Source organism: Algoriphagus aquaeductus (genome assembly GCF_003253485.1).
GTDB classification, from domain to species: Bacteria; Bacteroidota; Bacteroidia; order Cytophagales; family Cyclobacteriaceae; genus Algoriphagus; species Algoriphagus aquaeductus.
Genome location: NZ_QKTX01000002.1, coordinates 288357 through 403699, shown reverse-complemented (window position 1 = coordinate 403699; position 115343 = coordinate 288357). Strand labels below are relative to the sequence as shown.

The 115343-nt window shown below is 44.7% G+C and carries 111 protein-coding genes (2 of these 111 cut by a window edge); 59 read left to right on the top strand and 52 right to left on the bottom strand.

What is annotated here, in order from left to right:
• From CLV31_RS04140 to tpiA, 6 genes are all read right to left on the bottom strand, one after another.
• Positions 1-42: the 5' end (the start) of a GH3 auxin-responsive promoter family protein gene (locus CLV31_RS04140; RefSeq protein WP_111391597.1), read on the bottom strand. 1488 nt of this gene lie to the left of the window's left edge; 42 of the gene's 1530 nt are visible here — the first part of the coding sequence; its start codon is at positions 40-42; its stop codon lies beyond the left edge, outside the window.
• The gene (lptB, locus tag CLV31_RS04135; RefSeq protein WP_111391596.1) at positions 42-779 is read right to left on the bottom strand and encodes an LPS export ABC transporter ATP-binding protein; all 738 of its coding nucleotides are present in this window, start codon (positions 777-779) and stop codon (positions 42-44) included. Before lptB ends, CLV31_RS04140 begins: the two co-directional genes overlap by 1 nt.
• Before the next feature lies 1 nt (position 780).
• On the bottom strand, positions 781-2505 hold the full coding sequence (gene recJ, locus CLV31_RS04130) for a single-stranded-DNA-specific exonuclease RecJ (RefSeq protein WP_111391595.1): 1725 nt from the start codon (positions 2503-2505) through the stop codon (positions 781-783).
• A 96-nt stretch (positions 2506-2601) separates the two neighbouring features.
• Positions 2602-2802: a hypothetical protein gene (locus CLV31_RS04125; RefSeq protein ID WP_111391594.1), complete on the bottom strand. Its 201-nt coding sequence runs from the start codon at positions 2800-2802 to the stop codon at positions 2602-2604.
• 1 nt (position 2803) lies between these two features.
• Positions 2804-3631, bottom strand: coding sequence for a 50S ribosomal protein L11 methyltransferase (gene prmA / locus CLV31_RS04120; protein WP_111391593.1), 828 nt, complete (start codon positions 3629-3631; stop codon positions 2804-2806).
• A 74-nt stretch (positions 3632-3705) separates the two neighbouring features.
• The gene (gene tpiA, locus CLV31_RS04115; RefSeq protein ID WP_111391592.1) at positions 3706-4467 is read right to left on the bottom strand and encodes a triose-phosphate isomerase; all 762 of its coding nucleotides are present in this window, start codon (positions 4465-4467) and stop codon (positions 3706-3708) included.
• A gap of 68 nt (positions 4468-4535) precedes the next feature.
• Here tpiA and CLV31_RS04110 point away from each other — a divergent pair, with 68 nt between their 5' ends.
• Positions 4536-5042, top strand: a complete 507-nt coding sequence (locus CLV31_RS04110; protein WP_111391591.1) for a regulatory protein RecX — start codon at positions 4536-4538, stop codon at positions 5040-5042.
• A 43-nt stretch (positions 5043-5085) separates the two neighbouring features.
• Here CLV31_RS04110 and CLV31_RS04105 read toward each other — a convergent pair whose 3' ends face one another.
• The 4 genes from CLV31_RS04105 to CLV31_RS04090 all read right to left on the bottom strand — a co-directional run bounded on the left by CLV31_RS04105 (position 5086) and on the right by CLV31_RS04090 (position 8272).
• The gene (locus tag CLV31_RS04105) at positions 5086-5904 is read right to left on the bottom strand and encodes a TPM domain-containing protein (protein ID WP_111391590.1); all 819 of its coding nucleotides are present in this window, start codon (positions 5902-5904) and stop codon (positions 5086-5088) included.
• Positions 5882-6319, bottom strand: coding sequence for a TPM domain-containing protein (locus CLV31_RS04100; RefSeq protein WP_111391589.1), 438 nt, complete (start codon positions 6317-6319; stop codon positions 5882-5884). Before CLV31_RS04100 ends, CLV31_RS04105 begins: the two co-directional genes overlap by 23 nt.
• An 8-nt stretch (positions 6320-6327) precedes the next feature.
• The gene (locus tag CLV31_RS04095) at positions 6328-6918 is read right to left on the bottom strand and encodes a LemA family protein (RefSeq protein WP_111391588.1); all 591 of its coding nucleotides are present in this window, start codon (positions 6916-6918) and stop codon (positions 6328-6330) included.
• A 103-nt stretch (positions 6919-7021) separates the two neighbouring features.
• Positions 7022-8272: an aspartyl protease family protein gene (locus tag CLV31_RS04090; protein ID WP_111391587.1), complete on the bottom strand. Its 1251-nt coding sequence runs from the start codon at positions 8270-8272 to the stop codon at positions 7022-7024.
• Positions 8273-8476: 204 nt separating this feature from the next.
• Here CLV31_RS04090 and CLV31_RS04085 point away from each other — a divergent pair, with 204 nt between their 5' ends.
• The gene (locus tag CLV31_RS04085) at positions 8477-8956 is read left to right on the top strand and encodes a Fur family transcriptional regulator (protein ID WP_111391586.1); all 480 of its coding nucleotides are present in this window, start codon (positions 8477-8479) and stop codon (positions 8954-8956) included.
• On the opposite strand, the gene CLV31_RS04080 is transcribed toward CLV31_RS04085, so the two are convergent.
• Together CLV31_RS04080 and CLV31_RS04075 are read right to left on the bottom strand one after the other, a co-directional pair.
• A complete protein-coding gene (locus CLV31_RS04080) occupies positions 8934-9383 on the bottom strand; it encodes an SRPBCC family protein (protein ID WP_111391585.1) in 450 nt (149 codons plus the stop codon). The two genes, CLV31_RS04085 and CLV31_RS04080, sit on opposite strands and share 23 nt — an antisense overlap.
• Entirely contained in the window at positions 9383-9967 is a 585-nt protein-coding gene (locus CLV31_RS04075; protein ID WP_317048771.1) for a cytochrome c oxidase subunit 3, read from the bottom strand. Before CLV31_RS04075 ends, CLV31_RS04080 begins: the two co-directional genes overlap by 1 nt.
• A gap of 147 nt (positions 9968-10114) precedes the next feature.
• Between CLV31_RS04075 and mfd the strand changes: the two genes are divergently transcribed.
• The 3 genes from mfd (at position 10115) to CLV31_RS04060 (ending at position 17436) form a co-directional block, all read left to right on the top strand.
• Positions 10115-13465, top strand: coding sequence for a transcription-repair coupling factor (gene mfd / locus CLV31_RS04070; RefSeq protein WP_111391583.1), 3351 nt, complete (start codon positions 10115-10117; stop codon positions 13463-13465).
• Positions 13466-13646: 181 nt separating this feature from the next.
• A complete protein-coding gene (gene gldJ, locus CLV31_RS04065; RefSeq protein WP_111391582.1) occupies positions 13647-14870 on the top strand; it encodes a gliding motility lipoprotein GldJ in 1224 nt (407 codons plus the stop codon).
• Between the two features lie 151 nt (positions 14871-15021).
• Positions 15022-17436: an alpha/beta hydrolase family protein gene (locus CLV31_RS04060; RefSeq protein WP_111391581.1), complete on the top strand. Its 2415-nt coding sequence runs from the start codon at positions 15022-15024 to the stop codon at positions 17434-17436.
• Between the two features lie 65 nt (positions 17437-17501).
• Here CLV31_RS04060 and CLV31_RS04055 read toward each other — a convergent pair whose 3' ends face one another.
• The 5 genes from CLV31_RS04055 to CLV31_RS04035 all read right to left on the bottom strand — a co-directional run bounded on the left by CLV31_RS04055 (position 17502) and on the right by CLV31_RS04035 (position 21144).
• Complete coding sequence (locus CLV31_RS04055; RefSeq protein ID WP_111391580.1) at positions 17502-18695, bottom strand: ATP-binding protein; 1194 nt, start codon at positions 18693-18695, stop codon at positions 17502-17504.
• 151 nt (positions 18696-18846) lie between these two features.
• Complete coding sequence (locus CLV31_RS04050) at positions 18847-19629, bottom strand: undecaprenyl-diphosphate phosphatase (RefSeq protein ID WP_111391579.1); 783 nt, start codon at positions 19627-19629, stop codon at positions 18847-18849.
• A gap of 98 nt (positions 19630-19727) precedes the next feature.
• Positions 19728-20252 carry a hypothetical protein gene (locus CLV31_RS04045; RefSeq protein ID WP_111391578.1) on the bottom strand — a complete coding sequence of 175 codons (525 nt, stop codon included), beginning with the start codon at positions 20250-20252 and terminating at the stop codon, positions 19728-19730.
• A 42-nt stretch (positions 20253-20294) separates the two neighbouring features.
• Entirely contained in the window at positions 20295-20576 is a 282-nt protein-coding gene (locus CLV31_RS04040) for a winged helix-turn-helix domain-containing protein (RefSeq protein ID WP_111391577.1), read from the bottom strand.
• Positions 20569-21144 carry a hypothetical protein gene (locus CLV31_RS04035; RefSeq protein ID WP_111391576.1) on the bottom strand — a complete coding sequence of 192 codons (576 nt, stop codon included), beginning with the start codon at positions 21142-21144 and terminating at the stop codon, positions 20569-20571. The genes CLV31_RS04040 and CLV31_RS04035 overlap by 8 nt, the downstream gene beginning before the upstream one ends.
• A gap of 127 nt (positions 21145-21271) precedes the next feature.
• Here CLV31_RS04035 and CLV31_RS04030 point away from each other — a divergent pair, with 127 nt between their 5' ends.
• Together CLV31_RS04030 and CLV31_RS04025 are read left to right on the top strand one after the other, a co-directional pair.
• Positions 21272-21724: a DUF1569 domain-containing protein gene (locus CLV31_RS04030; protein WP_111391575.1), complete on the top strand. Its 453-nt coding sequence runs from the start codon at positions 21272-21274 to the stop codon at positions 21722-21724.
• A gap of 41 nt (positions 21725-21765) precedes the next feature.
• Positions 21766-22233, top strand: a complete 468-nt coding sequence (locus CLV31_RS04025) for a copper resistance protein NlpE (RefSeq protein ID WP_111391574.1) — start codon at positions 21766-21768, stop codon at positions 22231-22233.
• 2 nt (positions 22234-22235) lie between these two features.
• Here the strand turns inward: CLV31_RS04025 and CLV31_RS04020 are convergent, their stop codons facing one another.
• Positions 22236-23168 carry a hydrogen peroxide-inducible genes activator gene (locus CLV31_RS04020; RefSeq protein ID WP_111391573.1) on the bottom strand — a complete coding sequence of 311 codons (933 nt, stop codon included), beginning with the start codon at positions 23166-23168 and terminating at the stop codon, positions 22236-22238.
• Between the two features lie 202 nt (positions 23169-23370).
• Here CLV31_RS04020 and CLV31_RS04015 point away from each other — a divergent pair, with 202 nt between their 5' ends.
• From CLV31_RS04015 to CLV31_RS03965, 11 genes are all read left to right on the top strand, one after another.
• Entirely contained in the window at positions 23371-24675 is a 1305-nt protein-coding gene (locus tag CLV31_RS04015; protein WP_111391572.1) for a Gfo/Idh/MocA family protein, read from the top strand.
• A 23-nt stretch (positions 24676-24698) separates the two neighbouring features.
• On the top strand, positions 24699-25907 hold the full coding sequence (locus CLV31_RS04010; RefSeq protein WP_181452565.1) for a redoxin domain-containing protein: 1209 nt from the start codon (positions 24699-24701) through the stop codon (positions 25905-25907).
• 92 nt (positions 25908-25999) lie between these two features.
• On the top strand, positions 26000-26440 hold the full coding sequence (locus CLV31_RS04005) for a MarR family winged helix-turn-helix transcriptional regulator (protein WP_111391679.1): 441 nt from the start codon (positions 26000-26002) through the stop codon (positions 26438-26440).
• A 1-nt stretch (position 26441) separates the two neighbouring features.
• Complete coding sequence (locus CLV31_RS04000) at positions 26442-26861, top strand: organic hydroperoxide resistance protein (RefSeq protein WP_111391571.1); 420 nt, start codon at positions 26442-26444, stop codon at positions 26859-26861.
• Between the two features lie 171 nt (positions 26862-27032).
• The gene (locus CLV31_RS03995; RefSeq protein ID WP_111391570.1) at positions 27033-29567 is read left to right on the top strand and encodes a M14 family metallopeptidase; all 2535 of its coding nucleotides are present in this window, start codon (positions 27033-27035) and stop codon (positions 29565-29567) included.
• Positions 29568-29750: 183 nt separating this feature from the next.
• Positions 29751-33431 carry a two-component regulator propeller domain-containing protein gene (locus CLV31_RS03990; RefSeq protein WP_111391569.1) on the top strand — a complete coding sequence of 1227 codons (3681 nt, stop codon included), beginning with the start codon at positions 29751-29753 and terminating at the stop codon, positions 33429-33431.
• A 275-nt stretch (positions 33432-33706) separates the two neighbouring features.
• Positions 33707-35068 carry a sensor histidine kinase gene (locus tag CLV31_RS03985; protein ID WP_111391568.1) on the top strand — a complete coding sequence of 454 codons (1362 nt, stop codon included), beginning with the start codon at positions 33707-33709 and terminating at the stop codon, positions 35066-35068.
• Positions 35069-35079: 11 nt separating this feature from the next.
• Positions 35080-35457: a response regulator gene (locus CLV31_RS03980; RefSeq protein ID WP_111391567.1), complete on the top strand. Its 378-nt coding sequence runs from the start codon at positions 35080-35082 to the stop codon at positions 35455-35457.
• A 359-nt stretch (positions 35458-35816) separates the two neighbouring features.
• The gene (locus tag CLV31_RS03975; protein ID WP_111391566.1) at positions 35817-36197 is read left to right on the top strand and encodes a response regulator; all 381 of its coding nucleotides are present in this window, start codon (positions 35817-35819) and stop codon (positions 36195-36197) included.
• Between the two features lies 1 nt (position 36198).
• Positions 36199-37239, top strand: a complete 1041-nt coding sequence (locus tag CLV31_RS03970; RefSeq protein ID WP_111391565.1) for an adenylate/guanylate cyclase domain-containing protein — start codon at positions 36199-36201, stop codon at positions 37237-37239.
• Between the two features lie 223 nt (positions 37240-37462).
• On the top strand, positions 37463-41092 hold the full coding sequence (locus CLV31_RS03965; RefSeq protein WP_111391564.1) for an amidohydrolase family protein: 3630 nt from the start codon (positions 37463-37465) through the stop codon (positions 41090-41092).
• Between the two features lie 34 nt (positions 41093-41126).
• On the opposite strand, the gene CLV31_RS22020 is transcribed toward CLV31_RS03965, so the two are convergent.
• The 5 genes from CLV31_RS22020 to CLV31_RS03945 form a co-directional block, all read right to left on the bottom strand.
• The gene (locus tag CLV31_RS22020) at positions 41127-41240 is read right to left on the bottom strand and encodes a HepT-like ribonuclease domain-containing protein (RefSeq protein WP_245943316.1); all 114 of its coding nucleotides are present in this window, start codon (positions 41238-41240) and stop codon (positions 41127-41129) included.
• 5 nt (positions 41241-41245) lie between these two features.
• On the bottom strand, positions 41246-41464 hold the full coding sequence (locus tag CLV31_RS22015) for a ribonuclease HepT family protein (protein ID WP_245943315.1): 219 nt from the start codon (positions 41462-41464) through the stop codon (positions 41246-41248).
• Positions 41454-41762 (bottom strand): nucleotidyltransferase family protein, encoded by a 309-nt coding sequence (locus CLV31_RS03955; RefSeq protein ID WP_111391563.1) that lies wholly within the window; start codon positions 41760-41762, stop codon positions 41454-41456. Before CLV31_RS03955 ends, CLV31_RS22015 begins: the two co-directional genes overlap by 11 nt.
• Positions 41763-41829: 67 nt before the next feature.
• Complete coding sequence (locus CLV31_RS03950) at positions 41830-42294, bottom strand: TspO/MBR family protein (RefSeq protein ID WP_111391562.1); 465 nt, start codon at positions 42292-42294, stop codon at positions 41830-41832.
• The gene (locus CLV31_RS03945) at positions 42294-42596 is read right to left on the bottom strand and encodes a DUF4286 family protein (protein ID WP_111391561.1); all 303 of its coding nucleotides are present in this window, start codon (positions 42594-42596) and stop codon (positions 42294-42296) included. The genes CLV31_RS03950 and CLV31_RS03945 overlap by 1 nt, the downstream gene beginning before the upstream one ends.
• 96 nt (positions 42597-42692) lie before the next feature.
• Here CLV31_RS03945 and CLV31_RS03940 point away from each other — a divergent pair, with 96 nt between their 5' ends.
• The 10 genes from CLV31_RS03940 (at position 42693) to CLV31_RS03895 (ending at position 52587) form a co-directional block, all read left to right on the top strand.
• Complete coding sequence (locus tag CLV31_RS03940) at positions 42693-43358, top strand: carotenoid biosynthesis protein (protein ID WP_111391560.1); 666 nt, start codon at positions 42693-42695, stop codon at positions 43356-43358.
• Positions 43359-43434: 76 nt separating this feature from the next.
• Positions 43435-43881 carry a sterol desaturase family protein gene (locus tag CLV31_RS03935; protein ID WP_111391559.1) on the top strand — a complete coding sequence of 149 codons (447 nt, stop codon included), beginning with the start codon at positions 43435-43437 and terminating at the stop codon, positions 43879-43881.
• Entirely contained in the window at positions 43878-44774 is an 897-nt protein-coding gene (locus CLV31_RS03930) for a MerR family transcriptional regulator (protein ID WP_111391558.1), read from the top strand. Before CLV31_RS03935 ends, CLV31_RS03930 begins: the two co-directional genes overlap by 4 nt.
• 192 nt (positions 44775-44966) lie before the next feature.
• Positions 44967-45479 (top strand): RNA polymerase sigma factor, encoded by a 513-nt coding sequence (locus CLV31_RS03925; protein ID WP_111391557.1) that lies wholly within the window; start codon positions 44967-44969, stop codon positions 45477-45479.
• 4 nt (positions 45480-45483) lie between these two features.
• Positions 45484-46968 carry a phytoene desaturase family protein gene (locus CLV31_RS03920; RefSeq protein ID WP_111391556.1) on the top strand — a complete coding sequence of 495 codons (1485 nt, stop codon included), beginning with the start codon at positions 45484-45486 and terminating at the stop codon, positions 46966-46968.
• Positions 46969-46989: 21 nt separating this feature from the next.
• Complete coding sequence (locus CLV31_RS03915) at positions 46990-47832, top strand: phytoene/squalene synthase family protein (protein ID WP_111391555.1); 843 nt, start codon at positions 46990-46992, stop codon at positions 47830-47832.
• Entirely contained in the window at positions 47832-48539 is a 708-nt protein-coding gene (locus CLV31_RS03910) for a lycopene cyclase domain-containing protein (protein WP_111391554.1), read from the top strand. The genes CLV31_RS03915 and CLV31_RS03910 overlap by 1 nt, the downstream gene beginning before the upstream one ends.
• A 6-nt stretch (positions 48540-48545) precedes the next feature.
• Positions 48546-49391, top strand: coding sequence for a 4-hydroxy-3-methylbut-2-enyl diphosphate reductase (locus CLV31_RS03905; RefSeq protein ID WP_111391553.1), 846 nt, complete (start codon positions 48546-48548; stop codon positions 49389-49391).
• Positions 49392-49394: 3 nt separating this feature from the next.
• Positions 49395-50102, top strand: coding sequence for a fatty acid desaturase (locus CLV31_RS03900; RefSeq protein ID WP_111391552.1), 708 nt, complete (start codon positions 49395-49397; stop codon positions 50100-50102).
• Positions 50103-50184: 82 nt separating this feature from the next.
• Positions 50185-52587 carry a TonB-dependent receptor gene (locus CLV31_RS03895; RefSeq protein ID WP_111391551.1) on the top strand — a complete coding sequence of 801 codons (2403 nt, stop codon included), beginning with the start codon at positions 50185-50187 and terminating at the stop codon, positions 52585-52587.
• Here CLV31_RS03895 and CLV31_RS03890 read toward each other — a convergent pair.
• The 6 genes from CLV31_RS03890 to polA form a co-directional block, all read right to left on the bottom strand.
• Positions 52584-53045, bottom strand: a complete 462-nt coding sequence (locus tag CLV31_RS03890; RefSeq protein ID WP_111391550.1) for a DUF1905 domain-containing protein — start codon at positions 53043-53045, stop codon at positions 52584-52586. The genes CLV31_RS03895 and CLV31_RS03890 overlap by 4 nt on opposite strands.
• A 50-nt stretch (positions 53046-53095) precedes the next feature.
• Positions 53096-53539: an outer membrane insertion C- signal gene (locus tag CLV31_RS03885; RefSeq protein ID WP_111391549.1), complete on the bottom strand. Its 444-nt coding sequence runs from the start codon at positions 53537-53539 to the stop codon at positions 53096-53098.
• A 71-nt stretch (positions 53540-53610) separates the two neighbouring features.
• Positions 53611-55068, bottom strand: a complete 1458-nt coding sequence (locus CLV31_RS03880) for a pyridoxal phosphate-dependent decarboxylase family protein (protein WP_111391548.1) — start codon at positions 55066-55068, stop codon at positions 53611-53613.
• A 54-nt stretch (positions 55069-55122) separates the two neighbouring features.
• On the bottom strand, positions 55123-55491 hold the full coding sequence (locus CLV31_RS03875) for a DMT family protein (protein WP_111391547.1): 369 nt from the start codon (positions 55489-55491) through the stop codon (positions 55123-55125).
• A gap of 50 nt (positions 55492-55541) precedes the next feature.
• Entirely contained in the window at positions 55542-56915 is a 1374-nt protein-coding gene (gene radA, locus CLV31_RS03870) for a DNA repair protein RadA (RefSeq protein WP_111391546.1), read from the bottom strand.
• Positions 56916-57013: 98 nt separating this feature from the next.
• Complete coding sequence (gene polA, locus CLV31_RS03865) at positions 57014-59842, bottom strand: DNA polymerase I (protein WP_111391545.1); 2829 nt, start codon at positions 59840-59842, stop codon at positions 57014-57016.
• A 157-nt stretch (positions 59843-59999) separates the two neighbouring features.
• Between polA and CLV31_RS03860 the strand changes: the two genes are divergently transcribed.
• A complete protein-coding gene (locus tag CLV31_RS03860; RefSeq protein ID WP_111391544.1) occupies positions 60000-60302 on the top strand; it encodes a hypothetical protein in 303 nt (100 codons plus the stop codon).
• Positions 60303-60340: 38 nt separating this feature from the next.
• Here CLV31_RS03860 and CLV31_RS03855 read toward each other — a convergent pair whose 3' ends face one another.
• Positions 60341-60784 (bottom strand): hypothetical protein, encoded by a 444-nt coding sequence (locus CLV31_RS03855; RefSeq protein ID WP_111391678.1) that lies wholly within the window; start codon positions 60782-60784, stop codon positions 60341-60343.
• A gap of 74 nt (positions 60785-60858) precedes the next feature.
• Between CLV31_RS03855 and CLV31_RS03850 the strand changes: the two genes are divergently transcribed.
• Positions 60859-62538 carry an amidase gene (locus tag CLV31_RS03850; RefSeq protein ID WP_111391543.1) on the top strand — a complete coding sequence of 560 codons (1680 nt, stop codon included), beginning with the start codon at positions 60859-60861 and terminating at the stop codon, positions 62536-62538.
• A gap of 42 nt (positions 62539-62580) precedes the next feature.
• Here CLV31_RS03850 and CLV31_RS03845 read toward each other — a convergent pair whose 3' ends face one another.
• Together CLV31_RS03845 and gpmI are read right to left on the bottom strand one after the other, a co-directional pair.
• Positions 62581-63138, bottom strand: coding sequence for a hypothetical protein (locus CLV31_RS03845; protein WP_146250858.1), 558 nt, complete (start codon positions 63136-63138; stop codon positions 62581-62583).
• A 106-nt stretch (positions 63139-63244) separates the two neighbouring features.
• Positions 63245-64771 carry a 2,3-bisphosphoglycerate-independent phosphoglycerate mutase gene (gene gpmI / locus CLV31_RS03840; protein WP_111391541.1) on the bottom strand — a complete coding sequence of 509 codons (1527 nt, stop codon included), beginning with the start codon at positions 64769-64771 and terminating at the stop codon, positions 63245-63247.
• A 159-nt stretch (positions 64772-64930) separates the two neighbouring features.
• On the opposite strand from gpmI, the gene CLV31_RS03835 reads away from it, so the two are divergent.
• From CLV31_RS03835 to CLV31_RS03825, 3 genes are all read left to right on the top strand, one after another.
• The gene (locus CLV31_RS03835) at positions 64931-65299 is read left to right on the top strand and encodes a DUF4783 domain-containing protein (protein ID WP_181452564.1); all 369 of its coding nucleotides are present in this window, start codon (positions 64931-64933) and stop codon (positions 65297-65299) included.
• Between the two features lie 233 nt (positions 65300-65532).
• Complete coding sequence (gene nadC, locus CLV31_RS03830) at positions 65533-66390, top strand: carboxylating nicotinate-nucleotide diphosphorylase (RefSeq protein WP_111391539.1); 858 nt, start codon at positions 65533-65535, stop codon at positions 66388-66390.
• Positions 66391-66468: 78 nt separating this feature from the next.
• Entirely contained in the window at positions 66469-66882 is a 414-nt protein-coding gene (locus tag CLV31_RS03825) for an META domain-containing protein (RefSeq protein WP_111391538.1), read from the top strand.
• Between the two features lie 69 nt (positions 66883-66951).
• Here CLV31_RS03825 and queG read toward each other — a convergent pair whose 3' ends face one another.
• Positions 66952-67893, bottom strand: a complete 942-nt coding sequence (queG, locus tag CLV31_RS03820) for a tRNA epoxyqueuosine(34) reductase QueG (RefSeq protein WP_111391537.1) — start codon at positions 67891-67893, stop codon at positions 66952-66954.
• Positions 67894-67983: 90 nt separating this feature from the next.
• Between queG and CLV31_RS03815 the strand changes: the two genes are divergently transcribed.
• On the top strand, positions 67984-68241 hold the full coding sequence (locus CLV31_RS03815; protein WP_111391536.1) for a DUF6364 family protein: 258 nt from the start codon (positions 67984-67986) through the stop codon (positions 68239-68241).
• On the top strand, positions 68234-68644 hold the full coding sequence (locus tag CLV31_RS03810) for a type II toxin-antitoxin system VapC family toxin (RefSeq protein ID WP_111391535.1): 411 nt from the start codon (positions 68234-68236) through the stop codon (positions 68642-68644). Before CLV31_RS03815 ends, CLV31_RS03810 begins: the two co-directional genes overlap by 8 nt.
• Here the strand turns inward: CLV31_RS03810 and CLV31_RS03805 are convergent, their stop codons facing one another.
• Entirely contained in the window at positions 68645-68875 is a 231-nt protein-coding gene (locus CLV31_RS03805; protein WP_111391534.1) for a hypothetical protein, read from the bottom strand.
• A gap of 149 nt (positions 68876-69024) precedes the next feature.
• Here CLV31_RS03805 and CLV31_RS03800 point away from each other — a divergent pair, with 149 nt between their 5' ends.
• Positions 69025-70125, top strand: a complete 1101-nt coding sequence (locus tag CLV31_RS03800) for a vWA domain-containing protein (RefSeq protein WP_111391533.1) — start codon at positions 69025-69027, stop codon at positions 70123-70125.
• A 2-nt stretch (positions 70126-70127) separates the two neighbouring features.
• Positions 70128-71654 carry a MoxR family ATPase gene (locus tag CLV31_RS03795; protein ID WP_111391532.1) on the top strand — a complete coding sequence of 509 codons (1527 nt, stop codon included), beginning with the start codon at positions 70128-70130 and terminating at the stop codon, positions 71652-71654.
• A 64-nt stretch (positions 71655-71718) separates the two neighbouring features.
• Here the strand turns inward: CLV31_RS03795 and CLV31_RS03790 are convergent, their stop codons facing one another.
• Together CLV31_RS03790 and CLV31_RS03785 are read right to left on the bottom strand one after the other, a co-directional pair.
• Positions 71719-72096, bottom strand: coding sequence for a GxxExxY protein (locus tag CLV31_RS03790; RefSeq protein ID WP_111391531.1), 378 nt, complete (start codon positions 72094-72096; stop codon positions 71719-71721).
• 120 nt (positions 72097-72216) lie between these two features.
• The gene (locus tag CLV31_RS03785; RefSeq protein WP_111391530.1) at positions 72217-72576 is read right to left on the bottom strand and encodes a DUF1304 domain-containing protein; all 360 of its coding nucleotides are present in this window, start codon (positions 72574-72576) and stop codon (positions 72217-72219) included.
• 161 nt (positions 72577-72737) lie between these two features.
• Between CLV31_RS03785 and CLV31_RS03780 the strand changes: the two genes are divergently transcribed.
• A complete protein-coding gene (locus CLV31_RS03780) occupies positions 72738-74114 on the top strand; it encodes a methyltransferase RsmF C-terminal domain-like protein (RefSeq protein ID WP_111391677.1) in 1377 nt (458 codons plus the stop codon).
• A 5-nt stretch (positions 74115-74119) separates the two neighbouring features.
• On the opposite strand, the gene CLV31_RS03775 is transcribed toward CLV31_RS03780, so the two are convergent.
• From CLV31_RS03775 to CLV31_RS03765, 3 genes are all read right to left on the bottom strand, one after another.
• Complete coding sequence (locus tag CLV31_RS03775; protein WP_111391529.1) at positions 74120-75325, bottom strand: hypothetical protein; 1206 nt, start codon at positions 75323-75325, stop codon at positions 74120-74122.
• Between the two features lie 220 nt (positions 75326-75545).
• Complete coding sequence (locus tag CLV31_RS03770) at positions 75546-77330, bottom strand: patatin-like phospholipase family protein (RefSeq protein WP_111391528.1); 1785 nt, start codon at positions 77328-77330, stop codon at positions 75546-75548.
• A 151-nt stretch (positions 77331-77481) separates the two neighbouring features.
• On the bottom strand, positions 77482-78612 hold the full coding sequence (locus tag CLV31_RS03765) for a DmpA family aminopeptidase (protein ID WP_111391527.1): 1131 nt from the start codon (positions 78610-78612) through the stop codon (positions 77482-77484).
• Positions 78613-78699: 87 nt separating this feature from the next.
• Between CLV31_RS03765 and nth the strand changes: the two genes are divergently transcribed.
• The 3 genes from nth to CLV31_RS03750 are packed head-to-tail and all read left to right on the top strand — an operon-like array spanning position 78700 to position 82363.
• Positions 78700-79371 (top strand): endonuclease III, encoded by a 672-nt coding sequence (gene nth / locus CLV31_RS03760; RefSeq protein WP_111391526.1) that lies wholly within the window; start codon positions 78700-78702, stop codon positions 79369-79371.
• The gene (gene asnB, locus CLV31_RS03755; protein WP_111391525.1) at positions 79371-81146 is read left to right on the top strand and encodes an asparagine synthase (glutamine-hydrolyzing); all 1776 of its coding nucleotides are present in this window, start codon (positions 79371-79373) and stop codon (positions 81144-81146) included. The genes nth and asnB overlap by 1 nt, the downstream gene beginning before the upstream one ends.
• A complete protein-coding gene (locus CLV31_RS03750; protein ID WP_111391675.1) occupies positions 81143-82363 on the top strand; it encodes a glycosyltransferase family 4 protein in 1221 nt (406 codons plus the stop codon). The genes asnB and CLV31_RS03750 overlap by 4 nt, the downstream gene beginning before the upstream one ends.
• On the opposite strand, the gene gldB is transcribed toward CLV31_RS03750, so the two are convergent.
• Positions 82329-83336 (bottom strand): gliding motility lipoprotein GldB, encoded by a 1008-nt coding sequence (gldB, locus tag CLV31_RS03745; protein WP_111391676.1) that lies wholly within the window; start codon positions 83334-83336, stop codon positions 82329-82331. The two genes, CLV31_RS03750 and gldB, sit on opposite strands and share 35 nt — an antisense overlap.
• A 291-nt stretch (positions 83337-83627) precedes the next feature.
• Between gldB and CLV31_RS03740 the strand changes: the two genes are divergently transcribed.
• The 7 genes from CLV31_RS03740 to CLV31_RS03710 all read left to right on the top strand — a co-directional run bounded on the left by CLV31_RS03740 (position 83628) and on the right by CLV31_RS03710 (position 93043).
• Positions 83628-84590, top strand: coding sequence for a fasciclin domain-containing protein (locus tag CLV31_RS03740; RefSeq protein WP_111391524.1), 963 nt, complete (start codon positions 83628-83630; stop codon positions 84588-84590).
• A 75-nt stretch (positions 84591-84665) separates the two neighbouring features.
• Positions 84666-85670, top strand: coding sequence for a radical SAM/SPASM domain-containing protein (locus tag CLV31_RS03735; RefSeq protein ID WP_245943314.1), 1005 nt, complete (start codon positions 84666-84668; stop codon positions 85668-85670).
• A gap of 107 nt (positions 85671-85777) precedes the next feature.
• A complete protein-coding gene (locus tag CLV31_RS03730; protein ID WP_111391523.1) occupies positions 85778-88366 on the top strand; it encodes an SLBB domain-containing protein in 2589 nt (862 codons plus the stop codon).
• On the top strand, positions 88363-89430 hold the full coding sequence (locus CLV31_RS03725; protein ID WP_111391522.1) for an exopolysaccharide biosynthesis protein: 1068 nt from the start codon (positions 88363-88365) through the stop codon (positions 89428-89430). Before CLV31_RS03730 ends, CLV31_RS03725 begins: the two co-directional genes overlap by 4 nt.
• 13 nt (positions 89431-89443) lie before the next feature.
• On the top strand, positions 89444-90736 hold the full coding sequence (locus tag CLV31_RS03720) for an oligosaccharide flippase family protein (protein ID WP_111391521.1): 1293 nt from the start codon (positions 89444-89446) through the stop codon (positions 90734-90736).
• A complete protein-coding gene (locus CLV31_RS03715) occupies positions 90720-91643 on the top strand; it encodes a glycosyltransferase family 2 protein (protein WP_111391520.1) in 924 nt (307 codons plus the stop codon). The genes CLV31_RS03720 and CLV31_RS03715 overlap by 17 nt, the downstream gene beginning before the upstream one ends.
• On the top strand, positions 91634-93043 hold the full coding sequence (locus CLV31_RS03710; protein WP_111391519.1) for an O-antigen ligase family protein: 1410 nt from the start codon (positions 91634-91636) through the stop codon (positions 93041-93043). Before CLV31_RS03715 ends, CLV31_RS03710 begins: the two co-directional genes overlap by 10 nt.
• On the opposite strand, the gene CLV31_RS22165 is transcribed toward CLV31_RS03710, so the two are convergent.
• Positions 93040-93168, bottom strand: coding sequence for a hypothetical protein (locus CLV31_RS22165; protein ID WP_262510266.1), 129 nt, complete (start codon positions 93166-93168; stop codon positions 93040-93042). The genes CLV31_RS03710 and CLV31_RS22165 overlap by 4 nt on opposite strands.
• A gap of 219 nt (positions 93169-93387) precedes the next feature.
• Here CLV31_RS22165 and CLV31_RS03705 point away from each other — a divergent pair, with 219 nt between their 5' ends.
• Genes CLV31_RS03705 through CLV31_RS03690 form a run of 4 tightly spaced genes read left to right on the top strand, consistent with a single transcriptional unit; the run spans position 93388 to position 97725 of the window.
• Positions 93388-94512, top strand: a complete 1125-nt coding sequence (locus CLV31_RS03705) for a glycosyltransferase family 4 protein (protein WP_111391518.1) — start codon at positions 93388-93390, stop codon at positions 94510-94512.
• Between the two features lie 3 nt (positions 94513-94515).
• Positions 94516-95415, top strand: coding sequence for a methyltransferase domain-containing protein (locus CLV31_RS03700; RefSeq protein WP_111391517.1), 900 nt, complete (start codon positions 94516-94518; stop codon positions 95413-95415).
• Between the two features lie 49 nt (positions 95416-95464).
• Positions 95465-96625 carry a glycosyltransferase family 4 protein gene (locus CLV31_RS03695; protein WP_111391673.1) on the top strand — a complete coding sequence of 387 codons (1161 nt, stop codon included), beginning with the start codon at positions 95465-95467 and terminating at the stop codon, positions 96623-96625.
• Entirely contained in the window at positions 96601-97725 is a 1125-nt protein-coding gene (locus CLV31_RS03690; protein WP_111391516.1) for a glycosyltransferase, read from the top strand. Before CLV31_RS03695 ends, CLV31_RS03690 begins: the two co-directional genes overlap by 25 nt.
• A 112-nt stretch (positions 97726-97837) precedes the next feature.
• Here CLV31_RS03690 and CLV31_RS03685 read toward each other — a convergent pair whose 3' ends face one another.
• Together CLV31_RS03685 and CLV31_RS03680 are read right to left on the bottom strand one after the other, a co-directional pair.
• Positions 97838-98218, bottom strand: coding sequence for a GxxExxY protein (locus tag CLV31_RS03685; RefSeq protein WP_111391515.1), 381 nt, complete (start codon positions 98216-98218; stop codon positions 97838-97840).
• Positions 98219-98349: 131 nt separating this feature from the next.
• The gene (locus tag CLV31_RS03680) at positions 98350-98730 is read right to left on the bottom strand and encodes a GxxExxY protein (protein WP_111391514.1); all 381 of its coding nucleotides are present in this window, start codon (positions 98728-98730) and stop codon (positions 98350-98352) included.
• A 196-nt stretch (positions 98731-98926) separates the two neighbouring features.
• Here CLV31_RS03680 and CLV31_RS03675 point away from each other — a divergent pair, with 196 nt between their 5' ends.
• Positions 98927-99337, top strand: a complete 411-nt coding sequence (locus CLV31_RS03675; protein WP_111391513.1) for an OsmC family protein — start codon at positions 98927-98929, stop codon at positions 99335-99337.
• Positions 99338-99440: 103 nt separating this feature from the next.
• On the opposite strand, the gene rlmF is transcribed toward CLV31_RS03675, so the two are convergent.
• From rlmF to CLV31_RS03640, 7 genes are all read right to left on the bottom strand, one after another.
• Positions 99441-100382 (bottom strand): 23S rRNA (adenine(1618)-N(6))-methyltransferase RlmF, encoded by a 942-nt coding sequence (gene rlmF / locus CLV31_RS03670; RefSeq protein WP_111391672.1) that lies wholly within the window; start codon positions 100380-100382, stop codon positions 99441-99443.
• An 8-nt stretch (positions 100383-100390) separates the two neighbouring features.
• The gene (locus CLV31_RS03665) at positions 100391-100741 is read right to left on the bottom strand and encodes a helix-turn-helix domain-containing protein (RefSeq protein ID WP_111391512.1); all 351 of its coding nucleotides are present in this window, start codon (positions 100739-100741) and stop codon (positions 100391-100393) included.
• A 2-nt stretch (positions 100742-100743) separates the two neighbouring features.
• Entirely contained in the window at positions 100744-101037 is a 294-nt protein-coding gene (locus CLV31_RS03660; protein ID WP_111391671.1) for a type II toxin-antitoxin system HigB family toxin, read from the bottom strand.
• A 43-nt stretch (positions 101038-101080) separates the two neighbouring features.
• Positions 101081-101812, bottom strand: a complete 732-nt coding sequence (locus CLV31_RS03655) for an SIMPL domain-containing protein (protein ID WP_111391511.1) — start codon at positions 101810-101812, stop codon at positions 101081-101083.
• An 87-nt stretch (positions 101813-101899) separates the two neighbouring features.
• Positions 101900-102283 (bottom strand): type II toxin-antitoxin system HicB family antitoxin, encoded by a 384-nt coding sequence (locus CLV31_RS03650; RefSeq protein ID WP_111391510.1) that lies wholly within the window; start codon positions 102281-102283, stop codon positions 101900-101902.
• A gap of 2 nt (positions 102284-102285) precedes the next feature.
• Positions 102286-102477 (bottom strand): type II toxin-antitoxin system HicA family toxin, encoded by a 192-nt coding sequence (locus CLV31_RS22230; protein WP_111391509.1) that lies wholly within the window; start codon positions 102475-102477, stop codon positions 102286-102288.
• A 53-nt stretch (positions 102478-102530) separates the two neighbouring features.
• Positions 102531-104000 carry a M14 family zinc carboxypeptidase gene (locus CLV31_RS03640; protein ID WP_111391508.1) on the bottom strand — a complete coding sequence of 490 codons (1470 nt, stop codon included), beginning with the start codon at positions 103998-104000 and terminating at the stop codon, positions 102531-102533.
• 91 nt (positions 104001-104091) lie between these two features.
• On the opposite strand from CLV31_RS03640, the gene CLV31_RS03635 reads away from it, so the two are divergent.
• Complete coding sequence (locus tag CLV31_RS03635; protein ID WP_111391507.1) at positions 104092-105102, top strand: dipeptide epimerase; 1011 nt, start codon at positions 104092-104094, stop codon at positions 105100-105102.
• A gap of 126 nt (positions 105103-105228) precedes the next feature.
• Here CLV31_RS03635 and CLV31_RS03630 read toward each other — a convergent pair whose 3' ends face one another.
• Together CLV31_RS03630 and CLV31_RS03625 are read right to left on the bottom strand one after the other, a co-directional pair.
• Complete coding sequence (locus CLV31_RS03630; RefSeq protein WP_111391506.1) at positions 105229-105924, bottom strand: response regulator transcription factor; 696 nt, start codon at positions 105922-105924, stop codon at positions 105229-105231.
• Positions 105921-107633 (bottom strand): sensor histidine kinase, encoded by a 1713-nt coding sequence (locus CLV31_RS03625; protein WP_181452563.1) that lies wholly within the window; start codon positions 107631-107633, stop codon positions 105921-105923. The genes CLV31_RS03630 and CLV31_RS03625 overlap by 4 nt, the downstream gene beginning before the upstream one ends.
• 220 nt (positions 107634-107853) lie before the next feature.
• On the opposite strand from CLV31_RS03625, the gene lysA reads away from it, so the two are divergent.
• The 5 genes from lysA to CLV31_RS03600 all read left to right on the top strand — a co-directional run.
• Positions 107854-109077, top strand: coding sequence for a diaminopimelate decarboxylase (gene lysA, locus CLV31_RS03620; protein WP_111391505.1), 1224 nt, complete (start codon positions 107854-107856; stop codon positions 109075-109077).
• Positions 109078-109295: 218 nt separating this feature from the next.
• Entirely contained in the window at positions 109296-110339 is a 1044-nt protein-coding gene (locus CLV31_RS03615) for a PorP/SprF family type IX secretion system membrane protein (RefSeq protein WP_111391504.1), read from the top strand.
• 396 nt (positions 110340-110735) lie between these two features.
• Positions 110736-112796 (top strand): T9SS type B sorting domain-containing protein, encoded by a 2061-nt coding sequence (locus CLV31_RS03610; protein ID WP_181452562.1) that lies wholly within the window; start codon positions 110736-110738, stop codon positions 112794-112796.
• Positions 112797-112800: 4 nt separating this feature from the next.
• Positions 112801-113835, top strand: a complete 1035-nt coding sequence (locus CLV31_RS03605) for a PorP/SprF family type IX secretion system membrane protein (protein WP_111391502.1) — start codon at positions 112801-112803, stop codon at positions 113833-113835.
• Positions 113836-113891: 56 nt separating this feature from the next.
• Positions 113892-115343: the 5' portion of a cryptochrome/photolyase family protein gene (locus CLV31_RS03600; protein ID WP_111391669.1), read on the top strand. The gene runs 78 nt beyond the window's last position; only the first 1452 of its 1530 coding nucleotides appear in the window; it begins with the start codon at positions 113892-113894; its stop codon lies off the right edge, out of view.

The window sequence follows — 115343 nt, the reverse complement described above, 5'->3', positions numbered from 1 at the left end:
ATTTTTAAAAATCCAGGTCATGAAGCTGTTGATCACTTCCATCAGGTAAAAACTTTGCGCTTGAGCTCGAATTGGCTTCCGAGATAGACTCTTCTGACTTGCTCATCTGCCGCCAATTCCTCTGCGGTACCCGCTTTAAGCAGTCTCCCTTCAAACATCAGATACGCTCGGTCGGTGATGGAAAGGGTCTCGTTGACATTGTGATCCGTGATCAGAATGCCGATATTTTTGGTTTTAAGTTTGGCCACAATGGTCTGGATTTCCTCCACCGCAATCGGATCCACCCCGGCAAAAGGTTCGTCCAAAAGCACAAACTTCGGATCTACAGCCAATGCCCGGGCTATTTCTGTCCTTCTTCTCTCTCCTCCCGAAAGTACCATGCCGAGATTTTTCCGCACATGGGTCAAGCTGAATTCCTCCAAGAGCATCTCGACTTTTTCCTTTTGTTGAGCTTTAGGCAAATTGGTCATTTCCAGGACAGCCAAGATATTTTCTTCTACAGAAAGCTTTCGAAAAACGGATGCTTCCTGAGCCAGATAGCCAATCCCCAGCTTGGCTCGCTTGTACATGGGAAGGCTGGTGATTTCTTGATTTTCCAGAAAAATTTTCCCCTCATTCGGCTGGATCAAGCCTACAATCATGTAAAATGAAGTCGTCTTCCCGGCACCGTTAGGCCCCAAAAGTCCCACGATTTCGCCCTGTTCCACTTGTACAGAGATGTCATTGACCACACGGCGGCCTTTGTAGATTTTGACGAGGTGTTCGGCACGAAGCATCATATCAGTCAAATTTGATGTCTTTCACATAGAGTTGCAAACTGCTTTTGTCGCGGAAGAAATTTTCCCGCATTTCAGCCACAATGTCGAAGCGCATCTTGCCGCGAAGCATGTTGACCGTAGTCAAATCCGGATCTTTTGCCCGGTCGGCCATTCCAAATCCCAAACAAACCGGAGTGGTTACTTGGCCATCTTGGACAATTTTAAAGCGTAAATGTTTGTCTTTCAAAACCGTGACTTCATCTGCATAGACATTATTGATCCGAAAGACAGGTTCAGTGTTTCCGGGCCCAAAAGGAGCCATCTGCTTTAAAATGCTGTAAAATTTATAATTGATTTGATCCAGCAGCAAGACATCATCAATTTCGATGACGGGCTTGAGATGAATGGCCTCAATCCGACTTTTCACCACTTGTTCAAATTTTGCCTGGAAAGCGGGCACTTTGTCCACGCTGAGGGTCAATCCGGCAGCATACTTGTGCCCCCCAAATTGATCCAACAAATCGGCACACTCGGCAATAGCTTCGTAAATGTCGAAATCCACTACTGATCTGGCACTTCCCGTGGCCTTGTTGTTGGACTCGGTCAGGATGATGGTCGGACGGTAATATTTCTCAATACACCTGCTGGCTACAATTCCGATGACCCCTTTGTGCCAATCTTCTTTGAAAAGTACAGTAGAGTTCCATTGTGCTTCCTCTTCCCGGATGGCCAACATTTCGAAGGCCTCTTTGGTAATATTCTCGTCAAAATTCCGCCGGGTAGCGTTCACTTCATCGACCAGCTTGGCGCGCTCGATAGCCTCATCCAGATTGGAGGAAATCAGCAATTCCACAGAGGCTTGCGCATGCTCAAGGCGACCGGAAGCATTAATCCTCGGACCGATTTTAAAGACAATATCCGAGATCTGAATTTCCTTTTCGACTTTGGCTTGAAGGATCAATGCTTTTAATCCCGGCCTTGGATTGTTATTGATCCGGTCCAGGCCGTAGTAAGCCAGAATCCTGTTTTCACCTGTAATCGGAACAATATCCGCCGCGATACTGACCACCAAAAGATCCAAATAAGGATAAAGGCCGGATTCTTCGATGCCGTGGGTTTTGGCGTAGGCTTGAATAAGTTTAAATCCTACCCCACAGCCACTCAATTCTTTGTAAGGATAGGGACAATCTTCTTGCTTCGCGTCCAGCACGGCGACCGCTGCCGGCAATTGGTCCCCTGGTGTATGATGATCGCAGATGATAAAATCTACTCCCAGTTCCTTGGCCAAACTTACTTTGTCAATGGCCTTGATCCCACAATCGAGCGCAATGACTAAAGAAAATCCATTTTCCGCTGCAAAACGCACTCCGCGCTCCGATATCCCGTATCCTTCCTTGTATCGGTCGGGGATATAAAAATCCACATGAGGATAAAATCCTTTCAAAAACCCATACATCAAGGCCACCGCTGTGGTACCATCCACATCATAGTCCCCATAGACCAAGATGCGCTCCTGCTGAAGAACGGCTTTTTCAATCCTGGATACTGCCGAACTCATCCCCTTCATCAAAAAAGGATCATGCAACTGGCTTAAGCTTGGACGGAAGTAATCTTTTGCCTGATCAAAACTCTCCACACCCCTGTTGATCAGCATGTTGGCTAGGGTAGGATTGACATTGATTTCCTTACCCAGCTTTTCGATAGCTAGCTGTGAGGTTTTTGGTTTTTGCTTCCAGACGTACTCCATGAGTTAAAATTACAAAAGTAAGTGGGATTAAGATTTCCCGGGTTTTGGATTGAGTGATAGCTTTTAAGCGAAGTTTCGAGCTAAAAAGTTCTGTGTTTAAGAATTCCTTCGCTTTTTTTCCTGCCTGTAATAATACCAATACCATGCGGGAGAAACTAAGGACTTCAATTTCCAGTCATTCTTTTCTTTGAAAGTAAGACTCTCGTCAGCCTGGACTTCCTTGTACATTTTTGCCGCCGCGACCAGATGGCCCAAAATGGCAACAAGCAGCAATGAATAAAACACAAGTTCGTTCATGTTAGTCTTTTTGTAAAATCAAAGCTGCCCAATTGTCCTTATCAGAAGATTGGATCAGTTTTAATCCAAATGGGGTGGCCGCAGCCACCAAATCTTCAATGTCTTGGGTGTAAAAACCGCTCAGCAATAAGTATCCTTGGGGGATCAGCAAGCTTGCGTAGATCTTCATTTCATCCAGAAGGACATTTTTATTGATATTGGCCAAGACAATATCGAAAGGTCCTTGGGGGTTAACCTGTCTTATCGTGCCCAATCCCATTCGGGTGCTTAGCCCATTCAGGTCAAAGTTCTCGTTGCCATTGTCCACACACCAATCATCGATATCAAAGGCTTCCACTTCTTTGGCACCCAGCAAATGGGCCATAATGGCCAAAATGCCTGTTCCCGAGCCCACATCCAGGACTCGCTTACCTTGATGATCAATCTCACCTTGTAGTCTGAGCACCTGATAGGTGGTCGCATGATGACCGGTACCAAAGGACATTTTGGGATTGATGACAATTTCGTGTCGGAAACCGGGCTGAGACTCATGAAAAGACGCCCGGACATAGACCAAATCATCTACTGCTATGGGATCGTAATTTTTTTCCCATTCCTCATTCCAGTTGACTTTGGGCATGATTCCCTCTGTAAGGATAATTTCTCCCGCTTCCCGGTACGATTCAATCGTTTGGTTAAAAGCATCCCTGTCTAATTCGGATTCAAGGGCATAGGCATCAATGCCCTCTTCGGTTTCCAAAAAAGAATCGAACCCAATTTCTGCCAACTCGGCGATCAGTATTTCACGAAAATCCTCCTTGCATTTGATTTTAAACTCAAGATAGTCCATGGCGCTTGTAGGTTGGGATAAAGAAGAGGTCTGCGCAAGTACAGACCTTGTTATAAATAGCGAAACAACTGAAATCAGAAGGACTTCACGATGTCAGTAAAGTCTCGGGATTTCAAAGATGCTCCTCCGATCAAGCCACCGTCCACATCAGGCTTGGAGAAGAGCTCCTTGGCATTGCCCGGATTTGCGCTTCCGCCATAAAGAATGGAGGTTTCGTTGGCGATTTCCTTTCCGTATTTGGAGGCAATATGACGACGAAGTGCCAAGTGCATTTCTTGAGCTTGATCTGCAGTGGCTGTCTTGCCCGTTCCGATCGCCCAGATAGGTTCATAGGCGATAACCACTTTGGAGAAATCCTCCGGAGAAAGTCCGAACAAACTCTCGGTCAGCTGAAATTTGACATTCGATTCATGAGTTCCAGCAGTGCGGATCTCAAGAGACTCCCCACAGCAGAAGATCGGGGTCAACCCATGGGCCAGCGCTTGTTTCACTTTCGTCGCAAGCAATTCATTGCCTTCCTTGAAGTATTCTCTCCGCTCGGAGTGACCCAAGATGACATAATCTACTCCGAAAGAAGCTAAAATCTTGGCTGACACTTCCCCGGTAAATGCGCCGGATTCTTTATCTGAGCAATTTTGAGCCCCAATGAAAATCCCTGGAATATCTCCCACCAGCTTTTTTACAGGGTGGATATGTGGAAAAGGAGGATTGAGTACTACGATCACGTCTTGGATTGCCTCATCTTTGTACATATTTACAATTTCAGAGGTCAGTTTTTGACCTTCATCAAAGGTCATATTCATCTTCCAGTTTCCGGCTACAATTTTCTTTCTCATGTTAGGGGATTGCGTTTAGGTTTGAAAAAAACTTATTCAGGGGCTATTTTGGCTTAAAATTACCAAAAATGTCCACTTGGGGAAAAAATAACCCGGATCAGTACTTAAAAAAGAATTGGACCCTGAAAGAAGCCAAAGGGAAATTGGAGACTTTTTGTGCCTATCAGGAGCGGTGTGCATGGGAAGTCCGAAGGAAACTTTTTGACAAAGGAATCCAAGGACTGCATGCCGAAAATCTCGTGGAGGAGATGTTCAAAGACGGTTTTCTAAATGAAGAACGCTTTGCCCGATCTTTTGCCAGAGGAAAATTTAGACTTAAAAAATGGGGAAGAAATAGAATAACCCGAGAGCTGAAACTTCGGGAAATCAGTCCCGGCCAGATTCAGGAAGGGCTTTCTGAAATTGATCCAGACGAATACTTCGATACACTTTTGACCCAAACGGAAAAGAAGTGGGAAAAGACCAAAGAAAAGGATCTTTATAAAAAACGGAATCTGGTGATTCAGTATTTAGTCGGCAAGGGATTTGAGCAGGATTTGATCCAAGAAGCCCTGGAAAGTATTCAGCCCCAATAAATGGATAAAACTAAGGTTATCACTTCTTGGGGCTGAAGTATTTTTACCAACTTCCCCCGGCGCCACCGCCACCAAAAGATCCTCCTCCGAAGCCACCAAAACCTCCGCCCCCTCCAAATCCTCCACCGCCAAAGGATCCTCTGCCTGAGGAAAAATCTCCCCATTTGCCCTTTCCGGAACCTTTGAGCATATTGGCTAGCATGATGGTCGTCCAAAGATCGATTCCTCCACCTTTCCCTCCCATGTGATTATCGTTGTCTTTTTTGTTTTTGATCATGGGCAAAATGACAAACAGGAAGATGAACAACAGCAAAAGGAAAATCGCCCCTCCATGATCTCCATCGGATGCCACTTCCTCGGCCTTGTATTCTCCGGAAGCCAACTTGATGATCATGTCGGTAGCCTGATCCAAACCCTGATAATAGGCCTGCATTTTGAAATTGGGAATGATCAGGTTGGTCACGATACGTTTGGCCAAAGCATCAGGAACAGCCCCTTCCATTCCCCGACCGGTGGCGATGAACACTTTTCGATCATCCATCGCAGCCAGGATTAAGATTCCATTGTCTTTGGAAGTTCCGATACCCCAATTTTCACCCAGTCTAAATGCATAATCGGAAATGTCATATTGACCCACCGAACGCATCATGACTATCGCAATTTGGGTCGAGGTGCTGTCGTTATAGGCTACTAGTTTTTGCTCCAGTTGACTTACTTCCTGAGTGCTTAGAGTCCCTGTAAAATCATTAACCAACTTGGGGGGATTGGGCACAGGTGGAAAATCCTGGGCCAAAACCTGTAACCCGATCAAAAGAAAAACAAGGGTTACAATGGTCGGCTTACTTGCCAAAAGATATTTCATCCGATAGTTCGTTTTGATCGCCTTTGGAATCATAGGGGAAATGGGCTCCCAGTTGATCTCCGGCGTGATGAATGCCTTCAATGAGGCCTTCAGTGAATTTTCCCATTCGAAATTGCGCGGCCATAAGATCTTTGGTCTGGACCCAGAAATCTGGCGAAACCACCGCGTTGATTCCGGCATCTCCCAGAATGGCAAATTTGTGATCTTCTACTGCCAAATAGATCAAGACCCCATTTCGATCTTTGGTCTGATACATTTTAAGTGTCTCAAAAACCTCTGCAGCCCTATCCAGGACTTCGCCTTTGCAATGATTTTCGATATGAACCTGAATCTCACCCGATGTCATCGTCTCAGCCTTTTGAATGGCCGAGACGATTTGGGCTTTTTGTTCCGGTGAAAATAATTTTTCTGCCATGGATGGACTTAGAATTGGACGGTAGGGGCTGCCTCAGCACCCGCAGCCGCTTCAAAATATCCCTTGGTTTCAAAATTATACCACCCTGCAAAGATATTGTTGGGGAAGGTTCTCAGATTGGAATTATATGCCTGGACAGATTCGTTGAAATTTCTTCTTGCCACAGAAATTCTGTTTTCGGTACCTTCCAGCTGAGCCTGAAGCTCCAGAAAGTTTTGATTGGCTTTCAAATCCGGGTATTTCTCAATGGTCACCAACAGTCGGCTCAAAGCACCGGAAAGCTGATCTTGGGCTTGCTGAAACTGGGCTAGTTTTTCCGGAGTCAGGTTGCTTGCATCAATCTGCACAGAGGTCGCTTTGGATCTTGCTTCTACCACACCGGTCAAGGTCTCCTGCTCAAATTCCGCATAACCTTTGACTGTATTTACCAGATTTGGGATCAAGTCGGCTCTTCGCTGATATTGAGTTTGCACTTCAGCCCACTGACCGTTGATGGTTTCTTCAGTCTGGACAAATTGATTGTAAGTTCCAACTGCCTTGGTGTAGACAAAAATGCCTACTACGGCGATGATCAGGATTGGGATTAGGAGTTTTTTCATTTTAGAAAGGTTGTTTTAAAAACGAGATCATAGACGGAATTCTTCACCTGAGTGTTTTATCTCAACCCAAAGTTACCCAAATTATCTTTTGCAATGGAAAAGATTAAATCTGCTTCTTGAGGTAGATACTTACCTTGTAATCACTGTAATTGGTCAGATCGTTATTGATGTACCTTCTCATTTCGAGCTGAACCTCTTTTCCTTCTTCAGATCTGAAAAGCTTGAAAACATCAGTCATTTCCCAGATAAACATCGGTATCTTATTGATGGATAAGATTTCATCATAGGGCAAAACCCCGGACTTATAGGCCGGAGATCCTTCTCTGACCTCACCCACATAAAACCTGTTTTCATCGTTGGGCACTTTTTTGACAACCATCCCACTCATATCAAATTCAAAGGGATTGTAAAAAGTCGTTCCTTTCCTTATTAAGAAGGTATTTCTTGGGTAATCCAAAATCATCCTTGTCCGGCCTAAAACCTCCGACCCAAGACTCCCCCGCCTTCCCGAAGCCTTGATCACGGAACTGTAGGAAGTTTCTTCCGGAAAAGAAGTCAACACTTCTCTCATGGTGAGACCCGCGATAGAAAGAGCATCCACTCTCCCGATAAACCCGTACAACACCCCTCCGAGAGATTGGCCCAATTCTGACTCAATAAAAACCGGAGGCATGGTGATGTCGGTTGAAGTTTCTTTATTCAGCAATAGCCCATGATTGGCTCCCGTATCAATCAACAATTTGGCCTCTAGCTTCGGTCCGTTTTTCTGTCTCACTTTGGCCTGGATGTAAGCTTTCCCGTCCTCCACAGCCATATTGAGTTTTCGGTAAAAGGGTGATCTCCATTTCAAGGATCCGGGCTCATAAAACTCAATCATGCCTTCATCATAGTTGATCTTGACAGGATTATGTTTGAAAAACTCATATCCGATAATTCCATACACCGGGACACCAATGACGGATTCAAGTTCAAAAAAATCCTCCTCCAGCACCAAAAGGCTCTGAAGCTTGCCCTCGACAGGCCCAAGATCAAGCGTATTGATGGCAGAGACTTGCGCCCAAATGCTTGTAGCTCCATCGGCACCGACGATATTGAGTCTTCTGGAATATTCCAGCCCCAAAGCATCTCCCAATTTTTTGCTAAAAAGTAAATTGGATTTGACTCCGGTATCAATCAGAAAATTCAAGGCATAATTGCCATTGATTGAAACCGGAAGAATGATCAGGCTATTGGATGAATAAAAAGGAATTTTGGCCTTTTTGACATCCTCTTTTAAGAAAAAGCCGGGAACTTGGGCCTTAGTCTGTAAAGCCAAGAGACAAAATGCGAAAATCAGGGACTTTCTTAAAGTCATCAGGTTATTGGGGCGAACTCAGATATAAGTTAAGGACTTTTCTCCGTCCATTTCACCACTTAAACTCAAAACCCTATCCAAATTGTTGTAAGCTCCCGTTTCAAATATTTTAATTAGACTGAAATCAAATTAGAGCCTAGGAAGTGGCAGAGTTTGTCAAAAAAACGAGAATGATTCATCTTTAAATTTCAACTCCTTGTACAAATGGCGGACACTGCCCTGATAGAAAAAGCAAAAAAAATTTTCGAAAACTTCTTGATCAAGCAAGGAAACAGGAAAACTCCTGAACGATTCTCTGTTATCGATGAGCTGTACCTACTACCGGAAGACGAGCATATCGATGTGGAAGGACTATTTCTTCTCATGAGAAATAAAGGCTACACGATCAGTCGGGCCACAATCTATAATACACTCGACCTGCTGGTAGAAAGCGGATTGGCAGTCAAGCATCAATTCAAAGACAAGGTAGCACTCTATGAGCAGGCCCTGACCTATAAACACCACGACCATCACGTCTGCAACCAATGCCGAAAAATCCGGGAATTTTCTGATCCCAAAATCAACGAGATCAAAGAAGCAATGGGAAAAACATTTCAGTCAGGCATCACGAGCCATTCCTTGGTATTGTACGGGGACTGTCAAATCGAGCAGTGTGAAAATCTCAATTCAGTTTCTTCTTTTTGAAAATCTTCCGGTAGATCGGCTTTCGATACCAAAACTGGACCCATAGGACGGGAAAAAGCAAAGGAGTCACCCAAAAAAACGGCCCTGAAAATGCAATTTCATCTCGGATGACCGACCCATTGCCACGGGCTATAATCCGATGCTTATGCTTCCATTTTCCCAGAAAAAAGGGCAATTGTATTCCCTCATCTATGAAATAAAACTCTGAATCAGTGGTCTGGTCCTCTGTGATCAGGCTGACCCATTTTTGCTTAAAAAGGAAAAAGTCCAACTCTAAAGTGACTTGATCTCCCTTCTTGCATCCGTCAAATCTCAACACCTTTACAGGAGGAAAAGGAGGAGCAAGGTCTTTGAACAAGGACTCGGTAAATCCAGCTTTTACCTGTAAATAGTCCTGTAGGACGGGGGTTTCGATTTGAATTTGCATCAGAAGCTCAGGACAAAGAGAAGAAACAAGACCAACCATATGGCATCCATAAAATGCCAATAGACCGTGAATAATCTGATTTGCATTTTTTCAAAGGGATTGGTGATCAGTACCAATCTGCGGATGCCGTCATCTTGGGTTTTTCGAAGCTGAAGTAATAAGATAACCGCAAACACCATTGCCCCGATCAAATGGAAAATATGAATCCCCGAAAGCACGTATAAAAAAGACCCACTCGGAATCCCGGTAAATTTGATCCCCATATCCGTCAACTCTTTCCAACCTGCAAACTGCAAAACCGTGAATATCAACCCCAAAACAAAGGTGTTTCGAAGGGAAGACTCCAATTTGGGGATATTTTCCTCTTGATAATGTAATCGCATTTTGGTGGCTGTATATCCCGATAAGACCAACATAAAGGTGGAAATCAAAAAAGCTATCGGCATCCTTCGATTGAAACCTTCCAGTTGACTTAGGCCGGAAAAGAGAAAGGCCACCACTAAAAACAAAAAAATCAAGCCACTTCCCAGCATACCCAGATAGAGAAGTGTCTCATAGGGATGGAGGTTTTCAAGCTTTTGCAACCAGGATTTTTGAGAATTCTGAGGGTTCATCGAGTCAAAAACATTTTGTAGGCAGCTTGGTTCAAAATTTGCCAAATCAGGAATGCGCTCCGATAAAAAGATCAAAAAAAACTAGCTTTGCGGCTAATTCCCCTAAATCCCATCCCCTTGGACAGACCCTCATTTCTTTCCATCTACCAATCAGACCCGATTTTTCAGACCTTATCCCTCAAGCTGAGTTCAGACTCAAAATTCAGAATCCAACTCAGGGGATTATCGGGCAGCTTGGATATGGTCTTGTTTGCAGCTTTTTTTGAGCAAAAAGGTGGTTTTCATGTGATTGTAGCACATGATAAAGAAGAGGCGGCTTACCTCAATTCAGACCTTCAAAGTCTTCTGAAGCGGGAGGACCACATGATTTTCCCTGGAAGCTTCAAGCGACCTTACCAATATGACGAGGTGGACAATGCCAACGTGCTCATGCGGGCAGAAATCCTCAACCAAATCCTTAAAACAAAGGGCGGGTCCCGCATAGTCATTACCTACCCAGAGGCCCTTTATGAAAAGGTCATCAATAAAAGATCTTTGGTTGAAAACACCTTTTCGGCACGTGTGGGAGAATTAGTTGACATGGAATTCGTCGCAGAGGTGCTTACTTCTTATGATTTTGAGCGGACCGACTTTGTGTATGAGCCCGGTCAATTTGCCATCCGTGGTGGAATCCTGGATGTTTTTTCATTCAGCAATGAACATCCCTACCGACTGGAACTCTTTGGGAAAGAGATCGAAAGCATCCGGACCTTTGATCCGGAAACCCAACTCTCCATCGCCAATGTGGAGGTGATCTCCCTGATCCCAAATGTACAGACCAAGCTGCTCCAAGAGGTCAGGCAATCTTTTTTGAGCTTTCTCCCAGAACATGCCACCCTTTGGATCAAGGATTACCAGCTGACCTTGGATGTCATGGATGAATGCTTCCACAAAGCTGAACAGGCATTTGCCCAAATCGTGTCCCAAACCAAAACTGATAAATTGCTCCTCAAGCCCGAACAATTGTTTGATCAGGGAAAAGATTTTACTGCTGCGGCCATGCAGTTTTCCCTGGTAGAATTTGGAAGGCAGTTTTATCTCAAAGAAGACGAGAGAATTGCTTGGGACAGCCAGCCTCAACCATCATTCAATAAGAATTTTGACCTTCTTGTCAGCAATCTTGCGGAAAACGAAAAGCAGGGCTTTGTCAACCTGATCACTGCGGAAAACGAAAAGCAAATCGATCGCCTTTTGGGAATTTTCCTCGAATTGGATCCGACACTTCAGGTCCAATCCATGCTTCTGGGACTTAGAGAAGGCTTTGTAGACAAGCAGACCAAGCTCGTCTGCTATACGGATCACCAGCTTTTTGAGCGCTTTCACCGCTATAAATCCCGAACCAAAGCCAGCAAATCCAAAGCACTCACCATCAAAGAGCTGAAAGCACTGCATCCGGGAGACTATATCGTCCACGTGGATTATGGGGTGGGCAGATTTGCAGGATTGGAAAAAGTTGAGGTCAACGGCAAAATGCAGGAAGCGGTGCGATTGATCTTTCGGGATGATGACCTGCTGTATGTCAACATCCATTCCCTGCACAAAATCTCCAAATACTCAGGACAGGAAGGACAAGTCCCCTCCATGTCCAAGTTGGGTTCTCCGGAATGGGAAAACAAAAAGACACGGGCCAAGAAGCAAGTAAAAGATATTGCCAAGGATTTGATTGAGCTCTATGCTAAAAGGAGATCGGCCTCCGGATTTGCCTTTTCCCGGGATTCGGTCTTACAGGTCGAGTTGGAATCCTCCTTTATCTATGAGGACACTCCTGATCAGGCTTCAGCTACCGCAGATGTCAAATCAGATATGGAGAAGACCTATCCGATGGATCGCCTGGTCTGTGGTGATGTGGGCTTTGGAAAAACCGAAGTGGCTATTCGAGCAGCTTTCAAAGCCGTCAATGACCGAAAGCAAGTGGCCGTTTTGGTTCCGACCACCATTCTGGCGATGCAGCACTTTCAGACTTTTAAGGAGCGATTGCAAAACTTTCCCGTGAAGGTCGATTACATCAATCGCTTCCGCTCTGCCAAAGACATCAAGGCGATCAAAGAGCAAGTAAAATCCGGTGAAATTGACATCCTGGTTGGGACGCATAAGATTGTCAACAAGGATATTGAATTCCGAGATTTGGGATTGTTGATTATTGATGAGGAGCAGAAGTTTGGTGTCAAAGTAAAAGACCAGCTCAAAAATCTACGGGTTAATGTAGATGTACTGACGTTGACAGCCACCCCCATTCCAAGAACGCTTCATTTTTCACTGATGGGGGCGAGAGATCTGTCGGTGATTGCCACTCCTCCGCCTAACAGGCAACCGGTAACTACCGAGGTGCAGACCTTCCAGGAAGAAGTGATCCGGGATGCTGTCGCCTATGAATTGAGGCGGGGTGGTCAGATCTTTTTTGTACACAATCGGGTAGGAGAAATAGACAGCATTGCCAACTTGATCATGAAGCTCGTTCCGGATGCTCGGGTCATCGGTGCCCATGGGCAGATGGAAGGTGAAAAGTTGGAAAAAATCATGGTCGGATTTATCAATCACGACTACGACGTCTTAGTATCTACCAACATCATCGAATCAGGATTGGATATCCCCAACGCCAACACCATCATCATTAACAGAGCCCACATGTTTGGACTCTCCGATTTGCATCAGATGCGGGGTAGAGTGGGCAGAAGTAATAAAAAAGCATTTTGCTACCTCCTCACAAGTCCGATGTCGGGGTTGACTCCCGAAGCTCGAAAACGACTTCAGACCTTGGAGGAATTTTCAGATCTCGGTGACGGATTCAAAGTAGCCATGAAGGATTTGGACATCAGAGGAGCAGGCAACCTGCTCGGGGCCGAGCAAAGTGGATTTATTACAGACTTGGGCTTTGAGATGTACCACAAAATCCTCGATGAGGCAGTCCAGGAACTGAAGGAAAATGAATTTGCGGCTCTTTTCGAGACAGATTTACAAGAAAAAGTAAAGGTTTTGGTACAAGACTGCACCATCGAAACAGACTTGGAACTCTTGATTCCGGAGGCGTATGTGAGCAATATCAGTGAGCGATTGGGGTTGTATTCCAAGCTCGATGGGTTGAAAAATGAGGATGAATTGAAAAAATTCGGGGAAATGCTCAGCGACCGATTTGGCCCACTTCCGGAGCCTGTCATGGACCTGATGGAGACCGTTCGTTTACGTTGGAAGGCAGAAAGTCTTGGAATTGAGAAGCTTGTATTGAAAGGAAAGCAAATGAAGTGCTATCTTTTGCCCTCCAATCGGGATGACTTCTATTCATCGGATATTTTTGGTAAAATCATGAGGTACGCTCAGATGCATCCAAAAGTCTGTAAAATAAAAGAACACAAAAACCGTTTGATTCTTACTATCGAAGGAATTGCAACAATTCAGCGATCGCAAAAGGTCCTTGAGGAGATGAAATCCTGAAGATTTTAAAAAAATTTAACTGGCATAAATATTGTACTTTCGCCAACCAATTTTGTTCGTCTTGACTGAATTCCATCAGTTTTTGAAGAATTCAAAATTGCGAGAAATTCTCAAAGCGTTGGATGAAGGATTCAATGACTCTATATTAGCATCTACAAAATAGACCAAACCATTTGATAATATGCGTCTAAGCAACAAATCTTGGGGAATGTGGGCCGCCGCCCTGATGTTGGCTTCCGCCTCAATTTTATCTTCCTGTCAAAAATCTCCAGGATATGGCAGAAGAACTGCCAGCAGCCCCGGAAAGAAAAGTGCCACCACTGGGGCTTCATTTAATTTCGACGAGAAAGACACCACTCAATTTTTCGTGTCAAAAAATGCCGAACAAATCCCCGGTCCAAACTTGAAATTTATCCAAGGCGGCCGGACAGTATTAGGTTCGCAAGAGGAAGATATCATGGCTTTCCGGGACAACTTGGAAAGAACGGTATCCATTGCATCTTTCTACATGGATGAAACTGAAATGACCAACAATGACTACCGGGAATTTCTTTTCGACATGAGAAAGAGAGTCAGTGCCGACTCCCTGACCAAGCTGGAGCCATCTGAGAATGTATGGACTAGTGCTATGTCCTTCAATGATCTCTATCAGTCCTACTATTTCCGTTTTCCAGGCTTCAACTTCTATCCTGTGGCAGGTGTAACCTGGAAACAGGCAAGTGCTTATGCCAAATGGAGAACTGAATTTGTTCAGGAGCTAGTCAGAAAAGATAGAGGTTTGGATTCTACAATGACCAAGACTCAGTTGATCGAAAGAGGGGTAGCTATGGCTGATTTCCGACTTCCGAATGAGGCTGAATGGGAATACGCTGCCAAGGCTATGATCGGCACTCAATATTTAGATGAAAATCAAGAGTACGGAAGAATCTATCCATGGGATGGTCGTGGTGTACGTAATCCATACAACGTGAAGCGAAAAGGAAAGCAGGGAGACTTCTTGGCCAACTTTAAGCGAGGACGAGGTGACTATGCCGGTATCTCTGGTAACCAAAGAAATGACGGAGAAATTCTCCCTACCAACGTATATGATATGGCCCCAAATGACTTTGGACTTTACCATATGGCAGGGAATATGAATGAATGGGTATATGATGTGTACCGCCCGCTTACGTATCAAGATGCTGATGATCTCAACCCTCTAAGAAAAGACGGGGTATATGATGAGGAGGAAAATTACGAAACCTCGCTTTTCACCGATGAAATGAGAGTGTATAAAGGAGGTTCTTGGAAAGATGTAGCCTATTGGCTTGCTCCTGGTACCAGAAGGTTTATGCACCAAGATTCTGCTACCAACCATATCGGGTTCCGCTGCGCGATGATTTCTATCGGAGCAAAAGGAAAATAACCTGTTCTTTATAGAAACTGAAGACCAAGCTATAAAGCTTGGTCTTTTTTTTTTCTCCTTTCCTGCTCAAGATTCAACCTTTAAAGGATTTTTTTTATATCAACCTCTTCAATACCCTTACCTTTCCAATCGGTATTAACCCAAATTAGATATGAGAAAATTAACTCTTCGGACACTTTTGGTCATGCTGGTATACGTGCTTGGGCAACCCCTGTCAGCCCAGACTACTTACCAGACTCCCCCTCAGTCCATTGCTGATCTATTTAATGCACCGGCCACTCCGTCGGTTACCTTTAATAAGGATGGCTCGATGATGTTGGTGTTGGAGCGAAATGAGGCTCCTTCCATCGAAGACTTGGCACAACCTGAGCTAAGAATAGGCGGCATCCGTATCAACCCTGCTATTTCCGGGCAAAGCCGCGCAGGAAGCTTCACCAATCTTAAAATCAAAAAGACCCGATCGGGAGAAGAAAGTCAAGTCAAAGGACTTCCTTCCAATCCGAAAATGAATGGCTTTTCTCTTTCTTTGGATGAGAAATATTTGGCTTTTACCCAGACAGAGAGCAACGGGATTAGTCTTTGGGTAGTGGATATGGCTACGTTGGAGGCTAAAAAATTGACCGAGCCTATTTTGAATCAAGTTTTTGGCAATTCGGTAGCTTGGCTTCCTGACAATACCATCGTGATCAAGGCGGTAAATCCTTCCCGAGGCGCTATGCCCAAAGCCCCTGCCGCTCCGGCTGGGCCCGTCATTCAGGAGACTTCCGGTAATGCAGCTCCCAGCCGAACCTACCAAGATCTTCTGACCAATCCGTATGACGAGGCACTTTTCGCCTATTTCATGGATTCCCAATTGATGAAAGTTAATTTGGATGGCAGCAAAGTTCCTTTCGGAAAGCCAGCTATGATCAAGTCCATGGATATCAGCCCTGACGGAAATTACCTGCTGATTGAGTCTATCCAAAAGCCATTTTCTTACCTTGTCCCTGCCGACAGATTCCCTTATACAGTAGAAATCTGGTCTACCGTCGGAGAAATGGTGAAAACTTTGGCACAGATCCCACTGGATGAAGTTCGGCCAACCGGTTTTGATGCCACTGTAACAGGAATCAGAAATGTGAACTGGAGAGCGGACAAGCCGGCTACCTTGTATTGGGCAGAGGCTCAAGATAAAGGAGATCCAAGAGTGAAAGTGGAAGAACGCGATATCGTCTACACGCTTTCTGCACCATTCACCGCCGAGAAACAAAAGCTCGTTGGAACTGCACTCCGATTTGGGGGTATCAGCTGGTCTGATGATTCATTCGCCATCCTGAACGAAAGATGGTTTGCCAGCAGAACAGAAAAGCGCTCTGTGATCAATCCTTCCAACCCTGCTCAGGCGCCTAAAGTGATCATCGAACGCTCATCCGATGATTTATACAATGATCCGGGAAGCCCGTTGTTCACACGAAATACATTTGGAAGAAATGTATTGTTGCGAAAAGGCGATCTGGTCTACATGACCTCCGAAGGCGGAAGTCCAGAAGGCAGTATGCCGTTTTTGTCCACCTTCAATACTTCTACCAAAGAGCAGAAAATTCTATGGAGATCTCAGGCCCCCTACTATGAGCGAGTGGCAAAAGTACTGGCGGCAGATGCTACTGAATTTATCACCATCAAGGAAGGAACGGATCTTCAGCCCAACTATTGGCTGATCAATACTAAAAAGCGTATTGCCCCAATGCAGGTGACCAATTTTGCTCATCCGTATGAGTCCATCAAAGGAATCAAGAAGCAACTGGTCACTTACAAAAGAAAAGACGGACTCAACCTTTCTGCCATCGTCTACACCCCGGAAGGATACGATCCGGCCAAAGACGGAAGACTTCCTGTCCTGATGTGGGCTTATCCTCGCGAGTACAAGTCAGCAGCTGACGCGGCACAGGTGAGAGGCTCCAAATACACCTTTACCCGTCTCAACTGGGGTTCTCCGATCTATTGGGTGACTCGAGGCTATGCCATCATGGATCAAACCGAAATGCCGATCGTGGGTGAAGGAGATCAGGAACCCAATGATTTCTTTATCGAGCAACTGGTCGCCAATGCCGAAGCAGCGATTGATCATATCGTAGAAATGGGCATCGGAGACCGAAACAAAATCGCGGTGGGTGGCCACTCCTATGGCGCTTTTATGACAGCCAATCTGCTTTCCCATACCAACATCTTCGCAGCAGGAATCGCACGAAGTGGGGCTTACAACCGTACGCTGACTCCGTTTGGATTCCAGTACGAGCAGCGAACCTATTGGGAAGCTCCGGAGGTTTATTTCAACATGTCTCCGTTCTCTTTTGCCCATCAGGTGAAAACTCCGATTCTCCTGATCCATGGCGAAGCAGACAATAACTCAGGCACTTTTCCAATTCAATCCGAGCGCTATTACAATGCTCTGAAAGGTCATGGGGCGACTACCCGTTTGGTATTTCTCCCTCATGAAAGTCACGGCTATGCAGCCAAAGAGTCCGTACTCCACACCCTTTGGGAGATGGATACTTGGTTGGAAAAGTATGTGAAGAATAGGAAGTAATCTGGGTTTTGAAAACCTCTTAATTAAGTAGCCCTGCCAGATTCTCGAAAACTGGCAGGGCTTTTTCAATACAAAAACCCAAAAAGCCAAAGTGGAATTGTGTTCTTAACTCCGATTTCAATATCATCCTTGACCAAAAAGGAGTTTGGTAAATCCTTGATCTGATAGCTCGTTTTATTTTTCCCTCCGACCTCAAAGCTCCATTTTTCATTGACCAAAAAATCTCCCTTTTCGGCAAGATGAACAGTAGAATCAGCCTTGAGCTGATTGGCAAAGAAGCTTTCCCGAATGGTCCCTACACTGACATTTTCCTCTCCCAAAGCATAAAGTAAATTAGGGTTTCCCAGATATAATTTCTCCGGCTTCGTAAGCGCCCCGACTCCGGAATTCGGTTTATGGAGGATTTGCAGGATTCTGGCACGATCGAGCAACTCAAACGCTCGAAGCAAGCTGGGCCGGGAGATGCCCGTTTTTTGACTGAGTTCAGACACATTTGGGGTAAAAGGAACTGAGGTGGCGATCAGCCGAATCAACTTCTTTAGCTTAAATACGGTTTCATAGTCCATGTTTTCCACCGCCATAAGATCTACTTCCAGAATCAACTGCACGATTTTTCGGAGCTTTTCGGAATAGATTTCAGTGCCTTCTTTAAAAAATGGATAGGCTCCCCATTTCACATATTTCTGAAAAAGCGCAACCGGCGTGATAGAGGAGCTTATCTGGGAAGCTAGTCTGACATGTTCCTGAAGGACCTCTTCAAATGAAATCACGGGAAAGGTAACTCCTGTCTCCAATTCGATAAATTCCCGAAAGGAAAGTTCCGGTAAAAGGTAGCTGACGGCTCTTCGACTGAGGTCCGACTTTCCCTTGTAAATCTCCAAAATCGAAGAGGAAGTAAATACCACCTTGAGTTCGGGAAAATCATCATAAATCAATTTGAGTTCTCTGGACCAATTCGGGTATTTGTGAATTTCATCCAAAAGCAATACCCTTCCTCCACTCAGATAAAACCGGTCTGCCAGTTCTACCATTGAATGTTCCATGAAATAGAGATCATCCAAAGAGATATAGAGGTTCGTTCCGTCTGGCTTCAGGTGTTTTTTGGCATAATGAAGCAACAGGGTAGTCTTTCCGGCTCCTCGGGCACCCGTGACGGCAATCAGCCGCTGCTTCCAATCGATCTTGTCCAATAGAAAGCGACTGAAATCCAGTGAAATTCGCTGAATTTTTGCTTGGGAATTGATCAATAGCTTTTCCATAGTGTAAAATAGATTTTACACAAAAATGCATTTTTTGTAAATCACATTTTACAATTTTTGAAACAATTTGTAAAATCCATTTTACAAAATAGATCTGAAAACTGATCAATGATTAAGCCCTCTGAAATAAATTAGTTTTTTTTGAAGGAATTTAGCCCAAATCCGTCCCCCACATAAAGATCAAAAACAAGATCCCCAAAGCGATGCGATACCAGCCAAAAGCTGTGAATCCATGGCTGGAGACATATTTCAAAAATAACTTCACCGCAAACCAAGCCGAAATAAAAGCTACTCCAAAACCGATAGCCAACATGCTCAATTGCTCAGAAGTGAAGGTCAAATCAGATTTGATCAGATCATAGCCTCCCGCAGCCATCATCGTAGGTACGGCTAGGAGAAATGAAAATTCGGTTGCCTGCTTTTTATCCAAGCCATTGAACACCCCTCCGATGATCGTGGCAGCAGCGCGGGAAGTACCCGGTACCATGGAAAGGCACTGACAGAGGCCGATGAAAAAGGCGTTCTTATAAGAGATGTCTTCTACTTCCTTCAGGGTTGTTTGCTGATTGACCACTTTTTTATCAATAAAAATCAAGACAATCCCCCCCAAAATCAGGGAAACTGACACCACGATCGGGTTGAAAAGGTAGCCTTTGATAAAATCATAGGCCAAAAGTCCAACTACCGCGGTAGGCAGGAATGCGGCAAACAGCTTGAAATAGATGTCCAAGCTTCGGAAAAACCGCTTGATGTACATCAAGGCAATCGCCAGAATAGCTCCCAATTGGATAAATACCTCAAAAGTTTTGACAAACTCATCCTCGTGAATTCCCATCGCTGCCGAGGCCAAAATCATATGACCGGTGGATGAAATCGGTAAAAACTCGGTAAGACCTTCGATGATGGCAATGATGATGCTTTGAAAAAGAGACATGCAATAAATTTTAATACCTCTGCAAAACTAACATTACTTAGGTGAAGCCAAGGGAAAAATCAAATTAAAACAGCGACCGGATCAGGCCGCTGTTTTTCTTACTTTACCTTGTCGAGCGTCATCTCAAAAAATTGATACCAAGTACCTCCTGCATCATATTCTCCCACCTCAAACCATTGACCTTGATCGTTGAGTTTGATCACATAGCGCACTTGCTCCGTGGGTTGCCAGATGAGCTGATTATTTTCCCATCGGGCAGGATAGGTACCCCGCAGGCCATTTTGAAGAAAGGAAGTAAATTCAAACTTACCATCTTCCGTCCCTGACTGAATCATGGCTAGCGCATGATGCACGGTTTTACCATCGGCCCGACCTTTCCCTTCGATTTGAAGGACCGTTCCACTGAGTTGAAACTGTACCCTTTCTTCCTGCTCAAAGGTCATTTTGACCCGATTCTCCCCCATCATCCATCCTGTTCCCTTCCAGGTTCCTTCCAAAAAGGACAGAGATGCCAATTTTGCCTGGGCCTCCGGGTTGAGCGCGTAGCTCATCTGAGACCAAGCCTGTAGCTGAAAGGAAGCTACCAAGCTCACGATCAGCATGATTTTAAAGAAAATTTTCATTTGTAAATTGATTTAAAATATAAACTGAATGAATAAATTTTTTTAGGAAATGTAGTTTTTCAGATTTTCGACATACGCTTCAAATGCTTTCACTCCCTCGGTGGTAATTTTGCAGGTAGTAAGTGGCCGCTTCCCTTTAAAGGATTTTTCGATACTGATGTATCCCGCCTTCTCCAACTTATCCAATTGGACACTTAGATTTCCGGCCGTGGATTCGGTTTTTTCCCGGAGAAAAGTAAACTCGGCTTCTTCCAAACCGATCAGCAAAGACATCACGGCCAGTCTGAGTTGAGAATGAAGAAGTGGATCTAATGGCTTAAACACGGTTTTTAAATTTGCTTTTTAACATATATCCCGGCACCAAGTAGCCCAATACCATGGCTATACCTGCGGTGAGGTATTGTTCATTGACAGGCAACAAAAATCCGACAATGGCTCCGAGGAACAAAACCGCCCCTCCCAATTTGGTTGAATTATCCCGAATCATCGCTCCTGTGCTGAAGACCCCAACTCCAGCCAGGACCAAAATGATCGGATTGTGTCGATACTCCAACACCGGCATAAAAGAAAGAATGATCACCATGCCCACAAACACAGCAATCCATAGCTGCCCCAAGAAATCATCCAAATGAGTTTTGATACGGGATGTTTTCCGCTTCCTAATCTCATGAACAAAACTCCAAATCACGGCAGGAATCACCGCAAACCATACTACATAGGGCATCTCAAAATTTGATTTCGCGAGGTAATAATGCCCAAAATTGCACAAAGCAATCACCCAGCCCCAGAGCAAAAGCTGAAAGCTTCCATCTCCGGCAGCTTCTTTTTTGGCTTTTTGGATCATCTCCGTGATCAGGGCCAAAGATTCCGAACTACTGAATTGTTTTTCCATCAAGTTGATTTTTAAGCAAGAACGGCTCAAATATAAATTGGTTTATTATTTAAACCATTTTATATGAAAAATTTTTCCAATCCGTATGTTTAACCTTAAATTAGAGGTAACCAAGCCCGCCTAGCACATGAAAAACATCTTTGATCCCCAAGTCACCGCTGAATTGATCGGACGAATCAATCAGCTGAAACCCGAAACTCCAGCCCTTTGGGGCAAAATGACGGTTGATCAAATGCTGGCTCACTGTTCGGTGGCTTATGAGATGGCCTTTACCAACAAGCACCCCAAACCAAATCCGCTCATGCGATTCCTCTTAAAGACCTTTGTCAAAAATGGGGTCGTCAATGAAGTACCTTACAAAAGGAATATCCGAACAGCGCCCCAATTCGTGATCTCGGATCGCAAGGATTTTGAGCTTGAACAAAAGCGGCTGATTACCTACCTCGAGCATACCTTGGCCCTAGGCAAAGACCATTTTGAAGGAAAGGAATCTCTTTCATTTGGGCCATTGACCGCTCAAGAGTGGAATAACATGTTTTACAAACACCTGGATCATCACCTCAGCCAGTTTGGGGTTTGAATAATCAAACCTAATTTTAACTCAATCACAATTCCCTTTTTATGAAAAAGTCCATTTTCCTCCTTTTTGCCTTTGCTGCGATCCAATTGAGCTGCAGCAGACCTTCAGAATCACAATCTGAAGCAATCGAGTCAACTTCTGAAACCACCGAAACATCCCCAACTCTTCCCACAGGAGACAATTCACAAACCTCCCTGGATTGGGCAGGTACCTACTTCAATGTCCTTCCCTGTGCCAGTTGCGAAGGGATCGAAACTTGGGTCACCCTAAATCAAGACGGCACTTTCCAGCTCAAAACAAACTACTTAGGTCTAAATGACGCCCGCGAGGAAATTTTCACCGGCACTTTCAAATGGGATGATACCGGTTCAATGGTGCAGCTCGAAGGTCTCATCGGTGATGCTCCAGGCAAATACAAAGTCGGGGAAAATCAGATTTGGCACCTCGATCGGGATGGTAATCGCATCGAGGGTAATCTGGCAGATCGCTACATTCTTAAAAAGCAATAATTCTACTTGAAGCGGACGATTTTTCCATGAGCTTTGGAGGTCATCTCTTGAGGAATGGCCTCCGTAATTTCTTTATACAGAAGTTCTACCAGTTTTTGCTTGAGAAAATTTCGGTTGAGGATAATGCTCACTTCTCGGGTTGGGATAGTTCCTTTGAATGGTCTCAGACGCGATTTTTCTTCCTCCGAAAGATCAAAAGTGGCCAATTCCGGTAGTAAGGTCACTCCTTGGTAACGGTTGACCATATTACGGAGGCCTTCGAGCGAACCACTTTCGTAATGGAAATTTTTATGTCCGGATAAGCTTTGGTCACAAAAACTGATCACCTGATCTCTGAAACAGTGTCCCTGCTGCAAAATCCAAAGATCATCTGACTTGATTTGATCCGGAGTGATTTCTGAATTTTTCAAGAGTTCATGACCTTTGGAGAAGTAGGCATAAAACTTCTCATAAAACATGGGCTTTTCGACTATGCCTGACTCCTCCAAGGGAGTCACGATAATTCCTAAATCCAATTCATCATTTTTTAGCTTTTTGACCACCTCTTCAGTGACCATCTCCTGGACCTCCAGCTTTACGTTAGGATATTTATTCAAAAATTTTCGGATAAAACGATGAAGCAGGTACGGCGCCAAAGTTGGAATAATTCCCAGCTTTAAAGTTCCGGAAATATCGCCTTTCAGTTGTGCTACCAACTCCAAAATCCCCTTACTCTCAGATACTACTTTTTTGGCCTGAGCAATGATCTGCACCCCAATTTCGGTGGGGATGACGGGCATCTTGCTTCGGTCAAAAAGAAGTACGCCCAACTCCTTTTCCAACTTACCCAGCTGCGCACTTAAGGTCGGCTGTGTGACGAAACAGGAATCGGCTGCATTTCCAAAGTGGCGATGCTTATCGACTGCGATCAGGTATTCCAGCTGTTGAATAGTCATTTTGATAGATATTATCTATGACAAGAAAGTGAAAAGTTCGGGAAAGAGTTCAATTCTAAAAGCTGAATAAAATCAGAAAACTTCCCCATTTACCTCGGTTAAACGCTCACTTATCAAAATAGCGGTTGGAAATTTCAAAAGACGGATCATTTCTGGTAATTTATTTGGTCTTTCGTGCAATTCACTTAAACCCATAAACCTGATGAGTTCCAATTCCTTTTCCCGCCGAAAATTCCTCGGCGCCAGTCTGTTGACTTCCGCCGGACTAAGCTTGATCCCCGGACTTTCCTTTGCTTCAGCCCCCACCCCTCTCTTTCAGTCTGCCCACGAACGGGTCCGCTTAGGGTTTATCGGAGTGGGCCGACAAGCCATGGGGCTTTTGAATAATTTCATGCGGATCCCCGGAGTAGAAGCTGTGGCCGCTGCAGATGTCTATGCCATCAAGCGGGAGCGATTTGCCCTCCGAGTTCAGAAAAATATGAGCGAAGCAGGCAAAACCTATGTCGCACCAAAGCTTTATGAAGACTACCGGGAGCTTTTGGAAAACCCGGATGTAGATGCCGTAGTCATTGCCTCACCGGATCATTGGCATGCCATCATGGCGATCGATGCTTGTCGTGCCAAAAAGGATATTTACCTCGAAAAGCCACTCACTTTCACCATCAAAGAAGGTCAAGAGCTTGTCAAAGCCGTCCGTGAAAATGGAATCGTCCTAGCCGTTGGATCTATGCAGCGTGCCGCGGTCAATTTCCAGACTGCTGCCATGCACGTGCAGCGGGGCAAGCTGGGCAAAATATCTCAAGTGCTCGTCCATGTCGGAGACAATCCTCATCCAAAGCCTTACGATCTGGCCGAAGAACCCATTCCGGCTGGCTTAAATTGGGAAAAATGGTTAGGCCCCATCCCTTCCCTTCATTTCAATGACTTGCTTAATCCGGGCATTTCGTTGAATCCGGAGAAAAATGAAGCAGCTTGGGGTGCTTGGCGCTGGTATCGGGAAACCGGCGGAGGATTGATGACCGACTGGGGTGCGCACATGATCGACATCGCCCAATGGGGGCTCAGTATGGACCGAAATGGTCCAGTGGAAGTCATTCCTGCATCAGGCGATCAGCCACTCACTTATCGCTATGCCAATGGGGTGGAAATGCTCATCACCAAGTTTGACGAAGGTCGACAAGGGGTGAAGTTCCTGGGAGAAAATGGCTGGATCAAAGTATCCCGTGGAAATTACGACACCTCGATCGAGGAGTTACAGATCGGAAAAGAGCCTGAAAACTTCAGCTTTGGTGCCCATCATGTGGACTTCATCGACTGTATCCGGAAAAGAAAAGATCCTATCGTTCCGGTGGAAGTCGGACACAGCACTTGCACGGCATGTACCATTGGAAATATTGCCCATGAACTCGGAAGACCGTTAAAATGGGATCCAATTGCTCAGGTATTTTCAGATTCAGAAGCAAACAAAAAGCTACACTATACCTACCAGCGAGGTCTTTCGCTGTAGGCAAAATATTTTACCCAATCCTTATGAACAAGCCCAACCGAAACCGAATTCTTCCATTTGTCCTCCTCGCTTCAGGTTTCCTGTTTTTCCGATGCGGAAAAACGACCGAACCAGAAGTTCAAATGGAAGAAACAACAGCAACATATGTGGCAAATCCGCAAGCAGTTGCCGAAAAACCCATTGCAAAACTTGCCATTGGCAATCAGGCTCCGCCATTTAACCTCCCCGATGTGGATGGAAAATTTCACACGCTGGAGGATTTTGCGGACAAGGATGTACTCGTAATCAATTTTACCTGTAATCATTGTCCGACGGCACAGGCTTATGAAGATCGCTACATCGGGTTGGTCAACGAATATGAGGGAAAATCGGTGGCCTTCGTGGCGATCTCTCCCAATAGCCCGATTGCCGTTTTGCCCGAAGAACTGGGCTATACGGATTTGGGGGATTTTCACGAAGAGATGAAAATTCGAGCCGAGGCCAAAGGATACAATTTTCCTTACCTCTATGACGGAGACACGCATGAGTTTTCCACAGCCTATGGTCCCACTGCCACCCCGCATGTGTTTGTCTTTGACAAAAGTCGCAAACTGGCTTACTCAGGAAGGATTGATGCCAAAGAAAAACCCGGAACAGGAAATTCGGAAGATCTTAGAGCAGCAATTGAAGCCACACTGAAAGGCGAGCCTTTACCCGCCGAATCCGCTCAAACACCGGCTTTCGGTTGCTCGATCAAGTGGGCTTGGAAAAATGAGTACACTATCAAGACCAACGAGGAATGGAAAAAGCGGGAAGTAAGTTTGGAAAAACTCAGCCCGGCCGGATTGGCAGGTTTGTTGAAAAACGACTCGGACAAACTGCTTTTGGTCAATTTTTGGGCGACTTGGTGCGGGCCCTGCATTATCGAATATCCGGAATTTGTGACCATGCAGCGGATGTATGGTGCAAGGGATTTTCAGTTTGTCTCTGTGAGTATGGATGCACCGGACCAGCAGGAAAAGGCCTTGAAATTTCTCAAATCCAAAGCCTCCGCCCTGCCCAACTACCTGATGGATACCGAAGATAAATACGAGGTCATCAAAGTAGTAGGTTCCGATTGGGACGGAAGCTTGCCGATCACTTTGCTGATCGAGCCGGGAGGAAAAGTAGCCTATCGGGCTCCGGGCACGATTGACGCCTTGGAGTTGAAGCGGGCGATTGTGGATCATCCGATGATTGGAAGATACTATTGATTTCGGATTTCGGAATTCGGATTGATTCATCAGAAAAATTATTGGAGACAGGATTGAAAACAAGTAGATTGTATTCAATCCTGTTTTGCATTATGAACACTCCTGAATTTCCATTCCTCCACCTTTCTCAGCTGCTTTACACCAGTTCCCGATTGATGATTCAGCGGATTCAAGTGACGCTGAATGAACTTGGCCTGACTTATCTGCAATTCTTGGTTTTATCCAATCTTTGGGAAGAGGATGGGCTAAAAGTCCATGAATTGGGAACCAAGCTCAGTCTGGATTCGGGTACGTTGACTCCGCTTTTGAAAAAACTGGAATCCCAAAACCTGCTCAAGCGAAAGCGGGGAGAAGAGGATGAGCGGACCGTCAGCATTCACCTGACCTATCCGGGAAAATCACTTCAGGGCAAAACTTTGGCTGCACTTCAGGTGTTGGAAGACCATCTGGCCTCAGACTTGGGGAAATCAACTGAAAAGTTGACCCCTCAGCTGGAGGGTCTTTTGGAAAATCTCAAAACACTTAAAAAGTAACATGGAAAAACTGATTGTGGACTACACTGCCGTGGCAGTCAATACCGGAGGAAGAAAGGGTCACGTACGAACTGATGATGGCATGCTTGATTTTGATGTGGCTATGCCCAAAGAAATCGGAGGCGATGGTGGCAAAACCAACCCCGAGCAACTTTTTGCAGCAGGCTATGCGGCCTGTTTTGGTGGTGCTTTGGCGGCAGTGGCCGGAAAAACCAGCCTCCGTGATTCTGAAATCAAAGCCAAAGTACATTTGGGACACTATGGCCCCGACAGCTTTGGACTGGCTGTGGATATCGAAGTAAAAATCCCTCATGCCGAATCTCTGGAGCATGCACAGCAGTTGGTAGATACCGCACATCAAGTTTGTCCTTACTCTAAGGCAACGCGAGGAAATATCGAAGTGAATGTGAAGGCAGTTTAATCCTTGGTTTCTAAAAAAAAATGAAAAAGACTACCTCGAAAAGAAGTAGTCTTTTTCATTTGAAATGCTAGAAGATTACATATCAACCCATTTCAAACCCACTTTTCCCTATTCGGTAATTTCCTTCCCGTCAAAAGACCTTAACTTCCCCGTCGAAATAAAATTTTCCTTATGAAGAAGAGTTTACTGACCTTATCGTTTGCCCTTGCGCTGGTTTGGGGTGCTTTGGCACAACTCAAAACTCCAGAGCAGTTTTTGGGCTACAAGCCCGGAGACCGATTTACTCCCCATCACCGCATGGTGGATTATTTTGAGTATGTGGCTTCGCAAAATCCCAACATCAAAATCATCCAATACGGCGAAACCAACGAAAAACGCCCGCTTTTCGTGGCGATTCTTTCCAGCCCGGAAAATATGGCCCGCCTAGAGCAAATCCGAACCGACAACCTTAAGCGAACCGGATTGATGGAAGGCACCCCGAGCACTGAAGTTCCGATCAACTGGATGTCATTCAACGTGCATGGAAATGAATCCGTGGGCATGGAAGCCGCGATTTCTACTTTTTACACCCTGGCTGACCCCACCAATGCCAAATCTCAGGAATGGCTAAAAAACCAAGTGGTCATCCTCGATCCTTGTATCAACCCTGACGGTCGTGACCGCTATGCCATGTGGTACAACCAAAAAATGAATACTCGACTACAGCCAGACCCACAGTCCATGGAGCACAATGAGCCATGGCCGGGCGGAAGGGCCAATCATTACCTTTTTGATCTCAACCGGGATTGGGCTTGGCAAGTGCAGGTGGAATCTCAACAAAGACTGAAGCTTTACCAGCAGTGGATGCCTCAGTTGCATTTGGATTTCCATGAGCAAGGCATCGACAATCCGTTTTACATGGCTCCGGCAGCAGAGCCTTTGCACGAGCAGTTAACTCCCTTCCAGCATGAGTTTCAGGATATTTTTGGCAGAAATACCGCCAAGTATTTTGACCAGGCAGGCAAATTTTACTTTACCAAAGAGCGATTTGACATCCTCTATCCCTCCTATGGTGACTCCTATCCGATGTACAACGGTGCCATCGGAATGACCATCGAGCAGGGCGGTAGCGGACGTGCCGGTATCGGCGTGTATAATTCGATCGGTGATACCGTAACGCTGAGCGGACGAATCGCCGGACACTATACCGCCGCGATTTCGGCTGTGGAAGTGACCAGTCAGAACGCCAAGCGGTTGGTGGATGAGTTTTCTGCCTATTTCAAAACCAACTCCAGCAATCCAAAAGGCAAATTCAAAAGCTTTGTGATCAAAGGGGAAAGCAATCCGGCTCAGGTCGCCAAACTACTCGAACTGATGGATAAAAACGGCATCCGCTATGGAAAAGCCGGTGCTCGAGCAGGCCTGAAAGGCTACGAATACCAAAGCGGAAAGTCAGGCGTGACCTTTTCCACCTCAGATAAAGACATCATCATCAATGCGTATCAGCCCAAAGGCGTCTTGGCTCAGGTGCTATTCGAACCCAATCCGGTTCTGAATGACTCTATCACCTACGACATCACGAGCTGGGCAATGCCGTATGCATATGGCCTTCAAGCCTATGCTTTGGAGACCAAAATCGATGCAGCAGGTCAATACGAAAAGCCTACTTTCACCCCCAATACAGCTGGAGCAACTCCTGTGGCCTATCTGGCTAAGTGGGAAGGAACCCGAGATGCAGCTTTCTTGGCGGCCTTGCTCAATCAGAAAATCCGCGTGAAGTATGCCGAGTATCCATTCACTGTTGAGGGCAAAAGCTTTCCTGCGGGCTCCCTCATTATCACCAAAGGCGGCAATGAATATGTAGGCAACTTTGATCAGAAAGTAGTGGAAACCGCTAACCGTTTTGGGGTGACTTTGGCTACGACGCAAACCGGCTATGTGGACAAAGGGAAGGACTTTGGTTCACCAAATATCCGGGTCATCCAAGCTCCAAAAGTAGCTTTGGTTGGCGGTCAGGGTACTTCTTCCTTGAATTATGGAGAAGTGTGGCACTTTTTCGAAAAGGAACTGGACTACCCGCTGGTCAATCTCGACGCGGCTAACTTCGGAAGCTACGACCTGAGCAAATACGACGTGATCATTCTTCCGTCTGTATTTGGTTCGGGCTTGAATGGTGCAGCTCAGACCAAATTGATGGATTGGGTGAAAGCAGGTGGAAAAGTAGTGGCCATCGATGCGGCGGTTAATCTTTTCGCCAACAAAGAAGGATTCAAATTGAAGACCTACGATACCGATGAGGAGAAGAAAGCTGCTGAAAAAGCAGCTCAGGAAATCGCCAAAGAAGAGCGACTTGAGTCGTACACCGAAGGAGAAAGACTTGGTATTTCAGGAGGAACAGCCGGAGCAATCTATGAAATCAAGATGGATGAAACCCATCCACTGGGTTATGGTACAGGAGGTAAATTCTACACATTAAAAAATAACTCCAGCCGATTTGCTTACCTCAGCGGTGGAGTGAATGCCGGGATTATCGCTTCCAATGATTCCTACCGAACAGGCTACATTGGCTACAAAATCAAGTCCCAAATGGGTAAATCTGTGGTAATTGGAGCAGAAAACCAGGGCCGAGGCCAAGTCGTCTACTTTGTTGACAACCCGATTTTCCGAGGATTCTGGGAAAGCGGTAAGCTGATCCTCTGCAACGCGATCTTTATGGTAGGGCAGTAATCCTTCTATTTCCAATTCAAATACGCCGACTCAGGAAACTGGATCGGCGTTTTTCTTCCCATCAAATCAAAAATCCGCTTTTCAAAAGCATTTTTTATACTCCATTATTTGTCTAACTTTTTGCAAAATTTTATGGAATAGCCATTTGGCTTTCAATGTCCATTTATGTTTGTTTTCTAGCTCATGAAGCAGTTCATCCGATATTTCGGAATTTCTATTTTGCTTTTTTCTTGTAGTGGAAAAAAGTTCAGTCCAGAAATTCCCGCTTCAGTTATAGCTATTTCCCAGCCAAAGGCGGTGGTTTTGGATGCATTGGCGGATTCTCTTCAACCGGAAATTATATCAAGAAAGAATCTACCCGGCCCTAGAATTATCCCAATTCCACAACGTGAAGGAGAAACTATTCGGTATCAAGACGAGACTGGATCAACAGTTTTAATGACCCTTTCTCCCCCAAAGACCAAAGAATTGTTAGTCCTTTCCGATCCAAACGGGCAGGCACTTTCAGACCGGACTGGAAAGTCATTTTTACTTGGAGAAGGAGGCATATCTCAATTTAAATCCTACACCACCGACGATGGATTGGCATTAGATGGAGTCAATTGTGCAATTCTGGACCGCAGAGGCCACCTATGGTTTGGCACCAATGGTGGAGGACTCAGCCGATATGATGGAAATAATTTCACCAATTTTACCAATGCACACGGACTCGTAAATAATACAGTAAGAAGTATTTGGGAAGACAAAGACGGGATGTTGTGGATTGGGACTTTGAGTGGACTGAGTCTGTTTGACGGACATAAATTCACCAATTATACCACCTCAAACGGCCTTCCCCATCAAGTCATATTTGACATTACCGAAGACAACAATGGTCACATCTGGATGGGAACAGGTGGAGGTGGAGTGGTCAGATTTGACCGGGAAAAGTTTACCGCATATACCACTGCTGACGGACTGGCTGATGATGTTGTGGTAGCTGTTGGCAAAGATGCCAAAGGCCGACTTTATTTTGGAACAAACGGAGGAGGATTCAGCATTTTTGACGGATCCGGTTTTTCAAATTTCAACCAAACCAAAGGTCTTGCCGGGGACCGTGTTAGAAGTTTTGGTTCCGATGCCAGCGGCTCCATGTGGATTGGTACGATCGGTTCGGGAGTCAGTCGCTTTGATGGAACAAGCTTTCAAAATTTCACCATCGAGGATGGATTGGCTGATAATATCGTGAGAAGTATCCAGGAAGATCGGTCAGGAAACATTTGGTTTGGGACAGAGCATGGAGTCAGCAGATTTGACGGGAAAAATTTCATCAGCTATACCAAAGATCAAGGGCTTTCGGCCAATGCTGTATTGGACATCGTTATGGATGATTCCGGCAAGCTTTGGTTTGGTACTGATGGAGGAGGCGTCAGCAGGTTTGATGGAAGTTCCTTCACCAGCTTCACGGTCAACCAAGGCCTGGGTGCCAATATTGTCCTCAGCTCCTTGGAAGACAGCAAAGGCAACCTCTGGTTTGGAACATTCGGCGGTGGCGTCAGCAAATTTGATCGCCAGGGATTCACCACCTACTCTTTGGACCAGGGATTGGCAGGAGACATTGTTTACTCACTGATGGAGGATGCCGATGGAGTGATCTGGATCGGGACCAGCGGAGGCTTAAGCCAAATTGACGGAAAAAATATCACCACATTTACCAGTGCACAGGGTATCCTTTCGACAGAAATATACTCTATACTCCAAGATCAAAAAGGTCGGGTTTGGCTAGGTGGTGACTTAGGACTTTCCCTGATCGAAAAAAATCAAATCACCCACTTTGGCCCAAATCAAGGGCTGCCGGGTTCTGTCATTCTCAGCTTACAAGCTGAAAAAGACGGAAGTATCTGGATTGGGGCGGTAGATGGAGGGCTGGCCCACTTCGATGGCAAAAGAATTCTTCCAATCACCACGGTGGAAGGCTTGGTGGACAACGGGGTCATACAGATCAAATTGGATCAACAGGAAAACCTTTGGATCGGGACCGAACATGGCTTAAACCTCCTAACCCAAACCGATAAAAAAGAACTTCTTCGTGGGGAATTGGCTAATTTCCACAAATTCACTACTGATCACGGGCTGCCTGACAATGTTATTCTCCAAGTAGTCCCGCTCAAAAATGGAAAAGTAGCTGTAGGCACCAATTTAGGCATTGTCTATTTCGACCAACCCAATCACCAAGGTACAGGCCCGGCCCAATTGCAAAACCTGGAAATTTTCAATTCCAATACCGGATTTCCGGTCAAAGACCTCACCGACGGACAATTTGGAATGTTTGAAGACCAATTTGGGATTTTATGGGCAGGCACCGGTAGCAATAAGACCGCCCTGGTCCGGTTTGACTATGCTGCGCTTGTGCGGAATCAGGAAGCGCCTAAGGTCTTTTTAAAACAAATCAGAATAAATGAAGAAATCGTGCCTTGGAGCACCCTTTCTTCGGAATCCCCGATGGATCAGGTAGCATTTGAAGAAATCTCTCTTCTGGGCAAAACCCTGAGCGACGTGGAAAGAACCAGACTTCAGGATCGATTTAAAGACCTAAGCTATGAGCAGGTAAGTCCTTTCTTTCAGATTCCGGATGGACTCGAATTACCCTATCGACACAATCACCTGAACATTGACTTTGGAACGAATGAATTGGCCAAGCCATTTCTGGTAGAATACCAGTATTTCCTCGAAGGATACGATGAAGAATGGAGCCCTGTTTTAAAGAAAACCAGCGCCACTTTTGGAAATATTCAGGAAGGAGAATATACCTTTCTCGTCAAAGCGAGATTTACAGGACCAAGTGAAGCTGAGGCAGGTGAATGGACAGAACCTATCGCTTTTACCTTTACCGTTTTGCCTCCGTGGTATAGAACCTGGTGGGCTTTTGTAATCTATTCCCTGCTGCTCTTGTCATTGATCTATCCTGTTCATCAACACCAGCGAAACCTTACTATCAAAAAAGAACAGGAAAAAGCAAGAGAACGAGAGCTCCAACAGGCCCGAGAAATCGAAAAAGCGTATTCCAAACTTGAAGTAGCACACGAAAACCTTAAATCTACCCAAGCCCAGCTGATCCAGCAGGAGAAATTGGCCTCGCTCGGACAATTGACGGCGGGCATCGCTCACGAAATCAAAAACCCGCTCAACTTTGTGAATAACTTCTCAGGACTCAGCCTCGAATTCATAGATGAAATAGAAGAAGAGCTCGATAAAATGGAAGCTTCCGATGCTGTGGAAAATGTCCGAGACCTCTTGACGGATGTGAAGACCAATCTGACCAAAATCAAACATCATGGAGGAAGGGCAGATGGAATCGTCAAATCCATGCTGATGCACTCCAGGGGAGGAAGCGGGGCCATGGAGCCTGCCGATCTCAATGAGGTGATCAAAGAATATGTCAACCTTTCCTTTCATGGGATGCGAGCCAATAAAAATCCCATCAATGTCGAAATCCAATTGGAATTGGGAGAGTCATTGCCAAAAATCCCGCTCAATTCAGAAGATTTCAGCAGAGTTATCCTTAATTTGACCAAAAATGCCTTTGATGCGATGCGTGAAAAAGTCAATCAATCGGGGCCAGATTACAAACCCAAATTGACAGTAAGGACCCGGGATTTGGGAGAAAAAATACTCCTCGAAGTAGAAGACAATGGTCCAGGCGTGCCGGATGATATCAAAGACAAATTGCTAATGCCTTTTTTTACCACCAAAAAAGGGACGGAAGGCACAGGTTTGGGTTTGAGTATTACCCATGATATCATCAAAGCCCATAGAGGAACTTTAGAAATAAAAACAGAAGTAGGGGAATGGACAGTATTCCATATCGAACTGCCCAAAGGATAATCCGATTACAGGTGGACTGATCTGATCTTTACTATTGCGGTACCTCCTGACTTATCTTATGAAGGGTAGTGTTAAAGGCTAATTCACAGGGTCAAATCCACCCAGGAGAAACTGCAAAAAGAAAACTAATTGCCGGTAAATCGCTGAAAAAAACTATTCAAAATCAGAATTCAGTTCTAATTTTTTCTCTTTGGTATTGCTAATCCTAGGGTTTTTTTCAATTTAGATTGAAATTAATTTGCTCATGGCCAATCCGGGAAAATAGACTCTTTGAAATGACTTTCATCAACCTCGTTTCCTTATTTCTCTTATTCTATCTCAAAAGGAGCTTTGGGACGGAGCTTGAGGATAAACTCAAAAAATACCTGAATTATGGAATGATCCTGGCAGGGGTATTGGCTGTGATAACGAATACAGGAATTCCACCTGTGTACCTTTATCAGTTTTTTAGCTTTCTGCTGGTCGGAGTGATCATTTACCTGATCGTAAATACTCCTGCCTTTGAAGAGCATAAAAATCTGGCCATCACTCCACTCCCGATTATTGCTGTTTCGCTATTCCGGTTTTTGGTCAAATTGTATGATGAGGAACTCTATGAATCTATAGATACTTACATCGATGCAGCCGGGGTATTTGCTTTCATTTGGGCGGTGACCATGTGGGTCAATCACCGGAAAGAAATCAAAGAAAAAAAGCTTGAAAAGCTGATTGCCAAGGAGAAAGAAAGACAGTTTCATATCGCTCAGGAAAAGAAAAATGAACTCGAGCGACTCGTCCAGGAGCGAACTTCTGAAATCACCAAACAAAAAGAAGAATTGCAGGAAGCTTTGGATAGTTTACGGGCTACTCAGGAGCAACTCATCCAGCAGGAAAAGTTAGCTTCTTTGGGTCAGTTGACAGCGGGAATTGCACACGAGATCAAAAACCCATTGAACTTTATCAACAATTTCTCAGAATTGAGTCAGGACTTTCTTGATGAAATTGATGAAGAACTTCAAAAAATACCGCATTCTTCCGAAGTGGAAAACATCATGGATTTGCTTGGAGATGTAAAATCAAATTTGGGTAAAATCCGCCACCACGGATCTAGGGCTGATGGCATTGTCAAATCGATGCTGATGCATTCCCGGGGAGGTACAGGGAGCAAAGACCCGACAGACCTCAATGCTTTGGTCAAAGAATACTCCAATCTGGCATTTCACGGAATGCGTGCCAATCCCAACCCGATCAATGTGGATATCCAGTTGGAGTTGGAGGAACCTTTGGACAAGGTCGAACTCAATTCAGAAGATTTCAGTCGGGTGATTTTGAACCTGGTTAAAAATGCTTTTGATGCCATGAGAGAAAAAATCGCCGCAGAAAATGGGGATTATAAGGCTAAGGTGACCATAAGAACCAAAGATTGCGGAGAAAATGTATTGATTGAGGTAGAAGACAATGGGCCCGGAGTTCCGGATGAGATCAAAGACAAGCTTCTGATGCCCTTTTTTACAACCAAAAAAGGAACAGAGGGGACCGGCTTGGGGCTGAGTATCACCCATGATATCATCAAATCCCATGAGGGTACTCTTACCATCGATTCAAAGGTGGGCGAGTTCACAAGGTTCAGCATAATGATTCCCAAAAAGAAATCTTGAATTTTTGTACCATGAAAATCTTAATTGTAGACGATGAGCGGGACGTGGAAGAGCTTTTCCGCCAAAAACTCAGAAAGGAAATCAGGAGCGGACAACTAGAATTGGTTTTTGCTTTTTCAGGTCAAGAAGCCTTGGATATTCTGGGCAGTGAAAATCCTCCTCAAGTGGTGTATGTCTTTTCAGACATCAATATGCCGGGTATGAGCGGGCTGGAAATGTTGGCTATCATCAAGGAAAAATTTCCCCATATCCACGTCAGTATGGTCTCTGCCTATGGAGATAGCGAAAACTACAACAAAGCGATTAATTCTGGAGCCAAGGGATTTTTCACCAAACCGGTAGATTTTGAATCCATTAAAAAGGAAATTGAGGCGCTGAAAAATACCTGATCAGATTCTTTTTCCGGAGCAGGCCAAAGCGAATAAGCTTGATCCGCCGAAGGTCCAACTCTTATTAAGCAAAAAGGCAAAAACCGAAATTTGGTATTTGCGATGCAAATAAAATGCTGTAGGAATGGAATATAAAGTTAAATTAGAGATTCGGAAATAGCCCGGGTTTGAACCTACATGAAGTTGAATTTCAAATCCATATCTGTTTATCGACCCAAAACCAACAAATCACGGAATAAATGCAATTCTGGGAATTCAAATAGCTGATCTTCCCTTTATTTGAGAAGTGATTGAGGCTGTGCATGATTTATTTGTAAAAATCGATTGAAATCTGGTAGGAAACATAAACTTTTTAGCCAATGAAAATTTTGATTGTAGATGATGAGCAGGATGTAGAAATCATGTTTCTTCAAAAATTTAGAAGAGAGATAAAGAGCAAACTTTTGGAGGTGGAATTCGCTTTTTCCGGTCAGCAAGCGCTGGATCTTCTCAGCCAATCTGACTCTATGGATGTGGTCTATGTTTTTTCCGATATCAACATGCCGGGAATGAGCGGCCTGGAGCTTTTGGAAAATATCAAATCCAAATTTCCTCAAATCCAGGTAAGTATGATTTCGGCCTACGGAGACCGCGAAAATTACAACAAAGCCATCAAATCAGGCGCCAAAGGATTTTTTACCAAACCTGTGGATTTTGATTCCTTAAAAAACGAAATCGCAGAATTGCTCACCAATAAATAACATGGCAAAAATACTGGTCGTCGACGACGAGGAAGATTTGGAAATGCTGTTCAGGCAAAAATACCGGCAGAAAATCAGATCCGGAGAATACGAAATGTTATTTGCCTTGAACGGTCAATTGGCCTTGGATACGCTTAGAGACAACCCGGATGTAGACATCATCCTGAGCGACATCAATATGCCGGTGATGGACGGACTCACCCTGCTTTCCAATACCAAAGAAAAAAACCCCCTGACCAAAACCATCATTATCTCCGCATATGGGGATATGGAAAATATCCGAAAGGCGATGAATCTCGGTGCTTTTGATTTTGTGACCAAACCGGTAGACTTTCAGGATTTGGAGATCACCATGGAAAAGACCTTGGGATATATCAATCAGGTAAAAGGCACTCTACAGGCCATGCGCGAAAACAACATCCTGAAAATGTATGTGGACGAGACGGTGCTCAACTTCATGGGAGGAAAGGAAATCGAGGCGGCTTTGATGGAAAATGTCACCATCGAAGCCACTGTCGCGTTCATCGATTTGGTTGGCTTTACCAAAATCTCCGAAACAGAGGATCCAAACACTGTGGTCGGTCTGCTCAATGAATACTTTGATCTGATGGTCAAGGAGATCATTGAGGAAAAGGGAAGCGTGGACAAGTTTATCGGAGATGCTGTCATGGCAGTATTCCAAGGACCTGGTCATACCGAAAGGGCAATCCGGGCTTGTCTGGCTATTCGGGAAAAAATGAATGCAATTCCAGAGTATTCTGAACAAACTCATTTCAAACCCCAGGTTTCCATCGGTATCAATTCGGGAGAAATGGTCTCCGGGAATATTGGATCCAAATCACTTAAACGACTGGATTATACAGTAATCGGAGACGCAGTCAATGTTGCCTCAAGGCTTCAAAATGCAGCAAGCCCCAGTCAAATTCTGATTTTGGATCGCTGCGCAGAAAAATTCTCCGGACAGTTTAACATGAATGCTGTGGGAGAGCTGAGCCTGAAAAACAAAGCCCATCCTGTCCGGGTATTTGAGATCATCGCCTGACCAACGCTTTTATTGGAACTAATTTCCCACAAAAACCTTCCTGATTCCGATATTGCAGAGAATTGCCTTTTCGAACCAAGGCTGAGTCTGTCTTTATACGATTGGGTGATTTCTGTGCCATTGGTTGAAATTGTCCGTTAACGATCTATTTTTCACCGCCTTGGGAAATTCTTTTTAAAAAAGAATTCTTCATGGTAGATTCATCGCCCAAACCCAAATCAGAATGAAAAAACTAACCCAACCGGCGCTTTTGTTGGCCTTGGGAGTGACAGTCAGTGCTGCGGCAATCATGCCGAAGACCACCGATTATCTTTTCCTCAATGCCCCAGAGCCAAAAACTTATGCCTTGGATAGTGCCAAAAAAGACTCACTGGACTATCCCAAATTCAAAGACCTACCCCTAAAACCTGAACGAGAGGTCAAATTCACCACGAAAGAAGGAACCTGGATGAGTGTGGACGTAAGTCCGGATGGCAAAACCATCGCCTTTGACCTAATGGGGGATATCTATACCATCCCAATCGAAGGAGGAAAAGCCACACCGATCACCACAGGAATTGCCTATGAGACCCATCCCCGATTTTCTCCAGATGGGAAAAAAATCCTCTTTACCTCAGACCGTGCCGGAAATGACAACCTCTGGTACATCGATATGGAGAAAAAGGATACGGTACAGGTGACCAAAGACAAAAACGGTGACGTTCCCGGAGCTCATTGGACACCGGATGGAGACTATATCGTCGTTTCCAAAGGTCGAAGAATTTCCAAACTTTGGATGTATCACGTCGATGGTGGAGGAGGAATTCAGCTCAATGAGAATCCGGCTACCATGAAGACCATCGATCCATTTGTCAGTCCCGATGGCAAAAAGGTTTATTTCTCCTGGAGAAGTGGGTCGTGGAATTACAACGCCACCTTGCCTCAGTACCAAATCGGAACCTACGATTTTGATAAGGGAAAAATCACCAGCATCACTTCCCGATACGGTTCGGCTTTCACCCCTACCCTGAGCAAAGACGGAAATTGGATGGTGTATGGCTCTCGATGGCAGGAAAAGACCGGCTTGGTCATCCGCAACATGCAAACCGGAGATGAAAAATGGCTTGCCTATCCCGTGCAGCGTGATGAGCAGGAATCCATCGCTCCACAAGGCGTACTTCCTGCCATGGCATTCACGCCTGATAGCAAGTTTGTGATCGCATCCTATGGCGGTAAACTCTGGAAACTCCCCGTGGACGGAAGTGCAGCAACCGAAATCCCCTTCGAAGCCGATGTTAAGCTGGCCATGGGACCTCGCTTGTATTTCAACTATGCCATCAAAGACACCACCCATAAACTCGCCACTCAAATCCGGGATGCCGTTCCTTCTCCTGATGGAAAGAAGCTGGCCTTTACTGCTTTGAACCGCCTGTATGTGATGGACTATCCAAACGGTGCTCCTAAGCGGGTTACCAAAAATGAATATACTGAGGCTATGCCAACCTGGAGCCCGGATGGGACACAGCTGGCATTTGTCACCTGGGAAGAAAAAAATGGAGGTAGTTTATACAAAGCTTCTTTGGCTGGAAACGGCTCCATTACCAAAATTTCATCCGAAAATGCCTTGTACTCCAGTCCTTCCTGGGGACCAAAAAATCGGATCGTCGTATTCAAAGCTCCTAATCGAGTCCAAGTAGAGGCTGAGGGACCGTTTGTAAACGGCTCGGAGGCAGAGATGATCTGGATTCCAGCCTCAGGAGGACCTTCGAGAAAAATCATGGATGCCGGAAACTATGGCAATGCACACTTTACCCAAGACACGAGCAGAATATTTCTCAATGGTCCCGGCGGCACACTTTTGAGTGTAAAATGGGATGGAACGGATGAAAAACAATTGGCAAAAATCACTGGCATTACTCCATTTGGGTCAGTGGCAAGTGATGGAGAAGATCATTCCGGACATGACCATGGCCCTGCAGATGTGAAATACATCATGGGAAGACCTTATTCTAATGCCGATGCAGTCAACTATTGCATGCTTCCTGCAAGTGCCAGCGCCAGAGAGCCACAGATGATGCCTGCAAGCGCCAGTACGATCTTAATGGCTCCAGTTGGAAACAAAGCTTTGGCCCAAGTCAACAATAACGTCTATGTAGTCACGATTCCTACAGCTGGAAAAGTTCCTACTATCAATGTCTCAGAACCCAGTGCAAGCAATTTCCCATCCCGACAACTGACGGAGATTGGTGGGGAATGGCCGGCTTGGGAAGCCAATGGAAAGAAAGTCCATTGGTCACTTGGAAACGGACATTGGATCTATGACATCGAGCGGGCAGAGTTTGTGGAAGATTCCGTGAAATCGGCTAAAAAAGCCAAAACTTTGGCAGATGCAGACAGTGTTACGACGCTAAAAGCAAAAGGAGAAGCTGCTGTTAAATTGGCTGATTCCTTGGCAAAAGCAGATAAAAAACGAATCGACTCACTGTTCAAAGCAGACAAAACTTTAGCAAAAGCAGATAGTCTCCACAAAGCAAAACAGAAGGAAAAAGAAACCTACAAGCCGGCTGAGCATCAGGTGAAAGTCTATTTTGCGAAGGACACACCTAAAGGAAGCATCCTCTTGAAAAATGCCCGTATCGTGACCATGAATGGTTCTGAAGTCATTGAAAACGGAGACATCCTGATTGAGAATAACCGAATCAAGGCCGTCGGTAAAACAGGAACTTTTGACGCTGGATCTGCGAAAGTCGTCGATGTCTCGGGCAAAACCATTACTCCTGGCTTCATCGACACCCATGCCCACATGTGGCCAACTTGGGGCTTGCACAAAAACTCCGTTTGGATCTATGCAGCTAATTTGGCCTATGGGGTCACGACCACTCGGGATCCACAGACTGCCACTACTGACGTGTTGACTTATGGTGACATGGTAGAGGCAGGGATGGTTCCCGGACCACGGGTGTATTCTACCGGACCGGGTGTGGGCTATTGGATGTATAATCTGAAATCCTTGGATCAAACCAAAAACATCCTTAAGCAGTACAGCAAGTACTTCAATACCCAATACATCAAGATGTACCTGGTCGGAAATCGACAGCACCGTCAGTGGGTGATCATGGCTGCCAAAGAGCAGCAATTGATGCCTACTACGGAAGGTGGATTGGATTACAAGCTCAACATGACCCAACTGTTTGACGGCTATCCTGGACACGAGCACTCCATTCCGGTATTCCCGTTGTACAGTGATGTGACCAAAACCATTGCTGATAGCAAAATGGCATACACTCCAACTTTGTTGGTATCGTATGGAGGTCCGTGGGCAGAAAACTACTACTACACCACCGAAAGCCCACTACACGATCCGAAGCTTAACCGCTTTACGCCATATAATGAGCTCAATGAAAAAGCCAGAAGAAGAGTAGGTGGATTGGGAGGATGGTTTGCACCTGAAGATCATGTATTCCAAAAGCATGCTCAAGGAGTGAACTCGATTGTCAAGCAAGGTGGATTGGCTGGAGTAGGTTCACATGGACAGCTTCAGGGATTGGGCTACCATTGGGAACTTTGGTCTGTAGCCAGTGGCGACATGAGTACAATGGATGCGCTTCGAGTAGCTACCATTTTGGGAGCCGAATCACTTGGCCTGGATAAGGAACTCGGAAGTATCGAAGCCGGAAAACTGGCCGACTTAGTGATCATGGATAAAAATCCTTTGGAAAACATCCGAAACACCAATACCATCACCCATGTCGTGAAGGATGGCCGGGTTTACGATGGAAATACACTGGATGAAATCCTGCCAACTCCCCGCAAACTTGACGTAAGTCAGTGGACGAAAGAAGCTCCAAAAGTGACCACTTCGGTGAAGGAATAACTTTAAAAGCCAGGCCCACAAAGCCTGGTTTTTTTTATCCTTTTATTTTTCCAATCTCATCTTTGAGAATGGGAAGATCTTTTATATTGATTTTCCAGAGGGTAGTAGGCTCTATTGCATCGTAGGCATGCGCAAGAATATTTCTCAATCCGATTATATCCCTGGTAGATGATATTTGAATGTGGGATCAAAATGAAGCATCTTCCTCACAGCTTCGCCTATTATTTCCAAATTCCTTTCTACAGTCCTGACTGCTAAAAAATTATTACAGAATTTGCTGTAATCCTTTGAGCTGATTTCAATCACCTCCTCTATCTCTGAGATTATTGATTCAATATCCAAAATCAACTTGAGTAGCTCCCTAGGCGGCATAAAGCTCAACTTTGGTTTGGCCCAATTCTTTTTTAAAAATCGGATTTTTGATTACCCTATAGGAAACCAAATCTATTTTTTTCTGAAAGAGCTTTTCCAAATCATTCAACAAATTCAAAAATGACTCTCCGTGTGTAAGAGGGTCAAGTTCTTCTGAGAGCAAAACAGCAAAGTCCAAATCACTATTTTCCGTAAAATCCGCCCTCAGAGCTGATCCAAAAACAAAGAGTTTTTCAACAAAATGCTTTTCACAAATTGCCTTTAACTTTTCCATTTTATCCTCAAACAAGCTGATCATAAGCTAAAAGTACAATTTTTGATTTACTTTCTGGACACCTTTTGGTAGGGAAGAATTAAATCTGTTTTCAATTCAACCACCAAATCGCAGCATTTAAGGCTGTCGCAAAAGACACCCAAAGCAGGTAAGGAACCATCAATCCTGAAGCCCAAGTACTGACTTTTTTGAACTGAATGATACAGATTAATATCATCGCCCAAAGCGGGATAATTACCACCAAACCCAACAAGGGACTTTGGGCACCAAAAAAAGCAGGAGACCACAGGGCATTTAGGGCCAGTTGGACAAAATAAGGTGTCAAAAGCTGCTTTTTCTGTGGATGCTCACTTTTCCAGATCAGGAAACAAGCGATACCCATTAACACATATAACGTAGTCCACATCGGGCCAAAAATCCAATTGGGAGGATTCCAAACGGGTCTGTTGATCGTCAAGTACCAATCTCTCACTGAGGAAAAGGTGAATAGTGCCCCAAGACCTCCTACTGCTTGAGGAAGTGCAAGACTCAGGATAAGTTTGAGTGTTTTGGACATTAGATGGTCTCCAAAAGTGTTCTGAAAGCGACGGCCTTATCCCGGTACCGTTCCTGGGTTTTAGCTCTCAACATTCCGGCATGTTTTTTTTCATACTCCATCATCTGCTCAATGCTTTCGGTGAAGTATTGAATGCAGTAATTAACCGAACCATCTTCTGATTCATGAAGCAAGCGGTAAAATTTATGATCCTGAAATATTCCCGTTTCCAGCACTTCCGGGATATGTACGCTTTTCATCCAGGTAATGAAATCTTGTTCTATGTCAGGTGTGACGTTTATTGTGATATTGTAGAGGATCATAATCAGTGATTTGGCTTTTATTTACTTTTTTTGCTAACAAATATTTTCTGACAAAGTTAGGAATCCCATACAGAATCCCTTGTTTGCCCACTCATTATGCACAAATACGTCCCATCCCGAGGAGAGCGTAAAGTTTCCAGAGAGCTGATCGGAAAAATTATCATTGTCGTACTCCATGTAGTCGGCGTGATAGGATTAAGTCTGCCTGAGTATCAAAACCTTTTCTTGCTGCTAACTCCCGCCCATTTACTTGCTACCATGGTGGTGATGCTGTTCTATCATCGGGGCTGGAACGATGCCTTTCCGATTTTTGCTGCTGCTGCATTTTGGATCGGGTTTTTATCTGAGATTATCGGCATACACACCGGATATCTTTACGGAGATTACGTCTATGGTCCTACTTTGGGGCCCAAGCTTTGGGACGTGCCATTGGTGATTGGAGTCAATTGGTTTATCTTGAGCTATCTGACCGGTTCGGTTTTTCATAAAATACCCAACGACTGGTATGCTGCTCTTTTGGGTGCTACCGCGATGACAGCCATCGATTACATCATTGAGCCTGTGGCGGTTTCATTGGATTTTTGGGCTTGGAAGTGGGATACTATTCCGGTTAGCAATTACCTGGGCTGGTTTGGAGTTTCTTTTTTGGTTCACCTCATTTGGAGAAAAGCCAATTTTGAAAAATCTAATCCCATCGCAGCCTTTCTGTTGGTGATTTGGATTCTGTTTTTTACCGTTTTAAACTTTACTTTGAAAGTCTAAGCATCGAAAAAAAGTATTCTAACCGCAATTGAAATTCAATTTCTAACAAAACCCCTTCAATTGAGTTACTGTGTTAATGATTAAGGCAATAGGATTTATAGCATTGGGCTTTGCATGCATGGAATTTTCAGGCTGGTTTATCCATAAGTACCTGATGCATGGTCCTCTTTGGATAATCCATAAAACACATCATCAGCCTTCAAAGTCGTTTTTTGAGTGGAATGACGTGTTTTCCTTGATCTTTGGAAGTGTGGCAGTGATTTTGATCCTGTTGGGAATAGACACCCTTGATTATAGATTTTGGATGGGAGTAGGGATTAGTCTTTATGGGCTGCTTTACTTTATCCTCCATGATGTGATGGTGCATCGGCGACTTAAATGGTTTGACCGTCCCAAAAACACCTTTCTTAAAGGGATATTCAAAGCTCATCAAGCCCATCACAAAACCAATTTAAAGGATGATGCTGTATCCTTTGGCTTATTTGTAGTACCCAAAGAATTCTTTAAAAACGAAGAAAAGTGAGCACTTATTCGATCAAAGACTTGGAACAGTTGTCTGGGATTAAAGCCCATACACTCCGCATTTGGGAGCAGCGCTACAGCCTTCTTAGCCCCAAGCGGACAGATACCAACATCCGTTTTTACGACGATGATGATCTCAAGCTGATTCTTAATGTTGCCTTGCTGAATGACAACGGGTTCAAAATCAGCAAAATCGCATCCATGGAATCCAATGAAATCCGGGAGGAAGTGATGAAGCTCACTGAGCGTTCCCTAACCCATGACGACCAAATCCATGCACTCACCATCTGCATGATTGAAATGGATGAGGATCGTTTCGATAAAATATTGAGCACCAATATTCTCAAGTTGGGTTTTGAACAAACCATGCTCAATATTATCTATCCCTTCATGTCCAAAATCGGGGTGCTTTGGCAGACCGGTGCAATCAATCCGGCACAGGAGCATTTTATATCCAACCTGGTCCGCCAAAAGCTCATCGTGGCCATTGACGGACAAATCACGCAAGGGGGAGGAAAAAAATTTCTACTGTTCCTTCCTGAAGGAGAACTCCACGAAATTTCCCTTTTGTTTGCCAGCTATCTGATCAAGTCCAAAGGACATAAAGTAATTTACTTGGGGCAAAGTACTCCAAACGATGATTTGCTCTCCGTTTACAAACTCCATCAACCTGATTTTCTCCTGACTGTAATCACGACCTCCCCTTCTTCGGAATATGTGCAGGAATATGTAAATGCACTCTCAGAGCGATTTTCTTCTTCCGAGATTTTAGTCACAGGCTATCAGGTGATTGGGCAGGATTTGGTCTTCCCTAAGAATGTTCGGCAAATGAATTATATCCGGGACATCAAGGAGCTCCTGGAAGAAATTGAGCAGGTACCTCAAGAGAAATAGTTAAACAAAAATCAGATTAATTTAAACAGAGGCGCTTTTCAAAAAAGCGCCTTTTTTAATGCTTAAATGGCTAATTATCTAAAAAATTGACCATTTATCATTTTTTGTTTAATCTTTTTTAAAATTAATTCTACAAAATGTTTGCATTTTGTTTAAAGATGTCTAGATTTGATTAAACAAAACAACGCAGCCATGACAACTCTAGAATTTAGCTACTCTCTCCAAAAGCTTTCGAGTTCATTGAAGCCTTTTGCAATGAAACTTACCCGTGATGTTGACGATGCCAATGATCTGCTTCAGGATACTATGGTAAAAGCATTTACCAACAGAGATAAATTTACAGAGGGCACCAACCTGAAGGCATGGTTGTATACTATTATGAAAAACACCTTTATCACCAACTATCAACGAATGGTGAGAAGGGGTACTTTTGTTGACACAACAGACAATCTTCACTACATCAATTCCAGTGATGCCCTGATAGAAAACGGGGTTTTTGGAAGCTTTACCATGGACGATATCCAAGTTGCCATTGATAAGTTGGATGATGTATATAAAACTCCGTTTATGATGCATTTCAGAGGATTTAAATACCATGAAATTGCAGATAAGCTCCAAATCCCGATAGGAACTGTAAAAAATAGAATCCATATTGCCCGTAAGCTTCTCAAAGAGGACTTGATGGTCTATAAGCACAAAAATTAATTCTATGTCAAAAAAGCACGTGGTGGTGATCGGGTCTGGTTTTGCCGGACTTTCGGCAGCCACACACCTGGCAATCAATCCCAATTGTTCAGTCACCCTTCTTGAGAAAAACGATACCCCCGGTGGTAGAGCTAGAAAGTTCGAACATCAGGGGTTTGTTTTTGATATGGGGCCCAGTTGGTATTGGATGCCCGATGTCTTTGAAGATTATTTTGCACATTTTGGTAAAAAACCGGCTGATTACTACGATTTGATCCGGCTTGATCCATCCTATGCGGTGATTTATGGAGCAAACGATACGCTGGATATTCCGGCAGATTTGGATCAATTCAAAGCCATGCTTGACCGGATTGAGCCCGGGGCAGGAGCTAATTTGGATAAGTTTTTAACCCAAGCAAAGTATAAATATGAAGTGGGTATCCACGATTTGGTCAATAAACCGAGTCGATCTCTATTGGAATTTGCCTCGCCAAAATTAGTAGTGGATATGGTGCGGATGGATATTTTCCAGTCCATGTCCAAGCATGTCAGGAAGTTTTTCAGTCATGATAAAATCATTCGACTGATGGAGTTTCCGGTACTTTTTCTGGGGGAGACTGCTGAAAATATCCCGGCCTTGTATAGTCTCATGAATTATGCGGATATCGCATTGGGGACATGGTATCCCAAAAAAGGGATGCATGAAATCATCAAAGGGATGGTCAGCCTTGCGGAAGAAAAGGGGGTAAAAATTCGCTATTCGGCTGAAGTGGAAGAGATCGAAATTGTCCAGGGCCAGGCTAGGAACATCCGTTTGAAATCCGGTGAAAAAATCGATGCAGATATAGTGGTAGCCGGGGCAGACTATCACCACGTGGACAAGCATCTCCTCAACCCCAAATACAGCAACTATACCGAAGCGTATTGGGACAAACGGGTAATGGCACCTTCCAGCTTATTGTTTTATTTAGGAATCAATAAGCGGCTTAAAAATCTGAGGCATCACAACCTGTTTTTTGATGAACCTCTAGGTCCTCATGCTGACGCGATTTATAAAAATCCAAGATGGCCTGAAAAGCCTCTTTTTTATGCTTCGGTCCCTTCAATCACGGATCCCACAGTAGCTCCGGAAGGCATGGAAAATTTGTTCTTGTTGATTCCTCTGGCTCCCGATTTAAAAGATTCGGAAGAAATGAGAGAAAAATATTTTCACCTAATTATGGATCGTTTGGAGAAAATTTCCGGGCAGGAAATCCGTTCTCACGTGATTTTTAAGCGCTCATATGCGCACAGTGATTTCAAATCCGATTACCATGCCTTCAAAGGAAATGCCTATGGACTGGCGAATACGCTCCTCCAAACCGCAATTTTAAAGCCTGGACTGAAAAACAAAAAAGTCAGCAACCTGTATTATACCGGTCAGCTTACCGTTCCTGGGCCGGGTGTTCCCCCTTCGCTGATTTCAGGCCATGTGGTGGCCAAAGAAGTGATGAAAGAAAACAATTTGTAGACAAAAAGGTATATTAAAGCAATGGATGCAATTGCGCTTTTTGACCAAACCACCCTTGAGTGCAGCAAGCTGATCACTCAGCGATACAGCACGAGCTTTACGCTGGGAATCAAAACCCTGGACAAAAAATTCCATCTGCCTATTTATGCCATCTATGGATTTGTCCGATATGCCGATGAAATCGTTGACACATTTCACGATAAGGATAAGCAAGCCTTACTTCATCGATTCAAAAAGGATACCTACGAAGCGATCGAAACAGGAATTTCTCTAAATCCTGTCCTACACGCATTCCAGTTGATGGTTAATAAGTATCAGATTGATAAAGACCTTATTGAGGCCTTTTTGCATAGCATGGAAATGGATCTGGACTTCAAAACGTACAATGATTCCAAGTACCACGAGTACATCTATGGGTCTGCGGAGGTGGTAGGGTTAATGTGTTTGAAAGTATTTTGCGAAGGGAATCAGGCGATGTATGAGCGGCTCAGGGAACCTGCCTGCAAGCTGGGTGCCGCATTCCAAAAGGTGAATTTTTTACGCGACATCAAAAGTGATTTTGAAGAAAGAGGTAGGGTATATTTTCCAGGAGTGGATTTTACACAGTTTGACAAATCCGCCAAAGCACTGATTGAAGAGGATATACAGAAAGACTTCAACGATTCCTTGGTTGGAATCGAACAACTCCCTTCAGGAGCTAAACTTGGAGTTCGTGTAGCCTATCTCTACTACCAAAAGCTTTTTGACAAAATCAAGGGGCTGCCCGCCGAGGTAATTACCCAGAAAAGAGTCAGAATTCCCAATTCACAAAAACTTTCGCTTTTGGTAGGCACCTATTTCGAAACCAAATTAGGAATGCTCTGATGGAAAAGTACCTTTACTTCGGTGTGTTGCTTTTTGCGATATCTTATCCTTTGGCCCAATCTTTTGAGCATCGGATTCGCTATGCCACCAAGTGGGGTCAGCTCTTTCCTGGCATGCTGGGGACTGCATTGTTTTTTATTGTTTGGGATATCTGGTTTACCAAAATTGGGGTCTGGGAATTTAATCCGACTTATATCACGGGATTGTATTTGGGAAATCTTCCCCTGGAAGAAATCCTATTTTTCTTTATCATTCCCTTTTCCTGTGTGTTCATCTATGAGGTTTTGATTTATTTCTTCCCCAAAGACTATTTTCAGCCGATTAGCAAGCCCTTTGTATTTATTCTAGTCCCACTACTCTTTCTGTTAGGAGTGTTGAATTTGGACAAATGGTATACTTCAGTCAATTTCTTGATTGGGGCGATTGCTTTGTTAACCCATTACCTGATTTTCAAAGACCGATATCTGGGGCGATTCATCTTTGCCTACTTGGTTCATTTGATCCCGCTTTTTTTGTGCAATGGGATTTTGACCGGGGGAATTACCGAAGAGCCTGTGGTCATCTACAACAATGCCGAGAATCTGGGAATCCGGATCTGGACTGTACCTATTGAGGATACAATTTACTCCATGACGCTATTTTTGATGAATATCAGCTTCTTTGAGCACTTGAGAAGTCAAAAACAATTCAGTTCACTTGAAGTTTAAAACGCAATGAAAAATCTCCAAGTACAAATCGATGACCATTCAGGCTTTTGCTTCGGAGTGGTCTATGCAATCGAAATGGCTGAAGAAATCCTGGATGAACAAGGGTATTTGTATTGTCTTGGAGATATTGTGCATAATGACGAAGAGGTCAACAGACTTTCCAGAAAAGGACTTAAAATCATCGATCATGGTGATTTGCATGCTTTGAGGGATGAAAAAGTACTGATTCGGGCACATGGGGAACCTCCCTCAACTTATGAGTTAGCGATCAAAAACAATCTTACCCTCATCGATGCAAGCTGTCCGGTGGTATTGAAGTTGCAAAACCGCATCAAAAACTCATTTGACAAAGACGAAAAGATCTATATCTATGGAAAGCATGGTCATGCAGAAGTGATTGGACTATTGGGGCAGACCAATAATAAAGCCGTGGTCTTTCAGGATATCTCTGAACTCGACATCGAAACGCTCCCCAAGAACTTAACCCTATACAGCCAAACCACCAAGAGCACTGACAAATTCTACGAGATCAATGATATTCTAACCCAAAACGGAATATCCGTCAATACCAATGATACCATTTGCCGACAAGTGTCCAACAGGGACAAAGAGCTACGGGACTTTGCAGAAAAATTTGATAAGATCGTCTTTGTTTCGGGTACAAAATCCTCCAATGGAAAAGTGCTTTACAATGTTTGTAAAGAGAAAAATCCAAATACTTTTTTTGTATCCAACCCTGATCAGATAGAAGAATGCTGGTTTCAAGCTAATGAAACCGTGGGTATTTGTGGCGCCACTTCTACACCGATGTGGCTGATGGAGCAGGTCAAAGAGCGCATTCTGACTTTCTAAACCATGGATAGTTCAAGAAGCCATACCGCCACGGTAGATCCAAAAGGTCTCCTGATAGGATGGACGATCATCATTCTTTGGGTAAGTTCACTTTTGTTCTTGCTCAAATGGGATTTTTCTTGGACCTCCCCCCTAACCTATTTGGCTATTCTGATTCAAATGCATTTGTACACAGGGCTATTTATTACGGCTCACGACGCCATGCACGGAGTAGTCACTTCACATAAGAAATTGAATCATATCACAGGGTGGATAGCAGCTTTGCTGTTTTCTTACAACTTTTATTGGAAGCTGTTTCCCAAACATCACGAGCATCATCGGTATGTGGCCACAGTTCAGGACCCGGATTACCATGCTTCAGAGCGGTTTTTCCCATGGTATTTGAGCTTCATCCGGCAGTATGTGACCATTTGGCAAATCCTGCTCATGGCCCTTTCCTTCAATCTGCTAAAGCTTTTTCTGCCTACTGAAAATTTGATCATTTTCTGGATGCTTCCCGCTATACTTTCCACTCTTCAGCTTTTTTACTTCGGCACGTATCTGCCTCACAAAGGAGAAAGCGACAACAAGCATCATTCTAATTCACAGGGAAAAAACCACCTCTGGGCATTTTTGAGCTGCTACTTTTTTGGCTATCACTTCGAGCATCATGATTCTCCAGGGACACCCTGGTGGAGACTTTGGAGGGTGAAAGAAGGGCAAACTGCCTGAATTGCTTGACGAAAGTCAAAATTTTGTAAAAAAAGTAAACTAATACCCCAAGTATTTGATTTAGGCTAAAAACCAACTATTGATGAGAACTCTTTTGTTTTTTTCATTTGCTTTCATGATGATCTCCCATGTTTTTGCACAGGGAATCATTCGGGGAAAAATCACCAATCCGATCAACAATCAGCCTGTGGCTTTTGCCAATGTACTTGTGCTCAACACCGATTTAGGCGCGATTTCAGACGAGAATGGCAACTATGAAATCCGAAATGTCCCTCCCGGATTGTATAACGTCCGCGCAAGCTTTGTAGGCTTTAAAAACTCCACGGCCTATGAAGTGCAGGTGACTCTGGCTAGACCCGTTCAGTTGGACTTCAGTCTGACCGAGGATGCCGCCGAACTGTCGGAAGTGGTCGTAAGCAGTGAATTCACCCGGTCGGAGGAAACGCCCCTTTCGGTACGAAAACTCAATACCAACGAAATCGAACGCTATCCCGGGGGAAACCGTGACATTTCCCGGGTGATACAGGCTTTGCCAGGTGTAGCAAGCACCCCGAGCTTCCGAAATGATATTTTGATCCGAGGTGGAGCGCCAAATGAAAACCGATTTTTCGTCGATGAAATCGAGGTGCCTGTCATCAATCACTTCGCCACCCAAGGTTCTTCCGGCGGACCGGTAGGAATTCTCAATGTGAACCTGATCAAAAGCGTGGATCTGATCGCAGGTGGATTTCCTGCCAATCGGATGAATGCCCTGAGTTCATTCTTCGAAATCCAACTCAAAGAAGGACGCAGAGACAAAATGTTCACCCAGTTGACCGTAGGGGCTTCCGAATTAACATTATCTAACGAAGGGCCATTGACACCCAAAACGACCTATTTATTATCCGCGAGAAGATCCTATCTCCAAGGATTGTTTCGGGTCTTAGGCCTTCCTTTTTTACCCACTTTCAATGATTTTCAATTTAAAACCACGACCAAAATCAACGAAAAAACCGAGCTGACTTTTATAGGAATCGGGGCGATTGATCAGTTTGCACTCAATTTTGACATTCCTGAAAATCAAACCCAAGACGAAATCGAGGAGCGGCAATATTTACTCGGTGTACTCCCTATCCAGTCCCAATGGAATTATGCCACAGGAGCCAAACTCAAGCGATTCCGGGAAAACGGCTATTGGACTTTTGTCCTCAGCCGGAATATGCTGAATAATGAATCTTATAAGTATGCAAACAATGATGAAAGTTCAGAAGCAAACCTGCTTTTCAACTATCAATCTCAGGAATCAGAAAATAAATTCCGAGCCGAAAACAGCATTTTTGGCAAAGGGTATACCTTGAAATATGGCCTTAACTACGAATATTCCCGCTATCTGATTGACAATTTTGACCGTGCCGCACTCTCTGTGACAGGAGGAGTGATCGATGTCTCCTCGATTTCCAATTTCAGCAGCTATGGTGCATTCATTTCAGGAAGTAAAAATTTCAATGCGGATCGACTGCTTTTGACCGGGGGAATCCGAATGGATGGTTCCGATTTTGCGCAGACTGCATCCAATCCACTCAATCAGATCAGTCCTCGAGTTTCTGCCAGCTACCAGCTTCGTCCTAATTTATTTGTCACTGCCAATGCAGGGATCTATTATCAAAAGCCTTCCTACACTATTTTGGGTTTTCAAAACAACGAAGGAGCTTTTGTCAATCAGGACAATGATGTTCGATTTATCCGCAATGCCCAGTTAATCGGTGGGATCGAACTTTTGTTGCCGGAGAAAGCGCGGAGATTTACAGCCGAAGTTTTCTATAAAAAATACAGCAACTACCCAAGTTCACTTCGAAACGGCATTTCTTTAGCCAATCTCGGGGCTGACTTTGGGGTAATCGGCAATGAACCCGTTGCATCCAATTCGGAGGGGCGTGCCTACGGGGTGGAATTCCTTGCCCAACAGCGTCTTTTCAACAACTTTTACGGGATTGCATCCCTTACCTTTGTCCGTAGTGAATTTACCAATCCCAATACCGAGGGCTTTATCCCGTCCTCGTGGGACAATCGATTCATCGTCAGCATGACCGCAGGTAAACGATTTGGAAAAAACTGGGAACTCGGAGCGAGATGGAGATTTCTTGGCGGAACTCCCTTCACACCAAATGACCTCGCTTCTTCGAGTTTGATCCAGAATTGGGACCTTCGCAATTCAGCAATCTTGGATTTCAATCGAATCAATGGCGTGAGACTGGCACCATTTCATCAGTTGGACCTCAGAGTGGACAAGAAGTATTTCTTCGAAAAGTGGAACCTCAACTGGTATTTTGACATTCAGAATGCCTACAATTTCCAAGCCGAACAACCACCTCTTTTGATCGCCTCCAGAGACGCTCAGGGGAATATTCCTGTGAATCCTAATGACCCAAGTCGATACCTTCTAAGGGAAGTATCCAATCCAGCAGGCACCCTTCTACCAACAGTGGGAATTATCGTAGAATTTTAAACCAATTTGCCCAAATATTCCAAAAGCCGGACGATTCGTTCGGCTTTTTGTTCTTCATCGCCGGCTGAATAAATCATTTCTAACCAGCGGGCCTGTTCGGTAGCAGGAAGTGCCTGATAAAGCTCAAGCTTCCCGGGATCATCCAAAAGGCAATCTTTGAGTTCGTCGGTCAATTGATCGGGTATTCCGTTTCGATACAATCGAAGCAGAACTTTTTCACCTTCTTCTTTTTTGATTTGGGTCCGGATCTCTTTCGAAACCGGCAAAAACAAAAATCCGTCACCCATGGGCATGAGTGTTTTCCCTTCAAATTCAAAAGAATCAATACTCCCTGAGACTTTCAGCATGCCAAAATGAGTTTTTGCTCCCAGTTGGGAAATGGGCAAACGGACAAAGGTCCAGCCGCCTTTGCCAGAAAACCGCTCCATAAAAAACTCGCCTTCGATGAGTAATTGCATAAAAAAAGCCGCTCAAATTGAACGGCTTAAAGGTATTGAAAACAAAGGTTTTATGGTAATCTCCAACGGACATTCAGACCAAAACCTGCCCGAAACTCGGTGACTTCTACCAAAAATAAATAGGGTCTAAAGTCAAGTCCAATCGTGATAGGTACTTCAGAGAAGGCATATTCTGCGCCTACTTCACCAGCAGCCCCCAGTCTGAAGTTGTCTGCCAGGTATACAGAAGGTCCAAAACCAGCATACCACTTGAAGTCGGTATCCGGAATATCATCGTAAATGGGATTCCAAAGCGCATCAATGCCCAGTCCATTGCCTCCAAAGCTCACATTGGCGTGGATTCTGCTAAAATTGCCGGTGGCAAAAACACCGTCCAAAGCCACATTATTTCCATTGAGCTGCCCAAATCGAAGACCGATTTCTTGGGCTTGGGATTCCAGCGTGGTCAGCAATGCAATGCCCATCACAAGGGCTAATAGTTTGATAGTTTTCATAAAAGGTGTTAAAAGTTCAGTGGATGATTTAGCCAAAATTGAGCCAAATCGGCTCTTTTTGTCATAATTGATCAGATAGTTTCGATTTCTCCACCGATTCTTAATACTTCTTTCACCAGCAGGTCCAAATCCTCCATTCGAGTTCGTTGGTTCACATTGGCCACGCGTAGGGTGTATTTGCCATGTAAGATCGTGGAGCTGGGAGAAGCAATCCCTTCCTCCTGAAGCCGAAGCAAAATCTCCCGGTTGAATCTTCGAAGTTGATCCTCATCCCAACCTTTTCTTTTCATCCGAAAGCAAGTGATACTCATCGATACTGGAGCCATCAATTCCAAATCGGGATGTTGATTGACCAGTTCTGCCAAATACTCGGCCTGTCGATTGTTCTGAGCAATCATCTGCGCGTACTTTTCACGCCCGTGCTCTTTCAGCGACATCCAAATTTTTAGGGCTTTGAATCCTCGCGAAAGCTCAAATCCGTAATTATTGATCGAATCCAACCCTCCGGAGAGGCCTCTTGATTCTTGAAGCAAATAATTGGGTGTGATCGCAAAAGCTTCCCGGTGCTTATTGGCATCCCGAATCAAGGTGCAGCCGACTTCGTAAGGCACATACAGCCACTTATGCAGGTCAAAAGCCAAACTGTCCGCTTCTTCGATTGCTTTCAGTCGGCCAGCATACTTAGGATCCAATTTGGCCAAAGCCCCATAGGCTCCATCCACATGAAACCAAAGTCCATATTTTTTGGAAATCGAAAGCAAATCATCCATCGGATCGATCGCTCCCGTATTCACTGTGCCTGAAGTACCCACGATACAAAAAGGCAAAAGTCCCTGACTCAAATCTGCCTGAATTTGAGTTTCCAGCTCTTCAATCTTCATTTCGAAGCGGTCATTAACTCCGATTTTCCGGACTGCAGCTGTCCCCAAACCGATGATTTCTGCTGCTTTTTGAATACAGGAATGCGTTTCTACCGAGCAGTACAGGACCAACTGTGCGGAAGCCGCCTTGAGTCCTCGCTGACGGATTTTTTCTTCCCCAAATGAATTTCTTGCCACAGTCAACGCGGTGATATTCGCCATAGAGCCTCCACTGACCAGAATTCCTGAAGCTTCTGAGGGGAAATTCATCAGCTGTTTACACCAATTCACGACTTGTCGATCCACGTACATCGCAGAATGCTCTCCAATGGTCGTATTGGGATTCATCCCTGATGCGAGTAAATCCGCAAAAGTTCCTAAGGGCGTGCCTGTGCCCTGAATCCAGGCAAAAAACCGGGGGTGCACATTCCCTTTATTGTATGGAAAAATATACTGCCTGAATTCCTCGTAAATGTCCTCAGGACTTTGGCCTTTTTCTGGAATGGGTTGGTCCAGAAAAGCTTTCACTTCAGCCGGAATCGGTTTCCAGATTTTTTCTTCCCGGATAGTTGCCCAATAATCAATCAAATCATCGACCATCCGATGGCCCAATTTTCTCATTTCTTCCCAATTGCTTGGATCGAGGGTAAGATTTTCTTTGTCTGTCATAAATCACTTTTTCCCTTGGATGGGAATTTGCAGGAGATAGTTGCCTGTTAGTTTTTACTTTTTGAAAATAAAATAGACCGCCAAAATCAAAAACACAGCTCCGATCAGGTGATTGAGCTTCAAGGTCTCATTTTTGAAAGCGATCAGAGTAAAAATCATAAATACCACCAGCGTGATTACTTCCTGAAGCACCTTCAGCTGTACCAGGGAAAATGGGCCTCCATTGCCAGAAAATCCGATTTTATTGGCAGGCACCTGAAAGCAATATTCAAAAAGCGCAATCCCCCAACTGATCAGAATCACCGAGACCAATCCTAATTTGCTGAACCATTTCCATTCGGCAAATTTCAGGTGGCCGTACCAAGCCAAGGTCATAAAGGTATTGGAAAGAACAAGGAGTCCGATGGTGAGGAGGGCTTTCATATTTCTGTCTTTAAAGAGGCTAAAAATACTGAAGTTTAATCCGAAGTGGTTTAGAAGATCAACTGATACATCTCCTCCAGCTTGCTCACCTGGAGGATCTGTATTTTAAACTTGCCAAGATCCAAGCCCTTCACCGCGTATTTGGAAACCACGATCTTTTTGAATCCCAATTTTTCGGCTTCAGCGATTCGGTTTTCGATGCGGGATACGGCACGGATCTCTCCACCCAAACCCACTTCTCCGGCAAAGCAAATCTGCTCGGACACAGGGGTGTCCTCATAGCTGGAAATCAACGAAGCACAGACTGCCAAATCCAATCCCGGATCATCCACTCTCAGACCACCTGCTACATTCAAAAACACATCCTGCTGACCCAAGCGCATTCCTCCTCGCTTTTCCAGCACAGCCAGCAGCATATTCAACCGCTTGGCATCGTGTCCGGTACTGCTGCGCTGTGGAGTACCATAAGTCGCCGGACTGACCAAAGACTGGATCTCAATCAAAAGCGGGCGGTTTCCTTCCATCATGGCGCCGATGGCCACCCCATTCAGCACTTCTTCCCGCTGGGTCAAGAGAATTTCGGATGGATTGGCTACCGATCTCAGTCCTTCTGCCCGCATTTCGTAAATGCCGAGTTCGTGGGTGGAGCCAAAACGGTTTTTGGATGTGCGGAGAATCCGATAGGTCAGGTGCCGGTCTCCTTCAAACTGCAAGACCGTATCCACCATGTGCTCGAGGACTTTCGGTCCGGCGATGGAACCATCCTTGGTGATATGACCGATCAGGAAAACCGGCGTGCCGGTCTCTTTGGCAAATTTCATCAGCTCGGCAGTACACTCTCTCACCTGGGAAACCGAACCAGCGGCTGATTCCACATACTGACTATTCAGTGTCTGAATGGAGTCAATGATCAAAAAGTCAGGTTTTAAGATTTCGATCTGCTGAAAAATCTGCTGTGTATTGGTCTCCGAAAGGACGTAGCAATCCGGATTCTTGGCAGCCATGCGATCTGCCCGCATTTTGATTTGAGCTTCGCTTTCCTCGCCGGAGACATACAGTACTTTTTTTCCTTTTAGCGTCAAGGCAATCTGTAGCATCAGCGTGGACTTGCCGATTCCCGGCTCGCCGCCGATCAAAACCAAGGAACCCGAAACGATCCCTCCTCCAAGCACCCGATCCAATTCCGGGTCTGAAGTGATCCAGCGGGGTTGCTCCTCATAGTTGACCTCGGCGATTTTCTTGGGGACACTGGCTTTTTTGAGTCCGGAACCTTGAGGCTTCCAACTTCCTTTCCCACTTTCTTCTTTCTGGAGAATTTCTTCCACATAAGTGTTCCATTCCCCACAAGCGGGACATCTACCCAGCCACTTGGGGCTTTGTGCTCCGCAGTTTTGACAGAAAAAGGTGGTTTTGACTTTAGCCATTAATTAAGTATCAAGTAGCTGGTATCAAGTATCAAGACTTGATGCTCAAAATGAGACCAACCAATTTTTCAATATTCAAATTTTCTAATCGTTCAATCTTAGTGCGCCTGCAGCCAATCTGTTCCCACGCCTACTTCCACTTCGATCGGAACTGGTAGCTTGATGGCATTCGACATCAATCCGGGAATATGTTTTTTCAGAAGCTCGACCTCGTCTTTGTGCGCATCAAAGACCAATTCATCATGCACTTGAAGGATCATTTTGGATTTCAGTTTCTCTTTCTTCATCCAGTCATGCACATGAATCATGGCGACTTTGATGAGGTCGGCGGCTGAACCTTGAAGGGGAGCGTTGATGGCGTTTCGCTCGGCAAAGCCACGCATGGTCATATTTCGGCTGTTGATGTCTCGGAGATAGCGACGACGACCCAGGATGGTCTCCACGTATTCGTCTTTTCTGGCTTTTTCGATGGCTCCGTCCATGTATTCTTTCACTGCGGGAAACTCGGTAAAGTAGGCATCGATAATTTCTTTCGCCTCAGTTCTCGGGATGGAAAGTCGCTGTGCCAAACCAAAAGCCGAAATCCCGTAAATAATCCCAAAATTGGCTGTTTTGGCTTTCCTTCTCATATCGGAAGTCACTTCCTCCAAAGGTACTTTGAAGATTTTGGCGGCTGTAGTGGCATGGATATCCCGACCGTTTCGGAAGGCTTCGAGCATGGATTCATCCTGGGAAAAAGCTGCCATCAGCCGCAATTCGATCTGCGAATAATCCGCTGAAAGCAAGACGTGGTTTTCATCTCTTGGCACAAATGCCTTGCGGATTTCCCGACCTCTGGAAGTTCGGATCGGGATATTCTGCAAGTTGGGATTGATGGAGGAAAGTCGGCCTGTGGCTGCCACAAACTGATTATATGTCGTGTGGATCCTTCCGGTTTTGCGATTGATCATGGTCGGAAGCGCATCCACATAGGTGGATTTGAGCTTGACCATTTGTCGGTGATCGAGGATGGCCTGTGCGATTTCATGTTCGTCTGCAAGCTTGCTCAGGATCTCTTCTCCGGTGGCATATTGCCCGGTTTTGGTCTTTTTGGCTTTGGGATCGAGCTTGAGTTTTTCAAAAAGTACATCTCCCAATTGCTTTGGTGAGGCTAAATTAAATCTCACCCCTGCCAATTCGTAGACACGCTTTTCGATCTCCTTACTTTCTTCTTCCAGGGCTATCGACAAATCAGCCAAACTTCCTGTGTCGATCCGAACCCCTTCAAACTCCATATCGGTGAGAACCCGAATCAGTGGATTTTCCACTTCATCAAAAAGCTTTTTCAGGCCATTGGACTGGATAATCGGGTCGAGTTTACCTTTAAGTCGAAGGGTGATATCCGCATCTTCGGCAGCATAGGCAGTGACCTCATCTTCGTCCACATCCCGCATATTGCCTTGATTTTTTCCCTTTTTACCAATCAGCTCTGTAATGGAGACGGGTTTGTAGTGTAAGTATTGCTGAGCCAGCCAGTCCATCCCATGCTTTCCTTCCGGCTCAATCAGGTAGTGGGCGAGCATGGTATCATAGATGGTTCCCTTTACCTCGATCCCATAATTTTTCAGAACCAGCATGTCATATTTCACATTTTGGCCGATTTTGAGAATGGAATCATTTTCCAAAACCGGACGCAAGAGGTCAAGGATTTCTTGGGTTTCTTTTTGATCCGGAGAGACGGGAATGTAGTAGGCTTCTCCTTCGAGGTAAGCAAAAGACAATCCGACCAATTCAGCCTTCATAGCATCGAGATCGGTCGTTTCGGTATCAAAGCAGATTTCTTTCTGCAAAAGGAGATATTCGACGAGTTCCTTTACCGCATCTTTTCCTTTGATTTTGTGATAGTTGTGGACATTGCTGTGAATAGTGTCTAGGATGATCGGCGTGGAAAGGGTGATTTCCTCTTCTGGATTTTCCTCCTCTTCCGACACTGCCGGGGCAGAAGCCACTGCACCGAAGAGATCCATTTGTGCCGGGGCAGCAATCGCTGCTTTTTTCCCCGAGGAATCTTTAAAAATTCTGCTTGCCAAGGTTCGGAATTCCAATTCGGTGAATATGGCCCGCAGCTTTTCTTCATCAAATCCCTCATATCTCAGATCAACCTCATCAAAATCTACCGGGACATCGATTTTGATTGTAGCCAATTCCTTGGAAAGTAATCCTTGTTGGGCAAAATTCTCCACATTTTCCCGTTGCTTACCCTTGAGCTTGTCCACATTGGCAATCAAACCCTCAACAGTGCCAAACTCTTTAAGGAGTTTAACCGCAGTTTTTTCTCCGATGCCGGGAATACCCGGAATGTTGTCCACCGCATCGCCCATTAATCCCAAGATATCCCGGACTTGATCTACATGTTCGATGTCCCATTTCTCACAGACTTGCTTGGGACCTAGGACATCCACCCCATTTCCCATAAATGCAGGTTTGTATAGGAAAATATGGTCGTCTACAATCTGGCCATAGTCCTTGTCCGGAGTCATCATATACACGGTAAAATGGTCTCTCTCCGCTTTTTTGGCTAGTGTACCAATGATATCATCAGCCTCAAAGCCGTCCATTTCCAGCACCGGGATCTTAAATGCTTTGACGATCTCTTTAACCCAAGGAATCGAAACAGTAATATCTTCCGGCTGCTCTAGTCGATTGGCCTTATACGGTTCGTACTGAACATGCCGAAAGGTGGGGGCTTTGGTGTCAAAAGCTACAGCGATATGGCTGGGCTTTTCTTTTTCCAATACTTCCAAAAGGGTATTGGTAAATCCCAGCATCACCCCGGTATTGAGGCCTTTGGAATTGATTCTGGGATTTTTGCTAAAAGCAAAATGGGCCCTGTAGATCAGAGCCATAGCGTCCAGAAGAAAAAGTTTGTGAGCTTGCTTTTGAGACATTGGGATTTGTTTTTCGGATGAAAAGACAATTTTTAAGTCGCCTAAGGTACAAAAAATCCACAGGCAAGAATGGAGAAATACGTATATTGAAGGGTTCCAAACAGGACATTTGGCTTCGTATTTGAAGTCGTTTAAGACTAACCAAAACTAATTCACCATGAAAAAACTATTCGCAGTACTCTCACTTTTCCTCGTAGTTTCCCTGGGTTTTGCAACGCCATCTGAGCGTCCCCATCTCAAAAAAGAATTGACCGAAGAACAAAAAGCAGAACTAGCCGCGATCGAATCCAGAATAGCTGAAATTCAGGCGATGGATTTCTCGGAAATGTCGAAAGAAGAAAAACGTGAGGTAAGGGAGGAACTCAAGGAAATGAAACAACAAGCTAGAAAAGCCGGTGGGGGAATTTATATATCCACAGGAGCCATCATTATAATATTGCTTTTGATTATCATCCTGTAATTGGATCGGCTGTCGGAAAATGGCAGCCGATTTTTTTTTTAAACTTTTGATTCTTCGTCTTGGAGATAATTTTTGACCTGCAGGCCTCTCAAAAAAATGAGGATCAAAGGGATTAACCAAATCAATTCATTGAACACCAAATGAAAAATGCTCCGCTTGTTCCAACTCAATTCCGGAGCAAACCCCAGTGTAAACCAAATGGCTGTGATGATTTTTCCGGTCACACCCGCCAGAATCAACCATACCCAGGACACTGGATAAAAGGCAGAAACAAAAATCACCAAACCGATCAAAATCCCAAAAGTCCCAAAATAATTGGAAGGAAGCACAGCCAATTCGCTGTCTCCCATGGACATCCACTTTAGCAATTCCGGGCCAAACCACTTGTAAAAGGCAGACCAAGCAATCGTATACATCCCAGCCAATAGCAATAAGCCGCGAAAGTGCATGGGAAAAGTGGGAAAGCTCGTATTTTGATCCATGGGTGGTTTGATTTTTTTCGGGTATTTGAACACCTTCAGGCGCTACTTGTTTGGTACTAACACAAAACTATCCAATGGAACGAAAAAATCACCTAGGTTCTCGCCCTTTTCTGGTACTTGGGGCCACAGTCATTTTGGCTTTTGGGTTTACCCTCGGGAAAAATTTCGGAGAAATCAACCCCGGCACCATTGATTACGCCGCTGATCTGATCGGACTGAGCTTTACTCCTCAGGAAAAAGACAGCATGGTCAGTACCTTGACCAACCACCGCAACAATTACGAAATTATCCGAAAAACCAAGCTGGAGAATGCAGTGGCCCCTGCACTGGTATTTAATCCCCTGCCTCAGGGATTTTTCCCCAACCAGGAGCAGAAGCCCTACGATTGGGGCTTGCCGAGCCAAGTGGATCTGCCTGCCAAAGAAAATGACATTGCTTTTTTACCTGTAAGCCATTTGTCTGTTTTGATCCGAAACAAACAAATCAGCTCAGAACGCCTTACCAGAATCTTTCTCGACCGGATCAAAACCTATTCGGATACACTTCAATGTTTGGTTTCTCTGACCGAAGAGTCGGCTTTGCAAAAAGCCCGGGCCATGGACAAAGAAATAGCAGAGGGCAAATACCGGGGGCCATTGCACGGGATTCCTTATGGAATCAAGGACCTCCTGTCCGTAAAGGGAACCAAAACCACTTGGGGAGCCATGCCCTTCAAAGACCAAGTCATCGACGAGACAGCTACCGTAGTCCAAAAACTGGAAGATGCCGGTGGAGTATTAGTCGGGAAGTTTACCTTGGGAGCTCTCGCCATGGGAGACGTATGGTTTGGAGGAGTGACCAAAAACCCTTGGAATCTGAAGCAAGGGTCGAGCGGATCTTCGGCCGGTTCGGCCTCGGCGGTGAGTGCCGGATTGGTGCCTTTTGCCATCGGAACCGAAACCTTAGGATCTATTGTCTCTCCCTCTACCCGAAACGGAGTGACCGGGCTACGTCCGACCTACGGCCGGGTGAGTAAGCATGGTGCGATGGCACTAAGCTGGTCCATGGACAAAATAGGCCCTATTTCAAGATCTGCACTGGATAATGCCATCGTCCTTTCGGTGATTCAAGGAATGGACCAGAAAGATGCCTCCACCATCCCGGCGGCATTCAATTATTCTTCTAAAAACGAGGTCAAAAAATTAAAAGTAGGCTATTTCAAATCGTTTTTTGAAGGGGATCGCCCCACTCTCAAAAATGACCAGGCGGTATTGGAAGTGTTGCAAAATCAAGGGGTGGAGCTTCATCCTCTAGAACTTAAAACCACCATCAATGCGGCTCCTTTGGTGTCGATGCTACTGGTGGAAGGTGCTACAGCATTTGATGAGTTGACCCGCCTTGACTTGGATGATCAGATGGTCGCTCAGCATCGTAATGCCTGGCCCAATATATTCCGGGCAGCGAGATTTATTCCTGCGGTAGAGTACGTGCAGATGAGCCGTCAGCGAAGTCTTTTGATCGAGGAAATGCATGCCTTGATGAAAGAATATGATGTGATCGTCACACCTTCTTTTGCCGGACAGCAACTTCAGATCACCAATCTCACCGGACATCCGGCATTGTGCCTACCCAATGGTTTTGCGGAAAACGGAAGCCCCACTTCCATTACGTTATTGGCCAACCTGTTTGAGGAAGAGAAGCTCATCATGCTCGGCAGGCTCATTCAGGAACAAACCGATTGGCAGGCCAAAAGACCTCCTATGTTTGACAAATAACCAAGTAAAAAGGGCTCCGAAATTATCTGGAGCCCTTTTTTGTCAGTTCAACAAACCTGAAATTTTGATATTGGTCGGTTTTAGAAACATAACCTTTTGGGTGGTTTCGATATAGTAATGATCCAACTTCCCCGTGGTTTGATTAAGATAAAACGCACCTGTCGTGGAGGAGGTAAAAAAGACGTTTTCTTCCTTCATCTTAAAGGATATCGAAGCAGGATAGTTTTGGTAATATCGAATAGCCAATTCTTTGACTTTGCCTTTTGACTCAGGCAGGAGTCGATGAATTAAGTAGTCGGATTTGGTCTCAGTAGAATAGGAACTTGCCAAAGATGGAATATTGATATCCGACTGATAGAAATACTCGAACTCTTCCTTCCAGTCCTGAAGCGAATAGACGACCTCTTCAGTGCGCTCCTCCCCGTTGATTCGGGAGGTTTTGATCACTTTGGTACTGTCCAATTTTCCCAGTTCGAGGTTCAGAAAATTCTTCACATCGAAATAGGGTAATTTATCCAGCTTGATCTCTTCAGTCTCAGGGACACAAGAAAAGTTTACCCCAATGAACAGCCCCAAGAAAATGATTTTAAGGATTTTCATATGGTTTGGTTCGTTTTGAAATTGTCCTTTGCCTTGCTCCAAACGTGTTTTGGAATTCTCCTCCCGGTTATCCGCTCTTTTTTGCGTATTATTTTTGTTCCAAACCTCATGCATTAACCAGGATTTCTCCGGTCATCTCAGAAGGAATATCCACTCCCATCAGTTTTAAAATGGTAGGAGCCAAATCGCCCAATTTCCCGTCTTTTACCGGAATCTGATCTTTGTCATCCACCAAAATAAAGGGAACTAAGTTGGTGGTGTGTGCTGTATTCGGTGTACCGTCTTCATTGATCATCATGTCAGAGTTGCCATGGTCAGCAATGACAATCACGGTGTATCCGCTGGCTAAAGCGGTCGTGGTCACGCTTTGAGCACAGTCATCCACTGCTTCGCAGGCTTTGACAGCCGCGTCAAAATCTCCCGTATGACCCACCATATCGGCATTGGCAAAATTGAGGCAAATGAAATCAGCACTTTGCTTTTTCAATTCAGGATTGATCTTGGCTGCAATTTCAAAGGCACTCATCTCCGGCTTGAGATCATAAGTAGCAACTTTGGGCGATGGGCACAGAATTCTGCTTTCTCCTTCAAATTCTCTTTCTCTGCCTCCGGAAAAAAAGAAGGTGACGTGAGGGTATTTTTCAGTTTCCGCAATTCGGATTTGCTTTTTGCCCGCGCGCTCAAGTACTTCTCCAAGGGTATTGTTAAGGTTGTCCTTTTCGAATAGTACTTGCACTCCCTTAAAGGTGTCATCGTAGTTGGTGAAGGTGATATAGTCAAGGCTCAACTTTTTCATGTTGTAATCCTCAAAATCCCGCTGGGTAAAGACTTGGGTAATTTCCCTTCCACGGTCTGTTCTGAAGTTGAAACAAATGACAAGGTCACCTTCTTCTATGGTTGCGATGGCCTTATTGTTTGCCCCGGCCTGAATGATTGGACGGATAAATTCATCCGTGACATTGTTGTCATAGGATTTTTTGATCGAAGCCAGGATATCTTTTGATTTTTCTCCTTCCCCATGCACCATGGCATCATAGGCTAGCTTGACTCGCTCCCATCGGTTGTCCCGATCCATGGAATAATATCTGCCAATGACAGATGCAATTTTTCCGGAGGATGTTTTAAGGTGTTCTTGCAGATCTGCCAAGTATTTAATCCCGCCTTTGGGATCGGTATCGCGTCCATCGGTAAATGCATGGATAAAAACCTGGTCCAAACCATGGTGCTTCGCTGCATCGCAAAGTCCCTTTAGGTGATCAATATGGGCATGAACTCCACCGTCGGAAACCAGGCCGATAAAGTGGGCCTTTTTCTTGGCAGACTTAGTTTTTTCAAAAGCGGAAACCAATACCGGATGGGAATTAAGCTCTCCGTGCTTGACGGCTTGATTGATTTTGACCAAGTCTTGGTAGACTACTCGTCCGGCTCCTATGTTCATATGGCCTACCTCTGAGTTTCCCATTTGGCCTTCTGGAAGTCCTACCGAAAGACCTGATGCTTCCAGCTTGGCATGTGGGTATTTGGTATATAAACTATCTACAAAAGGTGTTTTGGCCTTGTCAATCGCAGAAACTGCCGGGTTGGTAGCAATGCCCCAACCGTCCAAAATCATCAATAAAACTTTCTTGTCCATGTGGCAAATATATTACATTTCAATCCAATCTTTCCTCCAAAATCAATTCCGGGAAATCTTGCCCTAAAAAGGCAGAATATTGGCAAATCAACCTGTGAGTCCACTTTTTGGCTTGGATTTTGCCAAACAGCGTTGATGCTTGTTCCAAATTTACTTCTTTTGATTTTCCTCTGGGTCTCCAATCCCAATTCAGTGGATTCAGTAGCCCAGATCGACCCGGTGGTTGCTGCCATTCAGGTGGGATCAAGCAGTGATTTGGCTAAATTTTTCAACCCAAGTATTGCCTTGAATATCAACGGTCAACAGGGTGATTACTCAAGAAATCAAGCGGAGATTATTCTCAAGGATTTTTTTAAAAAGAATCCGCCTTTGGGATTTTCACTGGTTTTCAAAAACGAAAATACCTCAACGGTCAGTACCTATATCGGAGAATATGCCTCTGGTCAGATACAATTTAAGGTGTTTATCAAGATTTCTCAGGCAGATAATCTGTTCCGTATCTATAGCCTAGATTTTGTAAAAAGTTGATCGGGTAAAAGTTTTCGGCCTCGAGCCACATGAAATGCCCATGAGAAAATGCTTCTCACACAGGGGAATGATTATCTAGGGCATTCCATCTGACCATTAAAAATCAAATTATAAACAGATGAAATCGAGCATGACGCTACGCGACACACAGAGGGATGATTGTAAACCATGCGAGATTCCATCTGGCAGCTAAAAAACAAATTATAAACAGTTGAAAAGGCTATTTTTGTGTCATGAGACCAAATTACCTGACCCCTGAAGCCCTCCAGAAGTTTATTACCACAGCACTAGCTGAGGATATCGGACCGGGAGACTATTCTTCCCTCTCCTCGATTCCTGAGGGAAAAGTCGGTCAGGCCAAATTGCTCATCAAAGAGGACGGAATACTAGCCGGAGTGGAAATGGCTGAGCTGATTTTTGCGGCTGTTGATCCAAGAATCCAAGTAAACTTGCTAAAAAAGGACGGAGATACCGTCAGTGCTGGGGACATCGGACTCACGGTCGAAGGTCCAGCAACCTCGATTCTTTCGGCCGAAAGATTGGTGCTCAACTGCATGCAGCGGATGAGTGCCATCGCTACCAAAACGCATCGGTTGAGCCGACTCATTGCCCATACCAAAGCTAAATTGATGGATACCCGCAAGACAACGCCCAATTTTCGGTTGATGGAAAAATGGGCCGTCCACATCGGAGGCGGGGTAAATCACCGCTTTGCACTCTACGATATGGTCATGCTGAAGGACAACCATGTGGATTTTGCAGGCGGAATACGGGAGGCCATCACACGAACCAAAAAATACCTGGCGGAAAATAATCTCAATCTGAAGATTGAAATTGAAACCCGAAATTTGGATGAGGTGAGGCAGGTAATCGAAGTAGGCGGAGTGGATTACATCATGCTGGACAATATGGACTACAACACGATGAGGGATGCTGTTCGTTTGATTGGTGGAAAATTCAGTACCGAAGCCTCAGGGGGAATCACCGAGGAAACGCTCCCCAAAGTGGCAGAATGTGGTGTAGACTACATTTCTATGGGTGGCTTGACCCATTCGGTAATCAGTCTGGATATCAGCCTGAAAGCATTTTGATCCGAAAATTTATCCCTCAAAACATAGATTTTGGCCTTTTTTGTGCGTAAACCTTGCTTGTAAACAAAACTTAAATCAATGATGAAGACTAAAGTGATGATTTTCGCAATGATGCTGTTGGGGATTTTTTCTTCATGCAGTTCTACTTTTCCGGATTCCAAATGGACGAATAAGCAATGGACGGTCGTAGAAATGTTGGGGGTGCCTGTGCAAACATCCAATACTCCTCAAGATGCTCACCTGATGTTCAATGCAGGTGAAAAAATGGTGAATGGAAACGGAAGCTGTAACCGGATTTATGGTCCTTACGAAATAGGAAAACGAAATAGCCTGAAGTTTGGAAATTTGGCCTCTACGATGATGGCCTGTCAAAATCAGGCCTTTGAGAATAAATACCTTGAAACCCTTCGATCCGTGGAACGCTACCAAATATCCGGCGGAGAGCTTTGGCTGAAAGACAGCAAAAAACGGGTCATTTTGAAATTGAGATAATAGAGAAAGCTGAGAGAGATCTCAGCTTTTTTTGTTTAATGATCTACGAGCGTCCTCACGCGCGTCCTTTTAGGCCAGCCCATTTTTCAAAAAATCCACATTCCGTTTGATTCCGGAAAACTTGGTCCGCTTCACCGCCGACTTCGCAAACACCCGCTTGAAAGTTTCCTCAGTCATTTCGATCCATTCCAGATTGGTGAATTGGGAAAGTTCAGGATTAGGTTGAAAAGCTGGTTCCTGATGCGTTCGTGAAAAGCGATTCCAAGGACACACATCCTGACAGATATCGCAGCCAAAGACCCAGTTTTCCATCTTTCCGGCAAACTCATTCGGAATGGCCTCTTTGAGTTCGATCGTCAAATAGGAAATGCACTTCGAGGCATCGATCACTTCCGGCTGTACGATGGCATCGGTGGGACAGGCATCCATGCAGGCGGTGCATGTACCACAATAGTCTTTCGCTAGAGCAGTGTCGGGAGTCGCTTCCAGATCGATGATCAACTCCGCCAAAAAGAAAAAACTGCCCATCTGACGATTGAGTAGCAGGCTGTTTTTTCCAATCCAACCTAAGCCTGCTCGTTGCGCCCATTGCCGCTCCATCACGGGTGCCGAATCCACAAACGAGCGGCCGTTGATTTCGCCGATTTCTTCCCGTATCACTTCCAAAAATTCCGTAAGCTTAGCCCGAATCACGTCATGGTAATCCTGCCCGTAAGCATATTTGGCGAGTTTGAGATCTTCAGGCTGATGGGAAAGCTGCTTTTCCGGGTAGTAATTGTAAATCAGGGAAACCACCGTTTTGGCTCCTTCGACGAGTTTGGTGGGATCCAGTCGCTTGTCAAAGTGATTGGCTAGATAGGCCATTTTTCCTTGATAGTTGCGATTGAGCCACTCTTCCAATCGGGGAGCTTCTGACTCCAAAAACTCCGCCTTGGCAATTCCGCAAAAGTCAAAACCCAATCGCTTGGCTGTGGATTTAAGGATTTTGGCGTGTTTTTCGGCGGGAGACATAGGATTCGAAAAGTAGGTTAAATCAATTTAATCCAAAAATTGAAAACTTGTTGGGAAAGACACGTATATTTCAGACAAACACGTGTGATTATGAAGACGAAACTAACATTGACCATTAAAAAAGAAGTGGTGGAAAAAGCCAAGAGAAGGGCGGCAGGCCAGGGTATTTCTCTTTCCCAGATGATTGAGAATTTTATTGAAAAGGAAGATCCTTCTGTTCAATACTCAGAATCACAACTTGCTGCTAAAAAACTCCTAGAAAGATTAGAGGAAATGGAGTCTACAAAGGCATCAAAAGAGTCCGATAAAGTAGCTTTGACTAAATATTTGAAAGAAAAATATGGTTAAGATTTTTCTGGATACCAATGTGGTCTTAGATATCATTGGGAAAAGAGAGCCATTTTACCAAGAAGCAAAATTGTTTTTGGATTTGCATGCCAACGGCCTAGCCAAACTTCAAATAGCTGAAAGCAGTATTGGAAATCTTTATTACTTGGCCTTCAATGTATACAAATTGCCTTACTCTGAATTTACAATGAGTCACTTTTTTAAAGCTTGCGATATACTTTCAGCAGGGAAAGATTTGATATATAAGTCTTTAGATTCCGATTTTAAAGACAAAGAAGACGCTTTGCAGTACTATACGGCTTTAATGAATAGATGTGATTTTTTGGTCACAAGGGATAAAAAGGACTTCAAGTATGCCAAAGAAATCCGTGTCCTTTCGCCAAAGGAATTTTTCTCAAACTGATTAATCCTCTCCCCTTCTCAAATCCTCCCGATCCTGATACCACTGCTCCTCAAAGGTCTCTTCGATTTTCACTGGTGCGGCTAAAACCGCCCACACCATCCACAAGATCAAAAAAGGCCCTGCCAAAAAAATCGCCCAAATCAATACCTGAGCAATATTAAACTGAATCAAGGTGACAAACAGAATCAAAACTCCCGTCACGATTCCCACTGCACTGAAATAGTTCTTCATTTTTTTCAGGAAATTAAGATGCTTAGTAAACTCCCCAGCGCTTCCCTTTGTTAATCCCTAAACATTACCTTGATCAGTATCTTGATATTTGATACCAAATACTAACATCTCGCTTCTTGTGTCTTGCATCTAATGTCTAGCGTCTATTTATGAAAGGCTTCCGATTCACCCAATATGTGCCTCCCAATGACCCGGAGAAAAATACGTTTGAGAATCTCTTGAATATTTTTCTCCAGCTTGTCACCATGACCGGTGGAGATGTTGCAGAAGCCTTGAGTTGGCTGACCAACTTGGACAAACGATATAACATGACCAATCCCAATTACGGAATTGGAGACTTCATCGATGACCTTAAATCCAAAGGCTACCTCACCGAGGAAAATCAAAAAGGTGAATTCAAAATCACCGGAAAAGCCGAGCAAAACATCCGGAAAAATGCCTTGGAGGAGATTTTCGGCAAACTCAAGCGTGGCAAATCCGGTCAGCATAAAACCGCCCATTCCGGCACCGGAGATGAGCGGGGCACGGATAGACGGGCCTTCGAATTCGGAGACAATCTGGATCAGATCGCATTGACCGATTCTCTTCGAAATGCCCAGGCCAATCACGGCCTTTCGGGCGATTACTTGCTGACAGAGGATGACTTGGAAGTCATAGAAAATGAGGTCAGATCCCAGACCTCTACTGTGCTGATGATCGACATATCCCACTCTATGATCCTCTATGGGGAAGATCGGATCACCCCTGCCAAGAAGGTGGCTATGGCTTTGGCCGAACTGATCAAAACCCGCTATCCCAAGGATACGCTCGATGTGATTGTCTTCGGAAATGATGCCTGGCAGATCGAAATCAAGGATTTGCCTTACCTCCAAGTCGGACCTTACCATACCAATACGGTTGCCGGACTGGAGCTTGCCATGGATTTACTTCGAAGAAGAAAAAATCCCAACAAGCAGATCTTCATGATCACCGACGGTAAGCCTACTTGCCTCAAAGTCGGGATCAAGTACTACAAAAACGCCTTTGGCATCGACAGCAAAATCCTTGCGGAAACGTTGAAGCTTGCTGCCCAATGCCGCAAACTGAAAATCCCAGTGACGACCTTTATGATCGCTTCGGACCCCTACCTCAAAGAATTTGTGAAAGAGTTTACCAAAGTCAACAACGGCAACGCCTACTACAGCAGCCTGAAAGGACTTGGGGATCTCATTTTTGAAGATTATAGACGAAACCGCACCAAACGCTTCTAAGCATGGACTACCAAAAACTCACCGGACACCAACTCTTACAGATCAAGACCCTCGGCCAACTCAAGGCATCAGGATATCAACCCAAATCCATCAAAGAAGAACTCCGTGACAACCTGATCCAAAAGATCAAAACCAAAGAAAATGTCTTTGCCGGCATTTGGGGCTATGAGGATACGGTGATCCCCGACATCGAGCGGGCGATTCTTTCCCGTCACAACATCAACCTGCTGGGGCTTCGTGGTCAAGCGAAAACCCGAATCGCGCGGATGATGACCCATCTTCTGGATGAATATGTTCCGGTTATTTTCGGTTCGGAGCTCAACGATGACCCGATGCATCCGCTTTCTTCTTTTGCCAAAAATCTGATCGATGAAAAAGGTGACGACACACCGGTCTCCTGGCTTCACCGGGAGGATCGCTATGCGGAAAAATTGGCCACACCGGATGTTTCTGTGGCCGACTTGATCGGTGACGTCGATCCGATCAAAGCGGCGACGATGAAACTCAGCTACAACGATGAGCGGGTGATTCACTACGGATTGGTACCTCGCTCCCACCGGTGTATTTTCGTGATCAATGAATTGCCGGACTTGCAAGCGAGGATTCAGGTGGCGCTTTTCAATATTTTGCAGGAAGGAGACATCCAAATCCGTGGGTTCAAGCTGAGGCTGCCTTTGGACATCCAGTTTGTCTTCACCGCCAACCCGGAGGACTACACCAATCGGGGAAGTATCGTGACTCCGCTGAAGGACCGAATCGAAAGTCAGATCATCACCCACTATCCAAAATCCATCGAGATCGGCAAGAAGATCACTGCTCAGGAAGCTAATTTGGCTGGAAAGCCTGTAGAACAGATCCATGTACCTGAGTTGATGAAAGACCTAATCGAGCAGATTGCCATCGAAGCGAGAGGTTCTGAGTTTGTGGATGAGAAAAGTGGGGTTTCAGCTCGTTTGACGATTTCGGCCTATGAAAACCTGATTTCCGCAGCGGAAAGAAGACTTTACCTGAATGGAGAAAGCAATACCGTAGTTCGAATCGCCGACCTGATCGGCGTGATTCCGGCGATTACAGGCAAGGTCGAATTGGTCTATGAAGGCGAACAGGAAGGTGCAGGTCTCGTCGCGTACAACCTGATTGGAAAAGCGATCCGCACCCAGTTTGTGAACTATTTCCCTTCTCCTGAACAAAAGAAAAAAGACAAAAACGGCAATCCTTATGTGATTCCTTTGGCTTGGTTTGGGGAAGGAAATGAGTTGGATATTTTGGCTTCCCAGTCTGATAAGGAATATAAAACGCTGCTTCACTCGGTACCCGGTTTGGAGGAAGTGGTCACCCAGATGGTGAAAACTTTGCCGGAAAAAGAAAAAGAGTTCTTCATGGAGTTTGCGCTACACGGTTTGGCTGAATATTCCCAACTGAGCAAAAAGCTTTTGGACACCGGACTTCAGTTTAAAGACCTGTTCAGTTCCATGTTTGACATGGGGGCAGGGGATGAAGAGGACGACTTTGATGAAGATGACAATTAAAGAAAGGGGCGAAAGCCTCTTTTTTTTTGAACTCACCGCAAAGGCGCAGAGAACGCGGAGAAAATTAAAGATTATTGACCACTCTCTTAAGACCATTAACTAATTTGACGGAATTAAAATTGATTAGTAACCCCAGTTTTAGGTTAGTGAGCTTAAGATAAGTAAGAATCTGAGCTATGTGAATATCAGCAAATTCTTCAACCGTTTTGATTTCAATTATTACTCTTTCCTCAACGAGGATATCGATTCGGTACCCTGCTTCTAATTGAAACCCTTTGTATGAAATAGGCAATGCAACTTGTGATTTAACATTTAATCCCCTTTGCCTTAATTCAAAAAGTAGGCAAGCTTCATAGCTACTTTCAAGCAGGCCCGGACCTAGAGGTTTATGCACTTCAATTGCTGCACCGATTATCTGGGATGAAACTTCATTCTCTGACATAAAACAATACGATTAAAAAGACCCAAAGTACTGGTTTTAAATTAGGTGAATTTTTTGAAGAAATGAATTAAAATTTAGTTTTTCAAATCCACTTTGCGTACTCTGCGCCTCCGCGGTGAACTAAATCAAAATCAACACAATCGCCACCAAAGCCGGCAAGCCCTGCACATAAAAGATCTTTTTGCTTGCCGTAATCGCCCCAAAAATCCCTGCAATAAGCACGCAGGTCAGGAAAAACAGGGCCACTTTATCCGCCCAAACCGGATCAGAGATCACCAGAGACCAGACCAATCCTGCCACCAAAAACCCATTGTATAAACCCTGATTTGCAGCCAAAGCTTTTGTTTTGGGAAATAGTTCTGCCGGCATTTGACGAAAGATCTTCCGTCCCGTCGTCTCCCAAGCAAACATCTCAAACCAAAGAAAATACAGATGAAGTGCGGCGATCAAGCCGATGACAATATAGGTGAGGATTTCCATAGCAGTCTGAGTTCAGGAATAAGTTACACATTTTTGGAGTGTTCGGTGGACGGTCTCAGTCTTCAGAATCATCCGGCCCCATTTTTGACTGGCCATCTCTCATGCTTCCAAACCTCCCTACTTCCCAATGGGGACTGGGAACTGATCACTATCTTTGCCGCATGTCCAACTTTCAACTGCCCAAAGACTTTGAGTCCCAAATGCGAGCCCTTTTGGGAGCGCAAGAATTCGAACTTTTTAAATCTGCAATTAACCAGACCCCACGAACCTCCATCCGACTTAACTCGGAAAAACCTTTCTCCCCTGCTTGGCCCAAAAGACCGATTCCCTGGTCAGCTCAGGGTTATTTTTTGGAAGAACGACCCAGCTTTACACTCGATCCGGCCTTTCACGCAGGGGCTTATTACGTGCAGGAAGCATCGTCCATGTTTATCGAGCATGTCCTAACCAGTCTGGAAATCCCCCAAGGAGTTTACCTCGATCTAGCCGCCGCACCGGGTGGGAAAAGTACGCTGCTTTCCTCCTATCTGGGAAATGATGGACTGCTCGTGGCCAACGAAGTCATTCAATCCCGAGCCCAAATCCTCAAAGAAAATTCAATCAAATGGGGTTTGGGAAATATCGTGGTAACCAACAACGATCCAGATCATTTTTCAGCCTTGGAAGGTTTCTTCGATCTGGTTTTGGTGGATGCCCCATGTTCCGGTGAAGGGATGTTTCGGAAAGATCCTCAAGCCCGGGAAGAATGGTCCCTTGATCACGTCACCCTTTGCTCCTCGCGCCAAAAACGCATCATGGACCAAGCCGGAGCCTTGGTCAAAGGTGGAGGCTATCTGATTTACTCTACCTGTACCTTCAACGAGCTGGAAAATGAGGAAATGATCCGATTTCTCACCGAGGAATTTGCTTTTGAACCTGTTCGTATTCCATTGGAAGAATCTTGGGGAATCATCGAATCAAGTGTGGATACTGAAGACGGGACGTTTTTCGGGTATCGCTTTTTCCCGCATAAAGTGGAAGGAGAAGGGTTTTTCATCACGGTATTGAAAAGGCCCGATTCGGCTTCCACCCAAGATCCCGGACGAATCAAAGACTTCAAGCATCCGGTGCTGAAGAACTTGGGCGATCGGGAAGGAGAGGCTTTGGAGCAGGAATTGGGATTTGATGGGACGGGGAAATATTACCTCTTGAACGATTCCTATTTTCGAATCAGTAGGAAGTTTTATCGCCATTTCGAAAAAATCGCCCAAGCCTTGAGTCTTCGGTATTTCGGGGTGGAATTAGGCAAAAAACAGAAGAACGAATGGATCCCCAGCCATGAGTGGGCGCTTTCGATCTTGCCGAAAAATGGTTTTTCTCAAGTCGAACTTAGCCACGACCAAGCCTTGGATTTCCTGAGAAAAAGCGAACAGTCTTTTGACGGCCTTCCCAAAGGTTGGATTCTGTTTACCTACCAACACTTACCTCTCGGCTGGGGAAAAAATCTCGGAAACCGCTTGAATAATTACTATCCCAAAGAGTGGCGAATTCGGATGTAAACCAACTATTTCTTCACAAATTCAAATCGAGCCCATTTTTTTCGGTATCGAAGTTCGTTTCCTGTGGACAAGAACGGGGGTAAATAAATCAGCTTTTCTACCCTTAATTCCTGAATACCGGGAGCTAGGTATGCAACTGGAATTTGCCCAAAAAGGGCCATTTGACCGGTATGACCAGCCCTTATTTTGGACCAATTCTGAACTTGAACAAGAGAGTCATTGATGTATATCCGAAACTGATCTTGATAGTCTTTGATGATACTCCATTGGATCGTGTCCGTTGGCAAAAGGGTATTCATATAGACCGTTGCATTTTCGTCTCGGATATATCGGGGTAAAAAAATGGGTAACATTTCCAAATCCACTGTTTTCTTGGTGGTCCATGCCCTGGCAAACCGTTTCTTTTCGGAATTGTATTCTTCAAAATAGCTGCGATCATTGGGCCAGTCATATTCAGTTTCATCTAAATTGGCAATGATATTAAACTCAGAAAATCCTCTTAAATCCTGAGAAATAAAGGGTGCAGAAATAGCTATGAGACCAACTGAAAAGGAAATAAAAAACCATTTTCCCAAGTGACTCTGGTATACAGCACCTATGGTTCCACTCATGCTCTTTCCAATGCCGTCTTTAAGTCGAGTAGATTTTCCTGCAAATGAAAAACTTGCCAAAACCACCATGGTAATCATAAAGATCAAATACACAACCTGAAAGTTCAGATTAAAAAACAGGTAAACTCCTATTAAGGCGGATAGGTAGATAGTGATACTTAGGATGGGAACAGCCACTGAAATTGGAAACCCATAGAGCATGCTGCACCAGCGCTCCAGTTTGATCAGATAGGTATTCGGATGGGGATAATCTACGGATTGAGAGTATTTAAACAGGTTTTCCTTGATTACTCCTTCCGGAAAAGCATAAGTAATTCCCAACATTCCCGCCCAGATAAATCTCATGATTAAGTGAATCACCAAAAAGATCTTGAAGACAGTGATAATCAAAGAAAAATATACTAAAACCAACTGAGCTGGGATTTGCTCCAAGCCATAATCTTGAATCAATACCACAGACATATCAAATAGTCTGGAAGGAATGATAAACAGGACCGCCAAAGAAATACCCGATATAATTACTTCAGGCTCCCAACTGTTTTTTTGAAGATGCTCTAGCCAGGTTAAGTCTTGGTTTTTCTTATTATTTTCTATTTCCATAAAAGTGAAATTAACATGTGAATATCATCAAAAATTGAGCAGCACCTCTTTAAGAATATGATATAAAACGCAAAAAAATAACCCTATACCTTGGTGCTATTGAGTGAATCGAAAGAGGAGAGACAGCTTTGTAATCAGATTTAAGAAAAAAATGCCAAAACGTAAACGACTATAAATCTTCAGAAGTAATGTGGAGGGATGACTTAATATCAACGAAGAGTTAAGGGGTTGAAGGCCCCTCCCAAAAGCGCTCCTCAGCGGGTAGACGCTCCAAAAAAGTATGGGTTTGATGATATCCTTTGGCCATAATGCTTTTCCACTTTTTGTCATCCATAAAACCAACCCCTTTCAGATTCAATTCGAAGTAATGCGATACTTTCTCTTTGGTGCTTTCTTGCTTATTGAGGCTATTTAGAGTCAGCGCATTGATGATCAGGGAGCTGAGCGAAGGAATCTTGTAGTGGTTTTTTCCCCTGATCTTGTCCCAGAGCAATTTCCATCCAGAGGGAGCTTCATCAAAATTTACCTGACGCTCTGACATCCCGGAGAGCGAGACGGCAATGATATTAGACACTGGATACCGGTACATCGGCTCGATGGGCAAATTATCCATCACAGCGCCATCCACATGCAAATATTTATCAATCACAATTGGAGGAAAAACACCGGGAATAGCCATACTTGCGGACAATTTTCGCCATAGTGTACCTCGGTGATGCACACTCATCGAAGCCTTGGAGAAATTCGTCGAAACACAATAAGAATTGACCCAAACATCTTCCAACAAGTAGTCACCAAACATTTTTTTCACAAATCGGGCGAGTTTCTGACCCGAAAGAATGGAGACAATCGGAAGGGTCAGGTCATTTTTGGTGAGTTTGGCCTTGACTGAATTGGAAATCAGTTCTTCAATTTTCTCAAAGTCAAAGTCAAAGAAACTCATAGTCACCCCATAAATCGCACCTGCGCTCGTTCCACCCAAAAAATCAATTTCAACCCCTTTTTCCTGAAGGGCTTTGACCACGCCGATATGCGCATACCCTTTTGCACCTCCTCCTCCTAAGACTAATCCTGTGGCCTGATTGGTAATGATCCTGCAAAAGCGCCCCACATCTTTGCTGTGTCCTTTTCGGATATGGATATGGAGGTAAATATGGCGATGCGAAAGCCATCTATCTGTTTGCTTGGGAAATTCTGCCTCAGCTTCATGGAGCAAAAGCAGGTAGATTTTCTTATTCAGGATATTTTGAGCGTAGAGGTCCAGTTGCTTTTCTACCTCATATATTTCAGATGAGGCATCAAACCTGCTCGCCACAATAATCAAATCCGCATAGACCAAACACTGATGTGACCAATCCAAGCGATCTCCGTCACATACGAGAATGTTGATGCCTTCGTGATCCTCCAAAGAATCAAAAAATTCTCCATCCTCTCTGTCTTGCTGAGATTCATAATCATACACCTGCACCGGTATTTTCCTATCTGAAAAATATTGCTCCATCCCCCCTGTCCAAGGACTGATGTTGTGATCGGCTTGAAGATTGATCAGGGCGATATTTTTTGGCGGGGTGCTTTTATTTTGCTGGAAGGTATTTCGACGAAGCCTTTGAATCACAAAATTGGTCAGCGAAATAGCCAAAGGCGGGTTTTTTGAGACTAAAGTCTGATACTCTTCCTGCGTAAATTCCAAAACCACAGATTTTCGGATGGCTAAGACCGAAGCCATTCTAGGTTCATTTGTGAAAAGGGCAAACTCTCCCACAGGCTCTCCCTGACCGATGTCTCCCAAAATCCGGGTACCGTTGGGGTCTTCTTTGATCGCCCTCAATCGACCGGAAAGTACAATATATAGCACATTCTCTCTCGACCCTTGTCTGAAAAGATATGCTCCTGTTTCCAATGTCCGCTCTGTACCGATTTCGAAAATCTGGTCCATCATCTCCTCATTCATCCCTCCAAAAAGCTTGTGAAACAGGTGATGGTAGTGCTCATTAAAGTTTTCCATAGCGAAATAGAATTGACCCAGAGGGAAAGGGTTGAAAGAATTAAATTCTCCGTGTCATTTTCCTAAAGTCCTGAAAAATCGGGAATAATCAAACGAAAAAATACTTTATGGCCATACCGCGTGAAAATCGGCGTGATTTTAAAAAATTACCTTACTTTTTTTCCAGAATCCAATCCAAAACCTGGGTTTTTGGCAAACTTTCTATTTTTCTATCCTCTTTTCCGACCATCGATTCTGCTGCAAAGAGTGAATTGATGATTGCTTCTTCGGTGGCTTCGATGACTGCCATAAAAAGTGCCGTCATATCATCATTTCCAAGAAATTCCGCTTTTTGAAGTCTCTGAGATGGAATTGAATGCGGGATACGAAGGCCTTCATGAGTTGAAAATGCAATGACATAATCCCCGGACCCATTGGAAGCAATACCGCCAGTCTTGGCCAAGCCCATCATGGCCCGCTGTGCCATCCGTTCCAAGTTTCGCTCCAAAACAGGGGCATCTGTCGCCACTACGATCATACAGCTTCCGTCGGATTTTTCCAAGGCATCTTTAAACGGGTACTTGCCGAGCTTTTCACCCACCGGCACTCCTGCGATTTGCAGATTTCCTCCAAAATTGGTCTGTACCAATAGGCCCACTGTATGTCCTCCCATACTTTCGGGAAGCTTTCTAGAGGCAGTTCCGATTCCTCCCTTCCAACCAAAACACACCGTGCCTGTACCTGCCCCCACATTACCTTCTTCGACCTGACCTGTTTTTGCAGATCGGATGGCCATCAAGACATCTTCCGGAGAAATGTGCATGCCCCTAATGTCATTCAGGTAACCATCGTTAGTTTCTCCTACTACCGCATTCATTGATTGGACGGATTCATTTCCTGGTTGTGCCAGCGAGTAGCGAACCACACCTTCTATTCCTGCAGCCACACTGAGGGTATTTGTCAAAATGATTGGAGATTCCAGATTTCCCAACTCCTGCACCTGCGTGACTCCCGCCAGTTTGCCAAAGCCATTTCCCACGAAAATCGCTGCTGGTACTTTTTCCTGAAAGATATTTCCACCGTGCGGTAAAATGGCTGTAACTCCCGTGCGGATGTCTTGGCCTTCGATTTTGGTTAATTGCCCCACTTTGACTCCGGGCACATCGGTGATGGCATTGCCTGGACCAGCGGGCAAAATGCCAAAACGAACTCCCAAGTCCCGGGGACGGGATTGGGAAAAACTTTGATACATCGTCAGGAAGAGAAGAGATACAAGTAAACTCAATGCATATGGGGATTTCATGCTGGGGAGACTAAATTTTCAATTTTCAAATCTTCCAATTTTCCAATAATACCTATCTTACCTCCCCTTTCCAAGATCCAAACAGAAATGCTCAAAAAACAACGATATGAGGCCTTTATCCGGCATTTTTCCGACAACATGCCTGTAGCCGAGACGGAATTGGAATACGAAAACCCTTTTCAGCTCCTAGTCGCAGTCGTTCTCTCAGCCCAATGCACCGACAAGCGCGTCAATATCGTCACCCGCGAGCTATTCAAGCATTTTCCCTCTCCGCAGCATTTGGCAGCCACACATTTTGATGAACTCTTTCCTTATATCCGATCGATCTCTTATCCGAATAATAAGACCAAGCACCTGATCGGATTGGGCAAAATGCTGATGGAAGACTTTGGAGGAGAAGTGCCTTCGACCGTTGAAGAATTGGTCAAACTTCCCGGGGTAGGCCGCAAAACAGCCAATGTCATCACCTCGGTCGTGTGGCAGCAGCCCAATATGGCTGTGGATACCCACGTGTTTCGGGTTTCGAGGCGTTTAGGCCTTGTTCCTTTGACCGCCAACACCCCATTAGAAGTGGAAAAGCAACTGGTCAAACATATCCCCAAGCAATACATCCACAAAGCTCACCATTGGCTGATTCTTCATGGCCGCTACACTTGCCTTGCCCGCAAGCCCAAGTGTGAGGAGTGCAACATCACTCATTTATGTAAGTTTTTTGAAAAAAATCACGTCAAATTGACGAAAGACCATTCTGAGATCTGATGTGTGGTATCCATCTGATTTGGGGAAAAGGAGCGAATGAGTCAGCCATCAAAAGCTTAGTATCTCGCTCCAGACACCGTGGACCAGACCAGGAAGCTGTGCTTTCCCCTTGGCCGGGATTATGGATTGGGGTAAATAGACTTAGAATTTTGCATCCAGGACCTGATGCGGATCAACCTTTTTGGACCGGGGATGGCACTGGCCTGCTGATCTGGAATGGTGAAATCTACAATTTCAGAGCGCTGAGAAAACTCCTTCAATCTATGGGAGTGGCTTTTGTGACTCAATCTGATACAGAGGTTTTGGTCTATTATCTGAAATATTTTGGTGCCGATGGACTTAAGAAGATCCAAGGCATGTTTGCGCTCTTTTATGTCGATTTGATCAGTAAATCGGTCTTGGTAGCCAGAGACCCTAACGGGGAAAAACCTCTGTATTTTTCACAAAACCCCGATACCTTAATCATCTCCTCTGAAACACGGGCCTTAGCTCAGCTTGCGGGCTCAGACGTTGATTTAGGTCAAATAAGCAATTACTTCTATTTCAGAAACCCGACTCCCGGGAAGACATTTTATAAAGGGGTTCGTGCCTGGAAACCGGGCCGATACAGTCAGATCCATCAACACAATACCTTCCGATGGGATACCTTATCGATTGGCAATTCCTCAGAAAAAATCATCAACCAAACACTTTTTCGCGAAACATTAGAAGGCGTGATTTCCAATCAGTTTCACGCTGATGTGCCGGTTGGAGTCATGCTGAGCGGCGGAATGGATAGCAGTCTTTTGTATGCACTTTGGTATAGGCAGACCGGGATCCCACTTCCAGCCTACACGATTCAAGTGGAGAAAAAGTACCGAAAAAAATATGCAGATGCGGATGCCGCCAAGCGATTTGTTCAAGATTTCCCCGCAGATCACCAACTCCTGGAGATTGACCAGAAAACCGTCCTGGACCATTGGGATGAATTTATCCAAAGTATGGATCAACCTATTGGGGATTCTGCCGGATTGCTCACCTGGATGATCGGCAAGAGGGCCAAGTCTCAAGTGAAAGTCCTAGCTTCCGGTGCCGGGGCAGACGAACTCTGGGGTGGCTATAAGCGGCATCATGCTTTTCACCAATTCCTTGCGCACAAAAATTTTTGGGTCAAATGGGCTCCAGTTCTTAAAAAACTACCTTTTGGGAGAGCTTGGAAAAAATTCAATTCGGCGATCCGCCCAAGTTCCAATGAGACATTTCTGAATTTTTCGGCCTTGAATAATCCTCCATCTGACCTGCTTGAGGACTATTTGAGAGTGATGGATTCGGGTCTTTCGGAATACAAGCGTGCCTTGGATTTTGATAGACAGGTGTACCTGGTTCAGGATGTGCTTAAGATACAGGACAATTCGCTCATGGCGCATGGCATCGAGGGTCGTTCTCCCTATCTCGATGCACAACTGGTTTCGTTATGGAAAAGTATCGAGGATCCCAGCCTTTTACAGGGAAAACCCTGGATTACCGGCTGCCTGCATGAGCTTGGATTGGGTTGGATTTCAGAAAGGAAGAAAACCGGATTTGGACTTCCGCTTTTGGAATGGTTTGGGGATAATGGGCCCTTTGCCAAAAAAGTGTTTTCCGCTTTAAGAGAATTCGGCAAAACCTATCGGGCAGCCCTGCCTAAAGAAGTCTTCCTGTTGTCTCAGCAACCGGAGAATTTTGCAAAAAATCACTTTTTGGTGATTTATAACCTGTTTCTTTTCTCCGAATGGCTGAAATTGCAGGAGCAATGAAAATCACCTACATCCATCAATATTTCCGGACACCCGAGCAAGGGGGGGCGGTGAGGTCTTATCACCTGGCCAAAGGCCTGGTTGAAGCTGGAGTGGAGGTAGAAATGATCACCGCTCACGCTGAAAAGGAGTACGATCAGCGTTGGATAGACGGGATCAAAGTGCATTACCTACCGGTAGCCTATGACCAGAAATTTGGGTTTTTCAGGCGTATTTGGTCTTTTTTCCGATTTGTCAAACTGAGTAAAAATCTCCTGAGAAAGCTTTCTCGTCCGGATTTGCTTTACATTACTTCTACCCCGCTTACTACAGGCTGGATTGGCTTGTGGGCAAAAAGGAAACTGGCCTTACCTTTTATTTTTGAAGTTCGGGATCTTTGGCCCGAAGCCCCGATTCAGGTAGGAGCGATCAAGAATCCCCTGCTGATTCGATATTTGAGAAGATTGGAGAAAAAAATCTACGATCAATCCTTGAGTCTGGTGGCATTATCCCCGGGAATCGCTGCTCACCTCAAACGCCTCAGTCCCAATCGGTCGGTGGCTTTGATTCCGAATTTCTCGGATCTCCAACAGTTTTTCCCTAAAGAAAAAAACCAGTCGCTTGCTGATTCATTGGGCTTGACTTCAGGGCTGACGATCACTTATACGGGTGCTTTGGGCGAAGTGAATGCTGTAGAGGAATTATTGGATTTGGCCCAAATAGCCCAAAACAGAGCAAAAAACTGGAACTTCCTGATTATGGGGGAAGGAAGCCATAAAACTTTTCTTCATCAAAAAGTACAAAGCCTAGGGCTTTCCAATACCCATTTTTTACCCTTTGGTTCCAAAGATGAAGTCAATGAGGTGCTCAGCTTGGCAGACTTTGTCTGGATCTCTTTTGCCCACTTTCCGGTGTTGAAAACCAACAGCCCCAATAAATTTTTTGATGCACTGGCCGCAGGAAAAGCCATTTTGGTCAATCATAAAGGTTGGGTGCATGAACTGGTAAAAACCCACGGTTTGGGAATTTCATTCCTTCCCGGGAAATGGGAAAAAGCCTTTGCACAGTTGGAGGAACTGGAATCTCAGCGAGAGCAGATTCAAAAAATGGGGAATCAGGCGCGAAAACTGGCCGAAACCCAATTTGCCAAAGAAATTGCTGTGGGCCGATTGATCGAAGTGATCAAGCCCAATCCTAAATCAACTATTGCCGACGTGGTCGATATCCGGACTGCCTAAAGATTTTTTCGGCATCAGATTCTCCCATCAATATGGCCAAATCCACACTTTGGTTGGCTTGGTAATCATCCACAATATTCCAACCTACCCATCTGCCCAATCTGCCCGGTGCATTGGTGCTGATGGCATCCGTGAAGGGCGCTTCACCGATGTATTTTCGGATTTCAAAAGGATTGGTCTGAAATAGAAGCTCATTTTCCACAAAATGGGACCAAATCAATTCTTCGTTTGCCCAGGAATCCTCGATCTCCTCCGGAGTGTAGCCGATGATAAACTGATCCGAGGTACATGGCATGATCGCTTTGACAAAATGGTAGGCCTTGCCGTAAAAAATCATCTCAGACAAGAGCGTATTGTCGGCGGGGTTTACCTTATTGTATTGCGACGATATGGCCAAAACGATCATCGGAACAAGGTATTCTCTCTGGTATCTCGCTGCCAAATATCTGGGAAGATCAGGCTGAAAGGCATGGTCAGCAGGTAAAAAATAATCCAAGCCAATCACGATCAAATCTTCCTCTATCAGCAGATCGGAGGTAAATCCGGAGACGTAGGTGTAAACTTTGGGAACCTTGAAATTCGGGAAATAATGTTGGACATAGGCGAATGCATTTTCCAGATCCTTCTGGATATCCGAAACATCAGCAAACTCAACCTTGACCGAATCATAGAGAACCCTCAACGAAGAGTCGGAGTGCGCCTTCACCAAGGTCGAAACTAAAGAATCCTGATTGGGATAAAGATCTCTTTCCAAAAAACGATCTGCAAACTCAGGGTATTTTTCAATCAAATGATGGAAATCCTCCGGTGTTTTTGCCCCAAAAAACTCATCTTCCAACCTTTTGATTTCCAGGTTGGGCTTGGATTTAAGGATCTCTTCATCTAATTGGCAGGATTCTGTCTGTGGTTTACAGGAAATGAAAAAAATCCATCCCAAGACCACCAAGAAATAATACCCTATTCTGTTTTCCATCTGAAAATGTAGATTTGATACAAAGTTAAGCAAACATTTCAAACGCTCATTTTTTGGAAAAAACCCCCAATTTGACCAAAAAACCCACATTTTTCCTCAAAAGCTTCGCTTTGAATGGATCTGATTTTTTGTTAAACCGTAATTCAATTACATTCTTAATTCCTCAGTTCATTTTGTATAAAACGCAATACATCCCCGCTTAACTTCGCTGATTTCCTTTTTGAAAAAGAATTTCTTCTTTTTCGTTCGGTTTTTGAGTAGGTAGGCTCAACTAACCAAATATTAACTATCATGAACACGAACACTTTCTTTAGCAGCTCCCGGTGGCTAGCCATGACCGGTGCTCTAGTTGCCTTTGGGCTCAGCTCCTGCAACAATGACGACACGCCAGATGTCCCATCCCAAAACGTGCTCGAAATTGCATCTTCCAATCCTTCCTTTAGCACTTTGGTAGCAGCAGTGGATCAGGCTGGATTGACCACTGCCTTGGCGTCTTCCGGTCCATTCACTGTTTTTGCTCCAAATGATGATGCGTTCAATTCTTTTCTAAGCGACACAGGAATTTCTGCAGAAGATCTTTTGTCTAATCCTCAGCTCGAGGATATCCTCAACTACCACTTGGTCTCCGGGAGGGCCGTTTCTTCCGACATCCAACAAGGTGCCCTGGAAACTAATTCAGGACAGCCGTTTTATGTAAGTGTGGATCCGAACGGGGGACTTTGGATTAATGGCAAAAGCAGAGTGATCCAAGCGGACGTTCAGGCAAACAACGGAGTGATTCATGTAGTGGATTATGTCATCACCGCACCGACAAATACCATTGCGGAAATCGCCGTTCAGGCTTCACAGAGTGCCACTCCTGAATTTACACAGCTTGTGGCAGCCCTCTCGCGTGCTGACTTAGTGGAAGCAGTAAACGGAGATTTCTCTGACAATCTTACCGTCTTTGCTCCAACCGATGCGGCTTTTCAGGAGTTGTATGCGGCACTCGGAGTGAGTAGCGTGGATGAAATTCCTTTGGAGACACTCACCAATGTTCTTCTTTATCACGTGGTACCCTCGAGAGCATTCTCTCAGGATTTGAGACAGGATGCTACCTTGCCTACCCTGTTGGAAGGTCAAACCCTCCGAGTGGATTTAGCCAATCTCAGAATCAACGAAAGTGGATTGTTGGCCGAGAGTTTGAATATTCACGGCATCAACGGAGTCATTCATCCTATCGATCAAGTGCTACTTCCTGCTGATGAAGAGTAATTTTCGATCATAAAATACCTTTACAAAAAGCCACCTTTCGGGTGGCTTTTTCGCATTTACTTCCTTATTTCCGTTGTGAAAAACCAGTGGATCACATTCAAAGCCCTACTTGCTTACCTGACCGTCAGAAAATCGGTCAACTTGCTCAAGTTGTCGGGCTCATTTTTTTGGAGCCGACTTTTCAAAAAGCCGCTGATGTGGGGATTGCCTACTACGCTGAGTGTCGAACCGACCACGAGCTGCAACCTAAGGTGTCCGGAATGTCCATCCGGATTGCGTTCCTTTACCCGTCCCACGGGTATGCTCGAGTCCTCACTCTACAAAAGAGTCATTGATCAATCTGCTGACCACTTAACCTGGCTGCATTTGTATTTCCAAGGTGAGCCTTTTTTGAATCCTGAATTTTTGGAAATGGTCAAGTATGCGGATGAAAAACGCATTTTTACCTCCACCTCCACCAATGCACATTACCTGACCGAAAAGAATATCCCTGAAATCCTGACATCAGGACTGAGGCAGCTCATCGTCTCCATGGATGGAATTTCCCAAGAGACTTATGAAAAATATCGGATTGGAGGTAACCTGGATAAGGTCCAAAAGGGGCTTACCCTTTTGCTTGATGAGCGCAAAAGAAAGGGCAAAAAATTCCCCCGAATCATCCTGCAATTTCTGGTCACCGGACAAAATGAACATCAGCTACCAAGATTGAAGGATTGGGCAAGGGAAATCGGCGTAGATGAGCTCCAGCTGAAAACCACCCAAATCTATGACTTTGAAAATGGATCCGAATTGATCCCTTCGGATCTGGGCTATTCCAGGTATATCCCTGGCGGAACCGGAAAATGGAAGCTCAAAAACCAAATCGAAAACAAATGCTGGAAAATGTGGCAGGGGGCTGTAGTGACTTGGGACGGAAAAGTGGTCCCTTGCTGCTTTGACAAAGACGCCCGGCATGTCATGGGAGATCTGAAAGAAATCCCTTTACAGGAAATTTGGAATTCAGAGGGTTACCGTTCCTTTCGGACCCAGCTTTTACTTGACCGAAGTCAAATCGAGATTTGCAAAAATTGTACGGAATAAGCCCATCCCGCTTCTTCAAATCTGAACTCAGATTTGGTAGAATTAATAAATAGATGGATTTTTATCCACTAGATTACCCTTAAATTCTCCGGAACCCTCTTAAACTCATGATTTTATTCAAAAGAATCAGGTACTTTTTTGCCTTGCTGTGCGCTTTGGCCTTAGTACAGCCCCTCGTCCTTGCCCAGCAAAGTTCTGACATCACCTCCATCAAGGTAGACGAACTCAGTGACGATCAAATTGAAGAATTGGTCAAGCGGGCCCAAGAAGCAGGCTTGAGCACTGCAGATTTCCTCCAAATGGCTCAAATGCGGGGAATGCCTTCAGCAGAAGTCGAAAAGCTGAGAAACCGGATCGAAACCCTCAACCTAGGCGCTGGCAGTTCCCGATCTTCCAATGTGTCAAGACGTGAACCCAGAACCCAAGTGGATCTGAATGATATCACGCGGGGACTGACTCAAACCCAGGAACTGACAGAAGAACAGCCCGCCAACAATCAGATTTTTGGAAGCAATCTTTTTTTCCAGAAAAACAGAAGGCTCAGCTTTGAGCCCAGCCTAAACCAGGCTACGCCCAAAAACTATATCCTGGGCCCGGGAGATTTGGTCTATGTGGATATTTTTGGACAATCCGAAAAATATTACGAGGCTACGGTCAACCCAGACGGATTTGTTCTTTTGGACAATATCGGACCGGTCTCGGTCTCCGGAAAAACCATCGAAGAGGCTACCGGAATCATCAAAAACCGGGTAGCCAGATTTTATCCCGGATTGCAAGGCACAAATCCAAACACGTTTATCCAAGTGACTTTGGGAAATGTCAGGACCATCAAAGTACATATCCTGGGAGAAGTCAGACTGCCGGGCACATTTACCCTGAGCGCCTTTTCCACAGTCTTCAACGCCCTGTATGCAGCAGGTGGTCCCAATGACAACGGTACCCTGCGAGCCATCAAGCTCATGCGCAACAATAAGCCCGTTGCAGAGATCGATGTCTATGACTTGCTTATCAACGGAACTGCAAATCTGGATGTACAGCTTCAAGACCAGGACGTGCTGTTGATTCAGCCATTTTTGGCCCGGGTCAAAGTCATGGGAGAGGTCAAAAGACCGCTGACTTTTGAAGTAAAAGGAGAGGATACCCTCGATGAGGTATTGAAATATGCGGGAGGATTTACGGATCTGGCATTTAAGGATCGAATTTCTATTTCCCGAATCACCGGCAATCAACGCTCCGTGTCAGATGTTTTTCAAAACCAGTTTGGGATGTTTATCCTCAAAGGTGGAGACGAGATTCAGGTGGGTCGTATTCTGAATCGATATGCCAATCGGGTACAGATCAAAGGAGCCGTATTCCGTCAGGGGACCTTTGCCTTGACTGAGGGGATGACGCTTTCTCAGTTGATCAAAAATGCAGATGGGCTGAAAGGGGATGCCTATACACAGCGGGCAAGCATCCTGAGAACCAAAGAGGATTTGAGTTCGGAAGTGATCGAAGTCAACCTCAAGGCCATTTTGGATGGGTCGCAGCCTGACCTTGTACTGAAAAGAGAAGATGTGGTACGGATTTCCAGTATTTATGACGTGCAAAACGAGCGCTATGTGCAGATTTTGGGTGAGGTAAAACGCCCCGGAACCTATCCGTATTCAGAAGGCATGACTCCCGAAGAATTGATCCTACTGGCTGGAGGACTTCAGGAATCGGCTAATACCGGAGAAATCGAAATTGCCAGAAGATTGGAAGATTCCGATCTGGGAACTTTGGCCGATATTTTGGACACCCGGGTCAATCCTGATCTGTCATTCAATCCCGACGCGATTTTGCTGAAGCCATTTGATCAGGTCATTGTCAGAAAAAGAGCCAATTTCAATATGCAACGGCTGGTATCTGTCGAAGGTCAAGTAAACTCTCCGGGGATTTTTGCCATTCAGACCAGTGTGGACCGAATTTCAGATTTGGTAAAACGTTCCGGAGGTTTAAATCAATTTGCCTACGCCAAAGGAGCAACCCTGATCCGAAGAACTGAATTTTTCAATACCGAATCGGAGCAAATCCGAAGACAGCGAAACCTGGAGGCTTTGAGATTGCGCCTCATCGAGGATCCCAACAATTCTGAAGCCCAAGAAGAACTTTTGCAACGGCTTTTCAGAGACCTTCCAAAGGAAAAGAAGAATTCAGGAGATTCAATCGCCACCAATGCGAAACGAGAATCATTGGATCAAATTGCAGCGGAGACTCCCGGCTTTAATGTGAAGATCAAGGAATCGGAGGCAGTGGCCATCAATCTGGAAAAAATTCTGGCTAATCCGGGTTCGGAAGAAGATTTGATCTTGGAAGAAGGGGATATTCTCAACGTGCCCAAATTGCTTCAAACAGTCCGAATGAGAGGTGATGTGGTCTACCCGACTACCCTTCGGCATGAACAAGGTCGAGGACTGAAATATTACATCAATGGATCGGGAGGATTTGAGCGAAGAGCCAACCGCAAGCAAACCTACGTAGTCTACGCCAATGGAGCAGTCAAGCGAACCCGGAGTATTTTGGGCGTGAAAGCCTTCCCTCCCGTAGAACCCGGTGCAGAAGTCATTGTCCCTACCAAAGGCCCAAGAATCCCATTGAGACTGGGAGATGTGGTAGGTGTGACAACTGGTCTGGCCACCTTGGCTTTGGTGCTATCTCAAATCAACTGGCAATGACAACGAATAAGCATTTTTCGGATAATCAGTTTACCCTTCGGGAGGTGATCTTAAATCTTCGTGAGTGGCTGGCTTTTTTTGTTTCGAAGTGGAAAGTCTTGCTGATTTCAGGATTAATCGGACTCGGGTTGGGAGCTTTGGTTTCCCAGTTAAAAAAGCCCGTTTTCCATGCCGAAACCTCTTTTGTCCTCGAAGAGGGCGACGGGCCGGGATTGGGTCAGATGTCAGGTCTCGCCTCCTTGGTAGGGGTCAATTTAGGTTCGTTGGGAAGTACCAGCGGGCTTTTTCAAGGGGACAATATCATGGAACTGTATCGCTCGGACCGAATGCTGGGGGAGACACTTCTGAGTCCTTTTGACGATACGGACTTACTCATTGACCGATTTGTGGCCTTTGAAAAATTGGATGAAAAGTGGGCCTCCAAAGTGGATTTCGCTAAGTTGGATTTTTCGATCCCAAGAGAAAACTTCAGTGTCACTCAGGATTCGGTGGTCAAAGAGGTCGCCAAGCTGATCCGGGAAAAGCAACTTCTTGTCGCAAAACCCGACCGAAAATTGAGCATTATCCAGGTAACCATTTCCTCCAAGGACGAGCCCTTTGCCAAGGTGTTTAATGAGACGCTGGTCAATAAAGTGAATACCTTCTACTTTGAGACCAAGACCAAAAAAACAGGAGAAAACCTGAGTATTCTTCAGTCTCAGGCGGATTCGGTCAGGGCAATTTTGGACGAAAGCATCGGGGCCTATGCATCGGCACAGGACCGGGTACCCAATGCCAACCCGCTGCTCACCTCGGCAACTGTGGAAAGCAGAAAGCGGCAAATAGATGTACAAGCTACTGCGGCGGTCTTTCAGGAAATCGTCAAAAACCTGGAAATCGCCAAAGTCAACCACCGCAACAATTCACCGCTCATCCAGATCATTGACTCTCCTCGCTACCCGCTCAAGCGATCCGAGATCCGATTGGTCAAAGGAATGGTGTTGGGTGCTGTGATAACCGGACTTTTGGTTTTGTTTTCCCTTTATTTCCAGCGACTGTATCAGAAGCATGTGCAGGAAAGCTAAACTCTAAGCTGCCATGTTTGAAAAACTGAATCTGTTGATCCCTATCGGGAATTTTATCCGGAACAAATCCATCCAGAACTTCCTGTTTCTGGCGATCATCCAGTCCTCCAATGTGCTGATATCAATCATCTCCATGCCTTTGCTGATTCAGAGCATCGGTACTGATCAATTTGGGTTGGTCAACCTTTCCCTGTCGGTCATTATCCTTCTGAATATTCTGGTGGGTTTTGGATTCAACCTGAGTGCTCCCAGAGAGGTCGCCATTAGACAGACCGACCGTGAGGCACTATCCCATGTGGTATCCAATGTGTTTTCCGCCAAAATTCTTCTTGCGGCCATCGCCACCTTTTTGATCCTGATTGGAGCTTTTGGGTTCAATCTATTTCCTGAGTACAGAATGATTTTGATCTTTTCGGTGCTGCTGCTTTTCTCGGAAGCCACCTTGCCTTTATGGTTTTTTCAGGGAATGGAAAAAATGAAGCTGGTTTCCATTGCCAATATTTTTTCCAAACTGCTCTTTTTGATGGGAATCGTCTTATTTATCCAAAAACCCGAACAGAGCAAATGGGTTAATTTTCTGATGGGATTTTTTGGTTTGGGGATCAACCTTACCCTGTTAGGATACATTCATGGTTTTATGGGAATCCGGTTTTATCGACCCGAATTTTCATCTATTTGGAAAAATCTGAGGGATAATATTTTGCTCTTTTTCAGCAATCTTGCCAGCCATATTTCTATCAACGGAGGCTTGATCATTCTTAGTTTTTTTTCCAGCGCTGAGACGCTTGGGATGTACAGTTTGGCAGAGCGAGTGGTCATGGTGCTGCGACTGTTTCCTGCTTTGATCATCCAGGCAGTGTTTCCCAATGCCTCCAAGCTTTATCAACTGGATCGCCCGGCTTTCTTTACTTTTTTGAGAAGAGTGTATTTCCGGGTGTTGCTTGGAGGAGCCCTGATCAGTGCAGGGGCATTTGTGGCAGCGCCTTGGATTATCCAGATTTTATCCCGGGGGCAAATGCTGGAATCGGTGATTTATTTAAAGCTGCTTGCATTTATCCCTTTTCTGGCTTGCATCAACGTGGGCAATGTCACTATGATGCTGGTAGCAGACTTAAAGGAATTGCTGTTTCGGGCAAGCTGGATGCTTTGCCTATACATGGTGGGCATTTCTACCTATCTGACCGGCCTGATGGGGGGTGTCGGCTTGTGCATTGGGATCATTTCGACCGAAATCGTAGTATTCGTCATCTGTCTTTTCCTTCTCTATCGACATAAAAAAGATCTCCTGCATGGCTTTTACCTCTGAGACATCGGTAGCGATCATTTTGGTCAATTGGAACGGACTCGAATTCACAAAATCCTGTCTCCAATCTCTAAGAAAGGTCGATTTTCAGACCTTCAAGGTCATTCTGGTAGATAATGGTTCTCAAAATCAAGAAGGAGTAACCCTAAAAAAAGCTTTTCCGGAAATCCATTTGATTGAAAACAGCCGCAACCTGGGTTTTGCCGGAGGAAACAACGTCGGAATTGGATTTGCTTTGGAACAAGGCTATTCTCATGTACTCTTATTGAATAATGATACAGAAGTAGAACCGGATTTTTTAGAAGAAATGTTGCTCAAACTCGCCAAAAATCCCCATTACGGTGTAGTTCAGCCCCTGATACTATTTCTCCATGACAAAAAGAAAATCTGGAGTGCCGGAGGAAAATGGATTCCTACTTTGGGAAGGGCCATTACTTTGGGCGATCAGGAGCCTTTGGCAGATTTTCGGTTTTCGAAAACGGAATTGGACTGGGCCACCGGATGCTGTATGCTCCTGACCAGGGAGACTATAGTAAAAGCCGGATTGCTTCATGACCAATACTTTACCTACTTCGAGGACGTAGAGTGGTCTCTCAGAATCAAAAAAGCCGGATATGGCATTGGATTGGCCGAAAAAGCGGTGATTTATCATGAGGCTGGTGCTTCCTCCAAAAAGAAGCATTCGGAGGGAATTCTGAGTCCAAAGGTGTTTTATTACCATGTCAGAAACCAGTTTTTTCTGATTCGTCAGCTCGGGATCTGGGCTGGATTTCCTTACCACCTGCTCCGATTTTTGCTTTGGATGGGCTATTTTATGGTGAGAGGAAGATTCCAAAAGCTGAACGCTGTGGCAAAGGGAATCCGTGACGGACTGTTTCAACCATTAAAATCCGCGGAAAAATGGCCTTGATTTTTTTTCTGATCATCGCCCTGTTGGTGGGAGGCGGGTTTCTTTGGATCATCCAAGAGATGGTTTTTAAAGGGAAATGGACCCATTTTATCTTTTTCTTGGCAGCTTTTCTTCCGTTTTACATTACCAGTCTGAGTGTGATTTACCTTGCCACCCTATCGGAAGAAGTGGTGGCCATATTCCAGATTTTGAAAGAGGTAGTCGTGCTGGTGGCGGTCTTGGTTTGGCTCTTTTATCAAAAAAGGGTGTTCGACTACGCTTTCCGGCTCCATTCTACCGACTGGATGATGTTGGGATTGTTGGGATTAGGATTCATTTATGTGTTTTTGCCGTTGGGGGAAGTTTCGTTTTTGGGCAAAGCACTCTATTTCAAGACCATATTGATACCGGGCTTGGTCTATTTTCTGGGTAGAAATTCCCAACTGAATGAACGGGAAATCAAGGCCCTTTTTACGATCATTTTTACCATTGCCATAGGAGCCTTTTTGGTCAACTGTGTGGAAAGTTTCCTCCTGGGATCCCATTTGCAGCAATTTACGGGCTATGCGCTTTACAACCATGCCATCAATGACATCGACCCGACCGGAAATTTCGGATTAACCTGGACTTTTGAAACCCAAGCCGTGACGAAGCGATTGGCGAGCTTTTTTTCTGATCCCTTAGAAATGGCGAGTTCGGTCCTGATGGGCTTCTCCGCAGGATTGATTTGGTTTTTGACTTCTAAGAAAGAACAAAGTTGGTTTTACCTTTTGGTAATGGCCTGCTCGATGGGAAGCTTGGTTTTCTCCGCTTCAAGGGCAGCATTTGGGGCTTTTTTCGTGATGATTTTTTTCGTGGCGTTAGTATTTCGGTTGTACAAACTGATCGGAGCGGGATTTTTGGCTTTGGTAGGTTTTGCGCTTTATGTGGTGTTTTTGGCTTCCGATGATTTTTACTTTTTTGTCATTGATACCTTGACTTTTGAAAATACCTCCAGCATTGGTCACGTCGTGGAGTGGCTTTTGGCTTTGGACTCCATGATCGCCAATCCGCTGGGGATCGGTTTGGCCATGAGCGGAAATGCCGGAAGTGTGGAGGAAGATTTACGGGTCGGGGGTGAAAATCAGTTTCTGATCTATGGTGTGCAGTTGGGGTGGTTGGGGATGCTTTTATACATCTTGACGCTCGCTACTGGAGTGATTTTGAGTCTTAGGGTATTTTATCGTACAGAAAATACCATGACAGCCCGAATTGCCTTTGTGGGTGCGGTGACCAAGGTGGGCATGCTTCTGCCGCTTTTCACCGCCAATGCGGAGATGTATACCTATGTGGCTTGGGTCACATGGTGGATGGTTGGATTTAGCGTACGGGAATATAGCCTGATCTCAAATCCAAAACCTGTCACATTGAAGTCCTTTTAGGTGAATTTCTCCAGATTCAGAAAATAGCGGGTTCCTTTAAGTGTGTCATTTTCTTTTGGTTGGTCAGGCAACCCCCCGGCAAGTTCGATAGCGCCATGAGGTATAAATTGAATGTCATCCCTCATGATTTCGGCTTTTTATGAGTTATAAATGAAAATATCTAGCTCACGGATTCATTTAGAAAGGCTATTCCAATCCTTCCCGACGGAGGGAAATGGAGCAAGTGTCCAATTTTGAAAAAGGTGCACCATTCTTTTCACTTAATGCCTAACTTGGACGTCCATTGAGAATGCCATATAAGCTTCTGGGCAGGTGGCCTTCTTTGAACTGAAAAGACCAATTCCTTGAAAGTCCTTCTCGATCTCCAATACCTCAATGTGGCCACTACAGGTATCAAAACCTACATGCTGGAATTGGCCAAGGCTGCACGGAAATATCCCCATCCGGATATTGAGTGGATTTTTTCTCACGAGCCTGAAAAGCAGGCGGTAGATGATTCATTCAAAGGGACCAAATCCAAAATTCAAAAACTCAACTACCACTTGGATTATTTTCGGTGGAAGGAATTTCAACTTCCCGACTTGGTGAAAAAATTCAAACCGGATGTATTGATCTGCCCGGATTTTGTCTCACCCGCAGCCTCCCTTCCATGCAGAAGACTTACCGTAATTCATGATGCCTTCTTTTGGCAAATGCCCGAAAACTATCCCCGCTGGTGGCGAAAATACTTTCTCAACCTGATCAAAAAAGGACTTTGGGAGGATACCCAAATCATCACTACGACGGAATATTCCAAAAACTCATTGATCGAGCACCTTGGGAATTCATGGCCTATTTCGGTAGTCTATCAAGCACCTAAAGGCTTAACTGCTGCTGCAGATACACAATGCCTGCGAAAACTGGGTTTGAAAAAGCAAGAGTACTTCCTCCACATTGGTACTTTTGACCGAAGGAAGCTCCTTCCTTTACTGGTTGAAGCATTTGCGGCGTTTCAAAACCATTCTCAATCCAACAAAAAATTGGTTTTAGCAGGAGGTCCCGGCCAGAGTAAGCGGATGGATGATTTTCCGGTGGTTCAAAAACTGGTCGCTGAGCTTGGGCTCCAAGATCAGATTTTGGTACCCGGGTACCTGAGTGACGGAGAGATCAAATCCTTGTATGACGGCGCATTCGCCTATGTTTTCCCCTCTTTAAATGAAGGGTTTGGCATCCCTATTTTGGAGTCCATGGGATTTGGGATACCGGTGATTCATTCCGATCAGCCAGCCCTGATGGAAGTAGCCGGAGGAGCGGGATTGCCTTTTCAAACAGGCAACCGGGATGATTTGACCGAAAAATTGATACTTTTGGACCGCGAAAAAGACTTAAGGAGCCAACTCGTCACCCTTGGGAGAGAGCGGGCCAAAGCCTTTTCTGCCGAAAAATTCATTGAAGCTTTTCATCGGATAATTTTAAATCCGACCTCTTGATCCATGCGGCAAGTTACCTGTCCGGTTTGTTCGACTCCTCCTTCCAAAATTCCAGTTGCATTGAGTAAGCTGAAGTGCGATTCCTGTAGGGTAAGGTGGACGTATCTGCCCGAGCAGATTGATGCAGCCCAACTCTATCGGGACGAGGTCTACTCTGTGGTAGATAATCGTCAGTCGATTTTTGAAAAAATCATTTTCTCTGAGGCAAAAAAGGTACTCAACCAAGCTCAATCCATTAATCCAAAAGCTTCAAGCTTGCTTGATTTTGGTTCTGGAAAAGGGCAGTTCTTGGCCGTGGCCAAAGCACAAGGCTGGAAAGGTATCGGCGTGGAAACCGAGAAAGTCCGAGCGGATTTTGCCAGAGAAAAGTATGGAGTGGAAGTGAAAAACGAGTATTATCATGGTGGCATAATTGCCCAAGGCCCGGCAGATTTGATTTCACTGAACCATGTCCTGGAGCACTTGCCTCAACCCATGGAGCTTTTGGAAGAGCTGGTTGAGTCCAATCTAAATCCAGATGGCATTCTCTATATCGAAGTCCCCAGAGCCGACTCCTGGCAGGCAAAAATCGCCGGAGATGACTGGATGCATTGGGATATTCCCAAGCATCTGACGCATTGGACCAAATCGGTTTTGGAAGATCAATTGGGAAAATTAGGCTTCCAAGTAGTCGAAAAGCGGGGTTTCTCTGTTCACTTGGGTGTCTTGGGAATGTTGCAGGCCTTACTTGCCCGAGTGGGATTCAGAGAAAATCTGATTCTACGATTGAAGCGAAAGAAGACACTTGGTTTGATGATTTTGATCGGAGTCGCGCTTCCCTTTGCTTGGCTTTTGGAGGTTTTAGCTGTAGGATTTGACAAATCGGGAATTATGGGATTGTATTTTCGAAGAGATAGCAATTAGAATGGTCTGTGAGGACACAGACCACGGCATCTACTTATATTTTTGCAAAATGACAAACACCCGACATATCCTTTTCTTGCAAAGCTCCTCAGAGGGATATGGATCGGGGAAAATTATCCTGCAGGTACTTCGATTTTATCAGAGTCAAGGCCTGTCTCCGGTGGTCATTTTGACCAATGAAGGGCCGATTCAAAAAGATTTGGAGCAGCTGACTATCCCGTACGCTGTACAGAATTTGGGCATTCTTCGAAGAAAATATGTCAGTCCTTCCGGATTACTCAACAGACTGAGTAAAAATCTGAAGGCCTATCGATTTCTTTCTAAACTCAATAAGAAGTACCGATTCGAGCTGGTATATTCCAATACGCTGGCGGTGGTGGTAGGTGCCTATTGGGCAAAGAGAAATAGAATCCCACATATCTGGCATATTCATGAGATCCTTCCCGGGCCTGGACCTTTGGTGAGATGGCTTGCTGGATTGCTGGACAGCAGCACTCCCCTGCCGATCGCAGTTTCTCAAGCCGTCGCAAACCATTGGCAGCCCTTGTTGAAAAAATCTAAGCTTCAGGTCGTCCACAACGGGATTCCCTATGAGCATTTTTTAAAGGCAAAACCAATCCTAAAGCAGGAACTGGGGCTTTCCGAATCCAGTGTCCTAGTCGGGATGATCGGCCGGATTAATCCCGGGAAGGGCCAGTCTTTTTTCATTGACTTAGCAAACAGACTTTCCAAATCTTATCCTGAGGCACATTTTGTGTTGGTGGGTGATCCATTTCCGGGGTATGAACCGATTTTGGAAGAGGTGAAATTAGAGATTAGAAACAAGAGATTAGAGAATAGCGTGTTTTACCTCGGATTTCGGGAGGATATTCCAGAGGTGATGGCTTCCTTGGATATTTTTGTATTGCCCTCAGTCCTACCCGATTCCTTTCCTACAGTGATTTTGGAGGCGATGGCCGCTAGGAAGCCTGTCGTAGCTACTCGGTCAGGTGGAGCGTCGGAAATGGTGTTGGAGGGCGAAACTGGATTTTTGATTCCGACAAGAAATGTCGAGGAGGGATTTTTGGCCCTGGAAAAACTAATCCAAGACCAATCTCTGCGTGAGCAAATGGGAGAAAGAGGCAGAATTCGGGTACTAAAAACCTATAGTTTAGAGGCTTTTGAACAAAAAATCATCAATCACCTATGGCAACACCTGAAAAAAAGCTGAAAGTCGCCATCATGGGTGCCAAGGGCTATCCCTATGTCTATGGGGGCTATGACACGATGATCAAGGAACTCGGGGAAAGACTGGTGGCCAAAGGGGTGCAGGTGCGGGTGTACAATCATCGGGCTTTGTTCAAAGACCGTCCCCGGTTTGTCAATGGGATAGAGTGTATTTACACCCCTGCAATTGAATCGAAAAGTCTGACTCAGCTCTCACACACCTTCATTTCTATGCTCCATGCCTGCTTTTCAGATGTGGATGTGATTTTTGTGGTGAATAGTGGAAATGGGCCTTTTGGATTGATTGCTAAGATTTTTGGAAAACCTACCGCCATCAACGTGGATGGGCTAGAGTGGCTACGGCCCAAGTGGAAAGGACTTGGAGCGAAGTACTTTTTCTGGGCTTCCAAGATGGCGACCCAATTTTATGATCAGGTGATTAATGATTCGGATGAGATGCGGCGCGTCTATCTCGAGCTATTTCAGAAGGATTCGGAAGTCATCGCTTATGGAGCAAATCCCCGGGAAAGTGTCGATGCCGGGCCAATCAAGCACTGGGATCTGGAAAGCAGAGGCTATTACCTGATTGTGGGAAGACTGGTTCCTGACAACAATGCGGATTTGATTATCGAGGGCTTTTTGAAGTCCGCTTCGAAAAAAAAGCTGGTTGTGGTGGGCGATGTGCCTTTCGCTGACGAATGGGCCAATCGCTTGAAGAGGATTCAGGATCCGAGACTGCTGTTTACCGGCTATGTTACCGATCCGAATGAATTGGCGGCCTTGTATTCGCATTGCTATGTGTACTTTCATGGGCATGAGTTTGGAGGTACCAATCCTGCGATGCTGAAGGCACTGGGTTATGGCTGTGCGATTTTGGCGTTGGATACGCCTTTCAACCAAGAGATGCTGCAAAACGGCAAGCATGGATGGTACTTTGAGAAAAAGGCGGAATCCGTGAAAGAGATCGTGGAGAAAGCGGAATCAGAGCCTGAGACAATGTGCGATTTACGGCAGAACGCGCGATTAGGTCTGACCCAGAAGTACAATTGGGATTATGTGGCGGAGCGCTATTTGGAAGTTTTTAGACAGCTGGCGAATTTATAGTTCCCACAGATGATCACAGAAAAAGACACAGATAATCACTGATTTTTTTGATGGGGGGTATATCACTTTCTGTGTTAATCTGTGATTTTAATCCGTGAAAATCTGTGGGAACCTATAGGTATCCATTTATCTTTCGAATAATATTCTCTGTTAGCTCATCAGTATTGAAGTTGACCAGAAGCCCAACCTTAACACGCGACAATCTCAGATATGTCATAATTTGCAAGTGATGTACATTTTGAAGTTTCTCCACTGATTTGATTTCAACAATTACTTTTTTCTCAACCAATAAATCGATTCGATAGCCAACATCTAATTTTAGCTCTTCATATATCAAGGGAAGACCAACTTGATGCTCAACCATCAACCCAGATTTGGTTAATTCATATTCCATCGCCGCTTCATAGCTCGATTCTAAAAGTCCCGGGCCGAGGGTATTGTAGACTTTAAAAATTGAACCTCGGATCAAAAATGTTAATTCATTTTCATGCATGATCTAAATTAAATAATAGTTCCCACAGATTGTCACAGAAAAGGACACAGATAATCACTGATTTTTTTGATTGAGGGAATATCACTTTCTGTGTTAATCTGTGATTTTAATCCGTGAAAATCTGTGGGAACCTATAGGTATCCATTTATCTTTCGAATAATATTCTCTGTTAGCTCATCAGTATTGAAGTTGACCAGAAGCCCAACCTTAACACGCGACAGTCTCAGATATCTCATAATTTGCAAGTGATGTACATTTTGAAGTTTCCCCACTGATTTGATTTCAACAATTACTTTTTTCTCAAACAATAAATCGATTCGATAGCCAACATCTAATTTTAGCTCTTCATATATCAAGGGAAGACCAACTTGATGCTCAACCATCAACCCAGATTTGGTTAATTCATATTCCATCGCCGCTTCATAGCTCGATTCTAAAAGTCCCGGGCCGAGGGTATTGTAGACTTTAAAAATTGAACCTCGGATCAAAAATGTTAATTCATTTTCATGCATGATCTAAATTAAATAATAGTTCTCACAGATTGTCACAGAAAAAGACACAGATAATCACTGATTTTTTTGATTGAGGGAATATCACTTTCTGTGTTAATCTGTGATTTTAATCCGTGAAAATCTGTGGGAAAAGAAACTTAAATCCTCAAAAAAAACTTGTAACCTTATCTTTTCACCATTAAAACTCTTTAATCCCATGATCAGAAAAGCAACCGCCGTATGGAATGGAAGCGGCAAAGAAGGCAAAGGCCACTTGACCACCGACTCTACCGTACTTAATCAAACCCAATACTCTTTCAACACCCGATTTGAAGACGGAGTGGGTACCAACCCCGAAGAATTGATCGCAGCTGCACATGCAGGATGTTTTGCAATGAAGTTGAGCTTCAATCTTAGCGGAGCCAATTTTCCTCCGAAAGAATTGAATGTGACCTCGAAAATCACTTTCGAAGACGGAACCTTGAAAAAGTCTCACTTGGTCTTAACGGCACAAGTAGATGGTATCTCTGAAGAGCAATTTGCCGAACTGGTCAAAGACGCGGAGAAAAACTGTCCGATTTCAAAAGCTTTGAATATGGAAATCAGTGTGGAGTACACGCTGAATTGATTGAACGTGAGGATTGTGAGGACACAAACCTCGGCTGAGTACACCAAAAGCCTCACCTTAGAATATGCAACCCTCCAAGGGATTCATAACCCTTGGAGGGTTTTTATTTCCACCGGTAAGTTTTCCAAGCAGCCTGTTGCTTCTCAGTCAGAAAAGTCCAAGCTACCAACCGGCTTTTCTTGTTTCCCTGAGCCATCTCAATGATTTTTTGCTCCGCAACTCCAACCTTTTGAAGCTCATTTTGGATCGATTTAAGGTGTTCAGACTTGGATACCAAAGTGGTAAACCAAAAGACCTGATTCTTGAAATTGAGACTTTCAGCGATCATCTTTCGGATAAAAGCCAGTTCTCCACCCTCTGTCCAAAGCTCAGCAGCTTGTCCCCCAAAGTTTAATTCGGCCTTGGCAACAGGATTTCCGGTTAGATTTCGGACTTTTCGCTGACTGCCTTCCTGGGCGGCTTGAGCGGATTCGTGAAAAGGTGGATTGCAAAGGGTAAGATCGAAAAACTCCTCAGGTTGAATGATATTGGAAAAAATCTTCGAGGAATCCGGCTGAGGCCTAAGCTCTATTTTGCCTTGAAATTGGGGATTCTTAACCAGTATCTGTTCAGCAGACTTGATGGCTTTTGGATTCAATTCCGAACCCACAAAATTCCAATCGTAGATCGAGTTTCCCAGAATCGGATAGATCAGATTGGCACCTGTCCCGATATCCAGCACGTTGATTTTTGCACTTTTTGGAGACCTTCCGCCATTACTTTGCGCCAGCAGATCAGCCAAGTGATGAATGTAATCGGCCCGACCGGGAATGGGTGGACATAGAAATCCATCCGGAATATCCCAAAAGTCCACCTGATAAAAATGCTTTAAAAGGGCTTGATTGAGGGATTTGACCGCTTTGGGATTGGCAAAATCCAAAGTCAGATTTCCATAGTCATTGGTAAAAAGGAAGGATTTAAGTTCTGGCAAGGTCTCCGAAAGTGCTTCGAGATCGTAGCGGCCTTGATGGAGATTGCGGGGGTGGAGTTTGTTTTCAATTTTCACGATTACAATCAATATTCCTGAACCAATACATCCGTGGGAATATTCAGATTGACATGAAGTTTCCGGATCATGTCCAAAGTAAGCTTACGCTTTCGGTTCAGAATTTCGCTTACTCGGCTTTTATATCCGATCAAATCGGCCAAATCCTTGGGTTTCATCTGGAGCTGTTCCATTCTGAACTTGATGGCTTCGATAGGATCAGGGAGATCAATCGGGAAATGGTCTTTTTCATACTTGTCGATCAGAATCAACAGCAACTCCAATTCGTCTCCTTCAGGCGTGCCTTTTTTGGAATCAAAGAGCTCCTCAGCCCGCTGAAGGGCAATTTTATATTCTTCCTCGGTATGAATCGGTTTCATGGTTAGATGATATTGGCGTTGATTTTATCGTATTCAGCATGCGGTCCTATAAATCTTAACCAGCCAGTCTGATAGTCTAGGTTGAACTTGACGATCAACCGATAATGATTCCCTTTGATATTAAATACCACACGATTGTCCTTCAGAATACTGGCAGAGGGATAATCTACTTTAAGCTCATTGTAGGTTCTCCAACTTCCCAATTCGAATTCACGAAACCATGACTTCAAAGCCTGTTCCGAATCAGGATGTCGTTCCCAAAACTCTCGAAGAGTACTTTTGGCAATGATTCTCATTCTGAAAAAGTAAAGGTAGATAAAAAGTTCCCAAAACGGTAACTCAATCCACTTCAAAACTCAGCTTCATGGTAATCGAAGCTGTTTTGTTTTTGGCGGATGTATTGAAAGCTCCGCCCCAGGAGTAGTCTTCGCCGGAATTTTGTCCGGTGATTTGGAATACCCCCATGTTGGCTGTGATCAGATCGCCCAGTTTGGAATTGGAGTTTTCGGCGATGCGTTCGGCACGCACCCGGCCATCTTCCGTGGCTTTGGCGACCATTTCCAGTTTGAGCGATTCGAGTTGGGTGTAATAGTAGCGGGGAGGCTGAGAGTACAAGGTGATCCCCTGATTGAGCAGTTCGGTGATCTCGCGGGAGATTTTTTCCACTTTCTCTACCTCCTTGGATTCGATAACAAAAGTTTGGCTCAACTGATAACCGGTAAAAGTCTGCCCGGCATAGTTTCCCGAAGGGGTGTAGTTCTGCTCGTACTGAGGCAAAGTAGATACTGCGTTGAATACCAGTTGGTCTTCGGTGATCCCTTTGGACGTCAGGTAATTCGTCACGGCGGTTCGATCTCGCTCCAGATCTGCATAGGCAGCTTTGAGATCTTTGCTTTCCCGGGTAAAATTCCCTTCCCACACGATCAGGTCTGAGGTGAAATTTTGTTCACCTAATCCGGTCACGTGAATGGTGCCTTGTGGACGGTTACGGTTGATGACGGCATTGCCGAGGAGATAGGCAGCGATAATGATCGCCATGGCAAAAAGGACAGAGGAAAGGTTGTTTTTCATAGTGCTTGAAGGAAAAGTGAATGGAATTTAACTGAATTCCTGTTGGGATCAAATGCAAAAAACCCGCCGAGTTGGCGGGTTTTAAGGTTAATTAAAGGTGAGTTTTAATTCAGAAAGCTCTTTTCCTATTCGATTTATTCCGGACAGAATTTTTTGACTTTGAGCTTCTGAAGGTCTTTTTTTTCCACTTACATATTGAGAAAGCAAGGTTGGATTCATTCCGATTTTTTCCGCCAAGACTTTAGCATTAATCACATTGTAGTATTGAAAAAACTGCTGAAAATCTATTTCGAGCTTAATCTGTTCTGGTTTAATGATTTGATTGATCTCCTCAAAATACAAGTTGAGTGCTTCCACTGAGTTATCTAAAACCTCATTCATTGAGTCTCCGGTAGTAAAAACTGGAAAATCCATTGAATAGGCAGAAAACCCAGTGTCTGTTTTCTCTATGATCATTCGATACTTTTTCATAATCAACCCAGTTTAATTTCGGCCTCTTTCAGTATTTTTTTCTCCAATCCTTTACCTATCTCTTTGGTCCCATGGTTTGGGAAAATGATAATCCCTGGTTTTACTTCGTGTCTTAACTTAACATGGGACCCTGATTGAGAAACAATAAACCAGCCATCTCTCAATAGAATCCGTAGTAGCTCGGAACACTTCATAAATTTGTTTCATTAAAAAATGATTCCAAAAAGTAAATAATTATTTACTTATTTCAAAACACCCGATTTCTAATTTCGTGATTTTTAAGGTTTTCCAAATCGATCAGATAGCCGTTTACGATCGCATATCTCGGTTTGCCTTCTTTGGCTAAAAAGAAATTGGTAGCTGATCCGGTCATCCAACCACTGGAATACTTTTCGGTAGATTTCAATACCAAAATCGGCAGACTGTGCACTTGCCTTGCTTCCCCGTTTTTCACTTTGACCGCCATAAATCCCTGCCGAAGTAATTCGATAGCTTTTTCCTCCGAAATATCCTTGACCGATTCAAAAGCGGTGGAATACACTTTTCCCTCAAGGTATTGTAGTCCTGTGGCATCCAAAGTCTCAAAACCAAAGAAAATCTGCATATCACCGAGATCTTCCACCGATGCGCTCATGAAATAACCGGCTGCATTTTCAGTTTCACGTCTGCGAATGGCGATATCCAAGGGATACCATTCCCCCTTCACCTTCACCTGCATTTCGTTAATGATCAAGTCCATCAGCTGGAAACCGTTGTCCGGGATCGCGAAATATTGTTCTGTAGTGTATTGTTCATAGCCTCGGGTAGCAATCTGATGTAAGGCGTTGAGGATGATCATGAAGTTGATCTTGCGGATATATTGCTTTTCAGGATCACCTTGGTAGCCTCCCGACTCAATCAGGATGGTACTGGTACCCCACTTTTGGATATTGTCACCAAACGCTCTGGGTTCAAAAGCATCGTCGTACTTTCCGACCTGCCCAGGAATCAATTCCTGCAATAATTCATTCATCCCTGCGATGGTCTGCATGGCGCGACCGCGCACGTCGTTGATCTCGGTCTCATAGTTATACGCCGGAGCCAAAAGGGAAATCGTGGCCTGCTTGGGCGTATTGACCACGTTGTAGTAGATCTGCTGATCGTGAAGGTTGAACCCAAACTCAGGCTCAAAGTCGTCCCGAGCCTTTTTCAAAATCACCGCCTCGGGAGAAATCTGGGAAATCGCATCCCGGTTCAGATCGATATCCAAGGCATTTCGCCGCTTGAAGGCATCAGCCCCGTCGGGATTGATCATGGGGATGAATTTCAGGCTGAGTTGATTTTTCAGGAGGTTTCTTAGCTCGTCGTATCCGTCATTTTTTCCCTCAAGAAAATTAAACAGGTCAAAAAGCGCCATGGTGGCCGTGCTTTCATTACCGTGCATCTGTGACCAAAGCATGACTTTAGTAGATCCTTGGCCCCATTTCATCGAGGTGATACTTCGCCCCTCCACAGATTTGCCCAATTCCTCCAAGTTGAAATCCGCACCATGTTTTTGGATCAAGGGCTGAAGGTCTGCGTGTTTGAATCTTCGGTGAGTGATGGCGGGTTCCTTATATTTTTCATAAGCGGCTTCCAGCTTTTCCACAGGCATTTTTTGATAGGCTACCTGTGCCGAAGTGTAGAAACTGAGGACTAAAAAAAAGAGAAGGAACAGTGTCAGGAAAGCGGATTTCATAGAATAAGGTCTTGGAGTCTATCGATTTTAAAACTAGCCATTCGGGTGAAATAAATACCTGTATTTTTGCTCAAGCACAAAAAATCATGCCATGAAGCTCAGTTATCAGGTTTATGACCTTCCGCTCAAACACACCTTTACCATCGCCCACCAAAGTCGGGATGTACAGGACACGCTGATTGTCAAGCTGGAGGAAGACGACATTTACGGATTGGGGGAGTCGACCACCAACCCATTTTACGGCATGACCATCGAAAATATGATTGCTTGCTTAGAGGAATTTCGTCCAGTGGTGGAATCCGGAAACTGGGAAACTCCAGAACAGCTTTGGGAATTAGGAAGAGGGATTTTCCGAAATAATCCTTTTGCGCAATGTGCGGTGGACCTGGCTGCGTGGGATTTTTTCACCAAGAAACAGGGGAAAAAACTCTACGAATACCTCAACCTTGACCCCCGGAAAATCCCGACCACTAATTTCACCATTGGTATTGATACCGTGGAGAAAATGGTCGCCAAGATGAAGGAGGTGGATTGGCCGATCTACAAAATCAAACTTGGAACAGAACAAGACCTCGAGATTGTCCGAGAACTTAGAAAGCATACGAACTCCATTTTCCGCATCGATGCCAACTGTGCCTGGACAGCCGAGCAAGCTATCCGTAATTCGGAAGAACTGGTGAAGCTGGGTGTGGAATTTATGGAGCAGCCTTTGGGAAAAGACGATCTGGAGGGAATGAAGGAGGTTTTCAAGTATTCCAAACTCCCTGCAATGGCAGATGAAAGCTGCATCGTGGAAAGCGATGTGAAAAAATGCCATGGACTTTTCCATGCCATCAATGTGAAGCTGGTCAAGGCAGGGGGAATTACTCCTGGGCTTCGGATGATTCACGAAGCGAAATCGCTGGGAATGAAAACCATGGTCGGCTGTATGACTGAGTCCTCGGTAGGAATCACTGCCATCGCGCATATTGCTCCTTTGCTTGACTATGTGGATATGGATGGCGCGATGCTTTTGGCCAAAGATCCGGCGAGAGGAGTGACCATCACTCCGGATAAAGTGACTTTCCCAGATGGACCAGGGATTGGGGCGGATTTGCTTTGATACTATTTCGGATTTGGGATATCGAATTTCGGTTGGATTCATTATTCCGAAAAAAACAACAGCCCTGAATTGATTCAATCCAGGGCTTTTTTCTTGATACTAACGTCTAGATACTAGATACTCCAATCATCCCTCTCCCACAATCAGCTTAAATCCTTCCCCATGCACGGTGATGATCTGCACTTTGGGGTCGTCTTTGAGGATTTTTCGGATTTTGCTCAGGTACACATCCATGGAGCGGGCATTGAAGTAGCTGTCATCGCCCCAGATTTGCTTGAGCGCATGACTGCGATTGACCAGTTTGTTGATCTCGGAAGCCAAAAGTCGGATCAGCTCATTTTCCTTGGAAGTCAGCTTATGCTTGCCTCCCGGACCTTCGATGTACTGCTCATCGTAATGCAGGACAAAGTCACCAAAGGTGTAAGTCTTCAGCGGAGCTATTTCGGTAGACTTTTGGGTTCGGCGGAGAATCGCGGTAATCCTGAGGAGCAACTCTTCCATGCTGAAGGGCTTGGTGAGGTAATCGTCTGCTCCGATTTTGAGTCCCTCGATGATATCGTCCTTTTGGTTTTTGGCGGTGAGAAAAAGAATCGGAAGGTCTTCCTGCACCTTTTTGATTTCTTTGGCCAGTGTAAATCCGTCCTTCTTCGGCATCATGATATCCAGAAGACAGAGGTCATATTTATCTTTTTTGAACTTATTCCAACCTTCTTCACCATCTCTGCACAAAGTGGGTTGGTAACCTTTCATTTCCAAATACTCCTGAAGTATGTCACCCAAGTTTGGATCATCTTCTACGACTAATAATTTGGCTTTGCTCATTGTTTTTTGGGTAGGTTAATGGTGAAGATACTTCCTTTTCCGGGTTCAGACTGAACATGAATTCCTCCTTTGTGTGCTTCCAGCATCGTTTTCACATAGGAAAGCCCCAAACCGAATCCTTTGACATCATGGATATTTCCGGTGGGAACCCGGTAGAATTTATCAAAAATTTTCTTGACAGCTTCTTTGTTCATTCCGATTCCCTGATCCTGGATGGTCACCAGCACTTGGTCCTGATCATCTTTTGCAACCACCTTAATTATCGGACTTTCTTTGGAATACTTGTTGGCATTGTCCAATAGGTTGTTGAAAATATGGGTGAGATGAAAGGCATCCCCTTCGATTTCAGGATTTTTCAACTGATTGATGAATTCGATTTTTCCTCCTTTGCTTTCTACCTGTAGGCTAATATGCTCCACGGTTGACTCCAACAGTTCGTTCAAATGGATGGGTTCGATTTTAAGTTTGAAATCATTTTTTTCCAATGCTGCAGCCTGAAGCACCTTTTCCACTTGGGATACCAGTCGCTTGTTTTCATCCTTTATGATACCCAGATACCTTGCTCTGAATTTGTCCTGATTGCTCAATTCAGGGTCTTGAAGCGCCTCTACAGCCAGACTCACGGTGGCCAAAGGAGTCTTGAACTCATGCGTCATGTTATTGATGAAATCATTCTTAATGTCAGACAAAGCTTTCTGCCTGATAATGACTCGTATGGCATATACAAAGCAAAAGATGATTACAAAAATGAATACTATAGAGCTGGAAATCGGTAGCCAGATCTGTCTGAAAACATGGCTGCTTTTTTCCGGAAAATAGACATAGATGAAGTTATCTTTTCCTAAAATATCATTGGGAAAGAGCTTGGCCTGAACACCCTGATTTTTTATAACCAGGGGATCTGAGATTTGACCTATTCCGACCAATTGTCCCTGATCATTCTGAATTCCCAGCTCAAAATCCTCTGCGATTCCTTTTTCCAACAGTTGATTTTTGAGCATTTGGCGGACCTGAGAAGTATCCAGGCGATCCAAAATTGCCTGCTGCCCTTCCGCAAGTTCAGAAAAGGCCTGATTCATCAGTTCAATCTTGATATTGGTCTTTTTGATTTTATCCAAGGCATCATCCGAAAGGTTTATTTCGGCCCTGATCTGAGGTACAATTCCCGAATAAGGACGCGCCTCTGATATGAAGTTTTGATTTTTACTGAGGTATTCAAGCTGGCGCTCTTTTTCCTGAAGGAGAATTTGCATTTCATCAGGCGTAAACATCGTGGAGGCCACCTCCGGCGTCATGTAGGCAAAGAAATTTTCAAGTTCAGAAAAAATGGAAACATCCAATCCTCTTGAAAGAAGCATTCTTCTGAATGTGGAACTAAGCTGTGGAACTGGAGACACCAGCATTGTATCCACCAAAGAGAGCCTATTGTAACTAGGGCTTGTTTTGATTTGGAGCTCTATAGGATCAATTTTTTTGAAAATAGTTTCCTTTAGAACAGGATCTTCCAAAAGCTTATTTAAAAGTACATCCGAAGTTTCCCCTTTTTCCAATTCACTGACTGTCCGTGATAAGGCTTGCTGTACATTTTGATCAAATCTCTCCTGATTGATTCGAATGGCATTTCTCACCCAATAGTATTGAAAACCCATCAAGCCAAAACTGGCAAGGGACATCAAAACAACGATCAGCGTAATATTGCCTTTAGACATGCTGCAAATTTAATTGTCTAAACAGGGGAAGGGGTGTACTTAACAAGTTTTAACCGACACTGAAAATCAACACTTTTAAAATCCAAATCCCGGTGTTAATCTAGCAGTCTGAATTTGTATGTTTCTTAATTACAATTAAATCCAAAAAAAGGGAGGCCTGTTGCCTTCCTTTTTTATTGTTTGGGTATTTTTGCCGCTTAAATCTTAAACCTATCCATCCGTGCCCAATCCAACGCACATCCAGGGAGTTGAAATTTCCAGCCTAGCCGGCCAATTTGGAACCCCGCTTTATATCTACGACGGAGAGAAAATCGTTTCTCAGATCCAAACTTTGCAAAAAGCCTTTTCTGCCGTTCCTCTCAAGATAAAATATGCTACCAAAGCGCTTTCAAATATTAATATCCTGAAGCTAATCCGTAAAGCGGGAGCAGGAATTGATGCGGTTTCTATCGAAGAGGCCAAACTGGGGCTGTTGGCAGGATACACTGTGGATGAAATTATGTACACCCCCAGCGGGGTAGGCTTTGAGGAAATCCGGGAAGCGGTGGCCATGGGCATCATGATCAATCTGGATAGCCTTCCTTTGATGGAGCAATTTGGAAAAACCTACGGGGATTCCTTGGGGGCTTGCATCCGGATCAACCCCCATATTATGGCAGGAGGGAATATCAAAATATCAGTTGGACATAAAGAAAGTAAGTTTGGAATTTCGATCGAACAGCTTCCTCAGATTCTGGAACTAGTGGCTAAATACCAGCTGAAAATAGTAGGCCTTCATATCCATACAGGCTCCGATATTTTGGATGCAGAAGTATTTCTCCGAGGTGGAAATGTGCTTTTCGAAGCAGCTATGCAATTTCCGGATCTCCAGTTTCTTGATTTCGGAGGAGGTTTTAAAGTGGCGTATAAGCCGAATGATGTAGCTACGGATGTGTTGGAGGTAGGCAAGGCAGTAGGCGAGGCTTTTCAGGAATTTTGCAAAAAATATGGCCGGCAGTTGGAGTTGTGGTTAGAGCCAGGAAAATTCTTGGTAAGTGAGGCGGGCTATCTGCTAGTCAGGTCCAATGTGGTCAAAGAGACACCCACGGTGACTTTTGTTGGGGTAGATTCGGGACTGAATCATTTGATACGCCCTATGATGTATGATGCCTACCATAGCGTGTACAATCTGAGTAATCCAGAAGGTAAAAAAGCGAAATACAACGTGGTGGGCTATATCTGCGAGACCGACACGATTGCCGCTCATCGGGAATTGAACGAAGTCAAAGAAGGAGATTTGCTGGTGATCAAAAATGCCGGTGCCTATGGGTTCAGCATGTCGTCCAATTATAACTCAAGGCTGAGACCCGCCGAAGTATTGATCTGGGATGGCAAAACTATGCTAATCAGGCGACGGGAGGAATTTGAAGACCTGATTAGACATCAACAAATCCATGAAATATGATAAAAGGCACCTCAAAAGGGTGCCTTTGGTATAATTATTGAGTCTTGGTCAACGTTCTGAAGGTTTGGGTCTTTTTAGGAGCCTTTAATCGGCAGATTAAACTGTAGATTGCTCGCCCCAATCACAAGCCCTGGTAGTTAATTATCCATTTAATAGTGAAAGTCAAGGTAGGTATAAAGAACTGATTAGTAACTTTGTGCATTAGGGTTGGTAAGATCATGCTGAGGAATATTTACGGGACATTAATAGTAATCATCATCTGGCTGGGAGGGCCTTATTCTCTTTTTGCCCAGGATGTCCAGTATTCCCAATTTTATGCCGCTCCACTCTATCTTAATCCCGCCCTTACCGGCGCCAGTGAACTCACCCGGATTGGGATGAATTACCGAAATCAATGGCCGGGATTAGATCATAGTTTCAATTCCTATTCCGCTTATATTGACCATTACATTTTTGATTACAATAGTGGAGTTGGACTCATCTTTAATGGAAACCAAGAATCCATGGCCAACCTGTCTACCAATGAAATTGGGTTGAGCTATTCTTACCGACTGAAACTTTCGGATAAATTTTTCTTCCGCCTTGGGGCACAGGCTAGCTATATGCAACGGGATGCCTTATTTTCTGAATTGGTTTTTGGCTCCATGATCGATATTGTCAATGGAACAGTAGGTGGAATTACAGATGAACTCAATGGCATTCCTTTGGACAGTAGGCATTCGTTTGTAGATTATGCTGTTGGCGGGATGATTTATAATGATAAATTTTGGTTAGGTGGGTCAGCACATCACTTGACTGAGCCCAATGTCTCATTTGTGGAAGACCAAACAAGCGTACTCCCAATGAAGGTATCATTACAAGGTGGCTATAAAGTCAATCTTTCTCCCGGTGGCCGGGATTATTTTACCCATTCCTATCAGGAGCGGTCCGTTTCTTTTGCCTTCAACTATAAACAACAAGACCCTTTCAACCAACTTGACGTGGGTACTCAACTTTATCTCCACCCACTAGTCTTAGGAGTTTGGTATAGAGGCTTGCCTACCAAAAACAGCCTACCCAACAATGAAGCTGTTATTGCTTTGGTGGGGGTTTCTTTGGAATCGGGATTGGATATAGGCTACTCTTATGATTTTACCGTCTCCAAGCTGAGTCAGCGAAACAGCGGCGGAGCACATGAAATCTCCATTCGGTATAATTTTCTTTGGGGAGATCCTAAATCCAGAAATCAGCGATCAAGACTTATCCCATGTTTTAAGTACTGATAGTCAAGGAAAAATGACCTGACGAAAAAAAATCAAAAAATTTTACAATAATTTTTCAAAGCCTGATTTTCAGGCTTTTTTCATTTCACATCCTGAAAAAAGCAATACCTAATCTGTTTTTTTAATTATGATACATTTTCAGGAAAAATTAGACTTTTCCAAGACAAGCACTTCATTTACATCTCGCTGTCCGCTATTTGCAAAATAAAATTTTTACCCTCTATTTTCTTGAAATCGGCCGATTTATAGAATATCATTTTGTTGTATATGACTTACAAAAAATAATATTCTAAAAAACGAAATACACAAAACCGATTTTTAAAGACAAAAAATACTCCCTGAAATCGCTACAGGGAATGACGAAGTGCAAAAATGATAAAACTTGGGATTCATAGGATGAAATGGGTTGTTCTGCTGATCTTCAGCAGCGCCTACTATAATTCTGTCTTTTCCCAATATGCCTTCAATATTCCTGCCAAAGAATCCAGTCGAATGTATTCTTATGGAGAAATCTGGGTGGAAGTTAGCGGAAAACTAGCCCTTTGCTCTCATAGTGAGAAAGGAAGCATCATCCTAACTGTAGGTGGCGGAAAAGCGCCTTACACCTTTAAATGGAATACCAACGAAACCACTCAGAATCGATCCAATCTTAACGCCGGAACTTATACCGTTTGGATCACCGATGCGGATGGTAGAGTTCATCAGGAAAAAATCATCATTCAGCCGCCTTTCCCCCTTTTGCTCAATCCGGTGGAGAAAAAAGATGCCTCTTGCGGATCGGGTATGGACGGGTATGCAAAGATCAGCGTAAAAATCGGCCGAAATGACTACGAAAAAGACAGCCCTCCTTACAAAGTAACCTGGAGCAATGGCTTGAAAGACGTTTGGGAAGCAGATAATCTAGCTCCCGGAACCTATACCGTTCTTGTCGAAGACAAGTACAACTGCTCAGTCAGTGTTTCATTTGAAATCAAATCAGGCTCGGAGGGAATCGCTGCGACAGAAACGATCGAGCAGCCTTCCTGTCAATCAGGTTCAACCGGTAAAATCTCCCTCAATGTATCAGGAGGCCAACCTCCATTTACTTATAAATGGAATACAGGTGCGACTTCAAAGGACCTAAACGGATTAGTTCCGGGCACCTATCAAGTCCAAATTCAGGACAGCAAAGGTTGTAGCTTACAAAAATCCTTTAGCATTTCTGCCCCAAGTTCCATCGAGGTTGGCACCCAACTCCTTCAGCCTTCTTGCCAAGGGAACTCGGATGGTAGGATCGAAATTATTCCCGCAGGTGGCAAAGCCCCTTATTCCTATCTCTGGAATACCGGACATACTCAATCCAAACTTCAAAACCTTACTTCGGGAACGTATTCTGTAAAAATTACAGATGCTACAGGATGCTCTGTGGAAAAACAAGTAATCCTCCAGAATCAATCCGCATTGGAATTGAAAGTGGTTGAAACCCGGCCGGCTTCCTGTGCAGGAGGATCAGATGGAGGCATTTCTTTAGAATTGAAGGGTGCTAAGGGAACTTACACAGTAAAATGGTCAGATGGAAATTCAACTCAACTTCAGAGAAAGGATTTAAAGTCAGGCACCTACACCATAGAGGTCATTGATGAATCTGGATGCAAAGTCTCCACCACGGTTCAACTACAAGATGCAACTTCGCTTCAGGCAAGAATTGAAACCGCCTTGGACGTGGATTGTGCAAGCGGAAAAGTAACCGGAAAGGCTTGGGTATCTATTCAGGGCGGAAAGGAACCTTACGCCATCTCCTGGAATCCTGGAGACAAAAATGCCAGAGAGATCAATTTTGACAAATCGGGGATTCTAAAAGTAGCTGTCAAAGATGCGTCTGGATGTACTTTAGAGACTGAAGCAAGAGTGGAGTTTCCTGTTGTATCCAATCAAGGTGCAAGACTTGATTTTCAATACCGCAAGCTTAGTATCAGCAATGATCCTGAGGTACTGATTCAAGAGGAAGTATTGTTCGAAAGCGAGATTTCCCCGGAATTCATTGCATGGGAATGGGAATTTGGAGATGGGAAAAAATCAGTTGAAAAAGACCCTGTCCACATCTTTGAAAAGCCGGGATCTTATGAAGTCACGCTCAAAGGATATGACATTTTCGGTTGTTCTTCCATCGAAAGAAATACCATTCAGGTTTCAATTCCTACAGAATTGGTTGTCATTCCCAATGCCTTTACACCAAACGGAGACGGACTGAATGACAGCTTTATCCCTGTATTAAAAGGAGTTTCCTCATTCACCCTGGAAGTTTTCAATACCTGGGGAGAAAAAATCTTTATCACCACCAGTCTAGAGAGCAAGGGATGGGACGGCACCTACCGTGGCCAATTATCACCTCCCGGCAACTACCTATACCGGCTTACTTACATCACCCCCGATGGAACTGCCCAAAGCAAATCCGGAGGAATAACATTAATCCGATAAGTATATGAAAATCACATTTACACTTATCACCTTGGTTCTTATATCCATGGCTATGAACTCAGCCTTGGCTCAAGATGTGCAGTATTCGCAGTTTTATGCCAATCCATTATATCTCAATCCAGCGCTAACTGGAGCCTCTGAAGGTACGAGCATGGGGGTAAATTACCGAAACCAGTGGCCAGGACTGGACCAGTCTTTTGTCTCCTATTCTGCCCACATCGATCATTACATCTTTGGAGCAAACAGTGGCGTCGGGATCATCTTCAACAGATCAGAGCAAAGTATGGCCAACCTCAGTGTTTCTGAAATTGGCGCCACCTATTCTTACCGCGCAAGATTGGGGTTCCGTTCTTTCCTGAGAGTTGGAGGACAAGTTAGCTACATGGACCGGGACGCTCATTTTGGCAATCTTGTTTTTGGCAGTCAAATCAATGATCAAACCGGTGCAATCGGAGATTTTTCGGGAGAAAATCTCGGAGCAGATTTCAGACATCAATTTGTTGACTATAGCTTGGGCCTGTTGTTTAACAATGATCAGGTTTGGTTTGGCTTGTCAACTCACCATATCACCCAGCCTAACATTTCCTTTCTGGATGGACAATTCAGCCAACTCCCCATGAAAATTTCCGCTCATGGGGGATACAAATTTGACCTGTCCGGAGGGGCAGCAAGAAGTTTTATGAATAAAACAACCGGGACACGAGAGTTAACCTTGGCATTCAACTACAAAAATCAAGAGCTTTTCCAACAGCTGGATTTGGGAGCTCAAGTCAATCTACAGCCTTTGGTATTAGGCGTATGGTATAGAGGAATTCCCGTATCAAGCGTAATGCAGTCCAACCACGAATCTGTCATTGCTTTGGTGGGCTTTCAGCTCGCATCAGGTTTGAGCATTGGATACAGCCATGATTTCACCTTATCCTCCTTGGGAAATGCCAATACAGGAGGAGCAAACGAAATCAGCATGCGTTACAGTTTCCTCGCAGGTTCTGCCAAAGGCGCTGGAAGAAAGACATCTATGCCTTGCTTCAAATATTGATTTTTTCATAAACAATGGGTTGTAAAAAGGGCTTTACGAAAATAAAGCCCTTTTTCATGCCTAAAGTTTTACGGCTCATACTCGGAGACCAGCTTAATATGAATCATTTCTGGTTTGAAAAAACAGACGAATCCGTCACTTACCTTATGATGGAAATGAGGCAAGAGACCGATTATGTCATCCACCACATTCAAAAAGTAGTCGGCTTCTTTTTGGCTATGCGTACTTTTTCGCAAACCCTTCAAAAAAAAGGGCATCGAGTCCGGTACTTTTCCCTTGATCACCCTGAAAACCGACAAAACCTAAAAAATCAACTTGAAGAATTGATCCAAAAGGAAGGATTCACCCGATTTGAATACCAACTACCCGATGAATACCGATTGGATCAGATTCTCAAAGAAGTCTGCGAAAGCTTACCTATTCCTTCATCCGCGGTGGATACCGAGCACTTTCTGACTTCCCGGGAATTTCTGAAGGACTTTTTCAAGGGAAAAAAAACCTACCTCATGGAGACCTTCTATCGGGAGATGCGCAGGAAGTACGATATCCTCATGGACGGCAAAGATCCACTCACCGGGCAGTGGAACTATGACCACGACAATCGCCAAGCGCTCAAAGACAAAAAGCTGCTCAAAAAGCCCTTGATTCATCCCAAGCGCGTGAAAGAAATCCTGGAGATGATCGAGAAGGCAGAAGTAAAAACTATCGGAAAAATCGATCCGGAACAATTCACTTGGCCTGTGTCGAGAGAAGAGAGTTTGGAGATTTTGGAGTATTTCTGCGAGCAGCTGCTACCTAACTTTGGCGCTTACCAAGATGCCCTAACTACCTGGGATCCTTACCTTTTCCATTCCCGATTGAGTTTTTCTCTAAATACCAAGATGCTCTCTCCGCTGGAAGTCGTTCAAACGGTGGAAAAATACTGGTACGCTCACCAAAATCAGATTTCAATCGCCCAAGTGGAGGGGTTCATTCGGCAGATCATCGGCTGGAGGGAATACATGCGGGGGATTTATTGGGCCAAAATGCCGGAGTTTGCACAGATGAATTTCTTTGGTCACGATAGGAAGCTACCAGATTGGTTTTGGACCGGAAATACCAAGATGAATTGCCTAAAAGAGTCTATTGGTCAGTCTCTGGATTTGGCTTATGCCCATCATATCCAGCGATTGATGGTGACGGGAAATTTTGCCCTGTTGGCTGGAATCCATCCCGATGAAGTAGATCAGTGGTATCTCGGGATATACATAGACGCTATCGAATGGGTCGAAATCACCAATACCCGAGGCATGAGCCAATTTGCCGACGGAGGGATTGTCGGTACCAAGCCTTATGTCTCCTCAGCCAATTACATCAAAAAACAAGGCAACTATTGCGATCATTGTGCCTATGATTCAGCAAAAAAAACAGGACACGGATCCTGTCCATTCAATAGTCTCTATTGGCATTTTTATGCCCGAAACCGGGAAAAGCTGGAGAAAAATCCACGCATCGGGATGATGTACCGT

Excerpts from the sequence above, each read along its gene's own strand:
- CLV31_RS03650 (WP_111391510.1), bottom strand. The coding sequence starts at position 102,283 with ATGAAAAAGTATCGAATGATCATAGAGAAAACAGACACTGGGTTTTCT.
- CLV31_RS04090 (WP_111391587.1), bottom strand. The coding sequence starts at position 8,272 with ATGACTTTAAGAAAGTCCCTGATTTTCGCATTTTGTCTCTTGGCTTTA.
- recJ (WP_111391595.1), bottom strand. The coding sequence starts at position 2,505 with ATGGAGTACGTCTGGAAGCAAAAACCAAAAACCTCACAGCTAGCTATC.
- CLV31_RS03675 (WP_111391513.1), top strand. The coding sequence starts at position 98,927 with ATGATCAGAAAAGCAACCGCCGTATGGAATGGAAGCGGCAAAGAAGGC.
- CLV31_RS03975 (WP_111391566.1), top strand. The coding sequence starts at position 35,817 with ATGAAAATTTTGATTGTAGATGATGAGCAGGATGTAGAAATCATGTTT.
- CLV31_RS03810 (WP_111391535.1), top strand. The coding sequence starts at position 68,234 with ATGGTTAAGATTTTTCTGGATACCAATGTGGTCTTAGATATCATTGGG.
- CLV31_RS03805 (WP_111391534.1), bottom strand. The coding sequence starts at position 68,875 with ATGAAGAACTATTTCAGTGCAGTGGGAATCGTGACGGGAGTTTTGATT.
- CLV31_RS03880 (WP_111391548.1), bottom strand. The coding sequence starts at position 55,068 with ATGACAGACAAAGAAAATCTTACCCTCGATCCAAGCAATTGGGAAGAA.
- CLV31_RS03625 (WP_181452563.1), bottom strand. The coding sequence starts at position 107,633 with ATGTCTAAAGGCAATATTACGCTGATCGTTGTTTTGATGTCCCTTGCC.
- CLV31_RS03945 (WP_111391561.1), bottom strand. The coding sequence starts at position 42,596 with ATGATCCTCTACAATATCACAATAAACGTCACACCTGACATAGAACAA.
- CLV31_RS03765 (WP_111391527.1), bottom strand. The coding sequence starts at position 78,612 with ATGAAATCCCCATATGCATTGAGTTTACTTGTATCTCTTCTCTTCCTG.
- nadC (WP_111391539.1), top strand. The coding sequence starts at position 65,533 with ATGAGACCAAATTACCTGACCCCTGAAGCCCTCCAGAAGTTTATTACC.
- CLV31_RS03680 (WP_111391514.1), bottom strand. The coding sequence starts at position 98,730 with ATGCATGAAAATGAATTAACATTTTTGATCCGAGGTTCAATTTTTAAA.
- CLV31_RS03665 (WP_111391512.1), bottom strand. The coding sequence starts at position 100,741 with ATGAAACCGATTCATACCGAGGAAGAATATAAAATTGCCCTTCAGCGG.
- CLV31_RS03775 (WP_111391529.1), bottom strand. The coding sequence starts at position 75,325 with ATGGAAATAGAAAATAATAAGAAAAACCAAGACTTAACCTGGCTAGAG.
- CLV31_RS03950 (WP_111391562.1), bottom strand. The coding sequence starts at position 42,294 with ATGTCCAAAACACTCAAACTTATCCTGAGTCTTGCACTTCCTCAAGCA.
- CLV31_RS03795 (WP_111391532.1), top strand. The coding sequence starts at position 70,128 with ATGGACTACCAAAAACTCACCGGACACCAACTCTTACAGATCAAGACC.
- CLV31_RS03925 (WP_111391557.1), top strand. The coding sequence starts at position 44,967 with ATGACAACTCTAGAATTTAGCTACTCTCTCCAAAAGCTTTCGAGTTCA.
- CLV31_RS03890 (WP_111391550.1), bottom strand. The coding sequence starts at position 53,045 with ATGCAATTACTCATCGAAGGCGAGTTTTTTATGGAGCGGTTTTCTGGC.
- CLV31_RS04055 (WP_111391580.1), bottom strand. The coding sequence starts at position 18,695 with ATGGAAAAGCTATTGATCAATTCCCAAGCAAAAATTCAGCGAATTTCA.
- CLV31_RS03720 (WP_111391521.1), top strand. The coding sequence starts at position 89,444 with ATGTTTGAAAAACTGAATCTGTTGATCCCTATCGGGAATTTTATCCGG.
- CLV31_RS04015 (WP_111391572.1), top strand. The coding sequence starts at position 23,371 with ATGAGTTCCAATTCCTTTTCCCGCCGAAAATTCCTCGGCGCCAGTCTG.
- CLV31_RS03915 (WP_111391555.1), top strand. The coding sequence starts at position 46,990 with ATGGATGCAATTGCGCTTTTTGACCAAACCACCCTTGAGTGCAGCAAG.
- CLV31_RS03855 (WP_111391678.1), bottom strand. The coding sequence starts at position 60,784 with ATGGATCAAAATACGAGCTTTCCCACTTTTCCCATGCACTTTCGCGGC.
- CLV31_RS03940 (WP_111391560.1), top strand. The coding sequence starts at position 42,693 with ATGCACAAATACGTCCCATCCCGAGGAGAGCGTAAAGTTTCCAGAGAG.
- CLV31_RS03690 (WP_111391516.1), top strand. The coding sequence starts at position 96,601 with ATGGCAACACCTGAAAAAAAGCTGAAAGTCGCCATCATGGGTGCCAAG.
- CLV31_RS03770 (WP_111391528.1), bottom strand. The coding sequence starts at position 77,330 with ATGGAAAACTTTAATGAGCACTACCATCACCTGTTTCACAAGCTTTTT.
- CLV31_RS04110 (WP_111391591.1), top strand. The coding sequence starts at position 4,536 with ATGTCCACTTGGGGAAAAAATAACCCGGATCAGTACTTAAAAAAGAAT.
- CLV31_RS03995 (WP_111391570.1), top strand. The coding sequence starts at position 27,033 with ATGAAGAAGAGTTTACTGACCTTATCGTTTGCCCTTGCGCTGGTTTGG.
- CLV31_RS03885 (WP_111391549.1), bottom strand. The coding sequence starts at position 53,539 with ATGAAAACTATCAAACTATTAGCCCTTGTGATGGGCATTGCATTGCTG.
- CLV31_RS22165 (WP_262510266.1), bottom strand. The coding sequence starts at position 93,168 with ATGAGGGATGACATTCAATTTATACCTCATGGCGCTATCGAACTTGCC.
- CLV31_RS04060 (WP_111391581.1), top strand. The coding sequence starts at position 15,022 with ATGAGAAAATTAACTCTTCGGACACTTTTGGTCATGCTGGTATACGTG.
- CLV31_RS04095 (WP_111391588.1), bottom strand. The coding sequence starts at position 6,918 with ATGAAAAAACTCCTAATCCCAATCCTGATCATCGCCGTAGTAGGCATT.
- CLV31_RS03970 (WP_111391565.1), top strand. The coding sequence starts at position 36,199 with ATGGCAAAAATACTGGTCGTCGACGACGAGGAAGATTTGGAAATGCTG.
- CLV31_RS04085 (WP_111391586.1), top strand. The coding sequence starts at position 8,477 with ATGGCGGACACTGCCCTGATAGAAAAAGCAAAAAAAATTTTCGAAAAC.
- CLV31_RS03895 (WP_111391551.1), top strand. The coding sequence starts at position 50,185 with ATGAGAACTCTTTTGTTTTTTTCATTTGCTTTCATGATGATCTCCCAT.
- CLV31_RS03900 (WP_111391552.1), top strand. The coding sequence starts at position 49,395 with ATGGATAGTTCAAGAAGCCATACCGCCACGGTAGATCCAAAAGGTCTC.
- gldJ (WP_111391582.1), top strand. The coding sequence starts at position 13,647 with ATGCGTCTAAGCAACAAATCTTGGGGAATGTGGGCCGCCGCCCTGATG.
- CLV31_RS03700 (WP_111391517.1), top strand. The coding sequence starts at position 94,516 with ATGCGGCAAGTTACCTGTCCGGTTTGTTCGACTCCTCCTTCCAAAATT.
- queG (WP_111391537.1), bottom strand. The coding sequence starts at position 67,893 with ATGTCTCCCGCCGAAAAACACGCCAAAATCCTTAAATCCACAGCCAAG.
- CLV31_RS04035 (WP_111391576.1), bottom strand. The coding sequence starts at position 21,144 with ATGGAAAAACAATTCAGTAGTTCGGAATCTTTGGCCCTGATCACGGAG.
- CLV31_RS03905 (WP_111391553.1), top strand. The coding sequence starts at position 48,546 with ATGAAAAATCTCCAAGTACAAATCGATGACCATTCAGGCTTTTGCTTC.
- CLV31_RS03845 (WP_146250858.1), bottom strand. The coding sequence starts at position 63,138 with ATGAAAATCCTTAAAATCATTTTCTTGGGGCTGTTCATTGGGGTAAAC.
- CLV31_RS03610 (WP_181452562.1), top strand. The coding sequence starts at position 110,736 with ATGAAATGGGTTGTTCTGCTGATCTTCAGCAGCGCCTACTATAATTCT.
- CLV31_RS03635 (WP_111391507.1), top strand. The coding sequence starts at position 104,092 with ATGAAGCTCAGTTATCAGGTTTATGACCTTCCGCTCAAACACACCTTT.
- CLV31_RS04080 (WP_111391585.1), bottom strand. The coding sequence starts at position 9,383 with ATGCAAATTCAAATCGAAACCCCCGTCCTACAGGACTATTTACAGGTA.
- CLV31_RS03985 (WP_111391568.1), top strand. The coding sequence starts at position 33,707 with ATGACTTTCATCAACCTCGTTTCCTTATTTCTCTTATTCTATCTCAAA.
- CLV31_RS22015 (WP_245943315.1), bottom strand. The coding sequence starts at position 41,464 with ATGCCGCCTAGGGAGCTACTCAAGTTGATTTTGGATATTGAATCAATA.
- CLV31_RS03825 (WP_111391538.1), top strand. The coding sequence starts at position 66,469 with ATGATGAAGACTAAAGTGATGATTTTCGCAATGATGCTGTTGGGGATT.
- CLV31_RS03850 (WP_111391543.1), top strand. The coding sequence starts at position 60,859 with ATGGAACGAAAAAATCACCTAGGTTCTCGCCCTTTTCTGGTACTTGGG.
- lptB (WP_111391596.1), bottom strand. The coding sequence starts at position 779 with ATGATGCTTCGTGCCGAACACCTCGTCAAAATCTACAAAGGCCGCCGT.
- CLV31_RS04100 (WP_111391589.1), bottom strand. The coding sequence starts at position 6,319 with ATGGCAGAAAAATTATTTTCACCGGAACAAAAAGCCCAAATCGTCTCG.
- radA (WP_111391546.1), bottom strand. The coding sequence starts at position 56,915 with ATGGCTAAAGTCAAAACCACCTTTTTCTGTCAAAACTGCGGAGCACAA.
- CLV31_RS03935 (WP_111391559.1), top strand. The coding sequence starts at position 43,435 with ATGATTAAGGCAATAGGATTTATAGCATTGGGCTTTGCATGCATGGAA.
- CLV31_RS03615 (WP_111391504.1), top strand. The coding sequence starts at position 109,296 with ATGCTGAGGAATATTTACGGGACATTAATAGTAATCATCATCTGGCTG.
- CLV31_RS04030 (WP_111391575.1), top strand. The coding sequence starts at position 21,272 with ATGAAAAACATCTTTGATCCCCAAGTCACCGCTGAATTGATCGGACGA.
- CLV31_RS03785 (WP_111391530.1), bottom strand. The coding sequence starts at position 72,576 with ATGGAAATCCTCACCTATATTGTCATCGGCTTGATCGCCGCACTTCAT.
- CLV31_RS03920 (WP_111391556.1), top strand. The coding sequence starts at position 45,484 with ATGTCAAAAAAGCACGTGGTGGTGATCGGGTCTGGTTTTGCCGGACTT.
- CLV31_RS04020 (WP_111391573.1), bottom strand. The coding sequence starts at position 23,168 with ATGACTATTCAACAGCTGGAATACCTGATCGCAGTCGATAAGCATCGC.
- CLV31_RS03800 (WP_111391533.1), top strand. The coding sequence starts at position 69,025 with ATGAAAGGCTTCCGATTCACCCAATATGTGCCTCCCAATGACCCGGAG.
- gpmI (WP_111391541.1), bottom strand. The coding sequence starts at position 64,771 with ATGGACAAGAAAGTTTTATTGATGATTTTGGACGGTTGGGGCATTGCT.
- CLV31_RS03990 (WP_111391569.1), top strand. The coding sequence starts at position 29,751 with ATGAAGCAGTTCATCCGATATTTCGGAATTTCTATTTTGCTTTTTTCT.
- CLV31_RS03715 (WP_111391520.1), top strand. The coding sequence starts at position 90,720 with ATGGCTTTTACCTCTGAGACATCGGTAGCGATCATTTTGGTCAATTGG.
- CLV31_RS03640 (WP_111391508.1), bottom strand. The coding sequence starts at position 104,000 with ATGAAATCCGCTTTCCTGACACTGTTCCTTCTCTTTTTTTTAGTCCTC.
- CLV31_RS04050 (WP_111391579.1), bottom strand. The coding sequence starts at position 19,629 with ATGTCTCTTTTTCAAAGCATCATCATTGCCATCATCGAAGGTCTTACC.
- CLV31_RS03740 (WP_111391524.1), top strand. The coding sequence starts at position 83,628 with ATGAACACGAACACTTTCTTTAGCAGCTCCCGGTGGCTAGCCATGACC.
- CLV31_RS03965 (WP_111391564.1), top strand. The coding sequence starts at position 37,463 with ATGAAAAAACTAACCCAACCGGCGCTTTTGTTGGCCTTGGGAGTGACA.
- CLV31_RS03790 (WP_111391531.1), bottom strand. The coding sequence starts at position 72,096 with ATGTCAGAGAATGAAGTTTCATCCCAGATAATCGGTGCAGCAATTGAA.
- CLV31_RS03815 (WP_111391536.1), top strand. The coding sequence starts at position 67,984 with ATGAAGACGAAACTAACATTGACCATTAAAAAAGAAGTGGTGGAAAAA.
- CLV31_RS03730 (WP_111391523.1), top strand. The coding sequence starts at position 85,778 with ATGATTTTATTCAAAAGAATCAGGTACTTTTTTGCCTTGCTGTGCGCT.
- CLV31_RS03910 (WP_111391554.1), top strand. The coding sequence starts at position 47,832 with ATGGAAAAGTACCTTTACTTCGGTGTGTTGCTTTTTGCGATATCTTAT.
- CLV31_RS04125 (WP_111391594.1), bottom strand. The coding sequence starts at position 2,802 with ATGAACGAACTTGTGTTTTATTCATTGCTGCTTGTTGCCATTTTGGGC.
- CLV31_RS03750 (WP_111391675.1), top strand. The coding sequence starts at position 81,143 with ATGAAAATCACCTACATCCATCAATATTTCCGGACACCCGAGCAAGGG.
- CLV31_RS04000 (WP_111391571.1), top strand. The coding sequence starts at position 26,442 with ATGGAAAAACTGATTGTGGACTACACTGCCGTGGCAGTCAATACCGGA.
- nth (WP_111391526.1), top strand. The coding sequence starts at position 78,700 with ATGCTCAAAAAACAACGATATGAGGCCTTTATCCGGCATTTTTCCGAC.
- CLV31_RS03695 (WP_111391673.1), top strand. The coding sequence starts at position 95,465 with ATGACAAACACCCGACATATCCTTTTCTTGCAAAGCTCCTCAGAGGGA.
- CLV31_RS22230 (WP_111391509.1), bottom strand. The coding sequence starts at position 102,477 with ATGAAGTGTTCCGAGCTACTACGGATTCTATTGAGAGATGGCTGGTTT.
- CLV31_RS04025 (WP_111391574.1), top strand. The coding sequence starts at position 21,766 with ATGAAAAAGTCCATTTTCCTCCTTTTTGCCTTTGCTGCGATCCAATTG.
- CLV31_RS03980 (WP_111391567.1), top strand. The coding sequence starts at position 35,080 with ATGAAAATCTTAATTGTAGACGATGAGCGGGACGTGGAAGAGCTTTTC.
- CLV31_RS03660 (WP_111391671.1), bottom strand. The coding sequence starts at position 101,037 with ATGAGAATCATTGCCAAAAGTACTCTTCGAGAGTTTTGGGAACGACAT.
- CLV31_RS04010 (WP_181452565.1), top strand. The coding sequence starts at position 24,699 with ATGAACAAGCCCAACCGAAACCGAATTCTTCCATTTGTCCTCCTCGCT.
- CLV31_RS03655 (WP_111391511.1), bottom strand. The coding sequence starts at position 101,812 with ATGAAAAACAACCTTTCCTCTGTCCTTTTTGCCATGGCGATCATTATC.
- CLV31_RS03630 (WP_111391506.1), bottom strand. The coding sequence starts at position 105,924 with ATGAGCAAAGCCAAATTATTAGTCGTAGAAGATGATCCAAACTTGGGT.
- CLV31_RS03685 (WP_111391515.1), bottom strand. The coding sequence starts at position 98,218 with ATGCATGAAAATGAATTAACATTTTTGATCCGAGGTTCAATTTTTAAA.
- CLV31_RS03860 (WP_111391544.1), top strand. The coding sequence starts at position 60,000 with ATGAAAAAACTATTCGCAGTACTCTCACTTTTCCTCGTAGTTTCCCTG.
- CLV31_RS03875 (WP_111391547.1), bottom strand. The coding sequence starts at position 55,491 with ATGAAAGCCCTCCTCACCATCGGACTCCTTGTTCTTTCCAATACCTTT.
- CLV31_RS03605 (WP_111391502.1), top strand. The coding sequence starts at position 112,801 with ATGAAAATCACATTTACACTTATCACCTTGGTTCTTATATCCATGGCT.
- CLV31_RS03955 (WP_111391563.1), bottom strand. The coding sequence starts at position 41,762 with ATGATCAGCTTGTTTGAGGATAAAATGGAAAAGTTAAAGGCAATTTGT.
- gldB (WP_111391676.1), bottom strand. The coding sequence starts at position 83,336 with ATGGAAAACAGAATAGGGTATTATTTCTTGGTGGTCTTGGGATGGATT.
- asnB (WP_111391525.1), top strand. The coding sequence starts at position 79,371 with ATGTGTGGTATCCATCTGATTTGGGGAAAAGGAGCGAATGAGTCAGCC.
- CLV31_RS04045 (WP_111391578.1), bottom strand. The coding sequence starts at position 20,252 with ATGAAAATTTTCTTTAAAATCATGCTGATCGTGAGCTTGGTAGCTTCC.
- tpiA (WP_111391592.1), bottom strand. The coding sequence starts at position 4,467 with ATGAGAAAGAAAATTGTAGCCGGAAACTGGAAGATGAATATGACCTTT.
- CLV31_RS03725 (WP_111391522.1), top strand. The coding sequence starts at position 88,363 with ATGACAACGAATAAGCATTTTTCGGATAATCAGTTTACCCTTCGGGAG.
- CLV31_RS03710 (WP_111391519.1), top strand. The coding sequence starts at position 91,634 with ATGGCCTTGATTTTTTTTCTGATCATCGCCCTGTTGGTGGGAGGCGGG.
- CLV31_RS04005 (WP_111391679.1), top strand. The coding sequence starts at position 26,000 with ATGAACACTCCTGAATTTCCATTCCTCCACCTTTCTCAGCTGCTTTAC.
- CLV31_RS03780 (WP_111391677.1), top strand. The coding sequence starts at position 72,738 with ATGTCCAACTTTCAACTGCCCAAAGACTTTGAGTCCCAAATGCGAGCC.
- CLV31_RS04105 (WP_111391590.1), bottom strand. The coding sequence starts at position 5,904 with ATGAAATATCTTTTGGCAAGTAAGCCGACCATTGTAACCCTTGTTTTT.
- prmA (WP_111391593.1), bottom strand. The coding sequence starts at position 3,631 with ATGGACTATCTTGAGTTTAAAATCAAATGCAAGGAGGATTTTCGTGAA.
- polA (WP_111391545.1), bottom strand. The coding sequence starts at position 59,842 with ATGTCTCAAAAGCAAGCTCACAAACTTTTTCTTCTGGACGCTATGGCT.